Annotated in this window: 88 protein-coding genes, 5 tRNA genes and 9 pseudogenes (2 of these 102 running past the window's edge); 44 read left to right on the forward strand and 58 right to left on the reverse strand. The window is 64.8% G+C overall.

The genetic code is table 11. The features are described 5' to 3' along the window. The 4 genes from ACRHIG_RS23275 to ACRHIG_RS23290 all read right to left on the reverse strand — a co-directional run. Positions 1-876, reverse strand: partial view of a bifunctional aspartate transaminase/aspartate 4-decarboxylase gene (locus tag ACRHIG_RS23275; RefSeq protein WP_489628069.1) — the 5' portion only. It extends 735 nt beyond the left edge of the window; 876 of the gene's 1,611 nt are visible here — the first part of the coding sequence; it begins with the start codon at positions 874-876; the stop codon falls past the left edge of the window. Positions 877-945: 69 nt separating this feature from the next. Continuing rightward, on the reverse strand, positions 946-2,634 hold the full coding sequence (aspT, locus tag ACRHIG_RS23280; protein ID WP_489628070.1) for an aspartate-alanine antiporter: 1,689 nt from the start codon (positions 2,632-2,634) through the stop codon (positions 946-948). A gap of 56 nt (positions 2,635-2,690) precedes the next feature. After that, a complete protein-coding gene (gene aspT / locus ACRHIG_RS23285) occupies positions 2,691-4,373 on the reverse strand; it encodes an aspartate-alanine antiporter (protein ID WP_489628071.1) in 1,683 nt (560 codons plus the stop codon). Between the two features lie 271 nt (positions 4,374-4,644). Next, a complete protein-coding gene (locus ACRHIG_RS23290) occupies positions 4,645-5,538 on the reverse strand; it encodes a substrate-binding periplasmic protein (RefSeq protein WP_489628072.1) in 894 nt (297 codons plus the stop codon). Positions 5,539-5,761: 223 nt separating this feature from the next. Here ACRHIG_RS23290 and ACRHIG_RS23295 point away from each other — a divergent pair, with 223 nt between their 5' ends. Continuing rightward, entirely contained in the window at positions 5,762-6,025 is a 264-nt protein-coding gene (locus ACRHIG_RS23295) for a heavy-metal-associated domain-containing protein (RefSeq protein WP_475416511.1), read from the forward strand. A 25-nt stretch (positions 6,026-6,050) separates the two neighbouring features. Here ACRHIG_RS23295 and ubiT read toward each other — a convergent pair whose 3' ends face one another. From ubiT to ubiU, 3 genes are all read right to left on the reverse strand, one after another. Further along, the gene (gene ubiT, locus ACRHIG_RS23300; RefSeq protein ID WP_489628073.1) at positions 6,051-6,533 is read right to left on the reverse strand and encodes a ubiquinone anaerobic biosynthesis accessory factor UbiT; all 483 of its coding nucleotides are present in this window, start codon (positions 6,531-6,533) and stop codon (positions 6,051-6,053) included. A 76-nt stretch (positions 6,534-6,609) separates the two neighbouring features. Further along, positions 6,610-7,506, reverse strand: a complete 897-nt coding sequence (ubiV, locus tag ACRHIG_RS23305) for a ubiquinone anaerobic biosynthesis protein UbiV (protein WP_489628074.1) — start codon at positions 7,504-7,506, stop codon at positions 6,610-6,612. A gap of 125 nt (positions 7,507-7,631) precedes the next feature. Next, positions 7,632-8,669 carry a ubiquinone anaerobic biosynthesis protein UbiU gene (gene ubiU / locus ACRHIG_RS23310; RefSeq protein WP_412101868.1) on the reverse strand — a complete coding sequence of 346 codons (1,038 nt, stop codon included), beginning with the start codon at positions 8,667-8,669 and terminating at the stop codon, positions 7,632-7,634. A 161-nt stretch (positions 8,670-8,830) separates the two neighbouring features. Here ubiU and ACRHIG_RS23315 point away from each other — a divergent pair, with 161 nt between their 5' ends. From ACRHIG_RS23315 to ACRHIG_RS23345, 7 genes are all read left to right on the forward strand, one after another. Next, on the forward strand, positions 8,831-9,241 hold the full coding sequence (locus tag ACRHIG_RS23315; RefSeq protein ID WP_489628075.1) for a hypothetical protein: 411 nt from the start codon (positions 8,831-8,833) through the stop codon (positions 9,239-9,241). Between the two features lie 124 nt (positions 9,242-9,365). Then, a complete protein-coding gene (locus ACRHIG_RS23320; RefSeq protein ID WP_489628076.1) occupies positions 9,366-11,114 on the forward strand; it encodes a ribonucleoside triphosphate reductase in 1,749 nt (582 codons plus the stop codon). Continuing rightward, complete coding sequence (nrdD, locus tag ACRHIG_RS23325; protein WP_133992496.1) at positions 11,111-11,308, forward strand: anaerobic ribonucleoside-triphosphate reductase; 198 nt, start codon at positions 11,111-11,113, stop codon at positions 11,306-11,308. Before ACRHIG_RS23320 ends, nrdD begins: the two co-directional genes overlap by 4 nt. Next, positions 11,301-12,005, forward strand: a complete 705-nt coding sequence (locus ACRHIG_RS23330; protein ID WP_489628077.1) for an anaerobic ribonucleoside-triphosphate reductase activating protein — start codon at positions 11,301-11,303, stop codon at positions 12,003-12,005. The genes nrdD and ACRHIG_RS23330 overlap by 8 nt, the downstream gene beginning before the upstream one ends. Positions 12,006-12,153: 148 nt before the next feature. Continuing rightward, on the forward strand, positions 12,154-16,221 hold the full coding sequence (locus ACRHIG_RS23335; RefSeq protein WP_489628078.1) for a Pls/PosA family non-ribosomal peptide synthetase: 4,068 nt from the start codon (positions 12,154-12,156) through the stop codon (positions 16,219-16,221). A 33-nt stretch (positions 16,222-16,254) separates the two neighbouring features. Beyond that, positions 16,255-16,770, forward strand: coding sequence for a 4'-phosphopantetheinyl transferase family protein (locus ACRHIG_RS23340; protein ID WP_489628079.1), 516 nt, complete (start codon positions 16,255-16,257; stop codon positions 16,768-16,770). A 198-nt stretch (positions 16,771-16,968) separates the two neighbouring features. Continuing rightward, positions 16,969-17,877: a LysR family transcriptional regulator gene (locus ACRHIG_RS23345; protein WP_489628080.1), complete on the forward strand. Its 909-nt coding sequence runs from the start codon at positions 16,969-16,971 to the stop codon at positions 17,875-17,877. Here the strand turns inward: ACRHIG_RS23345 and ACRHIG_RS23350 are convergent. Continuing rightward, a complete protein-coding gene (locus ACRHIG_RS23350; protein ID WP_489628081.1) occupies positions 17,874-18,551 on the reverse strand; it encodes a phosphoribosylanthranilate isomerase in 678 nt (225 codons plus the stop codon). The genes ACRHIG_RS23345 and ACRHIG_RS23350 overlap by 4 nt on opposite strands. Positions 18,552-18,647: 96 nt before the next feature. Between ACRHIG_RS23350 and ACRHIG_RS23355 the strand changes: the two genes are divergently transcribed. Continuing rightward, positions 18,648-18,905: a protein L gene (locus ACRHIG_RS23355; RefSeq protein WP_489628082.1), complete on the forward strand. Its 258-nt coding sequence runs from the start codon at positions 18,648-18,650 to the stop codon at positions 18,903-18,905. A 73-nt stretch (positions 18,906-18,978) separates the two neighbouring features. Further along, positions 18,979-19,392 carry a hypothetical protein gene (locus tag ACRHIG_RS23360; RefSeq protein WP_489628083.1) on the forward strand — a complete coding sequence of 138 codons (414 nt, stop codon included), beginning with the start codon at positions 18,979-18,981 and terminating at the stop codon, positions 19,390-19,392. An 80-nt stretch (positions 19,393-19,472) separates the two neighbouring features. On the opposite strand, the pseudogene ACRHIG_RS23365 reads toward ACRHIG_RS23360, so the two are convergent. The 15 genes and pseudogenes from ACRHIG_RS23365 to cysS all read right to left on the reverse strand — a co-directional run bounded on the left by ACRHIG_RS23365 (position 19,473) and on the right by cysS (position 31,912). Next, positions 19,473-20,506: pseudogene (locus ACRHIG_RS23365) on the reverse strand (RNA methyltransferase). A 66-nt stretch (positions 20,507-20,572) separates the two neighbouring features. After that, positions 20,573-20,914: a zinc ribbon domain-containing protein YjdM gene (locus tag ACRHIG_RS23370; RefSeq protein WP_092799573.1), complete on the reverse strand. Its 342-nt coding sequence runs from the start codon at positions 20,912-20,914 to the stop codon at positions 20,573-20,575. A gap of 91 nt (positions 20,915-21,005) precedes the next feature. Beyond that, positions 21,006-21,577 (reverse strand): annotated as a pseudogene (locus ACRHIG_RS23375) (cation diffusion facilitator family transporter). A 10-nt stretch (positions 21,578-21,587) separates the two neighbouring features. Further along, a complete protein-coding gene (locus ACRHIG_RS23380; RefSeq protein WP_489628084.1) occupies positions 21,588-21,707 on the reverse strand; it encodes a metal-sensitive transcriptional regulator in 120 nt (39 codons plus the stop codon). A 9-nt stretch (positions 21,708-21,716) separates the two neighbouring features. Continuing rightward, entirely contained in the window at positions 21,717-22,229 is a 513-nt protein-coding gene (locus ACRHIG_RS23385) for a TlpA family protein disulfide reductase (protein ID WP_489628085.1), read from the reverse strand. Then, positions 22,163-22,540: a prolipoprotein diacylglyceryl transferase family protein gene (locus ACRHIG_RS23390; protein ID WP_489628086.1), complete on the reverse strand. Its 378-nt coding sequence runs from the start codon at positions 22,538-22,540 to the stop codon at positions 22,163-22,165. Before ACRHIG_RS23390 ends, ACRHIG_RS23385 begins: the two co-directional genes overlap by 67 nt. A gap of 70 nt (positions 22,541-22,610) precedes the next feature. Further along, positions 22,611-23,309, reverse strand: coding sequence for a DUF2325 domain-containing protein (locus ACRHIG_RS23395; protein WP_489630862.1), 699 nt, complete (start codon positions 23,307-23,309; stop codon positions 22,611-22,613). Between the two features lie 82 nt (positions 23,310-23,391). Continuing rightward, on the reverse strand, positions 23,392-23,571 hold the full coding sequence (locus ACRHIG_RS23400) for a hypothetical protein (protein ID WP_489628087.1): 180 nt from the start codon (positions 23,569-23,571) through the stop codon (positions 23,392-23,394). 2 nt (positions 23,572-23,573) lie between these two features. Continuing rightward, a complete protein-coding gene (locus ACRHIG_RS23405; RefSeq protein ID WP_489628088.1) occupies positions 23,574-25,163 on the reverse strand; it encodes a methyl-accepting chemotaxis protein in 1,590 nt (529 codons plus the stop codon). A gap of 378 nt (positions 25,164-25,541) precedes the next feature. Further along, positions 25,542-25,634: transfer RNA gene (locus tag ACRHIG_RS23410), tRNA-Ser, on the reverse strand. A gap of 109 nt (positions 25,635-25,743) precedes the next feature. Continuing rightward, on the reverse strand, positions 25,744-26,991 hold the full coding sequence (locus tag ACRHIG_RS23415) for an aspartate kinase (protein WP_152252529.1): 1,248 nt from the start codon (positions 26,989-26,991) through the stop codon (positions 25,744-25,746). 196 nt (positions 26,992-27,187) lie between these two features. After that, positions 27,188-28,606 carry a tRNA lysidine(34) synthetase TilS gene (gene tilS, locus ACRHIG_RS23420; RefSeq protein ID WP_489628089.1) on the reverse strand — a complete coding sequence of 473 codons (1,419 nt, stop codon included), beginning with the start codon at positions 28,604-28,606 and terminating at the stop codon, positions 27,188-27,190. A 163-nt stretch (positions 28,607-28,769) separates the two neighbouring features. Further along, positions 28,770-29,744, reverse strand: coding sequence for an acetyl-CoA carboxylase carboxyltransferase subunit alpha (locus tag ACRHIG_RS23425; RefSeq protein ID WP_034784047.1), 975 nt, complete (start codon positions 29,742-29,744; stop codon positions 28,770-28,772). A 54-nt stretch (positions 29,745-29,798) separates the two neighbouring features. Then, positions 29,799-30,485, reverse strand: coding sequence for a DNA-3-methyladenine glycosylase family protein (locus tag ACRHIG_RS23430; RefSeq protein ID WP_475417835.1), 687 nt, complete (start codon positions 30,483-30,485; stop codon positions 29,799-29,801). 32 nt (positions 30,486-30,517) lie between these two features. Next, positions 30,518-31,912, reverse strand: a complete 1,395-nt coding sequence (cysS, locus tag ACRHIG_RS23435; RefSeq protein WP_489628090.1) for a cysteine--tRNA ligase — start codon at positions 31,910-31,912, stop codon at positions 30,518-30,520. Between the two features lie 279 nt (positions 31,913-32,191). On the opposite strand from cysS, the gene ACRHIG_RS23440 reads away from it, so the two are divergent. The 12 genes from ACRHIG_RS23440 to ACRHIG_RS23495 all read left to right on the forward strand — a co-directional run bounded on the left by ACRHIG_RS23440 (position 32,192) and on the right by ACRHIG_RS23495 (position 49,866). Then, positions 32,192-32,821: a peptidylprolyl isomerase gene (locus ACRHIG_RS23440; RefSeq protein ID WP_475417832.1), complete on the forward strand. Its 630-nt coding sequence runs from the start codon at positions 32,192-32,194 to the stop codon at positions 32,819-32,821. A 73-nt stretch (positions 32,822-32,894) separates the two neighbouring features. After that, complete coding sequence (locus ACRHIG_RS23445) at positions 32,895-33,386, forward strand: peptidylprolyl isomerase (RefSeq protein WP_092610294.1); 492 nt, start codon at positions 32,895-32,897, stop codon at positions 33,384-33,386. Between the two features lie 86 nt (positions 33,387-33,472). Beyond that, positions 33,473-34,219, forward strand: a complete 747-nt coding sequence (locus tag ACRHIG_RS23450; RefSeq protein ID WP_475417831.1) for a UDP-2,3-diacylglucosamine diphosphatase — start codon at positions 33,473-33,475, stop codon at positions 34,217-34,219. 69 nt (positions 34,220-34,288) lie between these two features. Further along, the gene (locus ACRHIG_RS23455; protein ID WP_489628091.1) at positions 34,289-35,005 is read left to right on the forward strand and encodes a DUF72 domain-containing protein; all 717 of its coding nucleotides are present in this window, start codon (positions 34,289-34,291) and stop codon (positions 35,003-35,005) included. A 129-nt stretch (positions 35,006-35,134) separates the two neighbouring features. Next, entirely contained in the window at positions 35,135-35,515 is a 381-nt protein-coding gene (locus tag ACRHIG_RS23460; RefSeq protein WP_099408769.1) for a GntR family transcriptional regulator, read from the forward strand. Then, the gene (locus ACRHIG_RS23465) at positions 35,512-36,384 is read left to right on the forward strand and encodes an ABC transporter ATP-binding protein (RefSeq protein WP_489628092.1); all 873 of its coding nucleotides are present in this window, start codon (positions 35,512-35,514) and stop codon (positions 36,382-36,384) included. The genes ACRHIG_RS23460 and ACRHIG_RS23465 overlap by 4 nt, the downstream gene beginning before the upstream one ends. After that, on the forward strand, positions 36,381-37,337 hold the full coding sequence (locus ACRHIG_RS23470) for a hypothetical protein (protein ID WP_489628093.1): 957 nt from the start codon (positions 36,381-36,383) through the stop codon (positions 37,335-37,337). The genes ACRHIG_RS23465 and ACRHIG_RS23470 overlap by 4 nt, the downstream gene beginning before the upstream one ends. 800 nt (positions 37,338-38,137) lie before the next feature. After that, entirely contained in the window at positions 38,138-45,127 is a 6,990-nt protein-coding gene (locus ACRHIG_RS23475; protein ID WP_489628094.1) for a hypothetical protein, read from the forward strand. A 132-nt stretch (positions 45,128-45,259) separates the two neighbouring features. After that, positions 45,260-46,528 (forward strand): TolC family protein, encoded by a 1,269-nt coding sequence (locus ACRHIG_RS23480; RefSeq protein WP_475413495.1) that lies wholly within the window; start codon positions 45,260-45,262, stop codon positions 46,526-46,528. 28 nt (positions 46,529-46,556) lie between these two features. Beyond that, positions 46,557-46,982 (forward strand): hypothetical protein, encoded by a 426-nt coding sequence (locus ACRHIG_RS23485; RefSeq protein ID WP_489628095.1) that lies wholly within the window; start codon positions 46,557-46,559, stop codon positions 46,980-46,982. Further along, positions 46,961-48,700 (forward strand): ATP-binding cassette domain-containing protein, encoded by a 1,740-nt coding sequence (locus ACRHIG_RS23490; RefSeq protein WP_489628096.1) that lies wholly within the window; start codon positions 46,961-46,963, stop codon positions 48,698-48,700. The genes ACRHIG_RS23485 and ACRHIG_RS23490 overlap by 22 nt, the downstream gene beginning before the upstream one ends. Further along, positions 48,697-49,866 (forward strand): HlyD family type I secretion periplasmic adaptor subunit, encoded by a 1,170-nt coding sequence (locus ACRHIG_RS23495; protein WP_489628097.1) that lies wholly within the window; start codon positions 48,697-48,699, stop codon positions 49,864-49,866. Before ACRHIG_RS23490 ends, ACRHIG_RS23495 begins: the two co-directional genes overlap by 4 nt. A 28-nt stretch (positions 49,867-49,894) precedes the next feature. Here the strand turns inward: ACRHIG_RS23495 and udk are convergent, their stop codons facing one another. The 6 genes from udk to rnr all read right to left on the reverse strand — a co-directional run bounded on the left by udk (position 49,895) and on the right by rnr (position 56,046). After that, positions 49,895-50,539, reverse strand: a complete 645-nt coding sequence (gene udk / locus ACRHIG_RS23500) for a uridine kinase (RefSeq protein WP_475413498.1) — start codon at positions 50,537-50,539, stop codon at positions 49,895-49,897. A gap of 48 nt (positions 50,540-50,587) precedes the next feature. Continuing rightward, positions 50,588-51,091, reverse strand: coding sequence for a DUF2199 domain-containing protein (locus tag ACRHIG_RS23505; protein ID WP_489628098.1), 504 nt, complete (start codon positions 51,089-51,091; stop codon positions 50,588-50,590). Between the two features lie 13 nt (positions 51,092-51,104). Further along, complete coding sequence (locus ACRHIG_RS23510) at positions 51,105-51,803, reverse strand: YceH family protein (protein WP_475413500.1); 699 nt, start codon at positions 51,801-51,803, stop codon at positions 51,105-51,107. Between the two features lie 10 nt (positions 51,804-51,813). Beyond that, positions 51,814-52,563: a serine O-acetyltransferase gene (gene cysE / locus ACRHIG_RS23515; RefSeq protein WP_215407722.1), complete on the reverse strand. Its 750-nt coding sequence runs from the start codon at positions 52,561-52,563 to the stop codon at positions 51,814-51,816. Between the two features lie 192 nt (positions 52,564-52,755). After that, a complete protein-coding gene (gene rlmB, locus ACRHIG_RS23520) occupies positions 52,756-53,499 on the reverse strand; it encodes a 23S rRNA (guanosine(2251)-2'-O)-methyltransferase RlmB (RefSeq protein WP_086148101.1) in 744 nt (247 codons plus the stop codon). 3 nt (positions 53,500-53,502) lie between these two features. Beyond that, positions 53,503-56,046, reverse strand: a complete 2,544-nt coding sequence (gene rnr, locus ACRHIG_RS23525) for a ribonuclease R (RefSeq protein WP_489628099.1) — start codon at positions 56,044-56,046, stop codon at positions 53,503-53,505. Between the two features lie 418 nt (positions 56,047-56,464). Here rnr and ACRHIG_RS23530 point away from each other — a divergent pair. The 4 genes from ACRHIG_RS23530 to ACRHIG_RS23545 all read left to right on the forward strand — a co-directional run bounded on the left by ACRHIG_RS23530 (position 56,465) and on the right by ACRHIG_RS23545 (position 57,285). Next, positions 56,465-56,549 (forward strand) — tRNA-Leu (locus ACRHIG_RS23530). A 329-nt stretch (positions 56,550-56,878) separates the two neighbouring features. Further along, positions 56,879-56,963 (forward strand) — tRNA-Leu (locus ACRHIG_RS23535). Positions 56,964-57,040: 77 nt separating this feature from the next. Beyond that, a tRNA-Leu gene (locus ACRHIG_RS23540) sits at positions 57,041-57,125 on the forward strand. 75 nt (positions 57,126-57,200) lie between these two features. Next, a tRNA-Leu gene (locus ACRHIG_RS23545) sits at positions 57,201-57,285 on the forward strand. Positions 57,286-57,382: 97 nt separating this feature from the next. Here the strand turns inward: ACRHIG_RS23545 and ACRHIG_RS23550 are convergent. Beyond that, the gene (locus ACRHIG_RS23550) at positions 57,383-58,234 is read right to left on the reverse strand and encodes an SDR family oxidoreductase (protein ID WP_489628100.1); all 852 of its coding nucleotides are present in this window, start codon (positions 58,232-58,234) and stop codon (positions 57,383-57,385) included. A 113-nt stretch (positions 58,235-58,347) separates the two neighbouring features. Here ACRHIG_RS23550 and ACRHIG_RS23555 point away from each other — a divergent pair, with 113 nt between their 5' ends. From ACRHIG_RS23555 to phaP, 4 genes are all read left to right on the forward strand, one after another. Beyond that, entirely contained in the window at positions 58,348-58,776 is a 429-nt protein-coding gene (locus tag ACRHIG_RS23555) for a winged helix-turn-helix transcriptional regulator (RefSeq protein WP_489628101.1), read from the forward strand. Positions 58,777-58,867: 91 nt separating this feature from the next. Then, positions 58,868-61,120 (forward strand): ATP-binding protein, encoded by a 2,253-nt coding sequence (locus ACRHIG_RS23560; protein ID WP_475413504.1) that lies wholly within the window; start codon positions 58,868-58,870, stop codon positions 61,118-61,120. A gap of 82 nt (positions 61,121-61,202) precedes the next feature. After that, positions 61,203-61,361, forward strand: coding sequence for a hypothetical protein (locus tag ACRHIG_RS23565; protein WP_489628102.1), 159 nt, complete (start codon positions 61,203-61,205; stop codon positions 61,359-61,361). Between the two features lie 107 nt (positions 61,362-61,468). Further along, complete coding sequence (phaP, locus tag ACRHIG_RS23570) at positions 61,469-62,080, forward strand: TIGR01841 family phasin (protein WP_489628103.1); 612 nt, start codon at positions 61,469-61,471, stop codon at positions 62,078-62,080. 688 nt (positions 62,081-62,768) lie between these two features. Here phaP and ACRHIG_RS23575 read toward each other — a convergent pair. After that, positions 62,769-63,986: an MFS transporter gene (locus tag ACRHIG_RS23575; RefSeq protein WP_489628104.1), complete on the reverse strand. Its 1,218-nt coding sequence runs from the start codon at positions 63,984-63,986 to the stop codon at positions 62,769-62,771. Between the two features lie 155 nt (positions 63,987-64,141). On the opposite strand from ACRHIG_RS23575, the gene ACRHIG_RS23580 reads away from it, so the two are divergent. The 3 genes and pseudogenes from ACRHIG_RS23580 to ACRHIG_RS23590 all read left to right on the forward strand — a co-directional run bounded on the left by ACRHIG_RS23580 (position 64,142) and on the right by ACRHIG_RS23590 (position 68,841). Beyond that, positions 64,142-64,846: an SMI1/KNR4 family protein gene (locus tag ACRHIG_RS23580; RefSeq protein WP_489628105.1), complete on the forward strand. Its 705-nt coding sequence runs from the start codon at positions 64,142-64,144 to the stop codon at positions 64,844-64,846. 95 nt (positions 64,847-64,941) lie between these two features. Continuing rightward, positions 64,942-66,590: pseudogene (locus ACRHIG_RS23585) on the forward strand (VRR-NUC domain-containing protein). Further along, positions 66,587-68,841 (forward strand): annotated as a pseudogene (locus ACRHIG_RS23590) (ATP-dependent DNA helicase). The pseudogenes ACRHIG_RS23585 and ACRHIG_RS23590 overlap by 4 nt, the downstream one beginning before the upstream one ends. On the opposite strand, the gene ACRHIG_RS23595 reads toward ACRHIG_RS23590, so the two are convergent. The 15 genes and pseudogenes from ACRHIG_RS23595 to pstS form a co-directional block, all read right to left on the reverse strand. After that, positions 68,827-69,555 carry a LytR/AlgR family response regulator transcription factor gene (locus tag ACRHIG_RS23595; RefSeq protein ID WP_489630863.1) on the reverse strand — a complete coding sequence of 243 codons (729 nt, stop codon included), beginning with the start codon at positions 69,553-69,555 and terminating at the stop codon, positions 68,827-68,829. The pseudogene ACRHIG_RS23590 and the gene ACRHIG_RS23595 overlap by 15 nt on opposite strands. Before the next feature lie 11 nt (positions 69,556-69,566). Beyond that, positions 69,567-69,971: a sensor histidine kinase gene (locus tag ACRHIG_RS23600; protein WP_489630916.1), complete on the reverse strand. Its 405-nt coding sequence runs from the start codon at positions 69,969-69,971 to the stop codon at positions 69,567-69,569. Between the two features lie 6 nt (positions 69,972-69,977). Then, positions 69,978-70,642 (reverse strand): annotated as a pseudogene (locus ACRHIG_RS23605) (histidine kinase); the annotation flags it as partial. 6 nt (positions 70,643-70,648) lie between these two features. Continuing rightward, positions 70,649-71,464 (reverse strand): LiaI-LiaF-like domain-containing protein, encoded by an 816-nt coding sequence (locus ACRHIG_RS23610; RefSeq protein WP_475413512.1) that lies wholly within the window; start codon positions 71,462-71,464, stop codon positions 70,649-70,651. Next, positions 71,454-71,837 (reverse strand): LiaF transmembrane domain-containing protein, encoded by a 384-nt coding sequence (locus ACRHIG_RS23615; protein WP_475413513.1) that lies wholly within the window; start codon positions 71,835-71,837, stop codon positions 71,454-71,456. Before ACRHIG_RS23615 ends, ACRHIG_RS23610 begins: the two co-directional genes overlap by 11 nt. A gap of 379 nt (positions 71,838-72,216) precedes the next feature. Continuing rightward, the gene (locus tag ACRHIG_RS23620) at positions 72,217-73,131 is read right to left on the reverse strand and encodes an NAD-dependent epimerase/dehydratase family protein (RefSeq protein WP_489628106.1); all 915 of its coding nucleotides are present in this window, start codon (positions 73,129-73,131) and stop codon (positions 72,217-72,219) included. Positions 73,132-73,225: 94 nt separating this feature from the next. After that, complete coding sequence (locus ACRHIG_RS23625) at positions 73,226-75,172, reverse strand: UvrD-helicase domain-containing protein (RefSeq protein ID WP_489628107.1); 1,947 nt, start codon at positions 75,170-75,172, stop codon at positions 73,226-73,228. Between the two features lie 33 nt (positions 75,173-75,205). Then, positions 75,206-76,402, reverse strand: a complete 1,197-nt coding sequence (senA, locus tag ACRHIG_RS23630) for a selenoneine synthase SenA (RefSeq protein ID WP_489628108.1) — start codon at positions 76,400-76,402, stop codon at positions 75,206-75,208. Between the two features lie 70 nt (positions 76,403-76,472). Beyond that, complete coding sequence (gene phoR, locus ACRHIG_RS23635; protein WP_489628109.1) at positions 76,473-77,789, reverse strand: phosphate regulon sensor histidine kinase PhoR; 1,317 nt, start codon at positions 77,787-77,789, stop codon at positions 76,473-76,475. Positions 77,790-77,800: 11 nt separating this feature from the next. Then, on the reverse strand, positions 77,801-78,490 hold the full coding sequence (locus ACRHIG_RS23640; protein WP_034755074.1) for a response regulator: 690 nt from the start codon (positions 78,488-78,490) through the stop codon (positions 77,801-77,803). A gap of 5 nt (positions 78,491-78,495) precedes the next feature. Beyond that, entirely contained in the window at positions 78,496-79,206 is a 711-nt protein-coding gene (phoU, locus tag ACRHIG_RS23645; protein WP_070218051.1) for a phosphate signaling complex protein PhoU, read from the reverse strand. Between the two features lie 48 nt (positions 79,207-79,254). Continuing rightward, a pseudogene (gene pstB, locus ACRHIG_RS23650) lies at positions 79,255-79,997 on the reverse strand (phosphate ABC transporter ATP-binding protein PstB). 76 nt (positions 79,998-80,073) lie between these two features. Continuing rightward, positions 80,074-80,970, reverse strand: coding sequence for a phosphate ABC transporter permease PstA (gene pstA / locus ACRHIG_RS23655; protein WP_489628110.1), 897 nt, complete (start codon positions 80,968-80,970; stop codon positions 80,074-80,076). Continuing rightward, on the reverse strand, positions 80,967-81,938 hold the full coding sequence (gene pstC, locus ACRHIG_RS23660; protein ID WP_235194289.1) for a phosphate ABC transporter permease subunit PstC: 972 nt from the start codon (positions 81,936-81,938) through the stop codon (positions 80,967-80,969). Before pstC ends, pstA begins: the two co-directional genes overlap by 4 nt. 344 nt (positions 81,939-82,282) lie before the next feature. Further along, positions 82,283-83,332 carry a phosphate ABC transporter substrate-binding protein PstS gene (gene pstS, locus ACRHIG_RS23665; protein ID WP_230540999.1) on the reverse strand — a complete coding sequence of 350 codons (1,050 nt, stop codon included), beginning with the start codon at positions 83,330-83,332 and terminating at the stop codon, positions 82,283-82,285. Between the two features lie 282 nt (positions 83,333-83,614). On the opposite strand from pstS, the gene ppk1 reads away from it, so the two are divergent. From ppk1 to ACRHIG_RS23680, 3 genes are all read left to right on the forward strand, one after another. After that, on the forward strand, positions 83,615-85,708 hold the full coding sequence (gene ppk1, locus ACRHIG_RS23670; protein ID WP_475413518.1) for a polyphosphate kinase 1: 2,094 nt from the start codon (positions 83,615-83,617) through the stop codon (positions 85,706-85,708). A 25-nt stretch (positions 85,709-85,733) separates the two neighbouring features. Then, positions 85,734-86,192, forward strand: coding sequence for a phosphohistidine phosphatase SixA (gene sixA, locus ACRHIG_RS23675; RefSeq protein WP_070304180.1), 459 nt, complete (start codon positions 85,734-85,736; stop codon positions 86,190-86,192). A 555-nt stretch (positions 86,193-86,747) separates the two neighbouring features. Beyond that, positions 86,748-86,873 (forward strand): hypothetical protein, encoded by a 126-nt coding sequence (locus tag ACRHIG_RS23680; RefSeq protein ID WP_255206302.1) that lies wholly within the window; start codon positions 86,748-86,750, stop codon positions 86,871-86,873. An 83-nt stretch (positions 86,874-86,956) separates the two neighbouring features. Here ACRHIG_RS23680 and ACRHIG_RS23685 read toward each other — a convergent pair whose 3' ends face one another. From ACRHIG_RS23685 to ACRHIG_RS23725, 9 genes and pseudogenes are all read right to left on the reverse strand, one after another. Beyond that, complete coding sequence (locus ACRHIG_RS23685) at positions 86,957-88,078, reverse strand: polyamine ABC transporter substrate-binding protein (protein ID WP_489628111.1); 1,122 nt, start codon at positions 88,076-88,078, stop codon at positions 86,957-86,959. A 323-nt stretch (positions 88,079-88,401) separates the two neighbouring features. Next, positions 88,402-91,008, reverse strand: a complete 2,607-nt coding sequence (gene clpB, locus ACRHIG_RS23690) for an ATP-dependent chaperone ClpB (RefSeq protein WP_475413520.1) — start codon at positions 91,006-91,008, stop codon at positions 88,402-88,404. Positions 91,009-91,129: 121 nt separating this feature from the next. Beyond that, positions 91,130-91,602 (reverse strand): annotated as a pseudogene (moaE, locus tag ACRHIG_RS23695) (molybdopterin synthase catalytic subunit MoaE). Beyond that, positions 91,599-94,211 (reverse strand): DUF349 domain-containing protein, encoded by a 2,613-nt coding sequence (locus ACRHIG_RS23700; RefSeq protein WP_489628112.1) that lies wholly within the window; start codon positions 94,209-94,211, stop codon positions 91,599-91,601. Before ACRHIG_RS23700 ends, moaE begins: the two are co-directional and overlap by 4 nt. Before the next feature lie 147 nt (positions 94,212-94,358). Then, entirely contained in the window at positions 94,359-95,024 is a 666-nt protein-coding gene (locus ACRHIG_RS23705) for a hypothetical protein (RefSeq protein ID WP_475413523.1), read from the reverse strand. A gap of 116 nt (positions 95,025-95,140) precedes the next feature. Next, positions 95,141-97,805 (reverse strand): annotated as a pseudogene (locus tag ACRHIG_RS23710) (bifunctional acetate--CoA ligase family protein/GNAT family N-acetyltransferase). A 117-nt stretch (positions 97,806-97,922) separates the two neighbouring features. After that, a complete protein-coding gene (locus tag ACRHIG_RS23715) occupies positions 97,923-98,915 on the reverse strand; it encodes a DUF2804 domain-containing protein (protein ID WP_489628113.1) in 993 nt (330 codons plus the stop codon). Next, positions 98,912-100,129 carry a winged helix-turn-helix domain-containing protein gene (locus tag ACRHIG_RS23720; protein ID WP_489628114.1) on the reverse strand — a complete coding sequence of 406 codons (1,218 nt, stop codon included), beginning with the start codon at positions 100,127-100,129 and terminating at the stop codon, positions 98,912-98,914. The genes ACRHIG_RS23715 and ACRHIG_RS23720 overlap by 4 nt, the downstream gene beginning before the upstream one ends. A 138-nt stretch (positions 100,130-100,267) precedes the next feature. After that, positions 100,268-101,596, reverse strand: a complete 1,329-nt coding sequence (locus tag ACRHIG_RS23725) for a sensor histidine kinase (protein ID WP_489628115.1) — start codon at positions 101,594-101,596, stop codon at positions 100,268-100,270. 202 nt (positions 101,597-101,798) lie between these two features. Between ACRHIG_RS23725 and ACRHIG_RS23730 the strand changes: the two genes are divergently transcribed. Continuing rightward, positions 101,799-103,952: a TonB-dependent receptor domain-containing protein gene (locus ACRHIG_RS23730; protein WP_489628116.1), complete on the forward strand. Its 2,154-nt coding sequence runs from the start codon at positions 101,799-101,801 to the stop codon at positions 103,950-103,952. A 32-nt stretch (positions 103,953-103,984) separates the two neighbouring features. Here ACRHIG_RS23730 and ACRHIG_RS23735 read toward each other — a convergent pair whose 3' ends face one another. Next, the gene (locus ACRHIG_RS23735; RefSeq protein ID WP_475413529.1) at positions 103,985-104,653 is read right to left on the reverse strand and encodes a response regulator; all 669 of its coding nucleotides are present in this window, start codon (positions 104,651-104,653) and stop codon (positions 103,985-103,987) included. A gap of 20 nt (positions 104,654-104,673) precedes the next feature. Beyond that, on the reverse strand, positions 104,674-105,045 hold the full coding sequence (locus ACRHIG_RS23740; protein ID WP_034755042.1) for a YajD family HNH nuclease: 372 nt from the start codon (positions 105,043-105,045) through the stop codon (positions 104,674-104,676). Between the two features lie 272 nt (positions 105,046-105,317). Here ACRHIG_RS23740 and ACRHIG_RS23745 point away from each other — a divergent pair, with 272 nt between their 5' ends. The 5 genes and pseudogenes from ACRHIG_RS23745 to ACRHIG_RS23765 all read left to right on the forward strand — a co-directional run bounded on the left by ACRHIG_RS23745 (position 105,318) and on the right by ACRHIG_RS23765 (position 114,267). Next, the gene (locus ACRHIG_RS23745; protein WP_489628117.1) at positions 105,318-108,338 is read left to right on the forward strand and encodes a PAS domain-containing protein; all 3,021 of its coding nucleotides are present in this window, start codon (positions 105,318-105,320) and stop codon (positions 108,336-108,338) included. Positions 108,339-108,545: 207 nt separating this feature from the next. Next, a pseudogene (locus tag ACRHIG_RS23750) lies at positions 108,546-109,771 on the forward strand (exonuclease SbcCD subunit D C-terminal domain-containing protein). Between the two features lie 57 nt (positions 109,772-109,828). Further along, the gene (locus tag ACRHIG_RS23755) at positions 109,829-110,470 is read left to right on the forward strand and encodes a hypothetical protein (RefSeq protein ID WP_077402103.1); all 642 of its coding nucleotides are present in this window, start codon (positions 109,829-109,831) and stop codon (positions 110,468-110,470) included. A gap of 39 nt (positions 110,471-110,509) precedes the next feature. Continuing rightward, positions 110,510-113,776 carry an AAA family ATPase gene (locus ACRHIG_RS23760; RefSeq protein WP_489628118.1) on the forward strand — a complete coding sequence of 1,089 codons (3,267 nt, stop codon included), beginning with the start codon at positions 110,510-110,512 and terminating at the stop codon, positions 113,774-113,776. A gap of 179 nt (positions 113,777-113,955) precedes the next feature. Then, positions 113,956-114,267, forward strand: coding sequence for an SbcC/MukB-like Walker B domain-containing protein (locus ACRHIG_RS23765; protein WP_489630864.1), 312 nt, complete (start codon positions 113,956-113,958; stop codon positions 114,265-114,267). A 4-nt stretch (positions 114,268-114,271) separates the two neighbouring features. Here ACRHIG_RS23765 and ACRHIG_RS23770 read toward each other — a convergent pair whose 3' ends face one another. Continuing rightward, entirely contained in the window at positions 114,272-114,439 is a 168-nt protein-coding gene (locus ACRHIG_RS23770) for a hypothetical protein (protein WP_162835746.1), read from the reverse strand. Between the two features lie 178 nt (positions 114,440-114,617). Between ACRHIG_RS23770 and ACRHIG_RS23775 the strand changes: the two genes are divergently transcribed. Further along, a complete protein-coding gene (locus ACRHIG_RS23775; RefSeq protein WP_034755039.1) occupies positions 114,618-114,827 on the forward strand; it encodes a hypothetical protein in 210 nt (69 codons plus the stop codon). 60 nt (positions 114,828-114,887) lie between these two features. Continuing rightward, positions 114,888-115,343: the 5' portion of a hypothetical protein gene (locus ACRHIG_RS23780; RefSeq protein WP_489628119.1), read on the forward strand. Its footprint extends 402 nt past the window's final position; the window shows 456 of its 858 coding nt (coding positions 1-456); the start codon lies at positions 114,888-114,890; its stop codon lies off the right edge, out of view.

Genomic DNA, 115,343 nt, shown 5'->3' on the forward strand with positions numbered 1-115,343 from the left:
GTTGTCGGCGAAGGTGCCGTACACGTCATCGGTCAGAATGATCAGGTCCGGACGCTTCTTGATGATCTTGGCGATGTATTCCAGCGTCTCGTTATCGATCTTGACGGAAGGCGGATTGCTGGGGTTGACGAGGAAGAAAGCTTTCACTTTCGGGTCCAGCAGCTTGTCCAGCTCCTTCTTGGTAAATTGCCAGTTGTTCGATTGCGGCGCATCGATGTGCACGGTGTTCAGCTTGTAATCGTTGAGCTGGGGAATCTCGATGTAGGGCGTGAAGATCGGCATGCCCAGGGCGATGGTGTCGCCTTCCTGGATGATGTGGTTCGACTTCAGGCTGGCGAACAGATAGGTCATGGCCGCCGTGCCGCCTTCGACCGCGTACATGTCGAAGTTGCCGACGAACGGGTGCTCGCCGATCATTTCGCGGTGAATATACTGGCCGACGATTTTCTCGGACAGGCGCAGCATGCGGTCCGGCACGGGATAGTTGCAGCCGAGGATGGCTTCGCACATCTCATAGATGAAATCGCCCGCGCTCAGGCCCAGCTGGTCGCGCACATACGATACGGCCGCCTCGATGAAATGCACGCCCGGTGTATCAGCATGCTGGCGCACGAAGATTTCAAAGCGCGCCTCGATGCCCTCGCGCGTGGGAAAGCCGCCCACGTCGTCCATGTACACATACGAGCGCTCCGCTTCCGTCATGGCGAACTGGCCGAACTGGAAGAAACCGTGGCGCGGCGTGGTGGCCAGGAAATTCGGGTTGCCACGGCCCGCATTGAGCATCAGGCGGTTGCTTTGCTTGGCCGTCTGGATCAGCGCATCCTTCAATTCGAATGGGCTCAACAGGGCGAGTTTGCTTGGGTTACTGAAATCCATTTTTGCTACTCCTTATCAGACTGATCATTTCGAGGGTTCTTGCAATGGTTCTTGCACATACATGCAGACTCAGACGAAGGCCACAATCAGCGGCCCCAGCAAGGTCAGGAAAACGTTGGCCAAGGCATACGTGATGGCAAACGGTACGGTGGGAATCGAGTTTTGCGCCGCGTTCAGCACTTCGCCGAACGCGGGATTGGCGCTGCGCGAGCCGGACAAGGCGCCGGCAAACACGGCAACGTTGTCATAGCGCAAGATGTAACGGCCGATCAGCATGGTCAGTATCATCGGCAGAATGGTCACCACCACGCCCACGCCGAACAGGGTCAGGCCGTGTTCGCGCACGGTTTGCACGGCTTGCAGGCCAGACGTGAGGCCGACGACGGCAACGAAGCCGGCCAGGCCCAGATCCTTGAGGATTTGCACGGCGCCGCTGGGCATGTAGCCGAAGGTCTGGCGCTTGGCGCGGAACCAGCCGAACACGAGGCCCGACAGCAGCACGCCGCCGCCGCTGCCCAGTGTCAGCGGAATCGAACCGATGCGCGCCACCAGCAAGCCGACCAGCAGGCCGACGACGAGGCCGGCGCCCATGTAGACGAAGTCCGTCTTGGCGCTCGGCACGATCATGTAGCCCACTTCGGCCGCCACCCGCTTGACGTCCTGCTCGGCGCCATAGATGGTCACCACGTCGCCCGTCTGCACCACGGTTTCCGATTGCATGGGCAGGATCTTGCCCATGCGGCTCAGCTGCACGACAAAGATGCCGTGACGCACGCCCGGCGCCGTCGCGCTGCGGATTTCGCCCACCGTCTTGTTGTGGTAAGCCTTGTTGGTCAGCACCATGTCGCGGCGCTGCATCACCAGTTCCATGCCTTCCACGGCGTGCAATTCCTTGCCCAGCTGGGAAGAGACGCTGAGCATGGCTTCGCGGCGGCCCACCAGCAGCACGATATCGTCGGCCGCCAGCACCAGGTCCGGGCTGACGTCGATGATCTGGCTGTTGCGCTTCACGCGCTCGATGGTAATCGCCGTGTTCGGATTGGCGCTTTCGATTTCCGCCACCGTACGGCCGGCGCCCGGCCCCACGGCATAGATGCGGCCGATCAAGTCGGGCGCGGCCGGCGTCTGGCCCGGCCCCAGCACCTGCACGCCCGCCTGCAACGCCGTTTCCGCCTTGATCGCATCTTCGCGGATGGTGCGACCCATGAGTTTCGGCAAGATGTTGACGCAGACGATGATGGCGCCGAACGAGCCGAACACATAGGTGACGGCATAGCCGACGGCCACGTTGCCCTGCAGGCGCGCCACCTCGTCGGCCGCCAGGCCCAGCTTGGTGATCGCATCGCCCGCCGTGCCGATGATGGCCGACTGCGTCAAGCCGCCCGCCGCCACGCCGGCCGCCAGGCCCTTGTCCAGGCCGAACACCTTGGCCAGGATGACCACGGTCAGCAGCGCCGTCACGGCCAGCACGACGGCCAGGATGATTTCGCGCACGGACTGGCGGCCCAGCGAATTGAAGAATTGCGGCCCGCTTTCATAGCCGACCGCGTAAATGAACAGCGCGAACAGCACCGACTTGACGCCGGGATCGATGGCCACGCCCACCTGGCTGACGAGGACCGCCACCAGGAGCGAACCGGCGACCCCGCCCAGCTGAAACGAGCCGAACTTGATCTTGCCGATGTAGTAACCCACTGCCAGGGAGAGAAACAAGGCAATTTCGGGCGACTTCTTGAATAACTCATGCAACCATTCCATGCGGACCGCCTTTCGTGTTGAAGGAATTCTTTACTGCCTGTGCCCTTGCCGGCTGCTCATGCGTGGACGGAGCCGGCCAGGGCCACGATGAGCGGCCCCAGCAGAGGCAGCACCACGTTCGAGATCGCATACGTGATCGTGTAGCCCAGCAAGGGCGTGGAATTGCCGGCCGCGTTCTGCACGGCCGACAAGGCTGGCGTGCTGCACTGCTGGCCGGCGATGGCGCCCAGCAGCACGGGCGCTTCCAGCTTGAGGAAAAAGTGGCCCACCAGCAACGACAGCGAGGCGGGGATGACGGCGATCAAGACGCCCATCAAGGGCAGCGACAGGCCGTACTGGCGGATCAGGTCGATCGCCTGCGGTCCCGACGCCAGGCCCACGCAGGCGATGAAGGTGGCCAGGCCGATATCCTTCATCATGTCGAGCGCGCTGGGGTGGATGCCCGGCATGCCAGGTTTTCGCGCCTGGTACCAGCCGAACACGAGGCCCGTCAGCAAGGCGCCGCCGCCCGTGCCCAGCGAAAACGGGATGCCGCCCAGCCTGGCGCTAAAGCCGCCGATGTACACGCCCAGCACGATGCCGATGCTGGCGTAGACGATATTGCTGCGCTCGCCCGTGGGCACGCGCTTGCCGATGGCGGCCAAGGCCGTGTTCAGTTCGCGTCCTTCCGTCGTGCCGTACAGACGCAGCACGTCGTCGCGCTGCAGGGCAAGGTCGGGCAGCGGCGGCATGCTGTGCTCGCCGCGGACGACGGCCGCCACGTGCACGCCGGTGGGCAAGGCCAGCTGGCGCAAGGGCTGGCCGACCAGCGCAGCTTGCTGCAGCACCACTTCGACGGCGGAGACGGCCATGTTCAAGCCCGTCGTGTCGGCGAATTCCTCGCCCAGGATGGCTTCGGCCGCCACCAGCGCGGGACGGTGGCCGATCACCAGCACTTCGTCGTTATTGCGCAGGCGCAGTGCTGGCTCCAAAGGCAATACCTTGCCGTGCCGGCGCACGCGCGTGATGCTGGCGCGGCCCGCAAAAATATGCTGCAAGGCATCGAGACGGCGTCCCGCGCCGCGGCTGATGCGGTAGGCGCGGCCCACCATTTCCGGCGTCGCCTGCACCCCATCGCCATCGGTTTGCGCGCCGCCCATCTTTTGCCATAATTTATCCGCCTCCTCGCGCAGGTTGACGCGCAACAACAGCGGAAAGATCTGGCTGGTGACGATGACGATGGCGATCAGGCCGAAGATGTACGTGATGGAATACGCGGTGACCACGTTGGCTTGCAGCTCGGCGATGCGGGCCGCCGGCAAGGCCAGCTTGGAGATCGCGTCCGTGGCCGTGCCGACGACGGCCGATTCCGTCGCCGCGCCCGCCATCATGCCGGCCGCCGTGCCCTGGTCCAGGCTCAGGAACCGCGTGGCCAGCAGCACCAGTGCCAGCACCACCACCACTTCGATCAGGCACAGTATTCCCAGGCGCAAGCCCTTGGCATTCAGGTTGGCAAAGAACTGGGGACCGCCCGCGTAGCCGAGGGCAAAGATGAACAGCATGAAGAAAACGTTCTTCACGCTGGCATCCAGCGTGATGCCCAGCTGGCCGATCAGCAGCGCGGCGATCAGGGTGCCGCACACGCCGCCGAGCTGGATCGGGCCGAAGCGTATCTGCCCTACCGCGTAGCCCAGCGCCAGCGCCAGGAACAGGGCCAATTCCGGCACCTGGTGCAATACCGACGTGATCGACTCGAGCATGGGCAAACCTTCGAAAAGATAACGGATGGTTACAAGGGAACTGGGCGTTCGGTGGCTGGCGGCGGCTTGCCGTTGAACGGGCGCACGGGTCCCGCACGACAGCCGCCATGGCGGCTATCGCTGGGAAAGTGTTGCAAAGTGTTGCAAAGTAGAATGATGTTCGGCGAAAATTTTATAAGTGTCAACAGGTGTTCTGTTGAACTCGCTTTGCGTTTCCTCAAACATCCTGCGCACGATTGGAGCGGCTGTTTGACACTGATCAATAAAACTATTAGTAATGTTTTGGTCGATACCAAAGTGCCTTGCGCGCCAGCGGCGTCTCCTCCGGCAGGTCCGGATTGACGAGCTCCAGCACGTACCGATGGGACAGTTGCAAAGCCTCCGCCAGGCGGCCGAAATGGCGCTGGAACAGCTGCGCGAAGCTGCCATCGGCCAGCATGGTTTCCAGCCCGGTCTCGATGTGGCGCGCCAGTTCCGGCCGGTGCTTGCCGACAAAAAAGTACAGCGCGGCCGGGTAGCGGATGACCAGGTGGGTGTCTAGCGCCAGCGGCAATTGCGCATGGCTGGCCAGCTCGCTTTGGGCTTCGATCACGGAGCGGGGAAAGTAATCGATGCGTCCCGCCGCCAGTTGCTGGAACAGGCCTTCGTAGGTGCTCGAGGTATCGAGGCGCAAGCCGTTCGCCTGCAGGATGACGGAGTCGGGCCAGTCGCGCATCTGGCCGGCCGACAGCCGCGCCAGGGCGGCGATGCTGCGCACGCCCCGCAGCAACTGCGGCTGGCGCGCGTGGATCAGGGCCACGCGCCAGCCGATCAGGCCGCGGTCGATGGGGATGCGCACCGGCAGCAATTGCGTTTCGCGCGCGCGGCTCGTCATGGCCCAGACGACGTCGACGCTGCCCGACGCCATGGCGATTTCCTGCATGGCGCGCGTCTGCACCATGCGCAGTGCGGAGCGGCGCAAGGCATACGCCTGGCCCGACCGCGACAGCGCCTGTTGCAGCAAGGCCGTCACATAACCTTGCTGCGGATCATCGAGCGCCTGGTGGCGCGGATACACGAGCGGCAGCGGCGGCGATGTGCCGGCGGCGGCAGCGCCCAACGGCCACAGGCCGGCAAGCATGAGCAGGGGCGGCGCCGCATGGCCCCTCCTTTCCAGCGCTTTCATCAGCGTTCTTATCAGAATGACAGTATCGCGCAGCAGGGTACGCTTGTCGACTGGATTATGGAAACTGTGTATAAAACAACAGCAGTTCAGGCCGGAATGAAGCGGTGCGAATTAATCCAGATCAATAAAACCGCAAATACAAAATAAATCTTGCGTGCTGCTCTGGACGGCATGCGCGCCCCTCGCCTACGCTGTTTTTTTATCTGAAAAACAAGAGGAACCCATGCAGACAGCGCGCTTGAATATTATTGGAATGGATCACGAAGGCTGCGCCGACAGGTTGACGGGCGCGCTTGAAGCGGTCACGGGCGTGGCCACCGTCTGCGTCTCGCTGGCGCGCCACGGCGCCACGGTGCAATTCGACGAACGCCTGGCCACGCAGGAACGCTTGCTGGCCGCCGTCAACGGCGCCGGCTTCATGGGCGAGGCGACGGATGAAGAACAGCTGGCCTCGTGCAGCGGCGCCTGCGGCCACTGCCGCCACTGAACGCCTGCCGCCGCCAGCTCCCCGCTCAGCCTTCCCGCGCGCCCCGGTCGCGCAAATGCGCCAGCACGCGGCGCGGTCCCAGCGCCTGCAGGTCGAACGGCGGCAATTCGATGGCGTCGAGCGTATTCTTGAACAGCAAGCCCAGCTCCGTATCGCCTTCCAGGCTCAGGCGGCGGCTGAAGAACAGGGTGTCCGGATCTTCCTGGCGCCGCGCCAGCAGCATCAAGTCATGCACGCTGGCGGCGATGCACAGATCGGGCACGTCGGCATAGCGCTCGGCCACGAACACCGTGCCCTGCCACTCGAAATCGAAGGCAATACCGGCGTCCAGCAGCCGCAAACGCAGGCTGCGCCCCTCCAGGCTGCGCCGCACGTCGTCAGGCAATTGCGGCGCCAGCAGGCGGTTCAAGCCCTGCACGAACAGCCACGAGGCGGGATATGGCGGCAGCTTGGACAGCAGTTCGGCCAGCGGTTCGGGCAGCCGGTACGACACGGCGGGTTTGCTCATGCCGGGTTTGGCCGGGACCGGGACCGGGACGGGCAATCTTTCCAGTTGATCTTGCATGTTCTTCCTTTCGATGCGTTCAATGGGCGGCGTGCTGTTCCATGCCGGGCTGGCCGTGCCAGTAGCCGTCGCAGGCGCCGGCCGGCTGGCAAGCCGCCAGCTGGGCCTGGGCGCCGATGCCGCTGACCTGCCCTCGGCGGGCGCGGTCGAAGATGGCGATGACTTTTTCAGTGTTCATCGCCTGAGGGCTGATACGCGCCACATCCACGCCCATGTCGCGCATGGCGTCGAGTTCGCGCACCAGGTTGTAGACGAGCGCCGACTGCGTCTGCGTGCCGTTCAACACGAGGAAGGGCACTTCATCGCGCGTGCGCAGCAGCAGGCCGTCCGGCTCTTCCAGGCAGCTGTAGCCGCAATCGTCCTTCGGCAGGTTGCGGTTGCGCGCCGTGAAGCAGCGCGCGGAAAACGCCAGCGGCATGCGGCCATAGGCAAACACTTCCGTCTCCAGCCCTTCCGGTTTCTGGCGCTGCATCTCGGCCAGCGCCGTCTGCCCCATTTCCAGCGGCATCACCCAGCGCCGCGCGCCCATGCGCGCCAGCAGCTGCAGACTGGGGCCATTGAACAGGTTCAAATGGGGGCCGGCGACGAAGGACGCGCCCTTTTCCATGCAGTGCACGGCGCCCATGTCGTTCGCTTCGACGCCGTAGCGGCCATTGCCCGTGATGCGGCGCAGGGTCGCCAGTTCCGCGCCCGCCTCGATCAGCGCCTGCGTCGACAGCACCACTTCCTTGCCGGCGGCGGCCAGCATGTCGGCGATATCGAGCCAGTCGGCCAGGCGCAGCTCATGCCGGCGCGAGCAGACGGTTTCGCCCAGATACACGATATCGACGGCGGTACCGGCGATCTGCTGGTAAAACTCGAAGACGGTGGCGCGCGGCCAGTAGTACAGCAAGGGACCCAAAGAGAGTTTTAGCATGCCTTTTCCAATATTTTTAAGTTACAAAACCGTAGCGAGCGGCTCGCGGCGGGGCCGAGAAGCGCAGCCGTGCTCCAGCACGGTGAGCATCGCAGGCCGCGCCCCGGGACGCGCAGTAGGTTTTGCTATTTCCAGGAGCGGTGATACGCGCCCAAGGTGTGCTGCTGGCCCTCGGCCAGCTTGTCCATGGCCGCCATCCAGCCCGGCTTGACGGCGTAGCGCGCATTGCCTTCGCGGCAGGCGTCGATCGCTTCGCGCCACACGCGCGTCACCTGCGCCACATACGCGGGGCTGCGCTGGCGTCCTTCGATCTTCACGGCGCGCACGCCCATGGCGATCAGCTGCGGCAGCAGCGCCAGCGTGTTCAGGCTGGCCGGCTCCTCGATGGCGTAATACTCTTCGTCGTTGACTTCGAAACGCCCCTTGCACAGGGTCGGATAGCTGGCGTTTTCGCCCGGCGCATAGCGGTCGATCAGCACGCCGTTCAGGCGCGATTCGAGGCCGTTCGGCGTTTCCAGCCAGCGCACGGATTTCGCCGGCGAACACACGCCGTGCGTGTTCGGTGCCTCGCCCGTCGCATACGAGGACAGCGCGCAGCGTCCCTCGACCATCACGCACAGGCTGCCGAAGCCGAAGACCTCGATCTCGACTTCCGTCTTGGCGATCAATTGCTCGACCTGCGCCATCGACAGCACGCGGGGCAGCACGGCGCGGGCGATGCCGAAGTGTTCATGGTAAAAATTGATGGCTTCGTAGTTGGTGGCCGAGCCCTGCACGGACAGGTGCAGGCGCAGCTGCGGGTGGTGCTCGCTTGCATACGCCATCAAGCCCGGATCGGCCACGATCATGGCGTCGATGCCGGCCTGCGCGGCGCGGTCGATGGCGCTGCGCCACACGGCCCAGTTGTGCGGCTGCGGATAGGTGTTCAGCGCCAGCAGCACCTTGCGTCCATATTGGTGGGCGTAGCGCACGCCCTCGGCGATGGCCTTCTCGTCGAAATTGAGGCCGGCGAAATTGCGCGCATTGGTGGCGTCGCGAAAGCCCAGGTAGACGGTGTCGGCGCCATTGTCGACGGCCGCTTTCAAGGCGGGCAGGCTGCCGGCGGGGCAGACCAGTTCCAGCGGTCCGGCCACGCGGGTGGCGGTGGTTGATTCAAGCATCATGGTGTTCACAGTCCTGTATCGGCTCAGGGTGCAGACTATAGCCCCGCCCATACCGCCCAGTCCTTGACGCAGGTGAAGGAATGCATGCATGGCTGGCGCGCGTTCAACTTGCTTGACCTGGCTGTAAAATGCCCCCTTTTCTCCCTGTCCGATTGCCCGCCATGCCCCGCAAACCGCTGCTGATCTTCCTGCTCACCCTGTTCCTCACCGTGCTGCAGGTGCAGTGGGCCGCGCCCACGGAAGGCTATGTCGAAGAAAAGCTCTCCATCCTGTCGCCCGAGATACTGGGCGCGTATCCCGGCGTGCTGCTGCTGTTCCTGCAAGCCGTCTTCGCCCGCCGCGCCATGCCCGTGGTGCGCCAGGCCGCCATCAGCACGGGCTTGCTGGCCTTGTACTGGCTGCTGGCGAACTACGTCACGTTCGATATCCGCGTCGCCAGCTGGAGCACCTTCTCGCCGCTGGAAATCTGGGCGCACGTGCTGCCCGCCTCCAGCATCAGCATCGCCGCCTGCGCCGCCGCGCATTTTGGCCTGAGCTGCTTCATCCTGCACCAGGGACGCGCGAAAAAGTAAACGGGGGATGCTTTTTTCACCTGCATCAAGGATTCGCCACGCAACTGCACGCGCCCTTTGACGTCACTATATTTAGTGATTAATCTCCATAAAAACACCGCATGTTGTGTTTATTGGAGGTTTCATGACGACAAATGCAGTTCCATCCATGCGCGGCCAGGTCGATGTCGCCGCGTCCATCAATGAATACCTGGACCGGCGCGACTGGCGTGTCAACGCCAACGCCAACCAGGGTTACTCGCTGGGCGGCCTGATACTCAACGTGTCGGGCAAGGTCATCGCCAACTACTGGCTGGACCAGGTGTATCCGCCGGAAGTGGGCGCGGCGCACCGCGAAGCGGCGCTGCACATCCACGACCTCGACATGCTGGCCGGCTATTGCGCCGGCTGGTCGCTGCGCACCCTGCTGCACGAAGGCTTGAATGGCGTGCCGGGCAAGATCGAATCGGGTCCGCCCAAGCACATGTCGAGCGCCATCGGCCAGATCGTCAATTTCCTCGGCACCCTGCAGAACGAATGGGCCGGCGCGCAGGCGTTCAGCTCCTTCGACACCTATATGGCGCCCTACATCCGCCAGGACAGCCTGCGCTACGAAGACGTGCGCCAGTACATGCAGGAGCTGATCTTCAACCTCAACGTGCCATCGCGCTGGGGCACGCAGACGCCGTTCACCAACCTCACCTTCGACTGGGTCTGCCCGGACGACCTGCGCGATCAGATTCCCGTCATCGCCGGCCAGGAGATGGACTTCAGCTATGGCGAGCTGCAGGCGGAGATGGACATGATCAACCGCGCCTATATCGAGATCATGATGGCGGGCGACGCCAAGGGCCGCGTCTTCACCTTCCCCATCCCCACCTACAACATCACCGAGGATTTCGACTGGCATAGCGAAAACGCGGAACGCCTGTTCGAGATGACGGCCCGCTACGGCCTGCCCTACTTCCAGAATTTCATCAATTCGGAACTCAAGCCGAACATGATCCGCTCCATGTGCTGCCGATTGCAGCTGGACTTGCGCGAACTGCTGAAAAGGGGCAATGGCCTGTTCGGTTCCGCCGAGCAGACGGGCTCCCTGGGCGTGGTGACGATCAACTGCGCGCGCCTGGGCCACCTGTGGCGCGGCGACGAAGCGGCGTTGATGGCGGACCTGGACCGCCTGCTGGAACTGGGCAAGACCAGCCTGGAAATCAAGCGCCGCACCATCGAGGAACTGATGCAGCAGGGCCTGTTCCCGTATACGAAGCGCTACTTGGGTACCCTGCGCAACCACTTTTCCACCCTGGGCGTGAACGGCATCAACGAGATGATCCGCAATTTCAGCGGCGACGCCTGGGACATCACGAGTCCCGAGGGCCATGCGCTGGCGATCCGCCTGCTCGACCACGTGCGCGCCCGCATGGTGGCCTTCCAGGAAGAGACGGGCCATATGTACAACCTGGAAGCGACGCCGGCCGAAGGCACGACGTACCGCTTTGCCCGCGAAGACCGCAAGCGCTATCCCGCCATCCTGCAGGCGGGCACCGTCGACAATCCATACTATACAAATTCGTCGCAGCTGCCCGTCGGCCACACGGACGACCCGTTCGAGGCGCTCGAATTGCAGGATGCGCTGCAGCGCAAGTACACGGGCGGCACGGTGCTGCACCTGTACATGACGGAAGCGCTGTCGGACGCGAATGCCTGCCGCGAGCTGGTGAAACGCGCCCTGAGCCGCTTCTCGCTGCCCTACATCACCGTCACGCCCACGTTTTCCATCTGCCCGCGCCACGGCTATCTGGCCGGCAAACATGAATTCTGCCCCACCTGCGACGCGGAGCTGATCGCCCGCAAGCAGGCCCACCCTGCTCCATCACTTGAGGAAACGCCATGAACGCACGTCCCGACTTCACTCCCGCCATCACCCTGCTCGACACCGAACGCCAGCGCTGCGAAATCTGGACCCGCGTGATGGGCTACCACCGCCCCGTCGCCTCGTTCAACATCGGCAAGCAGGGCGAATTCCACGAGCGCCAGTACTTTACGGAAGCGAGCGCCCGGCTTGGCCAGCCCGCCTGCCATGGCTGAGTTGAAAGTGGGCGGCCTGACGCCCTTTTCCGCCACCGACTACCCGGGCAAGCTGGCCGCCGTGGTCTTCGTGCAGGGCTGCCCCTGGCGTTGCGGCTATTGCCACAATCCGCACTTGCAGGCGCGCACGCCGGCAGGCGCCATGCCGTGGCAGGACGTCCTGACCTGGCTGCGCCGCCGCGTGGGCCTGGTCGACGCCGTCGTCTTCAGCGGCGGCGAGGCGTGCATGGACCCGGCGCTGGGGCGCGCCATGCAGGACGTCCAAGCGCTGGGTTTCGGCATCGGTCTGCACACGGCCTGCATCTATCCGCAGCGCCTGCAGGAAGTGCTGCCCCTGGTCGACTGGGTCGGCTTCGACATCAAGGCGCCGTTTGCCGACTATCGCCATGTGACCCGCGTGGCCGGCAGCGGCGACCCGGCGCGCGCCTGCCTCGACGCCATCCTCGCCAGCGGCGTCGCCTACGAATGCCGCACCACCACCCACCCGGACCTGCTGCCGGACGCACAGCTGCTGGCCCTGGCCGCCGCCCTGGCCGCGAAAGGCGTCGACAACTACGTGCTGCAGCAGTTCCGCGCCGAAGGCTGCGCGGACGCGGCGCTGTCCGGCCGCTCCCTGCACGGCTATCCGGCGGCGGCTACTTTGGCGCAAATCGGCGCCATGTTTCCGCGATTTACATTCCGTAATCATGGCAGTTGATCCAGCCGCCACATAATGGCTGAAAACTCTACAAAATTCCCCGTTCTGCAACGCTGAAATGTCTCGCGTACTGTAATGTATCAACTGCGCCGCGCGCCATGCGCGGCCCATCAGATTCTTCATTCCGCATTACAGATAAGCGTCATCCATGAACGATTTCAACGCAGTCAGTCCAGGCACCACTTCCACCCACGCCGACATCCTGTACGGCCCGCCGCGACCGGATCTGCTGCGCGAGGAAGTGCTGGCCGACCTGCTGGAAGCGACGGCGCGCCGCTGCCCGCAGCACATCGCCCTGATCGATGGCGCGCGCCGCATCACCTATGCGGAACTCGATGCGCAAGCGGGCCTGGCGGCATCGCGCCTGGTGGCGGCCGGCGTCAAGCCCGGCGACATCGTGGGACTATGGCTGCCGCGCGGCGCCCCTTTGCTGCTGATGCAGGCGGCCATCGCCAAGGCGGGCGCCGCCTGGCTGCCCGTCGATGAAGACACGCCCGTCGAGCGCCTGCAGGTGTGCCTCGATGACGCCAACGGTGCCGGCGTCGTCAGCTGCGCGCAGTTCGCGCCGCGCCTGGAGCCGGCCGGCGTCCAGCGTCCCGTATGGACGGCGGAAAGCCTGCTGGCCCCCGCCGCGCCGGGCGAACTGCTGCCCGCGCGCGGCACAGTCTTGCCCGAACACCCGGCATACGTGATCTACACGTCCGGCTCCACGGGCAAACCCAAGGGCATATTGATCAATCAGCGCAGCATCTGCCACTTCCTGCGCAGCGAAAACGCCGTGCTGGAAGTGGCGCAAGGCGACACCGTCTACCAGGGCTTTTCCGTCGCCTTCGACATGTCGTTCGAGGAAATCTGGATCGCCTACCTGGTGGGCGCGACCCTGTGGCTGGGGCCCAAGGAAATCTCGGGGGACCCGGAAGCCTTGCCGCGCGCGCTGGCCGAGAACAAGGTCACCGTCCTCCACGCCGTGCCGACCCTGCTGGCCCTGTTCGCCGAGGAAGTACCGAGCCTGCGCCTGATCAACCTGGGCGGCGAGATGTGCCCCGAGTCCCTCGTCGAGCGCTGGTCGCGCCCGGGCCGCGCCATGTTCAATACCTACGGTCCGACGGAAGCGACCGTCTCATGCAGCCTGGCGCGCCTGCGGCCCGGCGTCCCCGTCACCATCGGCACGCCACTGCCCAACTACGGTTTGCTGGTGCTGCAGGTGGCCGAGCCGGGCGAAAACCGCCCCCTGACTTTGCTGCCGCGCGGCGAAACGGGAGAATTGTGCATCATCGGCCCCGGCCTGGCCGAGGGCTACCTGGGCCGGCCCGACCTGACGGTGGAAAAATTCCTGCCCAATCCCTGGGCGAGCAGCGACGATGACGCGCGCCTGTACCGCACGGGAGACCTGGCCCGCATCGACCCGGATGGCCAGGTGCTGTGCCTGGGCCGCGCCGACGACCAGGTCAAGATACGCGGCTTCCGCGTGGAGCTGGGCGAGATCGAAGCCGTGCTGGCGCAGCAGTCCGGCGTGGGCACGGTGGCCGTCCTGCTGCGCAAGGATGACGGCATCGACCAGCTGGTGGCCTACATCGTCGGCAGCGACGAGGCGCCCGACGACGCCCTGGCGGCGAAAACCCTGCGCGCGGCCCTGAACCTGCATTTGCCGCCCTACATGGTGCCGGGCCGCTTCGAACTGCTGCCGCTGATGCCGCGCCTGACGTCCGGCAAGATCGACCGGAAAGCCTTGAAAGCCATGCCATTGTCCGCGCCGCCGGCTGGTGAAGCGGGTGAATCGGACGCGCCGGAAACGCCGGCCGAGGCGGCCCTGTTCGCGGCGCTGGCCAAGCTGTTCCCCGGCCAGCCCATCCTGCGCCAGCAGGACTTCTTCAGCGATCTCGGCGGCCACTCCTTCCTGGCCGCGCGCCTGGCGTCGAGCCTGCGCGCCGATCCGGCCTACGCCCACATGACGGTGCGCGACATTTACCAGAACCGGCAGATCGGCAAGATCGCCGCCGTGCTGAACGAGGCGCCCGCGCTGGCCACGCCGGAAGCGGATTGGACGCCGCCGTCGGCCTGGAAGCGCTGGATCTGCGGCGCGGCGCAGGCGGCGGCCGTGCCGGGCCTCGTCACCCTGCGCATGGCGCAGTGGATGGCGCCCTTCTTCACCTACCACTTCTTCACGGGCGACACGGGCGACACCGTGCCGCGCGCCATCGCCGCCTCGATCGGCGTGTTCTTGCTCGCCACCCTGGCCGAATTTGCCATTGCGATTGCCGGCAAGTGGCTGATCGCCGGGCGGCTGAAGCCGGGCAGCTATCCCCTGTGGGGCGTCACGTATTACCGCTGGTGGCTGGCCGACCGTCTGGTCGAATCGGCGCCCGCGTATCTGCTCAGCGGCTCGTCCCTGAACAGCTGGTGGCTGCGCGCGCTGGGCGCGAAAGTGGGCAAGGAAGTGGTCATCGGCTCGATGACCCTGCGCGCGCCCGACCTGCTGTCCATCGGCGACAACGTCAGCGTGGGCAATGCCGTCAACTTTGAAAACGCCCGCGTGGAACGGGGCCGCTTGCTGCTGGGCCGGATCCGCATCGGCGACGATGCCTGCATCAGCTCTTACGCTATCCTGGAAGGCAATACGCAAGTGGGCGCCTTCGGTCACCTCGAGGGACAATCGGCGCTGGCCGATGGCGCGGCGGTGCCCGACGGACGTGTGTACACGGGTTCGCCCGCGCGCGACATTGGCGCGTTTGACGCAGCCAGCCGGCCGCCGCGCCCCGCCGTCTCGCGCCTGCGCCTGACGGGCGAGACCGTGTTCTTCTGCTTCGGCATGGTCCTCATCGCCGTGCTGTTCTTCATGCCCGTCTTCCCCAGCTTCGTGCTGATCGACTGGTTCGACGAGCGCGAAATGATGCCATGGCTGCAGGGGCGCGACGTGACAACCCAGCTGGCCCGCTACTTCCTGCTGGCCTTCCCCGCCAGCGCCGTGCTGATCGTGCTCACGGCCCTGCTGTCGGCCGCCATCCGCTGGGGCGCGCTGCCCCGCTTGAAACCGGGCAGCTCGCCCGTGCACAGCAATCTGTATTGCGCCAAGTGGCTGGTCAGCCATATCCAGGAATCGAGCCTGAACGTCCTGCACGGCATCTACGCCACCGTGTACGCGCCGTACTGGTACCGCCTGCTGGGCGCCAAGGTGGGCAAGGGCGCGGAGATTTCCACTGCCCTGGGCGTGGTGCCCGACATGCTGACCCTGGGCGACGACACCTTCATCGCCGACGCCGTCATGCTGGGCGACGAGCAGATCGACGGCGGCTGGATGACCATGCGCCCCACCGTCGTCTCGCACCGCAGCTTTGTCGGCAACGGCAGCTATATCCCGGACGGCACCACCCTGCCCGAACACGTGCTGATCGGCGTGCACACGCACGCGCCGCGCAATGAACAGATGCACAGCGGCGACACGTGGCTGGGCTCTCCCCCGATGCATTTGCCCGCGCGCGAACAGGTCAGCGGCTTTGCCGAGCACTTGACCTTCAAGCCATCGTTGCTGCGCCGCCTGGGCCGCAGCCTGATCGAAGCGTTCCGCATCGTCGCGCCGCACGCCGTGGTGATCGCCGTCGGCTATACCCTGGTGCTGGACGTGATGCCGATCGCGGGCGCCGGGCGCTGGGGCGAAGTGGTGGGCGACCTGGCCATTGCCGGCCTGGCCTACGGCATCGGCAATTTTTTGGTCGTCGTGCTGTTCAAGTGGCTGCTGCTGGGACGCTACCGCAAGCACGCGGCGCCCATGTGGACGCCGTTCGTGTGGATCTCGGAAGGCGTGACCAACCTGTATGAAGGCATCGCCGTGCCCAACTTCATGCGCTACCTGCGCGGCACGCCGTGGCTGCCGCTGGCCTTCCGCCTGTTCGGCTGCAAGATCGGCCGCGGCGTCTACATGGATACGACGGACATCACGGAATTCGACTGCGTGCACATCGGCGACTACAGCGAATTGAATGCGCTGACCTGTCCGCAGACGCATCTGTTCGAAGACCGCGTGATGAAGATCGACCACGTGGAAATCGGCCAGCGCGTCTACATGGGCCCGCGCAGCTCCGTGCTGTACAGCGCCAAGGTGGGCGACAATGCGCGCCTGGGACCGTTGACCCTGGTGATGAAGGGCGAGCACATCCCCGCCGGCAGCAACTGGGCGGGCTGCCCGGCGGCGCCGCTGCGTAGCTGCGTAGCTGCGTAGCTGCGTAGCTGATTGCAGCTGATGGATTTTACGGTGCTCTTGTCAAGAGACGGCGTGCTGGCGATCGGCATCGTGCCGCCGCCGTCACGCATCGAAGCGCGCGCGCGCCTGCGCCAGGCCGTGCGCGAGGCGGCGGCGCAATGGCGAAACGTGGACATTGAGGCGATTTCGGTGGAGTCGACGCCGGGCGCCCCTCCCCGTTTGCTGCTGACCGGCCGCATGGCCAGCCTGTCGTTCAGCCATGACGAGGGACTGTCGCTGGCCGCCATCGGCCTGCATGGTCCCGTCGGCATCGACGTGATGCGGGTGCAGGACATTGCCGACTGGTTCCATCTGGCGCGCGATTACCTGGGGCCGCAGGTGGCAGCTGAGCTGGCCGACTGCCCCGCCGAGCAGCGCTCGCTGCGCCTGGCGCAGGCGTGGACGGCGCGCGAGGCGGCGCTCAAGTGCGCGGGGCTGCCGCTGGCGGAGTGGAATGGGGCCGCACCGGCCTGCCGCCTGAAAACGCTGGCGTTACCGGCACCGTATGTGGCGACGCTGGCATATTAGTCCTCCTTGCCCTCGGCCGCGCCGCCGATCTGGACGAAAATCAGTTTTACGATAATACTGATAAGTACTCCCAACACCCCGAGCAATTCCAGCATGGTCTTTCCTTTGCAGTGACAGCGGACCAATGCACTGTAGCCTGAACGCCGGGGCAAGGCTAATATCAAATCAGGCAGTCACCGATCTCGAAAAGGCATACGATTGATTTCCATCAGACAGTTCCGCTATTTTGTCGAAGTCGTCGATGCGGGCAGCTACTCGCGCGCGGCGGAAAAGTTATATATCGCGCAGTCGGCCCTGAGCCGGCAGATCAAGGAGCTCGAGGGCGAGGTGCAGGCCCTGCTGCTCACGCGCGACGCGCGCCATATCGAGCTGACGCCCGCGGGACAGGTCTTTTATGAGCGGGCCAGGCGCATCCTCGACGACATCGACGAAACCGTGCGCCAGACACGCCACGTGGGACAAGGGGCGCAAGGCATCATCCGCCTGCTGCATTCGAGTTCCGTCACCCTCACGCCCGCCATCGGCGCCGTGCTGAACCGGCTGCTGGCGCAGTTCCCCGGCGTCTCGCTCGATGTTTCAAAGGGCTCGTCGGAAAACCAGGCGTTTGATATCGAGGAAGGCCGCGCCGACCTGGGACTCGTGCGCCTGCCCACCCTGCGCAAGCATGCCAATATCGTCGTGCACGAACTGTTTACGGAAAGGCTGGTGGTGGCCGTGTCGTCGGCCTCGCCGCTGGCTGCTCTGGAGCGCACGACGATCGCCGCCCTGCGCGACGAGGCGTTCGTCTCGATCCCGCACAAGGACCGGGGAGGCCTCAGCTACCTGGTGGCGGGCCTGTGCCTGGCGCAGGGATTCTTCCCGAAGGCGGCGCGCGCCCTGTCGCGCAAGACCTCGCAGCTGAACCTGATCGAAGCCAATATGGGCATCGCCATCGTCCCCGACAGCATGCGCCTGGTGGCGCCGCCCGGCGTGCGTTTCATCGCGCTGCCGGACGAGGAATCGCATTCCGTCGTCGGCCTGATCTCGCCGCGCGCGGCCGGCGGCATGGTGGCCGCATTTACGGAAGCATTCGTGCGCGAGATGAACGCAGTAACGTCCGTGGATTAGCCTTCCGCATACAGCGCCGCATCCGCGTCGCGCACGGCCGCCATCAGCAAGGCCAGCTTCATGACGTCGAGCTGGCCGTCCGTGCGCACGCGCGAGCACAGGTCGATGCCGTAGGGGCGCACTTGGCGCAGCGCCTCCATCACGTTATTCGCATCGAGGCCACCGGCGAGGAAGACGGGACGGGGGCTGGCGCGCACGAAGCGCGCACTGACGGACCAGTCGTGCGTGCGGCCCGTGCCACCCAGCTCCGGCACCGCCGCGCCGGGGCGGCCCGAGTCGAGCAAAAAGGCGTGGACATGGGGCGCGTAGGCGGGAATCAGGTCCAGCGCCTGCGGCCCTTCCACGTGGATCACCTGCACGCGCCGCACGTGCGGCAGCAGGCGCGCCAGCTGCGCCACTTCGCCGGGGTCGATATGGCCGACGATCTGCACGGTGGACGGCTGCGTGGCGCGCACGTGTTCGGCGATGGCTTGCGCCGTCGTCTCGGACGTCAGCAGGAAGGTGGCCACGGGCGGCGGCGTCCAGGCGGCGATCTGCGCGATGCGCGCGTCGGGAATCGGGCCGGGACCGGACGGCATGGCGGCCACCAGGCCCAGCGCGTCGGCGCCGGCGGCAATGGCCAGTTGCGCTTCGTCGATGGAAGCGATGCAGCAGATCTTGATGCGGGTTCTCATGGCCTTGCGTACTGAGTCGGGATGATCAACATTACAACACAGGGCGGCGCGCACGCCAAGACACGCGGTCAAGGCCGCACGCGATTGTGTGCCAAAATGGGCTATTATCCACTCCCCGAGGAAGCCATGGCCGACTACAAGAACCCCAGCTACGTGGCCCGTTCCATGCACCCGCGCTTCGATGAACTGACCTCGCCCGGCGAAGCCGTGCCGTATTCCGGCATCTACCGCTGCGACGGCTGCGCGCACGAGATCGTGTCGACGGAAGGCCACGTCATGCCGCCGCAAAACCACCACCAGCACAGCAGCGAACAGGGGCCGATACGCTGGCGCCTGATCGTCAGCCCGCGCTGATTGACAGGCACGAGGCGGCGGACGATACTTGATTGATCCCGGTTCGCCATTCGAACGTCACTGGAACACCAGCATGCGCATCGTCGACTTTGAAATCCGCAAGGAGTGCCCGCCGCAGCTATGCGACTGCGAGCGCGAGCGCCTGCTCGACGATCCGCAGGCGGACCTGTCCATCCTGCGCCTGAACCTGACGGAAGAAAAGCGCCTGCTGGCGCACATCGAGGGCATTGCCACGTATGCACAGCTGCAGAAGCTGCAGCTGCTGTTGAAAAGCAACCTGGGCGTGGAATTGCAGATCGCGCCCGGCAGCGGCGAAGTGCGCACCGTGCGCGGCTTCCATATCCGCCTGCTGGAGCGGCCCGGCCTGTGCCGCAAGACGCGCGCCGCCATTCCCGCCGCCGTGCGCCGCTGCCTGGCCGCACATCCCGAGATCGCGTTTGCGATCCTGAATGAAAACGATTTGCTGGGTGGAGTGCAGGGCGAGTAGGTCGAATTAGCGGGCACCGCGTAATCCGACATCATTGTTGGCGTATGGGCGAATGTCGGATTACGCTCCGCTAATCCGACCTACGCCGTCACGCTGGCACGGATGGGAATGACCTTGCCCTTCGCTTCGCGCGCCCGCAACTGCCCGCAGCCCCCTCCACGTCCTGACCGGCCGAATCGCGCAATTTGGTCAGCACGCCGCGCGCGTGCAGGGCGGCGGCGATGGCGCGCGCCTTGTCCCAGCTGGGGCGTCTGAACGGCAAGTCATCGATGGTGTTATACGGGATCATGTTGAGCACCGCATACTTGCCCTGCAAGAGCGCCACGATGCCGTCCATCTCGTCCTCGCCATCGTTGACTCCCTCCATCAGGGTCCACTGGTACTGCACCGGGTAGCCGGTCAGGCGCGCGTACGACTCGCCGAAGTCCACCAGTTCGCGCGGGGATAATTTGGGCGCGCGCGGCAGCAGCTGTTCGCGCAGCGCCGGCTTCGTCGTGTGCAGCGACAAGGCCAGCGCCGGCTTGACGCGACCTTGCGGCAGGCGCTCGAAGGCGCGCGGATCGCCCACGGTGGAAAACACGAGGTTCTTGTGGCCGATATTGCCCTCGGTGCCCAGCAGTTCGATGGCTTCCATCACATTGTTCAGGTTATGCGCCGGCTCGCCCATGCCCATGAAGACGACTTTTTTCACGGGGCGCAGGGTGCGCGCCAGCACCACCTGCGCGACGATCTCCCCGCTCGTCACCTGGCGGATCAAGCCGTCGCGGCCCGTCATGCAGAACTGGCAACCGACGGCGCAGCCCACCTGGCTGGAGACGCACAGGCCGTCGCGCGGCAGCAGCACGCTTTCCACCGTCTGGCCGTCATGCAGCCCCACCAGCAGGCGCGCGGAACCGTCGGCGCCCGGATGGGTGCTGAGCAGTTTCAGCATGCCCTGCAATTCGGCGTCCAGCGCAGGCAAGGCCTCGCGCACGGGCAGCGGCAAAAAATCTTCGGCGCGGCGCCGGCCCTGATCGTGCGGCTGCCCCTGTATCCAGTCGCGCAGCACGCGCTGTTCGTGCAGGGGCTTGGCGCCCAAGGCGCGCAGGCGCTGGCGGAGATGATCGATTTGCATGGATTCTGAATAAAAAACAGCGCGCCGGCAGGAATGCGAGGCGCGCCGCGGATGGGAATAAAAAGCTTAGACTTTTTTCACGAATTCCGTTTTCAGGCTCATGGAACCGAAGCCGTCGATCTTGCAGTCGATATCGTGGTCGCTGTCGACCAGGCGGATGTTCTTGACCTTGGTGCCCATCTTGACGACACCGCCGCCGCCCTTCAGCTTCAAGTCCTTGATGACGCTGACCGTGTCGCCGTCCTGCAGGATATTGCCGGCCGCATCGCGGTACACCTTCGCGCCTTCTTCCACGGCTTCGCCAGCCGTGGCCGACCATTCATGCGCGCATTCAGGGCAGATCAACTGGCTGCCGTCTTCGTACGTGAATTCGGATTGGCATTGCGGGCATGGTGGTAATGTGCTCATTTTCTTCTCTGTCTGGTGAACAGCGCGTGCTGTAAAAGCCGACATTATACGGCCTACGCCCCGTATCAGCGGGCTTTTTTCCCCATCATTATCAAGTCCGGCGAATAAGCTCGATGGTGCTGTGGACGATTTCCTCGTGGATGCCGATGCGCGCGCGCAGCTGGGCGGCCGTCAAGGCGGCATCGCGGCTGACGACGGACAAGGCGCACGAATACAGCTGCTTGCCGACTCGCCGCACATGCAGGTCGACGATGCGCGGCGTGTCGCCGGCGCTTTCCACTTCCACCGCCTCGCGGATTTCATCCGCCACGGGGTGGTCCATCTCGCGGTCCAGCAAGACCTTGCCCGTCTCCTGCATCAGCTTTTTCGCCCACAGCGCGGCCAGCACGGCGCCCGCGATGCCCATCACGGGGTCGAGCCAGCTCCAGCCGTAAACCCACGCGCCGGCCAGCGCAAGGATGGCGCGTGCGAACTCATATGCCAGCCATCGGCCAGCAGGGCCATGGAGTTGTACCACCAGCCGGCGGCGATTTTCAGCGCCATGGTGGCCAGCGTGATCCACATGACGATGCGCGCGCGGCGCGCGGCCTTGCCATTGCTGCCGTCAAAAACGTGCTCGTGCTGCCAGGCGGAGAGGTCTTCGTTGCAGGATGGCGTTTTCATGGCGATCTCCTTATTTGAGGTAGGTGCGCAGGATGCCCGCGATGTCGTCGGCGCCCCTGGCCCGCTCCTCGCCGGAGATATCGGGACTGGCCACGGGCTCGCGCAAGTGTTCTTCGATCACTTCGGCCATCAGGCCATTTCAGGGAGCGGGCGCGATCTTCCGCAGCTTGCTGGCCAGCGAGGCATCGGACAATTCGCCCAGGTGGGTATCGGCCAGCCGCCCTTGCGCGTCGTAGAACAGCGTGGTGGGCAGGGCCGAGGAACCGGCCGCCTTGCCCAGCGCCGCTTCGCTGTCGAGCACCACATTGCGCAGGGTCACGCCGCTCCCGTCCAGGAAAGCGCTGGCGGCAGCCGCATCCTCGCGCTGGTTCGCGTAGACGAAGACGATATCGGCGCGCGCCTGCTGCGCGGCGGCCAGCACGGGCATCTCGCGCCGGCATGGCGGGCACCAGCTGGCCCACAGGTTGACCACCATGGGCTTGCCGCCGGCCAGCGCCGCCAGGCTGGTGGGCGTGCCATCGACCGCCCGCAACGCCACGGCCGGCAGAGCCGTCGGCTTGTCGTAGGCGAGGGATATCCCTGCGCTCAACACGGCCCAGGCCAGTGCGCCGGACGCCACGCTGACGGCCAGCGCACGGCGCATGGCCGCCATGGCGGGCCCCTGCAGCGCCATGCGGCGATGGCCAGCGCGGCGGCGACGCCGGCCGGCGCCAGGAAGCCGCCATCGCGGATATTGATGATGGACCACGGCGCGGTCCAATACTGTTCGTGCCAGCGCAGCACGAACGCCAGCCGCGCCGCCAGCAGGCCGGCGATCAGCATGTCGGAAACGAGGGGGCCGGCGTCCGGTAACTGGCGGTACTTCCGCAGCCACCACGCCGCGCCGTAGGCGACGCACAGGGAAACGAACAACAGGACCAGGCCCGTGGGCAAAGCCAGGGGGCCGATTTGCAGGGACAGCATGGGCGCTTTCTATAACGTCGAAGGGACGGCCATTGTGGCCCATGCGGATTAGACAGGCGTTAATCCGGCATCAAAAAGCGGACAGCGCCTCCTTGCGCACGAAATGCATGGCTTGCGGCCGGTCCACCAGCACGCATTGCTTGCCCGTGCGCTTGCAGTGGTCATGCACGCGCCAGTAGGCGTCATGGCTGACGCAGCCCGTCTGGCAAATCACCAGGTCGGCCGCCACCAGACCCGCTTCCAGCGCGGCCGCATCGTCGGCGCCGTCATCGCCGCCCGGGTGATGAAGGAAGCGACCGCCGGCCTGCTCGATGGCTCGCTGCGCCACGTTGGCGCCGGCCGCGTCCTGGCCCGGCTCCAGCTTTGAAGAGCTGCCCACGTAGAGCACGGCTTTTTCGCGCACGTCGGCCTGCAAGGCTGGCACGGACACGACGGAAGGCGCGGGCAGCCACTGCAGGCGCAGCAACTCGCGCATCAGGTCCTGCACGCGCTCGCTGAGCCACTCGACCTTGCGGGCCAGCCGGGCACGCGTCGGCAAGCCCGGCACGCTGGCCGCCAGTTCGGCCAGTGCGTCGCGCGCCAGCACCAGCTGGGTATCGCGGATCACGACCTGCGCCCGCGCGCGCATCAATTCCGACTCCAGCTGCGCGATGCGGGCCGCCTGCGCCGCCAGCTGCGCACTGCAGCGCGCCTGCGCGCGGCCATACTCGCCCATCAGCACGCGATGCTCATGCGCGATCAAATCCTCGTTGCCATGCATACTGCCCATCATGCCCTCCTTTACCGCCCGCGGCGCCATGGCGCCAGCCCATCGCTACCCCATAGACCTGCATTATAAATGAGAATCATTACTATTTGGTTATGCACATGCCCGCAGCAGGGGTATGCGCTGGCCGCGCCTGCCGCAAGCCGGTGGCACCGCGATAGATGTCCAGCGTGTTCGGCCACGCGATATCGATGAACAACTGCCGTGCCGGATCGGCCAGCAATGACTGCCCCGCACAGTTCCCCTTGATCTCGCCCTTGTTCACGGTCAGCAGGCGCGCGCCGCCAAGGCAAGCGCCTGGCTGTCGAGCTTGAACACCCCCACTTCCCGCACCAGGCTGGCTGCCTGCTCTTCCAGGCTGCCGGCGGCGGCCGCCGCTTCCTCGACCAGGGCGGCGTTCTGCTGCGTGACTTCATCCATCTGCGTGATGGCCTGGTTGACCTGTTCGATGCCCAGGCTCTGCTCCTGGCTGGCGGCGGCGATCTCGCTCATCAGGTCAACCACCTGCTTGACGGACGTCACGATCTTGTCCATCGTGGCGCCCGCCTCGTCCACCAGCTTGCTGCCCGCGTCGACGCGCTCGACCGAGTCGCCGATCATGGCCTTGATTTCGCGCGCGGCGCTGGCCGAACGCTGCGCCAGGCTGCGCACTTCGCTGGCGACGACGGCGAAGCCGCGTCCCTGCTCGCCCGCCCTGGCCGCCTCCACGGCCGCATTCAGGGCCAGGATATTCGTCTGGAAAGCGATGCTGTCGATCACGTCGACGATATCGACGATCTTGCGCGAGCTGGCATTGATGGCGCCCATCGTATCGACCACGCGCCCGACCACCTGTCCGCCCTGCACGGCAAATTCCGACGCCGACACCACCAGCTGATTCGCCTGCCTGGCATGGTCGGCATTCTGCTTTACCGTGCTGGTCAGCTCCTTCATCGCGGAAGCCGTTTCTTCCAGCGAACTGGCTTGCGCCTCCGTGCGCGACGACAGGTGGAAATTGCCGGCCGCGATTTCGCGCGAAGCAACGGTGATGCTTTCCGTGCTGCTGCGCACCTGGCCCACGGTGCGCGACAGGCTGCCATTCATCGCCTCGAGGGCCTGCAGCAATTGACCGGGTTCGTCGGAATAGCGCTTGTCGACGCGATTGGTCAGGTCGCCGGCCGCCACCCTCTGCGCGGCCCGCAGCGCCTCCTGCAAGGGACCGCTAATGCTGCGGCTGATCAGCACGGCGCCGGCGATGCTGACGCCCAGCGATGCCAGCAGCAAGCCCGCCAGCAGCGCGGTCGCCGAGCGCGCGCTATCGGCCGACTCGGTCTCGAACGCGGCCGAACGCTTGCTGGTCATGTCGACCACGCGGTTGATGGCCGCCAGATGGCTGTCGTAGCTGGCGGCCATCGCCGCCATGGCAGTGGCGACGCCCGCCTTGTCCTGCCCCCGCAGCGCGGGGATGAAGCGCGTGAATGCCGTCTCGTAGAATGCCACGGCTGGAGCGTGCGCCTGCGTCAGCAAGGTCTCGGCGATATCGCGGTCGATATCCTGGGTACGCCAGAACTGGTGGCGCGTATCGTACTCGGCTTTCAAGGCCTTCAGGCGCTCGACCAGTTTGTCTTGCGCGCCCCTGTCTTCGGACGCCATCAACTGGAAGGCGACCAGGTAGGATTCGAGGATGTATTCGGGCGGCGGCAGCACGTCGGCCACCAGGTCCTTGCCCTGCACGATGCGGTGATACACAGGGCCGTTGACCTTCAATTCGTGCAGCACGCGCAGCGACCAGCCGCCATACACGATCATGCCCAGCGAAAAGATGGCGACCAACAAGGCCAGCCGGCGCGACAGTTTGACTTGGCGAAGCAGCTGCATGTGCGTATCCCCTCGGTTGTCCGGGCCATGCCGCCAATGCCGCCGGCATAGACCGCGCTGGCCAGTATGAATTTCTGCGCGGCATTTGCGGATTATGCAACTTTTTAAGGGGATTGGGCTGAATGCGGTGAAAAAGAATCTCTTTCTGAGCAGAGGTTGATGCAGGCGCCCGCAAAGGCCGGCGCATGCGCTGGCCGCTACTGCCTGAGATGAGGGGACGGCGTTGGCCGCTGCGCGGCCAACGGGACCGCGCGCAGCGCGGCAGATGGGCGATTCGGAGAGCCTGCGCGCCCTTCAGGGCGCTCCGTCTTCGAATCCCACCGTTCCGTCCAGACAAATAAAAAAGCCTCCCGCAGGGGAGGCTTTTTTATTTGATTCTGGCGGAGACGGTGGGATTCGAACCCACGATACAGGTATAAGCCGTATGCATCCTTAGCAGGGATGTGCCTTCGGCCACTCGGCCACGTCTCCTAGCTGATTACTCAACTATGTCTCTGTAGCTAACTGCGCTGCAGCGACGAACGTCATAATATCGATTGCCCCCCTTTGGTCAAGGGCGTGGGGCAATATTTTTGGATATTTACGCTTTTTCCAGCTCGAACGCTTTATGCAGCGCGCGCACGGCCAGTTCCATGTACTTTTCATCGATCAGCACGGAGATCTTGATCTCGGAAGTGGAGATCATCATGATATTGATGCCCTCTTCCGACAAGGTACGGAACATCTGCGATGCGACGCCCACGTGGCTGCGCATGCCCACGCCGACGACGGACAGTTTCGACACTTTCGCGTCGCCCGTGATGCTGGCCGCGCCCAGCGCTTCGCGGTTCGCTTCCAGCACGGCCAGCGCGCGCGTGTATTCGCCGCGCGAGACGGTGAAGGTGAAGTCCGTTTTACCGTCGACCGACTGATTCTGTATGATCATGTCGACTTCGATATTCGCGTCCGCCACCGGTCCCAGGATGTGGTACGCCACGCCTGGACGGTCGGGCACGCCGAGCACGGTGATTTTGGCTTCATCGCGGTTGAAGGCGATGCCGGAGATGACTGCTTGTTCCATGTTTGTATCTTCCTCAAACGAAATCAGGGTGCCTGAATTGGCTTCTATTTCCAGCGGCAACATCGGGTCGGTCAGCGACGACAGCACGCGCGTGGGGACGCGGTAGTTGCCGGCGAACTCCACCGAACGCGTCTGCAGCACTTTGGAACCCAGCGAAGCCAGTTCCAGCATTTCTTCAAAGGTGATGGTCTTCAGGCGGCGCGCCTCGGAGACCACGCGCGGATCGGTCGTGTAGACGCCGTCGACGTCCGTGAAGATCAGGCACTCGGCCGCCTTCATGGCGGCGGCAATCGCCACGGCCGAGGTATCGGAACCGCCGCGGCCCAGGGTCGCGATGTTGTCGTGTTCGTCGACGCCCTGGAAACCGGTAATGATGACAATCTTGCCCGCATCGAGGTCGCGTTTGACTTTTTCGTCATCGATCGACTGGATGCGTGCCTTGGTAAAGGCGGAATCGGTCTTGATCGCGACTTGCCAGCCAGCATAGGATACGGCTTGTTTGCCGATCGCCAGCAGTGCCATCGACAATAGGCCGACGGACACCTGTTCGCCTGTCGAGGCGATCATGTCAAGTTCACGGGGATCGGGTTGATCCATGATTTCCTTGGCCAGTCCAATCAGGCGGTTGGTTTCGCCCGACATGGCGGATGGCACCACCACGATTTGATGCCCGGCGTCGTGCCACTTGGCAACGCGCTTGGCGACATTCTTGATACGGTCAGTCGAGCCCATCGACGTACCGCCATATTTGTGGACGATTAAAGCCATAAGAGTGAAGTTTCCGCTCAAGAAGAATAAAAAAGGAGGGCTTTACTCTACATGCCGCAATGCAAAATAACAAGCTAAAAAGCGCATTAGCTCATACCGATTGCGCATATGGAAATAACCAATCCATGCAGTCCAGCCGGCTTGAGCGGCCACCTGGCGACCACCCCGGGAGTGGCCGTGGCGGCTGCCCCTGCGCTCAGCAGGAGACCCAGCGCAAGGCCACGCGAGGACGGTCCAGCAGACTCAGACAATGGCAATCGAGACCGATACCGGCCGCGTACAGCAATTGTTGCGCCGCACAGACAAGGGGCAGGCGTTCGCGCTCCCAGGCGGGCACGTCGAACGCCTGGTAATGGTATTTCAAGCTCTTGGTGGGACGGTTCAAGGCCAGCTTCAGGCGCTCGCCGCCCTGGCGGAAGTCGATGGTCAAGGTCTGTGCTTGCAGCCAGGCAATATCGATACCCTGCCCGCCCTCTTCCACCGCATCGAAATGCAGCACGCCGCCATACGCGGGAAAGGCCAGGCTCGCCTCGCCCTGCCAGACAAATTGCTGGCCGGCTTTTTCCAGCCCGGGGATGCCCGCGTCGTCACGCTCGCGCATGCCGGCAAGGTCATTCAGCTTGGGCGTCAGGTACAGCCGGTCGCGGTGGCGCCGCACGTGGCATTCGGGATGCGTGACCAGCAATTGCGCATCGGGCCGCGCCTCCAACAGTTGCGCCAGCATTTCCGCCAGCCATGCCGTCGACGGCATGCGCAAGCCGCGCGTGCCGAACCAGTGGCGCAGCAGGTTGTAGCAGCGGTCCGTGCTCAGCAAGCGCAATTTCGCCAGCTCGATACAGTCGCCGTCGAGGCACGCCGCCAGATCCTGCGTCGCCAGTTCCGTGAGCAGGCGCTGCGCCGATTGCGCGTGCTGGGCGCTGCGGGCGAAGCGTTCCTGGAAACCGGGAAACGCCTGTGCCAGCACGGGCATCACCTGGTGCCGCAAGGCATTGCGGGCGAAGCGGGGATCGTCGTTCGACTCGTCGTGGATGTGCGCGATCGCATGGCGCGCCACGTACGCCTCCAGTTGCCTGCGCGACACAGGCAGCAGCGGGCGCGCCATCACCAGGTCAGGATTGCCCAGCAGCTCGGGCGCGCTGTTGGCACCATCCATGCCGGACAGGCCCGCCGTGCCGGAGCCGCGCAGCAATTGCAGCAGCACCGTTTCAGCCTGGTCATCCTGGTGGTGGGCCGTCAGCAGCAGGCGCACGCCGTGCGCGGCGCTCAGCTCGCCCAGGGCCGCATAACGGCGCTTGCGGGCCGCCTCTTCCGTGCCCGTCTTCGCATTCTTTTCCAGCGTGACCTTGCGCGCCTCGAAGGCGATACCCATGCCGGCGCACAATTGCTCGCAGTGGGCCAGCCAGGCATCCGCATTCGGGCTGAGGCCATGGTGCACGTGGAACGCATGCAGGACCACACCGTGCCCTTGCGCCCAGGCATGCGCCAGGTGCAGCAGGGCCGCGGAATCGAGGCCGCCGCTGAGGGCGATGCCGACGGTGCCGCCGGGTGCAGGTGCGCAGGCGTCCAGCGCGCGGGCGAAGATGTCGGGCACGGTGGCGGTTTGTTGCTTTTTCATTCGGACTCCGGGAATGCAAAGAGGGACAGGCTGCTAAACGGATGGTGTCGTTTAGCGGACTGTCCCTGGTGTTTTACTGTCTTGTCGGCTTACGTCTTGTCGGCTTACGCTGCGCTAAGCCGACCTACGCCGACCACGTCGACTTGCGCCGACTTGCGCTGCTTTACTCGCTCGGCGTGGTTTCCTTGAACTTGCCGTAGCTCAGCAGTTTTTCGTGGCGCGCGGCCAGCAAGTCCTTGGTTTTCATGCCCTGGAACTGGCGCAGGGTGTCGGCCAGTGCGCGCTTGAGCAAGGTCGCCATCTGCTTCGGATCGCGGTGGGCGCCGCCCAGCGGTTCGTTGATGATCTTGTCGATCAGGCCCATGGCTTTCAGGCGGTGCGCCGTCAAGCCCAGCGCTTCGGCCGCGTCGGAGGCGCGCTCGGCGCTCTTCCACAGGATCGAGGCGCAGCCTTCCGGCGAGATCACGGCATACGTCGAGTATTGCAGCATCAGCACGGCGTCGCCCACGGCGATGGCCAGCGCGCCGCCGGAACCGCCTTCACCGATAATGGTGGCGATCAGCGGCACTTTCAATTCGGCCATCACGTACAGGTTGTGGCCGATGGCTTCCGACTGGCCGCGCTCTTCCGCGTCGATGCCGGGGAAGGCGCCCGGCGTGTCGACGAAGGTGAAGATGGGCAGGTTGAACTTTTCCGCCACCTTCATCAGGCGCATGGCCTTGCGGTAGCCTTCCGGCTTCGGCATGCCGAAATTGCGCATGGCGCGCTCTTTCGTGTCGCGGCCCTTCTGGTGGCCGATGACCATGCATGGCTGGCCGTTGAAGCGGGCCAGGCCGCCGACGACGGACAGATCGTCCGCGTAGCTGCGGTCGCCATGCAATTCGTGGAAATCGGTAAAGATTTCATTCACGTAATCCATGGTGTAGGGGCGTTGCGGGTGGCGCGCGATCTGCGCCACTTGCCAAGGGGTCAGCTTGGCGTAGATATCCTTGGTCAGCTGCTGGCTCTTCTTGGCCAGGCGGTCGATCTCTTCCGAGATGTCGACGGCCGAATCGTCTTGCACGAAGCGCAACTCTTCGATCTTGGAATCGAGTTCCGCGATCGGCTGTTCAAAATTGAGGAAAGTCGTTTTAGTCATTGTACCTCCAGGTTTTACCGGCCACGGCGCCAGGGCGCGCGGCGTCATCTATGTTTATTTTACCGTACCGGCTGGTGCGCCGGGGGCTGCATCGGGTGCGGCAGGGGCGGCTGCAGGGTCGAGACTGCGCCACAAATACCAGGTTGCCACGGTGCGCCACGGTTCCCAATTGGCGGAAACTTCGCGCGCATCGCTGCGGGAAACGGGTTCGCCGGAGAAGTAATTGACGCTGATACCCTGGATCAGACCAGGGTCGTCGAGCGGCAAGACATTCGGCCGGAGCAGATTAAATATCAGAAACATCTCGGCTGTCCAGCGGCCGATGCCGCGGATCTGCACCAGTTCGGCGATGACGGCTTCGTCATCCATCTGGTCCCACTGGCTCGCGTGCACGCGCTTGGCCTTGAAATGGTCGGCCAGGTCGAGGATGTATTCGGTCTTGCGTTTGGACAAACCGCAGGCGGACAATTGCTCGGCGCCCGCCTTCAATACTTGCGAAGGCGTGCATTTCGGGCAAGCCAGCAGCAGCTTTTTCCAGGCGGCATCAGCCGCCTTGGGCGTGATCTGCTGCCCCACCAGCGAACGGGCCAGGGTGGTAAACGGGTCGCTATGGCCGACCAGGTGCAGGTCGCCAAATTGCGGGATGAGCTTTTTCATGATGCGGTCGCGCTTCATCAGCTCGATCTTCGCCTCTTCCCAGTAGTGCGGCACCTGGATCACTTGCGCCAAGTCCGTCGCCATGGGCGCTTCCCCGTTTTCCCTGGACGTCGCCATCATGCGCGGCGCCAGTTGGTCGAGCCGTCAGGCTTGTCTTCAAGAATGATGCCTGCAGCCAACAATTCGGCGCGGATCTTGTCGGACTGGGCAAAATCGCGCGCCTTCTTCGCCGCGCTGCGTGCCGCGATCGCCGCTTCGATGCCGGCCGTCTCATCGACGCCGCCGGCGGCGCCCACGGTCGCTTGCAGGAATTGCTGCGGCGTGCGTTCCAGCAAGCCGAACACGCCCGCCAGGCTCTTCAATTGACGCGCCAGGGCCGGCGACTTGCTCTTGTTGACTTCCGTCGCCAGGTCGAACAGGGCAGCCACGGCCAGCGGCGTATTGAAATCGTCGTCCATCGCTTCGCGCACGCGCACGGCATGCGTTTCGCTCCAGTCGATGGCACCCTCTTCCACCGCCACGTCGGCCAGCGCCGTGTACAAACGCGTCAGCGACAAACGCGCATCATCGAGGTGCACGTCCGAGTAATTCAGCGGACTGCGGTAGTGCGCGCGCAGGATGAAGAAGCGGATCACTTCGGCATCGAACTTTTGCAGCACTTCGCGGATGGTGAAGAAGTTGCCGAGCGACTTGGACATTTTTTCATTGTCCAGGCGTACGAAGCCATTATGGATCCAGTAATTGACGCTGGTGTGGCCGAATGCGCCTTCGGATTGGGCGATCTCGTTTTCGTGGTGCGGAAATTGCAGGTCCGCGCCGCCGCCGTGAATGTCGAACTGTTCGCCGAGCAAGGCGCACGACATGGCCGAGCACTCGATATGCCAGCCCGGGCGGCCCTTGCCCCATTTCGAGTCCCATTTGACTTCTTCCGGCTCCGACTCCTTCGACGACTTCCACAGCACGAAGTCGAGCGGATCGCGCTTGCCCGTGTTCACGTCGACGCGCTCGCCCGCGCGCAGGTCGTCGAGCGACTTGCCCGACAGCTTGCCGTAGTGGGGAAAATTGCGCACGGCGTAATTGACGTCGCCGTCCGCGCCCTGGTAAGCCAGATCCTTCGCTTCCAGCTGCTCGATCAGGCGCAGCATCTGCGGCACGTATTCGGTGGCGCGCGGCGTATGGTCGGGCGTCAAAATGCCCAGCGCGGCCGTGTCTTCATCCATGTACTGGGTGAAACGCGTCGTCAGCTGGGAAATCGTTTCGCCGTTTTCCACGGCGCGGCGGATGATCTTGTCGTCGATGTCCGTAATGTTGCGCACATAGGTGACGTCGAAACCGGATGCTTTCAGCCAGCGGTAGATGACGTCGAACGCCATCATCATGCGCGCATGGCCGATATGGCAATAATCGTAGATGGTCATGCCGCACACGTACATGCGTACCTTGCCCGCTTCCATCGGGACGAATACCTGCTTCTCGCGAGCCAGGGTGTTGTAAATCTTTAGATTGCTCATCGTACTTTGCAAGTGAAGCGGCCGCCAGCCTGGCAAAACGACAGACAGGCGCGGACACCGGGGGTGCCGCGCCACAGAACTGCCGTGTGCGCCGAAAACTGGTCGACCCGCTATATTGTTGTTCTTGTTTGTTAGAATTGGGGCGTTAGCGGTCAAGTATAACATTGATAAAAACCATACTGGCCCGATATGAATCAGGTTTTTACGATGTTCAACCGAATTTTCATTTATTTACAATTAAAGCAAGTTTAAAGAAAAATAACGATCAAGGACGCCTTCATGCAAGAAACCAAATCGAAACGCCTGTCTTTCCTGGCCCGCTTTTGCACCCTGTTTGCCGGCCTGACGCTGGGCAGCGCCGTCGTGGCGGCCGCTCCGGCGACCGCCCTCGACCCCACGCCCCACGTGGCCCTGAAAACCAGCATGGGCGAGATCGTGCTGGAACTGGATCAGGAAAAAGCGCCGAAAAGCGTGGCCAATTTCTTGCAGTACGTCAAAAGCGGTTATTACAAGGGTACCGTGTTTCACCGTGTCATCGACGGCTTCATGATACAGGGCGGCGGCTTCGACAAGAACATGAAGCAGAAAGCCACCAAGGCGCCGATCAGGAATGAAGCGCAAAACGGCTTGCAAAACGTCACCTACAGCATCGCCATGGCGCGCACGGGCGATCCGCATTCGGCCACCGCGCAATTCTTCATCAACGTCAACGACAATGGCGCGCTCGACTACCCTGGCCGCGACGGCTTCGGCTACACGGTGTTCGGCAAAGTCGTCAGCGGCATGGACGTGGTCGACAAGATCAAGGCCGTGCCCGTTGCCGACAAGGGACCGCACCAGAACGTGCCCGTCACCCCCGTGGTGATCGAATCGGCGACTTTACTCAAGACAGCGCCCGCAAAACTGTAAAATAGCGTTTTTGCGGCGCCGGCCTGGCTGGCGCCGCTGAATCAATTATTCATCCAATTTATTAAGGATCATCATGACCTCCGTCATCATCACCACCAATCTGGGCAAGATCACCGCTGAACTGGACGCCGAAAAAGCGCCGAAAACGGTCGCCAACTTCCTGGCTTACATGAAAGCCGGTCACTACGACAACACGATTTTCCACCGCGTCATCGACGGCTTCATGATCCAGGGCGGCGGTTTCGAGCCAGGCATGAAACAGAAGCCTGCCGACACCACCGTGGAAAACGAAGCCAAGAACGGCCTGAAAAACGATACCTACACCCTGGCCATGGCCCGCACGTCGGATCCGCATTCGGCATCGGCCCAGTTCTTCATCAACATCAAGAACAACAGCTTCCTCGACTACCCTGGCCAGGACGGCTGGGGCTACGCCGTGTTCGGTAAAGTCACCGACGGCAAGGAAGTCGTCGACGCCATCCGCGCCGTGAAAACCTCGCGCGCCGGCATGTTCGCCGATGTGCCAGTGACGGACGTCATCATCGAAAAAGTCGAAGCAGTTTAATTCGGCTACGGCATCATGAATCACAGGCATTGCCGCGTTGGCGCCTCTCCAGCTACATCACTTTTTGGGAGCGTTGAACGATGACAATGCCTGCCGCACTCTTTATTTCCGACCTGCATCTGCAGAGCTCGCACCCGCGCACCAGCGCGGCGTTTCTTTCTTTCCTGGAACACCATGCGCAATACGCGCAAGCACTGTATCTATTAGGCGACCTGTTCGAATACTGGGCCGGCGACGATGACCTGGAAGACCCGTTCAATGCGCGCATGACGGCCGCCATCCGCGCCGTCAGCGATGCTGGCGTGCACGTCTACTGGATCGCCGGCAACCGCGACTTTCTTGTCGGCTCCGGCTTCGCCGCCGCCGCCGGCGCCACCCTGCTCAGCGAACCGCACGTGGCCACGATTGCCGGCCGGCGCATCGTCTTGCTGCATGGCGACGCCGAGTGCACGAAAGACGTCAGCTACATGGAGTTTCGCGCCATGGTGCGCCAGCCCGCCTGGCAAAAACAGTTCCTGTCCATGCCGCTGGCGCAGCGCAAGGCCATCATCGACGGTTTGCGCCAAAGCAGCCGCGAGCACAATGGCGAAAAATCCATGGACATCATGGATGTCACGCCCGATGCTGTCGCGCAAGTATTTGCCGAACACGCCAGCACCGTCATGATCCACGGCCATACGCACCGCCCTGCCGTGCATAAAGTTGACGAAACCTTGCGCTATGTCCTGCCCGACTGGGAATGCGACGTGGAACCGCAGCGCGGCGGCTGGATCGCCATCGATGCGCGCGGCAACATCACGCGCCACGATCTCAGCGGCGACATCATCGACTAGGCTTGCGCCGACCGCCGCACGGGCGTTTGTCCGATAGCCGCGCCCGCCTGGCCTTGCTGTAATGGCGCCATGCACACTGTTTATATCGGCACGGCCGGCTGGAGCATCTCCAGCGCCGCCGCCAGCCACCTTCCCCTCGATGGCAGCCACCTGCAGCGCTATGCCCAGGTGCTGGATTGCGTGGAAATCAACAGCTCGTTCTACCGCTCGCACCAGCCGTCAACCTACGCGCGCTGGGCCGCCAGCGTGCCCGAGCATTTCCGCTTCAGCGTGAAATTACCGCGAAGCATCACGCACGAACGGCGCTTGCGCGATGGCGAGGCCGAACTGGACCGCTTTGCGGGAGAAGTCATGCAACTGGGGAATAAACTGGCTTGCGTGCTGGTGCAACTGCCGCCCAGCCTGCGTTTCGAGGCGGATGTGGCCACCGCATTTTTCCATGCGCTGCGCCAGCGCTTCGACGGCATGCTCGCTTGCGAAGCGCGCCACCCCAGCTGGTTCGCGGCGAACGCGACCGAGCTGTTAACGATGCTGCGCATCACCCGCGTGCGCGCCGATCCGCCCGCCGGCCAGCCGGGGCCGCATGTGCCGACCACGGGTATCGCCTACCTGCGTCTGCACGGCAGCCCGACAATCTACTATTCGGACTATCCGGCCGACTATCTGGCGGCGCTGGCCGCCGACTTGCGCGCATCAGCGCAGGCGGGCAGCTGGTGCATCTTCGACAACACGGCGGCCGGCGCCGCCCTGTTCAATGCGCTGGACCTGCATGCACGGCTGGCCTGAAAATACGTGTTGATTTTTGAGACTTAGTGTTATAGTTAACTACAACACCAACTCAATAAACCACGGAGCTCCGATGCCTACCGCATTTTTCACGCGCCGCACCGCCCCGCCCTTGTGGGAGCGCATCCCATGAGCACGGAATGGAACGACAATAGCCCCATCTACCGCCAGCTCAAGGCCAGGGTGGTGGGCATGATGCTCGATGGCGTGCTGCAGTCCGGCGACGCCCTGCCCTCGGTGCGCCAGGTGGCGGCCGACTACCAATTGAATCCCATCACGGTCTCGCGTGCCTATCAGGAACTGGTCGACGATGCCCTGGTGGAAAAACGCAGAGGACTCGGTATGTATGTCTTGGAAGGCGCCCGCGACAAATTGCTGGCCAGTGAACGCGAGCGCTTCATGCGCGAAGAATGGCCGGCGATGCTTGAACGCATCACGCAACTGGGCCTGAACCTCGAACAACTACTGCAGGCGAGCCGCGACAGTGGCGCACACGGAGAGAGCGCATGAATGCATTGAACAAGGACAGCGTCATCAGCGCACGCGGCCTGCGCAAGCAGTATGGCAAACAGGTCGCCATCGACGGCATCAGTTTCGATATCGCGCCGGGGCGCATCGTCGGCTTGATCGGGCCTAACGGCTCCGGCAAGACCACCACCCTGAAAGCCATCCTGGGCCTGACGGGTTTCGAAGGCGAGCTGTCGGTGCTGGGACGCGATCCCCGCGTGCAGCGCGACGCGCTGATGGACGACGTGTGCTTCATCGCCGACGTGGCCATCCTGCCGGGCTGGCTGCGCGTGGCCGACGCCATCGATTTCATTGCTGGCGTGCATCCACGTTTCGACCGCAGCAAGGCCGAGCGCTACCTGGCGCACACCAAGCTGGCGCCGAAGATGAAGGTCAAGGCCATGTCGAAAGGCATGGTGGTGCAGCTGCACCTGGCGCTGGTGATGGCCATCGACGCCAAGCTGCTGGTGCTCGACGAGCCGACCCTGGGCCTGGACATTCTGTACCGCAAGCAGTTCTACCAGAACTTGCTGGAAGACTATTTCGATGAAAACAAGACCATCGTCATCACCACGCACCAGATCGAGGAAGTGGAACACATCCTCAGCGACCTGATGTTCATTCGCGACGGCAAGATCGTGCTGGCATCGAGCATGGAAGACGTGGGCGAGCGCTATATCGAGGTGATGGTGGGACCGCAGCACGTCAATCCGGCGCGCGCCCTGCAGCCGATCAGCGAACGCATCGTGTTCGGCAAGTCGGTGATGCTGTTCGACGGCGTCGCCCGCACCCAGCTGGCGGCCCTGGGCGAAGTCCGCACGCCCAGCCTGGCTGACCTGTTTGTCGCGACCATGAAAGGATCGTACCAATGAATATTTCCCCTGCCAACAAGATGCAATGGCTGATCCGGCGCGAACTGTGGGAACACAAGGGCATGCTGGTGTGGACGCCCGCCCTGATCGGCATCGTCATGACCGTGCTGGGCGCCCTGATGACGATCGGCACCATCGCCAAGACCAAGATGCGCACGGCGCTCATCGTCAACGGCGAGGAAGTGTCCTGGAGCACCGTCTTCAACACCCGCACCTTCGGCCCGCGCCGCACGGAAATCATCGACGCCGTCGCCAACAACTACACGTACGCGGCCGCGCCGCTGTTCCTGGCACTGGGCTTTCTCGTGTTTTTCTATTGCCTGAGCGCCCTGCATGACGACCGCCGCGACCGCAGCGTGCTGTTCTGGAAATCGCTGCCCATCTCGGATGCGCAGACGGTGCTGTCGAAAGCGGCCATCGCCCTGCTGGTCGCGCCGCTGATCGTGGCCGCCGCCGCCAGCCTGACTTCGCTGCTTCTGATCCTGATCCTGAGCGGCGTGCTGGCGGCCAACGGCATCCACGTGTTTGCCGAACTGCTCGCCACCCCCGGCCTGTACCTGGGACCGCTGCGCGTGTTCGGCTTGCTGCCCGTGTATTGCCTGTGGGCCTTGCCGACGGTAGGCTGGCTGCTGATGGTGTCGAGCTGGGCCAAGTCGAAAGTCTTCCTGTGGGCCGTCGGCGTGCCGCTGCTGCTGCTCATCCTGGCCGTCTGGGCCGGCAAGCTGACGCAGACGGAAAGCGGCATCGACTGGATACAGATGAACGTCATCGGACGCGCCCTGCTGGGCACCCTCCCCGGCAGCTGGTATCTGTTCGAGCCGGAACTGCTGCCGCACATGCACGCGCTGGCAGAGGGGGATCGCACACGACGCGCATCGACGTGTTCAGCAATTCCTGGTCCAGCCTGGCCTTGCCAGCCGCCTGGTTCGGTGCGGCGGCCGGCGCGGCGCTGATTTACGCCGCCATCCGCCTGCGCCGCTGGCGCGAGGAAGGCTGACAGCGCAATATCCCTGCCCCATAAAAAAACGCCCCGCCGGGGCGTTTTCCATTTTTAGTCCTTTCAAGCCCCTGAAATAATAACTACCTTACCGATAGTTATTATGAAAAACCCCACCCGCCACATCGCGACTATTTATTCGATAGTATTGGTCCGATATGAAAATTACAAATAATTATTTCTATCGTATTTTATTACCAATCACATTTGATAATCGCCAGCCAAAAAACAACAACTAGCAATTCGATAGCAAGATGGTTTTTTGGATAAAAGGCGCGGAAATACGGGCGCACGGCGGAAAATTCAGTCCAAAAAAGCCATTCCGTGACAATCCGTGAGAATTATCTTGCGTAACGATGGACAGAATAGCGTTATGGAAAATGATCAAAATGAAATTGGAAGTTTCAAAATTGAAACTATGCTCAGAGTGGGAGACAGTGCATGCCTCGCAAAAAGGCGGCAGCCTGCCAAAGCATCCGGCCGGACAAGCCGTTTGCCGGCGCAGCCAACCATAACAAAACGGCGATACATAAAACAAATATGAAAATGATATTTTTAATATTGTTGAAGTAGCGCTATTTTGCCCCAGCGTTTTTTTCCCAACTATGTTTTACTTGCCACTATCAACATCGGAAACACCAGAGTTCGACCACGGCCCAAGCCTCGCCGGAGCAAGCAAGGAAACGAACCAGATTATTAATTTTTTATTATTTTAGAAAATTGAACGAACACATAACCTTTTCCGGAGACTTTCAAATGGCCACCACCCCAAATCCAGCACAAGTTCCCGTCAATGCCGAAGGCGCTGGCGCCAAGATCGCGACGCCCGCAAAGAAAGCCGTCGACCCGAAAACCGGCGAGCGCAAGCAATATGACGAAGATGAACTGCTCAAGGGGGCCGATGCCAGCGCGACCATGCCGCCTGAAAATGTCGTGGAAGTCACGGGCAGCGCCGAGAACGGCAATGCCGCCGCCCTGGGCACGGCCGCGGCCGTGGCAGCGGCGGCCCTGGCCGCAGGCGGCAGCGGCGCGGCCGCAGGTCAGGCTGGCGCCGATCTCGGCACGCCGCAAAGCGACAACAACGGCGGTGCCGCAGGCGCTGCGGGCACAGGCGCGGGCGCCGCCGGCATCCCCAGCGGCAGTGTCGTGGATGTCGCCGGGGCATCGGCCGGCGCTGGCGCCGGCGCGGGTGCGGGCGCTGCGGGTGGCCTGAGCGGACTTGGCGTGCTGGGCGCGCTCGGCGGCCTTGGCCTCGTTGCCGCCGCGGCAGGCGGTGGCGGCGGCGGCGGCGCCGCAGCCGGCGGTTCCGGCACGGGAGGAACGGGTACCGGCGGTACCGGGGGCACGGGCGGCACGGGCGGCTCGACCGGCGGACAGGGTGGCACGGGAAATCAGTCCAGCACTACCGTCGTGACCGACGCCGCCGTGCTGGCCGCCGCCGCCGCGGCGGCCGCCGCCGCCAATGCCCTAGCCGATGACGCCGCCGCCGCCGCCGCGGCTGCCACGGCAGCCGCATCGCTGGCCGCGGCAAACGCGGCCACCCTGGCCGACCAGCTGGCGGCGCAAGCCGCCGCCGCCGCGGCAGCAGCCTTGCTCGCTGCCAATAGCGCCACCAGCGACGATGCGCTGGCGGCCAGCACGGCGGCCGCCGTGCCCGGCGCACAAGCGGCCGCTACCGCCGCCACGAATGACGACAGCGCGGCTGCTGCCGCCGCTGCCGCTGCCGCCGTGTCGCAGGCCGCCGCCACCTCGGCGCAAAATGACGATGCGGCTGCCGCCACGGCCGCCGCCAACGCCGCCGCCGCGCACGCCGCCGCCGATGCGGCGCAGACGCAAGCGGACCAGACCAACGCCCCGGCATTGCAAGCCATCGCCGATGCGGCCGACGTCGTCGCCAACGCCGCCAACACCCAGGCAGCACTGACCGATGCGGCGGCGCTGGCCGTCATCTCGGCCAATGATGCCGCCGCTGCCGCGGCCGCCACGGCGCTGGCCGATGCCACGGACGCCGCCGCGCTGGACCTGGCGGCAACCGCCGCCGCCAATGCCGCCGTCGCGGCCGGCATCCAGGCCAGCCTGACCGATGCCGCCGCCCTGGCAGTGATCTCCGATGCGGATGCCGCCAACGCCGCCGCGGCGGCCAGCCTGGCCGCCGCCACCGATGCCGCCGCCCTGGCCGCAGCCTCGAACGCGGCCGCCACCGCGGCAGCGAATGCGGCGGCGGACGCCAATGCCAGCGACGCTGCGGCACTGGGAATCGCCGCCACCGCCGCCGCGAATACGGCAGCGGCCGCCAGCACGCAAGCGGGACTCACCGACGCCGTCGCCTTGAGCATGGCAGCGGACGCCGCCGCCGGCGTTGCCGCCTGGGACGCCTCGATCGCCAACGCCACCGACGCCGTCGCCCTGCAGGCCGCCGCCGATGCCGCCGCAACGAACGCCGCCAATGCACAGACGCAAGCGAACATGACGGACGCGCCCACCCTGGGCCTGATCGCCGACGCCGCCACCCTGGCGGCGGATGCGGTACAGGCACAGGCCGACCTGACCGACGCGGCCGCGCTGGCCCTGATTTCCGATGCCGACGCTGCCGCGGCCGCGGCCGCCGCCCTGGCCGCCAGCACCGATGCCGCCGCGCTTGACGCCGCAGCAGCCCTCGCCGCCACTGCGGCGGCGAATGCCGTCGTCACCGCCAGCCTGAGCGACGCTGCCGCGCTGCAAATCACGGCCGATGCGGCCGCCAGCACGTCCGCCGCCGCAGCCGCACAAGCGGCATTGACGGACGCCGCCGCCCTGCAAGTGATTTCCGACGCCGATGCGGCCGCCGCGCTGGCCGCGCAAACGACGGCCAACCAGACGGATGCGGCCGCCCTCGCCGCTGCCGACGCGGCCGCCGCCAGCGATGCCGCCAATGCCCAGACAGTGGCCGACCAGACCGATGTGGTGGCCTTGCAGCAAGCGGCCGACCAGGCCGATGCCGATGCGGCCGCCGCCAATGCCCAAGCCAGCCTGCTGGACGTCAACGTCGCCCTGAATGCCTTCAATCTGGCCAACCTCGCCGCCCTGGCCGCCAACGTGACGGCCGGCCAGACCAGCGTGATCGACCTGACGGCCACCGTCAATGCCTTGCAGCTCGATGCCGACAATGCCGATATCACCGCCGGCCTGACGGATGTCACCATCCTTGCCGGCATCTCCGCCGCCGATGCGGTGGTGGCGGCCGGTCTGCAAGCGACGGCCGGCCTGACCGACGCCGATGCGCTCATCGCCACGGCGGCCGCTGCCGTCTCGGCGGCGGAAACGGCCGCCCTGCTGGGCGGAATCGATATCTCGGCCGTCAGCGCAGCTGCCGCGGCACAGGCCGCCGCCGCTGCCGCCGCCGCGACGGCGGCGCTGACCGACGCCGGCGCCCTGGGCATCATTTCCACGGCCGATGCCGCCGCCGAACTTGCCGCCCAGACGGCGGTCACCACCTTGACGGCCGCCAATACGCTGGCGCAAAGCGCGCTGGCCACGGCACAATTTGTTGCCAACCAAACTGACGCCGTGGCCCTGGGCCTCGTCTCGTCGGCCGCCGATGCGGCCGCAGCCGCGGCCGTCACGACCGCTGGCCAGACGGATGCCATCGCACTGAGCCTCATTTCGAACGCCGATGCGCTGGCCGCCACCTCCGCCGCCAGCCTGGCGGCATTGACGGACGCCACGGCGCTGGGACTCATTTCCACGGCCGACGCGACCGCCGCCGCCGCCTTGCAGGCAACGGCCGACCTGACCGATGCCACTGCCCTGGGCCTGCTCGCCACGGCCGCCGCCGCCGCCGCCAATACGGCGACGAATGTGGCCAACCTGACCGATGCGGCAGCCCTGGGCACGCTCTCCGCAGCGGCCACCACCGCCGCCAATACGGCTGCCGCCACCGCCGCGCTGACGGACGCCACGGCCTTGGGCCTGGCCGCCACGGCCGACGCGGCGCTGGCCGCCACGGCGCAAACGACGGCCAACCTCACCGACGCCGTGGCGCTGGGCCTCGTGTCGACGGCCGCCAACACGGCCGCCAGCGCCGCTGCCGCCGTGGCCAACCTGACCGATGCGGTTGCACTGGGCACCGTTTCGACGGCCGCCACGGCCGCCGCCAACACGGCGGCCGCCACCGCCGCGCTGACCGACGCCGTCGCCCTCGGACTGACGGCAACCGTCGACGCGGCCGCCGCCACCGCGGCGCAAACCACGGCCAACCTGACGGACGCCGTCGCCCTGGGCCTGGTCGCGACCGTCAATGCCACGGCCGCCACGGCCGCCGCCACCGTCGCCGGCCTCACCGACGCCGTCCTGCTGGGCACGGCCCACACGCTCGACGTGACGGCCGCCACCGTGGCCGCCACCAAGGCCGCCCTGACGGACGCCGCCGCGCTCACCACCATCGCCAACAACGACGCCGCGAATGCCGCCGCCCTGGCCGCCTATTCGGCCGCGCATCCGCTCGACCTGGTGGCCGCGCTGGCCGCCACCACGGCCGCCACCACGGCCGCCTTGTCGCTGGCCGTCGCGCAATCGGCGCAGGCCGATGATGCGGCTGCCGCATCGACGGCAGCGACGGCCGCAGCATCGCTGACCGCCCTCAACAATGCGCTCGCGGCCGACAATGCCGCCACCGCCGCCGCCACGCTGGCCCTGACTTCCCAGGCGGCAGCCACCGCGGCGGCGCTGGACGACACGCTCGCGGCCACCGCCGCCGGCGTGGCCGCCACCTCGCTGGCAGCGGCCCAGGCTGCGCAAGCGGCCGATACCGCCGCCGCCGCGACGGCAGCGACGGCAGCCAATGCCCTGGCGGCCCTGAATGCGGCTTTGCAGGCGGACGCGAACGCGGCGGCCACGGCCGCTGCCGCCGTGACGGCGAGCGCCGCCACTGCCGCCGCCGTCGCCGACGATCTGGCAGCCGCCACGGCGGCCACCGTCGCCAACGCCTCGCAAGCGGCGGCGCAAGCGGCGCAACTGGCCGACAATGCCGCCGCCAGCGCCGCCACCATCGCCGCCAACGCGCTCGCATCGCTGAATGCGGCCCTGGCCGACGATGCGGCCGCCGCCGCGGCCGTGCTGAACTCCACCAATGCGACGGCCGCCGCGGTTGCCGCCACCGCCGCCGACACGGCTGCCGCCGCCGCCGCCGCCGTGGCCGCCATCTCGGCCGCCGCCACGCAGCATGCGCAAGCGGACGATATCGCCGCCGCTGCCGCCGCCCTCACGGCGTCCATCTCGCTGGCAGCCACGCAGGCGGCGCAGGCGGCCGACCTGGCCGTCGGCACGACCGCGGCAACGGCAGCGAGCGCGCTGGCCGCGTTGAACCAGGCCCTGGCAGACGACAACGCCGCCAGCGCCGCAGCGACGGCGGCCGGCAACGCGCAAGCGGCCCTGAATGCCGCCACGACGACGCTCAACGCGGCGATACTGACTGCCAGCGCCTCGCTCGCTGCCACCAATGCCGCCCTGGCCGACGACGCCACGGCGGCAAGCACGGCGGCAGCAGCGGCGGCGGCCCAGCTCCTTTCCGATGCGGCCTTGCTGGCCGATGGCGCCCTGGCGGCCCTTGCCACGACGGCCAACAACGCACTGGCAGCCGCCAGCGCGGCGCTGGCCGCCGACGATGCCGCCGCCAATGCCGCGCATACGGCGGCCCTCTCGGCGGCGGCTACCCTGGCCGCGCAACTGGCCGACACGGCAGCCCTCGATGCCCATGCCGCGCTGAACGCGGCCATCGCCAACCTGAACGCCGCCGTGACGGCCGATGTCAACGCCACGGATGCGGACAATGACAGGACGCTGAAACTGAACCTCCTTCTCTCCGCCCAGGGTGCGGCCGATGCCGCGGCCCAGGCCAATGCCAATGCGGCAGCCGCCCACGCGGCACTGGCGGCGGCCCAGGCCGACGATGCGGCAGCCGCCACCGCGGCAGCCAATGCGGCTGCCGCGCATACGGCGGCCGTCGCGGCGCAAAACGCCGATGCCGCCGCGGTAGCTGCGGCGGCGCAGGCGGCCATTTCCATGGCCGCCACCCTCAATGCCCAGGCGGATGACGCCACGGCGGCAGCGGCCGCCATAGCCGCCGCCAATGCGCAGCTGGCGCTCGACGCGGCCCTGGCCGCCGACGCCGACGTCGCCGCCACCGCCGCCGCGGCGGCAGCCGCCCAGCTGGCGGCGCAAAACGCGCATGACGCCGATGCTGCGGCAGCGGCAGCGGCCGTCGCGGCAGCCATTACCCTGGCGGCCACGCAGGCAGCGCAAGCCGATGACGCGGCAGCCGCGCTGGCAGCGGCCAACGCGGCCAACGCCCAGGCCGCGCACAACGCCGCCGTCGCCGACGACCAGGCGGCGGCCGATGCCGCCGCCACCGCGGCGCTCGCGCAAGCGGCAGCCACGGCCGCCGCAGCGGCCGACGCCACGGCAACCGCCAGCGCCGCAGCAGCGGCAGCGGCGCTGCTCGCCGCACAGGCGGCGCAGGCCGACGACACGGCCGCCAATCAGGCAGCGGCCAATGCCGCCGCCGCCACCGCCGCGCACATGGCCGCCATCGCCGCCGACGCCCTGGCCGTCAGCACGGCGGCAACGGCAGCCAGCGCACTGGCAGCGGCCACCGCGGCGCAGAACGACGACGACGCGGCCGCGGCAGCTGCCGCCCAGGCCGCCGCCTCGCTGGCCCTGACGCAGCAGGCTCAGGCCGACGATGCGGCGGCTGCCGCAGCCACCCTGAACGCCAACAATGCGGCGGCAGCCGCGCTGGCCGCCCATGCCGCCGATGCCGCGGCGCCACTGGCGCAGGCGCAGGCAGCCGCTTCCCTGCTGGCCTTGCAAGCGGCGCAGGCGGACGATGCAGCCGCCGCCAGCGCGGCAGCAGCGGCGGCCCAGGCGCATGCCAATGCGAACGCCGCGTATGCGGACGACGCGGCGGCGGCCCAGGCCCAAGCCGACGCGCAGGCGGCCGACATCGCCCTGGTACAAGCGAACGCCCTCGCCGCGCAAACGGACGCCAGCGCCCTGGCCGTCGTGGCGAATGCGGATGCGGCCAACGCCGCCGCCGCGCAAGCGCTGGCCGACCAGACCGATGCCGTGGCCCTCACGCAGGCCGCCGATGCGGCAGCGGCGGCGGCGCTGGCGGCAACGCAGACGGCCGACCTGACGGACGCCAACGCCCTGCACCTGGCAGCCGATGCGGCAGCGGCAGCCGCCCTGCAAGCGCAGGCGCAGGCGGACCTGACGGACGCCAGTTCGCTGACGGTGGCGGCGAACGCCGATGCCGCGGCGGCGGCGGCGGCCCAGGCGCAGGCCGACCTGACGGACGCGAGCCAGCTGTTCGTGCTGAGCCAGAACGCCCTGCACAATCCGCTGACGGTGGCCGACTTCAGCACGGGCCTGCCGGCCGCCGGCGGCGACGTGATCGACATGTCGGCCATCGCCCACCTGACGGCATCGGTGGCCGTGGGCGTCAACGTGGGCACGGACTTCAGCAACAACAACCTGTTCATCTTCGACGGCACGTCCGTGTCGATCGGCGCGGCGGCCAGCGCCATCGCGGCCGACGACAGCGTCTTGTCGGGACAGGGCTACATCGTCATCGCCGATGCGCAAAACAGCGGCGCCGTGACGGTGTATCACTCGAGTGACCTGAGCAACGCCAACGCCATCGACACGGCGCTGGTGCTGCTCAGCGGCGTGAACATCACGCAGCTGACGGCGGCCAACTTCCTGGTCTGACACCGTCCCACGCCAGGCGCCGCGCCTGGCAAGGCAGCGGGAGCGTGCGGCAGCGCGCTCCCGCCCATACCTTGAAATGCATCAGGCCTTGGGCCGGAAAAATACGGGATGAGATTACGCGGTTTCCCAGCATTGTTTGTACTGCCACGTGGCGCGGCCTTGCTGGCGGCCATGGCCATGGCATCCATCGCGTCCTTCGCCCATGCCCAGGGCGCCACGGCCTGGAGTTTCGACCAGGTCTTGCAGCAGGCGCTGCAAAGCCATCCCGCCGTCCAGGGCAAGCGCTCGGCGCAGGCGGCCGCGCGCGCCGACCTCGATGGCGCCCAGTGGCAGCGCTTCCCCAGCCTGTCGGCAGAAGTCCCCACGGGTTCGCGGGAAACGGGCGGCGTGGTGCGCATCGAGCAGCCCCTGTGGAGCGGCGGGCGCATCGACGCCGGCATCGATGCCGCCGGCAGCCGGGTCGACGCGGCCGGCGCGGCCATCGAGGAAGAGCGCCTGGCCCTTTCGCTGCGCGTGATCGCCGCCTACACCGAGGCGCTGCGCCAGACGGCGCGCATGCGCTCGGCTGAAGAGGGCCTGGCCGAGCACCAGCGCCTGCTGGACATGATCAAGCGCCGCGTGGCGCAGTCGGTCAGTTCGCAAACGGACCAGCGCCTGGCCGAATCGCGCGCCTACCAGGCGGCCAACGACGTATCGAACGCGCGCCAGGCGCAGGAAAACGCGCTGGCGCAGCTGTCGCAACTGGCCGGCAAACCGGTGCGCCTGGTCACCGGCGCGGGCATCGGCGTGGGCGAACCGCTGCCCGACGCCAGCCTGGAACGGGTCATGCGCCAGGCCATCGACTATTCCCCCACCCTGCACCGCCTCGATTTCGAGGCGCAGGCAGCCGATTCCGAGATCACCCTGCAGCGCTCGGCCTACATGCCGAAGCTGGTGCTGCGTATGGAAAAGCCCACCGGCGGCGTGAATGCCGACAACCGCACGCGCGCCATGCTGGTGCTGCAGGCGCAGCCGGGCGCCGGCCTGTCGGCCAAGGCCGGGGTGGACGCCGCCGTGGCCCGGCGCGAAGGCGCGCGCGCCGCGCACGATGCGGCCGAGCGCGACGTGCGCGAGCGCTTCACGCTGGACTGGAACGAGGCCGAGGCGAGCCGCCAGCGTCTGGACAACGCGGGCGAGGCCAGCACCACCTCGACGCAGGTATTCGAATCGTATGCGCGCCAGTACGTGATCGGCCGCAAGAGCTGGAACGACGTGCTCAACGCCGTGCGCGAAGCGACCCAGGCGAGGTTTTCGCTGGAAGACACGCGCGCGCAGGCGATTGCCGCCAGCCTGCGCCTGGCCGCGCAAACGGGCACCCTGGCCGGGCGCACGGCGCCGGCAGGCATGGCGCGCGCGAATTGACACCGACATGATGCACACAGGAGACAGCGTGGATACCTCCATCAAACATGGCTTGCTGACACTCATCGAACGGGCCGCCCGCCTGACGGGCCAGCACGTGGCGGCCGCGCGGCTGGCCGACCTGCAGCGCCAGCTCGACGACGTCGACGACAGCGGCGCACCCGCCACGGTACTGACCGCCATCTGGCAGGCGGCCGGGCTGGATGGCGCGGCGCGCCCGCTGCACGAGCCGACGCCGGGCGAGCTGCCGTTCGCCGTCTACAGCGCCAGCACGGGCTGGGGCTTGCTGCAGTCGCGCGGCGCCGACGGCGCCTGGCGCGGCGAAGGCATCGACGGGCGCGCCTTGCAGCTGGAATCGCTGGCCGGCCTGGCTTGCGTGGGCCTGCCGCGCCGCAGCGAAAAAGCGGCGCCCGCCCCGGCGCCCTGGGCCTCGTGCGCAACGCCCTGTGGCTGAAGAAAAGCGTGTTTGTCGACGCCGTGCTGGCCACCGCGCTGGTGACCCTGCTGACCATGGCCACCTCGCTGTTTTCCATGCAGGTGTACGACCGCGTGATTCCGAACCAGAGCTTCAGCACCCTGTGGGTGCTGGTGGTGGGCGTGGCCCTGTCGATCGGCCTGGAATTCATCCTCAAGCAGGTACGCAGCCGCATCGTCGACCACGCGTGCAATGACGTCGACCATGAGCTGTCCGAGTGGTTTTTCCAGCGCATGCTGGGCATCCGCATGGAGGCGCGCCCCGCCTCCGTCGGCACCCTGGCGGCACAGGTCAAAGGCTTTGAAATGGTGCGCGGCGTGCTCACGTCGACCTCCCTGTTCGTGCTCACGGACGTGCCCTTCGCGCTGATTTTCCTCGCCATGATCACCATCATCGGCGGCTGGCTGGTGGTGGTGCCGCTGGTGGCGCTGCCGCTGGCCCTGGTGTGCGGCCTGATGTTCCAGCGCGCCATCGAGAACCACACGCGCAAGAACCTCAACGCCAGCAACCGCAAGGCGGGCCTGCTGGTGGAAGCCGTCGACGGCGTGGAAACGCTCAAGGGCAGCAGCGCCGAATGGATGATGCAGGCGCGCTGGGCCGGACTGGTGGCCGAGAGCAGCCACGCGGAGCAGAATATCCGCGACTATGCGGCCCTGTCGCAAAACATCACGGCCGCCTTCCAGCAGCTGACCAACGTGGCGCTGATCTCCATGGGCGCATGGTTCGTGGCCGAGAACCAGATGACCATGGGCGCGCTGATGGCCTGCACCATCATCAGCAACCGCGCCCTGATGCCCATCGTGCAGCTGCCCGCCGTGATGGTGCAGTGGGCGCATGCGCGCGCCTCGATCGACGGCCTGGAACAGGTCATCAGCCTGCCCAACGAGGCCGACAACGCGCAGTTCGCGCTGACGCCGCGCAGCCTCGATACGGGACTGCGCTTCGAACGCATCCGCTTTACGTACGGCGGCGCGCAAAAGGTGGCGCTGGAAGTGGAAAGCCTGGCCATCCGCCCCGGCGAACGGCTCGGCCTGGTGGGCGCCATCGGCTCGGGCAAGAGCACCCTGCTGAAACTGGCCTCGGGCCTGTACCAGCCGGCCGAAGGCAAGGTGTACCTGGGCGACGTCGACATGGCCCTGCTGGCACCGGCCGTGGTGCGCGAAATGGTCGGCTACCTGCCGCAGGAAACGCGGCTGTTCAGCGGCACCCTGCGCGACAACCTGCTATTGGGGCTGGCCGACCCGGGCGAGGAAGCGATCCTGGCGGCGGCCAGGCGCACGGGCCTGATCGAGCTGATACTGGGCCAGCCGCGGGGACTGGCGCTGGCCATTACCGAGGGCGGACGGGGCGTCTCGGGCGGCCAGCGGCAATTGATCGCCGTCACGCGCCTGCTGCTGGCCAAGCCCCGCGTCTGGCTGCTCGACGAGCCGACGGGCGCCATGGATGCGAAGACGGAAGCGCGCATCGTGGGACTCTTGGGCGAACTGGCCGCCGAAGGCGTGACCATGGTCGCCACCACGCACAAGAACGCCCTGCTGCCCCTGCTCGAGCGCCTGGTGGTGCTGCAGGCGGGACGGGTGCTGCTGGACGGCCCGCGCGACGTTGTCCTGGCCAAGCTGTCGGGCAAGCCGCAGGCCGTACCCAGTCCCGCAACGGCGCCGGTGGCCGCGCCCGCACCGCAAGGAGCCGTCGCATGAAACTGGCCAAGGTCGAAACGAAGGAAGAAGCAAAGCGGGGGCGGGTGCTGATCTGGAGCTGCACGGCGGCGCTGGCGGGCGTCATCGCCTGGGCGTCGTGGGCGGAGCTGGACCAGGTCACGCGCGCCAACGGCCAGGTGATCGCCAGCTCGCGCAACCAGATCATCCAGGTGGCCGACGGCGGCGTGCTGGCCGAGCTGCGCGTGCACGAAGGCAGCATCGTGAAAAAGGGCGAACTGCTGGCCCGTTTCGACCGCACGCGGGCCGAGACGAGCTACCTGGAAAGCACGGCCAAGGCGGCCGGCCTGAAGGCGGCCGTGGCGCGCCTGCAAGCCGAGGTGTTTGGCGGCGCGCCGAAGTTCCCGCCCGAACTGCAGGCGTTTCCGGAATTTCGCGCCAACCAGCTGGCCCTGTTCAGCAAGCGCCAGGGCGCCGTGCAGGCGGAAGTGGGCTCGCTGGACAGCGCCATGAAGCTGATCAAGGAAGAGCTGGAAATGAATCTGCCGCTGCTGGAAACGGGAGATGTCAGCCGCGCCGAGGTGCTGAAGCTGCGGCGGCAGGTGGTCGACATCCAGGCGCAGATCACCAACCGGCGCAACAAATACCTGCAAGACAGCCAGACGGACCTGGTGAAAGCCCAGGAAGACCTGGCCGGCGTGCTGCAGACGGTGACGCAACGCAAGGAGCAGCTGGGTTCGACGGACATCTACGCACCCACCGACGGCATCGTGCGCAACGTCCGGCTCACCACCCTGGGCGGCGTGGCCAAGCCGGGCGAGGAAATCCTGCAGATCGTGCCGACGGACGATGACCTGATCATCGAGGCGAAAGTGAAACCGGCCGACATCGCCTTCATCAAGCCGGGCCTGCCGACGGCCGTGAAACTCGATGCCTACGACTACGGCATCTACGGCCGTCTGCGCGGCACCGTCAGCTACATCAGCGCCGATACCTTAAGTGAAGACAACAAGGGCAACGAGCAGCCCTACTACCGCGTGCAGATCAAGACCAGCGGGCGCAATCTGATGGGCAAGAATGGCGAGCCGATCCTGATCCAGCCCGGCATGACGGCCACCGTGGAAATCAACACGGGCCGCAAGACGGTGCTGCGCTACCTGACGAAACCGATCACCAAGACGTTTTCGGAGTCGATGGGGGAGCGCTGAGGCAGCGGGCTACCCCAACTGGCCAATTTCAGCCGGCCGGCTTCAGACGGCCGATGACGCTGGCCACCTTGGCCGTGATCATGTCGACCGCGGGACCGTTGGCGCCATGCGGCAAAATCACATCGGCATTGCGCTTGGTGGGTTCGATGAATTGCTTGTGCATGGGGCGTACCGTTTCCAGGTACTGCTCGATGACGCTTTCCACGGAACGGCCGCGTTCCGTGATATCGCGTTGCATGCGGCGGATGAAGCGCACGTCGGAGGCGGTGTCGACAAAGATCTTCAGCGACATCATGTCGCGCAGGTCTTCGTCATACAAGGCAAACAGGCCTTCGATCACGATCACCGGCGCCGGCTTGACGGGAATCGTCCTGCTGGAGCGGTTGTGCAGCGTGAAGTCATACTCCGGCATCTCGATCGCCTCGCCATTGCGCAAGGCCTGGATGTGCTGCACCAGCAATGGCCACTCGAAAGCCTGCGGATGGTCGTAGTTCTGCTGACGGCGGACTTCAGGGGAAAGATGGGTTTGGTCGCAATAGTAGTCGTCCTGCATCACGACCGAGACCATGTCGGCGCCGAACGACGCCAGCACCTGCTGTGATACGGTGGACTTGCCACTGCCGCTTCCGCCAGCGACACCAATGATAAACGGTTGGAAGGAAATATTTTTCATGCCGAATGATACCGGAAACGGGGCCGGACCGACAGGGCGCGGCCCCTGTCACGCGCCATGCACGAGCCGCGCATACAGCTCGGCCACCCGCTCGGCCGTGATGCCGTCGCGCTGGTCCACCGCCAGCGGATGGCCGGTCGGCTCCAGCTCGAGGTACGGGCGCATGCCGTCGTCGCGCAGGTGCACGCGGGTTTTCAGGTTGAGGGTTGCCGGATACACGGGCAGCTGCGTGCTGAGCCAGCCGAAGAAGGGGCCGATGTGCGCGCGCCTGGCGTCATTGAAACAGGCATCCCACGCATCGAAGCTCTCGCTGCTCAGCGACACCCACACGCCCCAGCTGAATGGGTCAGCCGAGCCATGCACGGGGATGTCGATGGTGGCGCGCACGAAGCAGTGTTCTTCGTCGACGATGCAGGCGTCGCTGTCGAGCTGGCAGCGCGTTTCGCGCTCGGCGGGCGCCATCTGCTCGTACAGCCACGGCGCATCGGCGCCGAAGCTGGGCATGCCCGTGTGGGTCTCGCCGCAGGCGCGGCACAGGAAGGAAAAACTCATGCGTGAAGACCGCTTATTCGAACTGCTTGCGGAACGCCTCGAACTGCGCCGCCAGGCCATCGAAGTCGCTGCGCAATTGCAGCACTTCCTGTTCCAGCTGGGCCACCCTGCTGCCCTGCTGCGGCGCGCTGACGGCGCCGGCGAAACCGGCCGCAGTCTCGATCTGCGCCAGCGCTTCCTCGCCGCCCAGCAAGTGGCCATAGCGCGGCTCCTTGGCGCCGGGGGCGACGGCCAGCTTGGCCACCAGCGGCGGGTATTTGTCGATCAGGAACTGCAGACCGGATTCCACTTCCGCCACGGACTTGAATTCATGCACGCGGCCACTGCGGCTGCGGATTTCGCCCGCCGTCTGCAAGCCGCGCAGCATCAAGATCGTCAGGATGGCCAGTTTATCCTGTTCCAGCGACCACTTGATGCGCATGCGGTGTTCATACTTGGCGACCCGCGCGCCCGCCTGCGTGATGCCGTTGACGAATTTGCGCTGCATCAAACGCTGCAGGACGTCGTAGACGGTTTCCTCGGACAGGGCCATGACAGGATCGCGGCTGGACAATTGATTGCAGCCGTTCGTCAAAGCGTTGAGCGACAGCGGATAGCTGTCCGGCGTCAGCGCTTCCTTTTCGGCCAGCACGGCCAGCACGCGGATCTCGAACGGGTCGAGCAGATTCGGATTGTCATTGCTTTTTTCGCCTGCCGTCACATCAGTATTCATGCCTGTATCCTTAATCAACCAGCTTGTTCATTTGCTCGGAATCGAATTTATCACACTCGGGCACACCCTGGCAGCAGATGCCCGCCGCCTTCAGGGTGGCGAGGATGGTTTCGATGCGCTGTTCCTGCGCCACGGCATGCGTGATCAGGCCTTGCAGGGCTTTCGACAGCGGATCGTCGCCGTTGGGCGTGACGCCATACGCGGCGAACAAATGCGCCGTGCTGCCTTCGCGCAAGGCGCTGACATCCTTTTGCACGATGTGCGCGGGGTTGCCCACAGCCGTCGCGCCGGACGGCACGGGTTTGAGCAGCACGGCGTTCGAACCGACCTTGGCGTACTCGCCCACGGTAAAACTGCCCAGCACCTGCGCGCCGGCGCCGACGATGACGCCGCGCTCCAGCGTCGGATGGCGTTTGCTGCCGCTGTGCAGCGAGGTGCCGCCCAAGGTGACGCCCTGGTAGATGGTGCAATCGTCGCCGACGACGGCCGTCTCGCCGATCACCACGCCGAAGCCATGGTCGATGAAGACGCGCCGGCCGATGACGGCGCCGGGATGGATCTCGATGCCCGTGATGATGCGGGCGATATACGAAATGAAGCGCCCCACCCATTTCATGTGCCGCGTCCAGCACCAGTGCGCCCAGCCGTGCATGACGATGGCGTGCAGGCCCGGATAACAGGTCAGCACCTCCCAGCCATTGCGGGCGGCCGGGTCACGTTCAATGATGCTGTTGATGTCTTCGCGCAGGTGGTGGAACATAATGAAAATGGATAAGGTGGAATGCAAATGGTAGCGTATTCGGCGGCGTGCTGCCGGAGAGGCAGATAAACAACCGCCGCCTCAAGGGCGGCGGTTGATCAAAGAAGCGCTACAAAACGTTCAGGGCAAGGCGCATTGCCGAAGACAGTACGCAAGTACGGCGAGGCAATGCAACGCCGCCCTGGACGTTTTTTAGCCTTCTTTCGCGATACGCTGGCGGCGGGCTTCGTAGAGGCACACACCGGAGGCGACCGATACGTTCAGGCTCTCGACGGAGCCGAACATCGGGATGCTGACGAGGATATCGCAGGTGTCGCGCGTCAAACGGCGCATGCCTTCGCCTTCGGAACCCATGACGAGGGCCGTCGGGCCCGTGAAATCGGCTTCGTACAGGCCTTTTTCGCCGTCGTCCGACGTGCCGATCAGCCAGATGCCGCGATCCTTGAGTTCGCGCATGGTGCGCGCCAGGTTCGTCACGGTGATGTACGGGACGGTTTCGGCGGCGCCGCTGGCGACCTTGGCGGCCGTGGCGTTCAGGCCCACGGCGCGGTCCTTCGGCACGATGACGGCATGTGCGCCGACGCCGTCGGCCACGCGCAGGCAAGCGCCCAGGTTGTGCGGGTCGGTGATACCGTCGAGAATCAACAGCAGCGGCGGGCCGTCGATGGCGTCCAGCAGCTCGTCGAGGTTGCGCGCCAGCGACAGCTGCGACGCAAACGCGATCACGCCCTGGTGGCGGCGCGTGCCGACGATCTTGTCGAGACGCGACGAATCGACGGGCATGACGCGCACGTTGGCCGCTTTCGCGGCGGCGATCATGTCCTTCATGCGGCCGTCGACGCGGCTGGCATCGACGAAAATTTCTTCCACGGACGACGCTTCATGACGCAGACGCGAGGTGACGGCGTGGAAGCCGAAAATCATTTTATTCTTCATTGTTTATCGTTTCTTCTTGCTTGTTTTTGATGCAGATACAGTTTTTGCTGCTCGTGGTGCCGCCGCGGCAGGTGCCGCGGCTGGTTTCTTGCTGCGCTTGGGCGCGGCTGCCTTGGGGGCTTCCTTCAGGGCGGCCTTGGCTGCGGGCTTGGCACCGTTGGAACGGCCGCCGGAACCATTGCCGGATTTGCCGCCGTTGCTGACGCTGGCCTTGATTTCATGGCGCTGCTCGGTCGCGGGACCGGGCTTGACCATGGATTTCTTTTCGCCCTTGCGCTTGCCGCCGCCGTTCGGCTTGGCCGGCGCTTCTTCGCCCGCCAGTTCCGCATCGGTGACCAGGCGCAAGTCGATCTTGCGCGTTTCCAGGTCGACACGCGCCACTTGCACCGTCAGACGGTCCGTCAATTGATAGCGCTTGCCCGTGCGTTCGCCGCGCAGCTCATGGCGCGCATCGTCGTACTGGAAGTAGTCGGTACCGAGCTCGGTGACGTGCACCAGGCCTTCGACGAACAGGGTGTCGAGTTGCACGAACACGCCGAAGGTGGTCACGCCGGTGATGGTGCCGGTGAACTCTTCGCCCAGCTTGTCCTGCATGAAGTAGCACTTCAGCCAGGCTTCGACGTCGCGCGACGCTTCGTCGGCGCGGCGTTCGTTGGCCGAGCAGTGCACGCCCAGCGCGTCCCAGATGGTCAAATCAGTCTTCTTCGGCTTGCCGTCGGCCTTGTCCTTGGCCTGCTGCTTGCGCGTGGCGTTCGACACGTTGGTATTCAGCACGACTTTATCGGACAGCTTTGGCTCGTATTTCTTGCCTTGCAGAATGGCCTTGATGGCGCGGTGCGTCAGCAAGTCGGGATAGCGGCGGATCGGGCTGGTGAAGTGGGCATACGCCTCGTACGCCAGGCCGAAGTGGCCGATATTGTCCGGGCTGTAGACGGCTTGCTGCATCGAGCGCAGCAGCATCGTTTGCAGCAGGGCCGCGTCGGGACGCTGCTTGATCTGCTGCATCAGGGTCTGGTAATCGGATGCCGACGGCGTGTCGCCGCCCGTCAGGTTCAGGCCGACCTGCTTGAGGAAGGTGCGCACTTGCGTGAGCTTTTCCTTGGTCGGGCTGGCGTGGATGCGGTAGGTGCCCGGATGCTTGTTACGCAGCAACAAATCGGCGGCGCAGACGTTGGCCGCCAGCATGCACTCTTCGATGATCTTGTGCGCTTCGTTGCGCGTGCGGGGGATGATCTTTTCGATCTTGCCCGCGCTATTGCAGACGATATAGGTTTCCGTCGTCTCGAAATCGATGGCGCCCCGCTCCGTGCGCGCTTTCAGCAAGGCGCGGTAGACGGCTTCCAGGTTTTGCAGGTGCGGCAGGATGTCCGCGCGGCGTGCCGCTTCGGGACCCTTGGTGTTGCCCAGCACGGCAGCGACTTCGTCATACGTGAGGCGCGCGGCAGAGTGGATCACGGCCGGGTAGAACTGGTAGGCCTTCAGCTCGCCCTTGTCGCTGACGACGGCGTCGCAGACGAGGGTCAAACGGTCGACGGCCGGGTTCAGCGAGCACAGGCCGTTCGACAGTTTTTCCGGCAGCATCGGGATCACGCGGCGCGGGAAGTAGACGGACGTGCTGCGCTCTAACGCGTCGATATCGAGCGCGTCGTTCGGCTTCACGTAATGGCTGACGTCGGCAATCGCCACGATCAGGCGGAAGCAGTTGGCGCGGCCGATCTTGACGGGTTCGCAATACACGGCATCGTCAAAATCGCGCGCGTCCTCGCCGTCGATGGTAACGAGCGGCACATCGCGCAGGTCGACACGGTCTTTCAGGTCGGCGGCGCGCACTTCGAACGGCAGTTTTTCAGCTTGCTTGAGGGCGGCGGCGGAAAAGATGTGCGGCACGTTGAATTTACGCACGGCAATTTCAATTTCCATGCCGGGATCATCCAGGGCACCGAGTACTTCAACGATCTTGCCGACCGGCTGCTTGAAGCGCATGGGTTGCTCGGTCAGCTCGACGCTGACGATCTGGCCGGCCTTCGCCTTGCCCACCGAACCGGTGACGAGAATGTCCTGGCCGATGCGCTGGTCTTCCGGCGCCACCACCCAGGTGCCGTTTTCCTGGATCAAACGGCCGATGACGTGGGTGTTGGCGCGCTGCGTGACTTCGACGATCGTGCCTTCCGGGCGGCCGCGGCGGTCCGTACCGACGATGCGGGCCATGACCTTGTCGCCATGCAGTACTTTCTGCATTTCTTTCTCGGGCAGGAACAGGTCGGCGCTGGCGTCGTCGGGAATGACAAAGCCGAAGCCGTCGCGGTGGCTCATGACGCGACCGGCGACGAGCGCGCTCTGGTCGGCCAGGCTGAAAACACCGCTGGCGTCAGACTTGAGCTGGCCGTCGCGCTCCATCGCCTTCAGGCGACGGACCAGGACATCCATGGAATCGGCATGCACTTGCAGCGTTTTCCCGAGAGACTGCGGGTCGAGAGGCGCGTTGACGCTGCGGAATATGCCGAGAATGTCCTCCCGGCTGGGGATGGTGTGGGTATTTTGGCTCAAAAGTATTTCTATAGTTGTTATTGACAGTGATCAAACGGAAGACAAAGACCGATGACATCACCGTCAATATTGACACGGTGATGTCCGGTAGTGTACCGGAGGACGCCTTGGTTTGCCTAACGGACAGCGTAGCGGAAACCGAACAAGTGCCCCGCCGATGAAAAAAAGGAGAAAAGCTGCGCAATGCATTTGACTTCGGCAAATATTGCTCTATAATCTCGGTCTCTTGCAGCGACAAACCTTCACGGGAATGCAGTTGCAGGAAAGCGGTACAGGGTTGATGTGCAGTATGGAGCGAAAGCTCATCTGGCGCAAAACTCTTCAAGTCGCTATAATAGCAGAATTGCTGTAAAGTTATTTTGCAACAAGTACTCGAGCAGTAAAAGTAGCAAGCAACAAGTAATAGAGCAGCATCAGTGCCCACGTGGCGGAATTGGTAGACGCGCATGGTTCAGGTCCATGTGCCTTCGGGTGTAGGGGTTCGAGTCCCTTCGTGGGCACCATTACCTAATTCGCAAAAGAGCCGCAAACTTTCACGAGTTTGCGGCTTTTTTCATTTCCGCGCCAGACACCCCCCCTCTCCCGCCAACATAACTTTACCGGTCGCACTGCCGCAGTCGAGCAGCACGGCCTGCCGACAGACAGGAACATGCAAGAAACGCTGAAAAAAGAGGCAAATTCACGCCTTTTTCATAGGGAGCAGCCCTTTTCAAGCAAAAAAACATGTTTCTTGAAGAAAAGTGCAAAATGTTGATTGACCGAATGCGCGCCAGCCCTTATGATTTTGTCCTCGCTGCAGAACATGCAGCGACAAGCAGCAAGCAGTAACAATGCCCACGTGGCGGAATTGGTAGACGCGCATGGTTCAGGTCCATGTGCCTTCGGGTGTAGGGGTTCGAGTCCCTTCGTGGGCACCACCAGCAACAAGTTGTCGATTGTTGTGATCCGCAGTAAAGTAGCAGATAGTAGCAACGAGCAGCAAAAGCAGCACAATGCCCACGTGGCGGAATTGGTAGACGCGCATGGTTCAGGTCCATGTGCCTTCGGGTGTAGGGGTTCGAGTCCCTTCGTGGGCACCACCAGCAACGAGTCGTTTTCGTTGTAATCCGCAGTACAGTAGTGAGATACAGCAGTAAGCAACAAGCAGCATCAGTGCCCACGTGGCGGAATTGGTAGACGCGCATGGTTCAGGTCCATGTGCCTTCGGGTGTAGGGGTTCGAGTCCCTTCGTGGGCACCATTACCTAATTCGCAGAAAAGCCGCAAACTTTCACAAGTTTGCGGCTTTTTTCATTTCAGAATGCCGCGCGGTTTCCCCAACCTGCGGCACCCTCCCCTTATTTGCCCAGCGCCGCCTTCACCGCTTCGGCCAGCGCCGTCGTCGGACGGCCTATCAGCGCGCTCAATTGCCTGCCGTTGTCTTCCAGGCCACCCTTGGCCGCGCCCGCATCGGAATCGGCCAGCAGGTCCGCAAAGCCTTCCGGCACGCCCACGCCCACCAGCGCCGCCTTGAAGTCCGCCTGCGGCAAATCTTTATAGACGATCGCCTTGCCCGACTGGCGCGCCACCTCGGCCGCATACTCGGCCAGGGTAAAGCCGTGGTCGCCAGCGAGTTCATAGATGGCTTGCGGCTGGGCCGAGACCAGCACGGCGGCAGCGGCGGCGGCATAATCCGCGCGCGCGGCGGACGAGAAGCGGCCGTTTTGCGCCGCGCCCAGCACGACGCCATGCTCGAGCACGGGCGCCAGGTGTTCCGTATGGTTTTCCAGATACCAGCCGTTGCGCAGGAAAGTGTACGGCAGGCCGGACGCGCGGATGGACGCTTCCGTGATCACGTGCTCGGCAGCCAGACCCAGCGGCGACGTATCGGCGCGCAAGACGCTGGTATAGGCCAGCAGGGACACGCCGGCGCGCTTGGCCGCATCGATGACGTTCTGGTGCTGCTGCGCGCGCTGGCCCACTTCGCTCGACGAGATCAGCAGGATTTTCGTTGCACCCTTGAATGCCGCATCGAGGCTGGCGCCATCGTTGTAATCGGCCTGGCGCACTTGCACGCCCTTGGCGGCCAGGTCGGCGGCCTTGGCCGGGTTGCGCACGGCGGCGATGATATTGGCTGCGGGGACGGATTTGAGCAGATTGGCGATGACGTGCTGGCCCAGATTGCCTGTGGCGCCGGTAATGACGATCATGATTTCTCCTTGGAGGGTGGGTCGTAAAACCCTATAATAGGACTATTACTTACTTATTGTAAGTACGTACCTTTTGGTAAGTATGAATTACCTCACATTGAAGGCCAACTATCATGTCCACAGACACTCCCGGCGCCAGCCTGCGCGCCGCCCTCGCCCGCCAGAACCAGGGCGCGCAGCTGCTGGCGGCCGCCTGCCCGTCGCGCGCCGTGCTCAGCCACCTGACCAGCCGCTGGGCCGTGCTGGTGCTGGTACTGCTGCTGAGCGGCACCCGGCGCTTCAGCGAACTGCGCCGCGAAGTGGGCGGCGTCAGCGAAAAAATGCTGGCGCAAACCCTGGAAGCGCTGGCGGGCGACGGCTTCGTGCTGCGCCAGGCCTACCTGGTGATCCCGCCCAAGGTGGAATACAGCCTCACGCCGCTGGGACGCGAAGCGGCCGAACGCCTGGCCGTGCTGGTCGACTGGATCGAGGACAATTACCCGCGCATCGAACAGGCGCGCGCGGCCCTGGACGCGGCGCCGGCAGCGCAAAATGCGGCGTGAACAGATTGCTTTTGATCATCAAGAATTATCGTTTACTCCTACTTGCCTTGATGTAATACTAGGCCCATGAACCGCGTAAGGGCGCGACACCATGAACCAGTTGATTTCTTCCATCACCGACCGGGCCAATGTGCTACTGGTCAGCAATTCGCCGAACGAAGTGCGCGAACTGCTGTATGTGCTGGACCGGCATAACCTGGGCACGGGACTGGCGGGCGATATCGACGAAGGCGTGGAACTGGCGGCCGGCGGCACGGACCTGATCCTGCTCGACGCGGCCCTGGCGGGCACGAATATCGGCGCTACCTGCATGCGCCTGCGCAATGCGGGCGGACGCCACAGCGTGCCCCTGCTGCTGATGTCGGCCACCCCCAGCGCCGAGGAACAGGGCCGCAGCGTGGGCGCCGGGGCTTCCGACTACATCAAGATGCCCTTCAATGCACGCGATGTGGCGGAAAAAATTCTCATGGAACTGGCACTGCACAAGGCCGAGGCGCCCGCCGCCCGTCCCTTCGCCACGCCCGCCACGCCGCCGCGCCCCGTGCATCCGCAAACGCTGGAAGTCAATTACCACTCGATCCTGGCCGGTTCGCCCGACGCCGTGCTGCTGTTCGATATCGACAACAAGCTGCTGATCGACGCCAACCACCTGGCCGAAGAACTGTTCGGCATGCCGCTGGCCGCACTGCTGCAAGGCGGCATGGAGCCGCTGTTCCCCACACATCAGAGCGATGGCCGCGCCTCGCCGCAACTGCTGGAAGAAAAGATCCGCGATACCCTGCAAGGCAAGATCGTCGTCTTCCGCGCCAGCTGCTGCCACCGCGACAGCCACCCGATCGCCTGCGAAATCCGCCTGATGCGCCTGTCCGTGCCGGGCCGCCAGCTCGTGCATGCGCGCATCATCGACTTGACCGAACGCAACCTCGCCGAAGCGATGCGCTCGGGCCAGAGCGCCCTGCTGGAAATGGTCGCCAAGGGCGCGCCCCTGGTCCCCACGCTGAACCAGCTGCTGCTCTTGATCGAAGGCCAGTCGCGCGGCGTGCTGTGCTCCATCATGCTGCTCGACGACGACGGCGTCCACATGCACAGCGCGGCCGGCCCCAGCCTGCCGCCCGAGTACATGGCCCTGCTCGAAGGCGTGGCCATCGGCCCCGGCGTGGGTTCCTGCGGCACGGCCATGTTCCTGCGCGAACCGGTGGTGGTCAGCGACATCATGCAGGACCCGCTGTGGGCGCCCTACCGCGAGCTGGCCGCGCCGTTCGGCTTGCGCGCGTGCTGGTCGCGCCCCATCTTCGGCCAGGATGGCGCCGTGCTCGGCTCCTTCGCCATGTACTACCGCGACGTGCGCCAGCCCGATGCGCGCGACCTGGAATTGATCGACACGGCCACCGACCTGGCCGGCATCGCGATTGGCCGCATGCGCCACGAACGCGAGCTGCAGCGCCATCGCGCCCACCTGGAAGAACTGGTGGCCGAACGCACGGCGGCCCTGACGCAGGCCAAGGAACAATCAGAACAGGCGAACCGCGAACTGGCTGCCGCGCTGGAAAACCTGTCCATCACGCAAGAAGAACTGGTGCGCCGCGACAAGCTGGCCGCGCTCGGCGCGCTGGTGGCCGGCATCGCGCATGAACTCAATACGCCGATCGGCAACGGCCTGGTGGTGGCCACCACGATGGCCGAACGCACGCGCGAAATCCAGGCCAGTTTCCTCGATGGCCTGCGCCGCTCCGAACTGGGCGCCTACCTGACCCAGGCCAGCGAGGCCGACGCCATCATGCTGCGCAACCTGCAGCGCGCCGCCGACCTCGTTTCGAGCTTCAAGCAGATCGCCGTCGACCGCGCCAGCTCGCAGCGCCGCCACTTCCTGCTGCGCCAGTTCGTGGCCGAGCTGATGCTGCCCCTGTCCACGCCGCTCAAGGCCGCCGGCCTGAGCCTGACGCAGGACGTGCCGGACGGTCTGGCCATGGACAGCTATCCCGGTCCGCTGGGCCAGGTGCTGAGCAACCTGCTGGAAAACTGCCTGCGCCATGCCTTCGAAGGCCGCAGCGGCGGCAGCATCGCCATCACGGCGCGCGGCAGCGACGACGGGCAGACGATCACCCTGTCCATCGCCGACACGGGCGTGGGCATCGCCGCCGACGACCTCGTGCATGTCTACGACCCCTTCTTCACCACCAAGCTCGGTTCGGGCGGCTCGGGCCTGGGCCTGCATGTGGCGCACAACATCGTCACGGGCGTGCTGGGCGGCCATATCGACGCCACCAGCAGCACCGGTGACGCCAGCGGCACCACCTTCACCCTGCAGCTGCCCGCCGTGGCGCCGCAATCGCCCGCGCCCTGAGCTGCAGGCACGCTACAATGCCGGCAGGCTATTCTTTCGGAGCACTTATGAAATACCTGATCGCCACGGCCCTGCTGGCAGTTTGCGCCTGCGCAACGGCCGGACCCGCCCCTGGTACAAATGGCGCAGCAAGATCGACGGCACCCTGTCGTGCGCCCAGTCCACCCTGGGATTTGGCTGGGAACTGGCCTCGGGACCGTACAAAGATAGCCGTTGCGAAAAACCGGCGCTTGTTAAATAATGGGGCCATGACCACACGGGGCACCGGCTTGAGATCAAGCGATGGCATTGCGGCGTCGAAAGAGTATGGAACGATAAGAACGTATCTATTCAAACCGAGGAGACCACATGTTTACGAATCCCGAACAATTCGCATCGGCCACCAAGGCCCTGTTTGAATTCCAGCTGATGACCTTCAACACCCTCACTTCCAAGGCCGTGCAAGGCGTGGAACAGGTGCTGGCGTTGAACATGGCCACCGCCAAGTCCGGCATCGAGGATGGCCTTGCCGCCGGCAAGGAAATCAGCCAGGCCAAGGATCCGAAGGCCGCCATGGCCGCCGCCGCTGCCCAGCTGCAACCGGGCGTGGCAGGTGCAAAAGCGTATAAACAGCAACTCGACGACATCATCAAGGAAATCCACACGGAATTCACCACGGCCGCCGAAGCCCACGTGGCCGAAGCGAAAAGCAATCTGAGCGCCCTGATCTACGACGTCACGAAGAACGTGCCGCCTGGCTCGGAAAACGCCGTGGCCATCGTCAAGGCCGCCATCGACAACGCCTTCCTCGGCTACGAACAAGTGACCAAGGCCACGAAACAGGCCGTGAAGACCGTGGAAGAGCAGATCGCCAAGGCCAGCGCGCAAGTGGCGCAGGCCACGGAAAAAGCCACGGCCGGCGCGCAGGCTACGGCTGAAAAGGCGGCGCCTGCCGCCAAGCCGAAGGCTGCTAAAAAGTAACAAGCCCCAGGAGCAGGTCCCGGGGTCGTACCCTGCAGGGTACGCCCCCGGCCTTTGCCGGGATTCACCCCACCGGCACGATCCGGTACACGCAGCGCCTCCCCCTGCAGCAGATACTCGCTGCGCTCCACCGTGCAATCGTCCCCCAATACCCGCTGAAAGATGGCCAGCTCCGAGCGGCAGAAATTCTGGCATGCCGTGGCCGCCGCGCAGATCGGGCAATGGTTTTCCACCAGCAAGACACTGCCATCGTCCTGCGGTTCCGCATGGGCCATGTAGCCCTCGCCATCACGCGCGCGGGCCAGGCTATCCACCCTTTGCGCCAAATCAAGCCGAGGATCGACCAGCTTGCCATAGGCCGCTTCGCTGCCGCGTTCGCGCGCGCCGATCAACTTGTCCAGGCCCTCATCGCCGAACAGGGTTTTCACTTGCGCGATCAATTCCAGGGTCAGGTCGGCATGGCGGTCGGGAAAACGCGCGTGGCCCGCCGGCGTCAGTTGCCAGCACCGCGACGGGCGTCCCACCTTGTCGGCCACGTCCTCGAACGCCACCAGGCCCTTGTCCAGCGCCGCTTCCAGCTGGCGCCGCGCGCCCATTGAGGTGATATCGAGCAAGGCCGCCAGCTGCTGCGCCGTCTGCGGCCCCCGCATCTTCAGCAGGAACAGGGTTTGCCCGGACGTGCTCGCATTCATGCCACGGCTTTCGCGTCAACACTACCTGCCAGCTGGCGGCGCCAGGCCGCCATGCGCCACGCGGCCCAGGCGGCGGAACAGGCGCCCGCGACGAGGATCAGGCGCGTGTCGATCAGAGTCAGCACGGAGCCGCTGAGTGCCACGACGATATTGGCGATGCAAAAGGTGGTGGCCAGCAAGCCCATCACGGCGCCCTGCCCGTGCACGCTGAAGCGCTCGGCGCACCAGCCCTGTATCACCGTGTTGTACAGCGCATTCGGGATGCCGAACAGCACGATGGCGGCGATGCCCACCCATATGTTGCCCAGCGCCAAAATCCCGACGGCCAAGGCCACGCCGCAGGCATACCAGCTGGCGCGCAGCAGCGGCGCATGCCGGCTGGGACCGCCCGCCAGCAGCGACGTAATCGTCATCGTGCCGCACAGACCCACATTCACCCAAGCAATCGCCTGCGCATGGTAATTGGCCGTCTCGACCAGCCACAGCGGGTAGAACTCATAGAAACTGGCCACGCCGCAGGTGAACGCCAGCTGCACGATGAACAGGGTGCGCAGCTCCTCATGGCGCAGCAGGTTCAGCGAATGGCGGTCGCGCGCCACTTGCCACCACGACGTCGTCAATAGCGACGGCGTTTCGCGCGGCAAGCCCACGGCCACCAGCACGGCGACGAGCATCAGCGCGGCGGCGGCGATCCAGAACGGCACCGTCACGCCCCAATGCAGGGTCGCGCCCGCCAAGATCGGCCCCACCAGCCAGCCCAGGTAGAACGCGCCGTTCAACCACGACATGGCGCGCAGGCGCAGCGGTCCCGTCAGCTGGTCGGCCAGCATGGCGCGCGCCACGGCGCCGTTGCCCTCCAGCAAACCCGTGATGAAACGGGCGACGATGAACAGCGGGTAGGACTGGATCACCAGCGCCCAGGCCGTGATGGCGTGGCCGATGGCGGCGCCCACTGCCGTGCGCATCAGCAAGGGACGGCGGCCGTAGCGGTCCGACAAGGGGCCCAGCAGGGCCGAGCCGATCAGCAAGCCCAGCGGATTGATCGTCAGCGCCAGGCCGAACAGTAATTTCGACGGCAAGCCGAGGAAATTGTTGAAGGCGTTCGGCGCCTCGGCCGCAAAAAGAGGCGGCAGGATCGGATATGGCAGCGAGGCGCCGATGGTCGACAGCAGCGCCAGCAGGCAGGCGGCGGAAATCAGGATGAAGTTTTTCATGCGGGCTCGACGGATAGTGTCTGGCAAGACTACGTGGTCATGCCAGATAAGTAAACTAAAATGTTTATTAATTATGCACATCATTGCAGCCGTAAAGCGTGCCAGACATCGCCTCGGCTATCATGCCCACATGAATCACGTTGAATAGGGCAAACATGACACTGGCAGAAATTGAACAGCAACACGGCTTCACCTATCCCGCGCTGTACCGGCAACTGGAGCGCGACGGCATGCTGGCCGTGGGCGAATATGGTCCCGACTGGTACAAGCTGGTCTATCCCACATTAAAGGATAAACCCACCCTGCTGCTGCATGCCGACGATTTCGAATTGCTCAATATCAAGGCCGTTGCCGAAGCAGCGGAAACCTTGCTGGACGCGGACGATTACCGGCAAATCGATCCCGCGTACCGCTTCATCCCGTTCGCGCAAACGGGCGCGGGCGACCACTACTGTTTTTTCGCTTCAGGCCAGCACGATGGCGAGATGCCCGTCGTGCTGCTGTGGCACGACCAGAATGAAGCGCAATACCTGGCGAAAAACCTGCAGGACTTCCTGTTTCACATGTTATTAAACAGCATGGCGGACCAGGATACCTACAACGAGGTCAGCGACGACGAATTCAGGGAGCAACTGGCCAACACCCTGGTCACGCATGCGCGCTACCTGACGGTGCCCCAAGCCGACGTGCTGCAAACCTTGCTGGCCAGGGACATCCTCGATTACGAGGTGGCGCTGCCGAAAGGACGCAAGGAAGCGCACCGGGGCTTGCTGACCGATATCGAACTGGCCAGCCTGCGCAAGGAATTCATTCCCTACGAAAAGTTCGACAGCGGTTTTGCCTACAGCACGGCTGACTGAACATAAAATCGCTGGGCAAGCGGCGGATGAGGGTTTAAACTGTATATAAACACAGTAAAACCCGTCACCTTGCAACTTGCCCTATTCCCATCCCCATGCTGAGAGTCCTGGAAAATCCCCTGTACTATCTGGATAATTTCCAGGACGTGCTGAACTGGATCGGCGCGCGTTACGCCGATCTGCTGAGTCTTGAGGAAACGCAATTCATTGCCGACTTCGGCGCACTGCCGCAGCCGTCGCGCGCCCTGTTCGTGCGCCTCGTCATGCGCAAGGGCTGTCTATTTCGCGCCAGCAAGCTCAATTACCCGGAAATCGGCGACACGCGCGCCGCCGCCCTGCCCTTGCTGGCCCTGGCATGGGTGGAAGCCGATCCCGTCATTGCGCTCGAAGAACTGTTCGAGCAACTGTTGAAAGCGGAAATCGCCCAGGCTTTCGATCTCGCCCCGTCCCTGAAGGCGGCGCGCAAGGCCGAGCAGCTGGAGGCCTTGCGCGGGCAGCATGGGGAAAACAGACCGTTCTCCGTCTGGCATCCGGCCTCCGGCGACGTGCTGTACCGCATCGGCCTGCAGCCCCTGTGCGACCGCCTGCGCCTGATTTACTTTGGCAATTATCACCAGGACTGGTCGGAATTCGTGCTGTCCGACCTCGGTGTGTATCAATATGAAAAAGTGGAATTCTCGCCCGAGTCGCGCGGCTTTCGCACGCGCCAGGATATCGAGCACTATGAAGTGCTGCACCAGTGCCGCGAACGCTACAACGACAGCGCGCCGGCGGACGAGGTGCTGCAGGAACTGGCGGCGCTGCCATTGCCCGAGGATAATACCTGGCTGGCCAGCCGGCGCGACAAGCTGCGCTTCCAGATCGCCCAGCATCTGGAGAAATGCCAGGACTGGCCCGCCGCCTACCGCGCCTATGCCGATTGCCGCTATCCGGGCGCGCGGGGCCGCGCCATCCGCGTGCTGGAAAAAGACGAACAGCCGCAAGCGGCGTACGAGCGGCTGACGATCGCCCTGGCCGCGCCGGAAAGCGAGGCGGAACAGCAATTGCTGTTGCGCATGGCCCCCGCTTGCGGCGCAAGCTGGGCCATGCGAAGCAGGCGGCCAGCGCCCCCGCGCCCGTGGAACGCATCGACCTGCTGCTGCCGTATCCTAGCGAAGCATGCTATGTCGAAGGCGTGGTGCGGCAGCACCTGATGCAGGACGAGGCCCCCGTGTACTACGTGGAAAATACCCTGATCAACTCGCTGTTCGGCCTGCTGTGCTGGCCCGCCATCTTCAAGGCCATGCCGGGCGCCTTCTTCCACCCGTTCCACCGTGGCCCTGCCGACTTGCACAGCGCCGATTTTTACCTGCGCCGCAGCACGGACTTCGCCGCCTGCCTGGCGCTGCTGGACGACGGCGGCTACCACGCCGCCATCCGCGCCACGCATGCCGCCAAGCACGGCATCGCCTCACCGTTTGTCAGCTGGGAAGTGCTCGACGACGGCTTGCTGGACCTGGCGCTGGCCTGCATGCCAGCCGCGCACCTGAAGAAGGCGTTCGAACGCATCTTGCTCGATATAAAAAGCAACCGCAGCGGCTTGCCTGATCTGATCCAGTTCTGGCCGGCGGAACGGCGCTACCGCATGATCGAGGTCAAGGGTCCGGGCGACCGCCTGCAAGACAACCAGCTGCGCTGGATCGCCTATTGCACCCAGCACGCCATGCCCGTCAGCGTGTGCTATCTGCAATGGGAGGGTGCATGAAATACACGATCGCCGTGCGCGCCCTGTGCGAATTCACGGCCAAGGTAGGCGACCTGGACCTGCGTTTCACGCCCTCGCCCACGGCGCAGGAAGGCATGGCCGGCCACGCCACCGTCACGGGCCGGCGCGACGACGATTACCAGCGCGAAATCAGCCTGTGCGGCGACTTCGGCCCCCTGCACGTGCGGGGCCGCGCCGATGGCTACGACCCCGCGCGCCGGCAGCTGGAAGAAATCAAGACCTACCGGGGCGAACTGGACACGATGCCCGCCAACCACCGCCAGCTGCACTGGGCGCAGGCGCGCATCTATGGCCACTTGCTGTGCCAGCAGCTGAACCTGCCCATGCTGCGCGTGGCGCTCGTGTATTTCGACATCGCCAGCCAGAAGGAAACGGTCATGCACGAGGAATGCACGGCCGAGGCGCTGCGCCTGTTCTTCGAGCAGCATTGCGCGCTGTTCCTCGACTGGGCCGAGCAGGAAATGGCGCACCGGGCCAGCCGCGACGCGCAGCTCACCAGCATGGCATTTCCCCACGCGGACTTCCGCCCGGGACAGCGCCAGCTGGCCGAAGCCATGTACAAGGCCAGCAGCCGCGGCTGCGGTTTGCTGGCGCAGGCGCCGACCGGTATCGGCAAGACGGTGGGCAGCCTGTTTCCCATGTTGAAAGCGACGGCCGCGCATGGCCTCGATAAACTGTTTTTCCTGGCCGCCAAGGTGCCGGGCCGGCAGATGGCGCTCGACGCCTGCGCCATCCTCAAGGAGAGCGCGCCGCTGCTGCCCTTGCGCGTGCTGGAACTGAGTGCCAAGACCAGTGCCTGCGAGCATCCCGACAAGGCATGCCATGGCGAATCGTGTCCGCTGGCCAAGGGTTTTTACGACCGCTTGCCGCTGGCGCGCGAAGTGGCGCTGGCCAGCGGTTTGATATTGGACAAGGAAGCCGTGCGCGCCATCGCCTTGCAGCAGGGTATCTGCCCCTACTACCTGGGCATGGAGCTGGCGCGCTGGAGCGACGTCGTCATCGGCGACTACAATTATTATTTCGACCTCAGCGCCATGCTGTACGGCATGACCCTGGCCCACGACTGGAAAGTCAATGTGCTGGTCGATGAAGCGCACAATATGGTGTCGCGCGCGCGCAGCATGTATTCGGCCGAACTGGCGCAGATCGACCTCAAAATGCTGCGCAAGTTCGCGCCCGAAGGCTTGAAAAAGCCGCTGGACCGCCTCTCACGCCAGTGGACGGCCCTGTTCAAGGAGCAGGATGGCGACTACCACGTGCATGCGGCCTTGCCCGACAAATTCTTTGGCGCGCTGCAAGGCGTGGCCACGGCCATCGGCGATTACATGGCCGAGCACGCTACCGCGCTGGACGAGGACTTGCAGCGCTTCTATTTCGACGTGCTGCTGATCAACCGTCTGGCGGAGAGTTTCGGCGAGCACTCGCTGTTCGACGTCAGCAAGACGGAGACGGGTTCCACCGTCTGCATCCGCAACATCGTGCCGGCCCCTTTTTGAAAGAGCGCTTCGCGGCCAGCCACAGCACGGCCCTGTTTTCGGCCACCCTGAGCCCGTGGAATTACTACAGCGATACCCTCGGCATGCCGGCCGACACGGCCTGGGTCGACGTGGAATCGCCATTCCAGGCGGAACAGCTGTCCGTGCGCGTGGCCGATACCATTTCCACGCGCTACCAGCACCGCGCCGCCTCGCTGCTGCCCATCGCGCAATTGATGGCGAAACAATACGCGGAAACGCCGGGCAATTACCTGGCCTTCTTCAGCAGCTTCGACTACATGGAAAAGACGGCCACCCTGTTTGCCCAGCATTACCCGGACGTGCCCATCTGGCAGCAGCCGCGCCGCATGGACGATACTGCCCGCGCGCAATTCCTTGGCCGTTTCGGCCTGGAAACACGCGGCATCGGCTTTGCCGTGCTCGGCGGCGCCTTCGGCGAAGGCATCGACTTGCCCGGCGCGCGCCTGATCGGCGCCTTCATCGCCACCCTGGGTTTGCCGCAGATCAATCCCGTCAACGAGCAGATCCGCCAGCGCATGGGCGACATCTTCGGCGCCGGCTACGACTACACGTATCTGTATCCGGGCATGCAAAAGGTGGTGCAGGCGGCCGGCCGCGTGATCCGCACGCAGTCGGACAAGGGCGTCGTGTACCTGATCGACGACCGCTTTTCACGCCCGGAAATACGGCAGCTCTTGCCCACGTGGTGGGATGTGCAGCTAGCCAACCAGTAGTTTGAGCTTCTGGTAGCCCGCCTTGCTCACGGGTATCCTCGTGTCGTCGCGCAGGATGGCCACGTGGCTGTCCCTGGTGGCCGCCTCGATGCGGCGGATGCCGTCGATATTGAGCAGATACGAGCGGTGCACGCGCAGGAACTTGGCGGGGTCGAGCTGGGTTTCCAGTTCCGCCAAGGTCTGGCTTTTCAGGTAGGACTTGCCCTCGGAACGGATACTGATGTAATCGTCCTGCGCCTCGATGTAATCGATGCGCGCGCTGGCGATGACATGGACCTTGGCGCCATCGCGGATCAGCACGCGGTCCAGGGGCGCGGCGCGCGTGGCCGCCTCGCGCGCCAGCGTTTGCACAGCTGCTGGCGTGCTGCGGTTGGCGCGCGCATGGGCCAGCGCCTGCTCGAAGCGCTGTTCGCTGAACGGCTTCAGCAGGTAATCGAGGGCATGGCATTCGAACGCCTTCAAGGCGTACTGGTCGTAGGCCGTGACAAAGATCAGCCTGGTCTTCGCGCCGATCAGCTCGGCCACTTCGAAGCCGTCCAGGCGCGGCATCTGGATGTCGAGAAACACCAGTTCCGGTTCCAGTTCCGCGATCGCCTTGACGGCGTCGAAGCCGTTGGCGCATTCGGCCACGATGTCGATATCGTCGTGGCGCGCCAGGTATTCGCGCAACACGCTGCGCGCCAGTAATTCATCATCGACGATGGCCACGCGCATTCTTGCCTGCATCATGCTTCCTCCGTGTCGCCGGTCTGCGCCGGCATGGAAATCATCACTTCGAAATGGCCGTCGCGCCGGCCCCAGTGCATGCTTGCCTCGTGACCATACGCGCCGGCCAGGCGCTGGCGCACATTTTCCAGGCCCACGCCATTGCCGCGCGCCGGCCCCTGATCCGCATCGACGGGGTTGCGCACGGCGATCTGCAGCAGGCTGCCCGCGCGCCGGACCTCGATGGCGATCAGTCCGCCCTCCGTCAAGCCGCAGATACCATGCTTGACGGCATTCTCCACCAGCGGCTGTATCAGCATGGGTGGCAACAGACACGCCAGCGCGGCGGTGTCGATGCTTTCCGTCACTTGCAGGCGCGCGCCGAAACGCACTTGCTCGATGGCGAGAAAGTGGCGGATCAGCACCAGTTCCTGTTCCAGCGTAATGTGCTTGTGCGCTTCCAGGCTCAGGCTCTGGCGAAGAAACTGGCCAGCTGCACCGTCATCTGGCGCGCGCCCGCCGCATCGATAGACGTCAGGGCGCTGATGGAGTTCAAGCTGTTGAACAGGAAATGCGGATCGATCTGCGTGCGCAGCATGCGCAGTTGCGCTTCCTGCGCCATCAGCTGCGCTTCCAGGCCCCGCTGCTCGGCCATGCTGGCGCGCACGAATTCGAGCAGCAGGTAATGCACGGCGGCGGCCAGGCAATACAGCAGCGCGCCCAGGCCGAAGAACAGGGCCAGCAGCGATTGCGTCAGGTCCACGCCCAGCCAGTGCTGCTCCAGCAACAGGCTGACGCTGTTCAGAAACTGCAGCAGGGTCGCCCACAACAAGCCCGCGAACAGGGCCGCCACGCCCATCACGCCGGCGATGGCGAGCGGATGGCGGGCATGCAAGGGGTAGGCGCGGCACAGGTAAAACGCGGAAAAACCCGAGCCGATCGCATACACGAGCGTGGCGGGCACCACCAGCAGGACGGCATTAATCCACGGCGCGTGGGCCGCCCTGGCCAGGATGGCGGCCAGGGCCAGGCCCAGCGCGACGCACACCAGGAACACCACCACGGCGCCGCGCCGCTTCGACAAGGGTCCGGACATGCGCGCCTAGTTGCGGATTTCCAGGCCGCCCATGATGGCGTAACCCGTCACGTACAGGCGCTTGTTCTGGTTCGGCGGCACGATGGTCTTTTCCTCGAAGCCGCCGAGGATCGGCGTGCCCTGCAGCACCACGCTCCAGTCGGGCGGAATCTTGATGGTGACGCCGCCGCACAGGGCGAACACGTTGAGCACGGCTTCGCCTTCGATCGATGCCTGGCGCAAGTCGATTTCGCAGCCCGCCATGATGACGTTGATATCGCCGCCCCTGAAGCGCTGCGACGACACGCGCCGCACGTAGCCGCCCAGGATGGCCGTCACTTCGATGATGCTGTCGTCGTCCGCCTGCCCGCTGGCGCCGGGCGCCGCAGTGGCCTCGGCGGCGTCCTTGTCCAGCGACACGGCGCCATTCCTGGGCTGGCCGAAGGCGTCTGGCGCAGCGGTGCCGCCGGGCGGCGCGGCAAAATGCCGGCGGCGCTGCCGCTGCTGTGCGCCGGGCAAGGATTTCGACACGACGGCCACGCCGGCGGCGATGATGAGCAGCGGCCACAGCATGCTCCAGTTGATATAGAACAAGCCCATGGCTTTCAAGGTCCAGCTCAAGCCCAGCAAGACCATCACGCCGCCGAGAATGTAGCCGGAGCGGGTATGGCTTTGCGATATTTTCAGCAAGCCGAAAATGATGAGGATGGTGGGCCAGAAGCGGAAGGTGTAGCGCACATTGATGAAGCCCAGGTTATCGAGCAGGAACAGCAGCCCCAGGCCGATGACAATGACGCCCAGCACGATCTGCGATGGCGAATGCAGCGGCGGTCTATTTTTCATGCTCGGACTCCCGGTAGGCAATAAAATGTTTGTTCAGCAGCGGTTCCAGCACGAGGCCCACGCCCCAGGCGATCAGCAAGGCTGGCCAGCTATTGTAGAAACTTAAGTTCCACAGTTCTTCATACGACACATACCACCACGCGGCGAAGAAGATCAGCCACAGGCCGCTCAATACCTGCTTGGCGGACACGGGCGCAACCAGCTTGTTGAGGCCGAAGACGACCAGTATCAGGGGCCAATAATGCCATAGTGCATAGTAGTCATGGAGATAGATCACATCGAGCCGGTCCAGCAGGATGACGGCGCCGACGGCGATCAGCAGCACGCCCCACAGCAGCTGGGTACGGCGGTAATAAGCGGGTTCAGGTTTCACGGTCGCCCCTTGAAGTGAATTGATCGTCAAGATACGCGGATTTCAGGCCCGCGAAAACTGCGCTTCGGCGAATGGCGGACAGGTGGCGGTGAATGGCGCGGCGGAGGGAGCGACAGGCAAAAAGACCGGCTAACGCCGGCCTTGAAGGGGTTCGCAGTTCACACCGCGACCTGGAGTTGCAGTGCGCAGCCGCATGGCGCAAGCGCGCCCGCGGCGGAAATCTGGTGCCGATCCTTGAGGCGACCGGCTGACCTGCTGGAAGATCGAACATGCCGCCAACTTCACGGCAGTGCGTCTCAACCAAGCAAAGCCATCATACTCCCGATCGGGCAAAAGCACCGTTCGCTAGCGCACACAGATGCCGTTTTGCTGAGCTGCATCAAGCAGCCGTGGCGTGCGGCGGCTGCAGCATGTCGTTCCCGATCCATGCCAGCACGGACGGTCCCTGCGGCTGCCAGCCCAGCAGATTGCGCGACCGCTCGCCGCGCACGCGGCTGTTGGAACCGAGACCGTACGAGGCCATCTCGTAGCCCCATTCCGCAATGGCTTCCGGCAGCGGCCAGTCCTGCGCGGGTCCCAGGTCCAGCGCCTGGGCGATGGCGGCCGTCATGTCGCGGAAGGCCGCCTCGCCCGACTCGACAAAGTAAAACGTGCCGGCGGGCGATTTTTCCAGCGCCAGCAGGTACAGGCTGACGACGTCGTCGATATGCACGTTCGACCAGATGTTGCGGCCCGGCCCCACGTGGCGCACGATGCCGCTCCTGCGCGCCTGCTTGAGCAAACGGGGCAATTGCACGCTGTCGCGCGGCAAGGCGCCGTGGCCATAGATCAAAGTGTTGCACAGCACGCTGGCGCGTACGCCCTGGCCTGCGCTGGCCAGCACCAGCTCATCGATGGCGACCCGTGCCGCCTTGTCGGCCGTCGGCGCCGGCAGCCTGTCTTCGTAATAGATCTGTTCCGTGCCCTCGCCGCCCGAGGCGTCGCCCACGATGGACGAGCCGCTGGTGTGCAAAAACACCTTGTTCGTGCCGGCCAGCGCCTCAATGATGGCTTCGACGGCGCCCCGATGGTCGCTGCTGGCCGCATTGATGACGGCGTCCGCCGCCCTCGCCTGTTCGATGATCAGCTCGCGGTCGTTCAAGGTGCCGACGATGCCTTGTACGCCGATGGCGGCCAGCTCGGCCACCTGCTCCGGCTTGCGCACGAGGCCCGTCACCTGATGGCCGGCGCGCACGAGGCCCGCCGCGATGGAACTGCCGATGAAACCTGCCGCGCCTGTCAAGAATACTCGCATCATTACTCCTTTGTTGGTTCAGATTGCAATCAATCACAGCAACAAAGTATGCGCGCTTTCATCTTTCGAAAAAAGCGGCCGCACAGCAAAAGATCTATGACTTTGGCGCAACAATCTTCTGCTTGAGCTGCAGGGCGGCGATGTAGCGGCTCCGGTAGGCGGGATCTTCTGGCGTCAGCAAGGTGAGCCTGTCGCGCGCGCGCGTGGCGGCGACATAGAAGCGGTTTTCCTCTTCCAGCGGATCCGTCTTGCTGCGCGGGAATTCGTCGACGGCCAGGTAGGGCAAAATCACGTGGTTGTACTCGAGGCCCTTGATCTGGTCGATGCAGGCGATGACGAGTTTGGCCTTGCCGGTCGAGACCGTCACGGCCTCTTCCATCTCGCCCAGCCAGCCGGCAAAGCCGCCCAGCGCCACGCCCGCTTCGCGGCATACGTCGATAAAGCCATGCAGGGAACGGGCGACGACCCGCGCCTGGGCCGGATCGACATAGATGCGGCGCGCCGTCTGTTCCAGCTGCATCAGGCCAAAGATGTGCTGCAGCGCGTCGCCGGCCAAGGCGTCGGGAGGCAGCGCGCGCAGGTAGTCGACGGCGGCCAGGGTCAGCGCCGCCTTGTCCTGGTTCTGCGACTTGGCCAGCTGGTTCGTCAAGAAGCCTTCCAGCAAGTCGGGATAATTGGCCACGTCGGCCTTGGCTTGCTGCAATTCCGTGCGCGTAAACGGGATTTCCGCGAAGGCCACCAGGGCTTCGAGGATTTCGCCGCGGCGCGGGCCGCTCTTGATCGCGTGCAAATCCTTGCGGGCGATGGCGACCATGCCGCGCAGCATCAGCACTTCCAGGCTCAGCAGATAGCTGTTCATGTCCACCAGGCCATACGCAATGCCGCTCTGAAACAGCGCCGTTTCCACGCGGATGGCCTGGTCGCGGTCGCGCAGCAAGATGGCAGTCGTGCCCGCATGCGCGTGTTCGAGCGCGGCGATCAGCTGGGCGCTGCACGCCTGCGGCTGCGCATGGTCATATTCGAGCAGCTCGATCTGCGTGGCGCGCGACAGGGCCGACACGCTGGGCTTGTTCTTCAGCACGCCCACGGCCTGCGCCAGCTGCGGGCCGTAGCGGTAGGATGCCGTCAGCGGCAGGCGCTGCAAGGCGGGGAATTCCTGCTCGAAGCGCTGGCGCAGGAAGCGGTGGTCGGCGCCCGACCACGTGTAGATCACTTGATCCTTGTCGCCGGCGCCGCAGAAAAACGCGTTGCCGCGGCGTATCAGCATGGTCAGCAGGCGGAACGACGCCTCGTTCAAGTCGTGCAATTCATCGGCCACGATGATCTGGAAGGCCGGCAATTGCTGGCGCAGCGGCTCGTCGCCGTCGAGCATGCGCACGAGATCGTAGGTGGCGTCGAATGGGGCGCGGAACTGGATATCGCCCGTGTCGGCGCCGCGCAAGCCTTCGTATTCGCGCAGCCACAGATAGTGCGTGCGCGACATGCCCAGCATTTCCAGGTTGTCGTCCAGGGAATTGCTCTCGAAGTCAGGATTCTGGAAATCCAGGCGCGCCTTGGTGCGCAATTGCAGTTTCAGGAATTCGGCAATGGCCCCGTTGGTCGTATTGATTTCCAGCGGGTAGCGGTGAGCGTATTTCTCGGAAACCACTTCCAGCGCTTCCCAGGCCACGGGGCGCAGCTCTTCATCGCTGCGCATGAACGCCACCTGCATGTTTTCCAGCTGCGACAGCACCTTGGCGGCAAAGGCGTCGAAGGTGTCGATGGTCAGGCGCTTGACGACGCCCAGCGGCACGCCCACTTCCAGCAGGCGCTGGCGCAGGGCCACGCGCGCCGCTTCCGTGAAGACGAGGGCCAGCATGCGTTCGGGCGCGCGGCCCCGGTGCAAGGCTTCGGCCAGGCGCAGGGCCAGGGTCGTCGTCTTGGCCGCGCCGGCATTGGCGTCGATCAGGACGACCTTCTTTTGCGCCGTCTGGATGGCGACCTGCTCGGGCGTGGGCGTGATGCGTTTGGGAATGAACTGCGGGGCGTTATCTGTACTCAAGGGTATCCTGAAATGGTGTCTGTTCTCGGCGCGCTACCAGGCGCAGGTGCGCAGGCCGGCAAAGATGTCGCCCCGTTCGGGTGCATGGAAGGCGCGCATGCGGGCCGAATGCAGGCGCTGCGGCGTGGCGAACGAGGCCCCGCGCAAGACCTGGTGCTGCATGAAATACGGCGCCGAATACTCGCGCCAGGCATCCACCGCAAAGCCCGGATACGGCTCGAACGGCGTCGCCGTCCACTCCCATACCTGGCCCCAGTGAAAGCGCGGGTGGCCGGACAGCGCAGCATACTCCCATTCCGCCTCGGTCGCCAGGCGGCGCCCCGCCCAGGCGCAATACGCCTGCGCTTCATACAGATTGATGTGGCGCACGGCTTCGTTCGGCGGCAAGGTCGTGCGCTGGCCGAAGCGCATGGTGCGCCACTGCGTCGCTTCGCGCAGCCAGTACAAAGGCGACGAGCGCTCCTGCCGCATCAGCCAGGCGCTGCCGGCCGCGCTCCAGAACTGGCGGTTCTGATAGCCGCCATCGGCGACAAAATCGGCAAACTGGGCGTTGGATACGGCGCAGGCATCGATGGAAAACGGCGCCACGTAGCAGCTATGGGGCGGCGATTCATTGTCGAAGGCAAAACCGGCACCGCGCGGCGAGCCCAGTGCAATGGTACCGCCAGGAAAAGCGATCTGCCTCGCCCCGGGCGGCAAGGCCGGGCTGGCGGCCAGGGATTCCGGTGCTTCCAGACCCAGCCATTGCAGACCGGCCAGCATTTCCTCGCCACACAAGTCTTCATGCGCCAGGGCCAGCCGGTACGGCGCCAGGGCGCTGTCGACATTGGCTTCGCGCGAGAGCTTATCGAGCACGCGGTCAAGCACTTCATGGCAATACGTTTTGACGGCGCCGGGGCTGGGCAATTCCAGCGTCCAGCGCGCGCGGTGCTCGACCATATTGGCGTCGAACAAGTCGTCGCCGCGCGTCAGCAGGGAATTATAAATGGCGTCGGCCGGATGGCTGGACGCCGCTTCGCGCAGGATGAACCACTCGGCAAACCAGGCGATCTGCGCCAGTTGCCATAAAGGCGGATTGAGGCGCGGATGACGGGGCAGGCCCGCCACCACGTCCAGGCCGGCAGTGACGTAACAGTCGAACAGGGAAAGGGTGTCCTGGCGCGCGGCCAGCAGCGACTGGGCCAGTTGCTGCGCGCCGGCGTGGCGAAAAGAGGCGTTGATTAAAGTCATAGCCAGATTGTAACGACTTATGCCAACCTTGCACTAGTCGCACAGGAAACAGGGAGGCCCCCTCCCCCGCCTACTTGACCAGCAACTCGCCCTGCAGCGGCGTGACGACGGATTTGGGCATGCTGACGATAAAGCTGCTGCCCTTGTCGGCCACCGACTGGATGGCCAGGGTGCCGCCGTGGCGCAGCAGCACGTGCTTGACGATGGCCAGGCCCAGGCCCGTGCCTTGCGTTTCGCGCGAGCGGCTCTTGTCGACGCGGTAGAAACGTTCCGTCAGGCGCGAAATATGCTCCTGGCTGATGCCGATGCCCGTGTCTTGCGCGATGAATTGCGGTCCGGCCGGGCCATCCTGCCAGCGCAGGGTGATGGTGCCGCCGGCCGGCGTGTAGCGCACGGCGTTCGAGGCCAGGTTGCCGAAGGCGCTGTACAGTTCATCGTAGCTGCCCAGCACGTCGGGGCCATCGCATTCCATGGTCACGTCATGCTTGCCGGCCGACAAGCCCTTGGCGTCGCGCAAGACTTGCTGCATGAGCTTTTTGATGTCCACGGGTTCGGGGCGCAGCGGATAATCGACCGATTCCAGGCGCGACAGGGTCAGCATGTCCTCGATCAGATGCTGCATGCGGTGGCCCTGCTCCGTCATCAGCTTGAGGTGGGCGGCGCGCGTGGCGGCGTCCAGGTCCAGCTCGGCGGAAGCGATTTCCGGGAAGCCCACGATGACCGTCAGCGGCGTGCGCAATTCGTGCGAGGCGTTGGCGATGAAGTCGCGGCGCATCATTTCGATGCGTTCCGTCTCCGTCACGTCGTGCGTGACGAGGATCTGGCGGCGGTTCTCGAACGGGATGATCTGCACGATCAGCTTGCGGTTGCGGAAAGTGATCGTCAGCGGCTGGTCGTAGCGGCCCAGGATGATGTAATCCATGAACTCGGGGCTGCGGATCAGGTTGGTCACGCGCATGCCCTTGTCGCGCTCGTGCGTGAGGCCCAGGTGTTTCTCAGCGGCAGGATTGCACCATTCAAGGAAGAGCACGTCGTCCATGATGACGACGCCGTCGGGCAACAGATGCATGGCCTGGCGGAATCGCGCCAGCCATTCCGTCAGCTCGGCCTGGTTTTTCTCGTCGTCGCGGCGCATGCGGTACAGGCGCGCGAAGATGCTGGTCCAGGCGCCCCAGCCGTCGGGCAGCTTGGCGCTTTGCGGATTGTCCAGCCAGTTACTCAGCTGGAACAGATACGACAGCTGCACGAACACCATCATGGCCATCAGCACGAAGGCGATGCCCAGCGCATACGTGGCGCCAAACAGATACCAGACGACGGCCACGCCCAGCAGCGCCAGCACCATGCGCAAGGCGGCCGGTACCCAGAACAGCAATTTCGGATTCATAGAGTGAGGCTTTACTTTTCAGACAACATGTAGCCGACGCTGCGCACCGTCTTGATCAGGCTTTCCGCCTCCTTCAAGGCTTTGCGCAAGCGCAATACGTGGACATCGACCGTGCGTTCCTCGATCACCACATGGTCGCCCCACACCTTGTCGAGCAGCTGGCTGCGCGAAAACACGCGCTCCGGATGGGCCAGCAGGAATTTCAGCAGCTTGTATTCGGCATGGCCGATATCGATCTTCTGTTCATCCATCATCACCGTGCAGCTGACGGGGTCCAGGGCCACGTTGCCGGCGCGCATGGGCGCCTGCGCGTGTTCCGGACTCTTGCGCCGCAACAAGGCCTTGGCGCGGGCCAGCAGCTCGCGCGGCGAGAACGGCTTGGTGACGTAATCGTCGGCCCCGCTGTTCAGGCCGGCCAGCTTGTCTTCTTCCATGCTCTTGGCGGTGAGCATGATGACGGGAATGGCGGCGAAATTGCGGTCGGCGCGGATGCGCGACAGCAGGCGCAAGCCCGTCTGGTCCGGCAGCATCCAGTCCAGCAGGATCAGATGCGGCGTGCGGTGCTGGATGAATTCCCAGGCATCAGCGACGTTTTGTACGGAACAGCAATTCCAGCCGGATTCGCGCAGCGAATAGGTCACCAGTTCAACGATGGCCGGCTCATCTTCAACAATCAATACCGTGGTTTTATCAGATGCCATAAAGCTTACTCAGGGAGCTCCTCGGAAATGGCGGGAGCAGCCACCTTGGTGTGGCGGATGTCCTTGCCTTCAACCACGTAGATCACGTATTCGGCGATGTTTTTCGCATGGTCGCCGATCCGTTCGATGGCCTTGGCCACCCACAGGGTATCGAGCGCCGCCGAAATCGTGCGCGGGTCTTCCATCATAAAGGTAATCAGGTTGCGCATGATAGACCGAAACTCATGGTCGATGATGGCATCTTGTGCAATTAATTGTAAGGCCTGCTTGCCATCGTTGCGCGCGAAGGCGTCCAGCGCGTCGTGCAGCATGTCCGTGGCCGTGTTGGCGATGCCGCGCACCATCTCGTAATGGTTGACGACGGCGTTGCCCCGCTTGTGCAGATTCTTCGCCACGCGGGCGATCTTGGTCGCCTCGTCGCCTACGCGCTCGAGGTCGGTAATCACCTTGATGGTGGCCATGATGGTGCGCAAGTCGTTGGCGGCCGGCTGGCGGCGCACGATCAGATGGCTGCAGGCGTCGTCCAGCGACACTTCCAGCTGGTTGACGACGTCGTCTTCGCGCATCACGCGGTCGGCGCGCTCGGGGTTGCCGATGCGAAAGCACGTCATCGCGTCGAGGAACTGGGTTTCAACGATGCCGCCCATCAGGAGCACTTTCGAGCGGATCGCTTCGAGTTCGTTGTCGTATTGCTTGGATGAATGTTCGCCTATCATGCCGTCTCTCCGTATTCAGTTGTCTTGTATATCGTTATTCCGGGCGGATCAGCCGAAGCGGCCCGTGATGTAATCCTGCGTTTCCTTGCGGGCCGGATTCATGAAGATCTGGTCCGTTTCGCCAAATTCCACCAGTTCGCCCAGGTACATATACGCCGTGTAGTCGGAGCAGCGCGCCGCCTGCTGCATATTGTGCGTCACGATGGCGATCGTGTAATCCTGTTTCAGTTCGCTGATCAGCTCTTCCACCTTCGAGGTCGAGATCGGGTCCAGCGCCGAGGTCGGTTCATCGAGCAGCAGCACGTCCGGTTTCACGGCCACGCCGCGCGCAATGCACAGGCGCTGCTGCTGGCCGCCCGACAGCGACAGGCCGCTCTTGGTCAGCTTGTCCTTGACTTCGCCCCACAGCGCGGCCTTCTTCAGGGCCCACTCGACGCGCTCGTCCATCTCGCCCTTCGACAGGTCTTCATACAGGCGCACGCCGAAGGCGATGTTGTCGTACACGGACATGGGGAACGGCGTGGGCTTCTGGAACACCATGCCGACCTTGGCGCGCAGCATGTTGACGTCCTGGTCGGCGTCGAGCACGTTGCGGCCGCGGTACAGGATGGAGCCTTCCGCGCGCTGGCCCGGATACAGGTCGTACATGCGGTTCAGGGTGCGCAGCAGGGTCGATTTGCCGCAACCGGACGGGCCGATGAAGGCGGTAACCTTCTTCTCGTGGATGTCCAGGTTGACGTTATGCAAGCTTTGCGTTTTGCCGTAAAAAAGTTCAGGCCCGAAATCTCGATGGTTTTTTCTTTGGTGCCAGGTCTTGGGCTGGATTCATTTGCGTATTCATATGGGTTCGCTTCGCTCGGTATCTGTTTAATTAGGGACTTTTTGGCTGAACACGGTGCGCGACAGGATATTCAGGGCCAGCACGCTGAAGGTGATCAGCAATGCGCCGCCCCAGGCCAGCGAGCGCCAGTTGTCGTACGGGCTCATCGCAAACGATGCGATGACGGACGGCAAGTTGGCCATCGGCGCATTCATGTTGAAGCTTTGGAACTGGTTATTCAGGGCAGTGAACAGCAGCGGCGCCGTTTCGCCAGCGATGCGGGCCAGGGCCAGCAGCACGCCGGTGATGACGCCCGCTTTCACGGCGCGCAAGCGCACCAGGGTGGCGACCTTCCAGCGCGGCGCGCCGAGGGCAAACGCGGCTTCCAGCAGGCTGTTCGGCACCAGGCGCAACATATTGTCCGTCGTGCGCACCACCACGGGCACGGCGATCAGGGACAGGGCGATGGCACCGGCGTAACCGGAGAAGTGTTTCACGTGGGCCACATACAGCGCATACACGAACAGGCCGATGACGATCGATGGCGCCGACAACATGATGTCCGTCACAAAACGCGTCACTTGCGCCAGCTTGTTTTCTTCGCCGTATTCAGCCAGGTAGATGCCGGCCAGGATGCCGATCGGGGTGCTGACGACGGTCGCCAGGCCCACCATCAGGGCGCTGCCGACGATGGCATTGATCAGGCCGCCGCCTTCGCTGCCGGGAGCCGGCGTCGTTTGCGTGAACAGATCGACGGACAGCGCGCCGAAACCCTTGATCACCAGGGTGAACAAAATCCACACGAGCACGGCCAGGCCCAGGGCCATGGCGGCCACCGACAGGGCGATGCCGACGCGGTGCATCAGCAGGCGCTTGCGGTAGACGGGGTTCATGGCCGGCTTGGCCGGAACGTCGTGGGTGCTAACTTGGCTGAGCTGGCTCATTTCGTGCCTTCCTTGCGGGACATGCCAGCCAGCATCAGCTTGGCGGCGGATAAGACGATAAAGGTGATGACAAACAGGATCAGGGCCAGCGAGAACAGCGACGATACGTGCAGCGCCGATTGCGCTTCGCCGAATTCGTTCGCCAGCAGCGAGGTGATGCTGTTACCGGCGGCAAACAGCGACCACGACAGTTTATTCGCGTTGCCGATGACGAAGGTGACGGCCATGGTCTCGCCCAGCGCGCGGCCCAGACCCAGCATGACGCCGCCGACGACGCCGGTCTTGGTGTATGGCAAGACGATCTTGCGCACCACTTCCCAGCGCGTGCAGCCGAGGCCGTATGCGGATTCCTTCAGCACGGCAGGGACGATTTCGAACACGTCGCGCATCACGGAAGCGATGAAGGGGATGATCATGATGGCCAGCACCAGGCCGGCCGTCAGCAAGCCGATGCCCATCATGGGGCCGCTGAACAGCTGGCCGATGACGGGCACGTTGCCCAGCGTGGCTTTCAGGATAGGCTGGACGTGGTCGGCGAACAGGGGCGCGAAGACGAACAGGCCCCAGATGCCGTAGATGATCGATGGCACGCCGGCCAGCAGTTCGACGGCCGTGCCCAGCGGGCGGCGCAGCCAGGCCGGGCAGATTTCCGTGAGGAACAAGGCGATGCCGAAGCTGACGGGAAAGGCGATCAGCAAGGCGATGACGGACGTCACCAGGGTGCCGATGATGGGGATCAGGGCGCCGTACTGGTCATTGACGGGATCCCATTCCGCGGACACGATGAAATGCAGGCCGAAGGTCTTGAAGGCCGGTATCGATTCCATGATCAGCGAAATGATGATGCCCACCAGGACGATCAGCACCGACAGGGCGAACAGCATCGTCACCTTGTGGAACATGAAATCCTGAAAGCGCTGCTTGCGCATGGTGGAAAGCATTTGCGCGTGACTGATGGAATCGGTCATGGTGCCGCCTGGCATGGGGATCGTGGAGGAGGTAGATTGTGCGCTCATATTGTGCCAGATGTGGGTGGTACTGCCGGTACTACTGTTTTAATACGCCTGTCAAAACCTACTGCGCGTCGGGATTTACGGCCTGCGATGCTCACTGTACCTTCGTACAGTTGCGCTTCTCGACCGCAACTCCCTTCCGCTCGCTACGGTTTTGTCAGGCGTCGTTGCTTTTATTCTTTCAGCTACTTTTATTCTTTTAGCCAGGACCGTCTGCAAGGGCTTGCGGGCGGTCCTGGCTAACTCCCTGCCCCGCCATACTGCCGGCGGGGCAAGGATGAATGACTCAGGCTATGCGATTAGTAGATCGACTTGCCCGATGCATCTTTCAGGTTGGCTTTCCACGATTCCTGCACCAGTTTCACGACCGATGCCGGCATCGGCACGTAGTCCAGTTCGACAGCGGCAGGGCCGCCGTTCTTGTAGGCCCAGTCGAAGAATTTCAGGACTTCCTTGGCCTTGGCTGCGTCAGCCTGGACTTTGTGCATCAGGATGAACGACACGCCGGTGATAGGCCAGCTGTTCTTGCCAGCCTGGTCGGTCAGGACCACGCCGAAGCCTGGGGTTTGCGTCCAGGGTGCCGAAGCGGCTGCTGCCTTGAAGTTTTCGTCGTCAGGCTGCAGGAAGTTGCCGTCCTTGTTTTGCAGCTGGGTGTGCGACATCTTGTTCTTCTTGGCGTAAGCCCACTCGACGTAGCCGATCGAACCCTTGATACGCTGTACGTTGGCGGCGACGCCTTCGTTACCCTTGCCGCCCACGCCGACGGCCCATTTCACAGCCGAACCGGCGCCGATCTTCGATTTGAATTCCGGATTGGTTTTCGACAGGAAGTCGGTGAACAGGAAGGACGTGCCCGAACCGTCGGCGCGGTGCACTACGGTGATTTCCGTGTCCGGCAGCTTGACGCCACTGTTCAAGGCGGCGATTTCAGGCGCGCTCCACTTGGTGATCTTGCCCAGGTAGATGTCGCCCACGACCTTGCCCGTCATCTTCAGCTGGCCTGGGGTCACGCCATCCAGGTTGACGATGGTGACCACGCCGCCCATGATGGCCGGGAACTGCATCAGGCCCGCTTCTTCCAGCTCTTCCGCCTTCAAAGGCATGTCAGAAGCGCCGAATTCAACAGTCTTGGCCTTGATTTGCTTGATGCCGGCGCCGGAACCGACGGACTGATAGTTCAGGCCGTTGCCCGTGTTGGCTTTGTACGTCTCAGCCCATTTGGCGTAGATCGGGTACGGGAAGGTTGCACCAGCACCTGTCATATCTGCCGCCATGACGGAAGCGGAAGAAAATGCCATCGCTGCCGAAGCACCCACGACGATAAATTTGAACATTTGCTTCATTTGCATATCAAGTCCTCAGGGTTGTTAGGGCTCAAAGTCCCGGTTGAATGCTGCGCAGTCTAGCAAGCGAATATGACAGCTTTATGACATGGGTAAAAAATCCTGAAATAATTGGCTACGCCCGGGGAATCGCCCTTTTTGGCACAAAAAATGACAGGACGGGCGACGCTTTATGACAGCTTATGTCACGCTTACGTCATATTTCATGATTACACTCACAACGCGTCATATGCGATGAAATACGGATGAAATACGGCTAGAATTAACTATCTGCAAAGACAAAAGAATATGAAACCTGAACTGCACATGGAAGTGACCAAATCGGGCATCCTGCTTGACCGCGAACTGTCGCAACTGACTTTCAACCGGCGCGTGATGGCCCAGGCGGAAGACCCGAACATTCCGCTGCTCGAGCGCCTGCGCTACCTGTGCATCGTCAGCAGCAACATGGATGAGTTCTTCGAAGTGCGCGTGGCCAGCCTGCTGGCGGCCGGCAGCATCGGCGGTTCGCTGGCCGGCCACCCCGCCCTGGCGGCCAACCTGGAGCGCATCGGCAAGGAATGCCATGCGCTGGTGGAACGCCAGTACGAGATATTAAATAGCGAAGTCTTGCCGGCCCTGCGCGAGGCGGGCGTGCACTTGCTGCGCGACAACGACCGCAACGATGCGCAGCGCGCCTGGGTCAAGCAGTATTTCGACCGCGAAGTGCGCCCCCTGCTGACCCCTATCGGCCTGGACCCGGCCCACCCGTTCCCGCAAGTGGTGAATAAAAGCCTCAATTTCATCGTCTCGCTGAGCGGCAAGGATGCGTTCGGGCGCGGCACGGCGATCGCCATCGTCAAGGCGCCCCGTGTCTTGCCGCGCGTCATCAAGCTGCCGGACGACATTTCCGGCGATGGCGTGTCCTTCTGTTTATTGTCGTCCGTGATCCATGCGCATATCTCGGATTTGTTCGCCGGGCGCGAAGTGATTGCCTATTCGCAATTTCGCGTCACGCGCGACAGCGACCTGTGGGTCGATGAGGATGAAGTCAAGAATCTGCGCCAGGCGTTAAAAGGCGAACTCGTGGGGCGCCAGTTCGGCACCTCCGTGCGCCTGGAAGTGGCGCGCAATTGCCCGCCGGAATTGTCGCAGTTCCTGCTCGACCAGTTCAATCTGGATCAAAGCCGGCTCTACCGCGTCAACGGCCCCGTGAACCTGGTGCGCCTGTCGGAAATGATCGACCACGTCAAGCAGCCCGAGCTGCGCTTCCCGCCGTTCTTCCCGGGCCTGGCCCATAAAGCCATCGGCAACGACATCTTTGCCGCGCTCAACAAGCACGACATCCTGCTGCACCACCCCTACCAGTCGTTCCAGACGGTGATCGACTTCATCCGCAGCGCCGCCTACGACCCGTCCGTCGTCGCCATCAAGCAGACGATCTACCGCACGGGCATGAACTCGGACCTGATGGAATCCTTGATCACGGCGGCGAAGATGGGCAAGGAAGTGACGGTCATCGTGGAATTGATGGCGCGTTTCGACGAGGAAGCCAATATCAACTGGGCCGACAAGCTGGAACAGGCGGGCGCACAGGTCGTGTACGGCGTGGTGGGCCTGAAAACCCACGCCAAGGTGGCCCTCGTCATCCGCCGCGAAGAAGGCGCGCTGCGCTTCTATGCCCACTTAGGCACCGGCAACTATCACCCCACGACCACCAAGCTGTACACGGATTTCGGCTTGCTGACGGCGAACCAGGACCTGGCCGTGGAAGTCAATGAGGTGTTCATTCATCTCACCAGCCTGACCAAGCCGCACAACCTGAACCACTTGTGGCTGGCGCCGTTCGGCCTGCAAAGCGAGATCATCAAGGCCATCCGCAACGAGGCGAAGATCGCCCGTTCGGGCCGGCGCGGACGCATCATCGTGAAAGTCAATGCGCTGGTCGACGAATCCGTGATCCGCGCCCTGTATGCGGCCTCGACCGATGGCGTGAAGATCGACCTGATCGTGCGCGGCGCCTGCACCCTGAAGCCGGGCGTGCCGGGCTTGTCGGAAAACATCAAGGTACGGTCCGTGATCGGCCGCTTCCTCGAGCACAGCCGCATTTACTACTTCCGCAACGACCTGGCGCACGATGTCTACCTGGCCAGCGCCGACTGGATGAGCCGCAACCTGTTCCGCAGGGTGGAAGTGGCCTTCCCCGTGCTGGACCGGGCGCTGAAACGGCGCGTGATCGCCGAGGGCCTGAATCCGTATTTGAAGGATAATACCAATGCATGGGAACTGGAGCCGACGGGCCACTACGCGCGCCGCAAGCCGCGCGGCAAACAGACGCCGTTCAGCGCCCAGCAATATTTGATGCACACACTGGGCACGCCGGGCGCGGAGGTCGGCGAATAGGCAACTCTATACACAGGAGTACAGCATGGATCTCATCTTGTGGCGACACGCAGAAGCCGAGCCGGGCGTCCCCGACCTCGAACGCGCCCTGACCGTCAAAGGCCAGAAACAGGCGCGCCGCATGGGGGAATGGCTGGCCTCGCAATTACCGGAAAATTGCCGCATCCTCGTCAGCCCCGCCCTGCGCACCCTGCAAACGGCGGAAGCGCTGGGGCGCAAGTTCAAGCTGATGCCGGAACTGGCGCCGGGTGCCGAGGCGGAAGACATCCTGAAGGCGGCCAACTGGCCAGGCGGCAAGGAAACCGTGCTCATCGTCGGCCACCAGCCCACCCTGGGCCAGGCGGCGGCCCTGCTGCTGACGGGCGAAGAGCAGGAATGGGAAATGCGCAAGGCCAGCGCGTGGTGGTTCTCGCAGCGCGAGCCAGGCGACCCCGTCAGTGTCTATCTGAAGGCCGTGATGGCGCATGACTTGGTGGTGAAATAGTAAAACAGGGAAATGCGCAAGGCCAGCGCAGGATGGACAGGTTCTCCCAGCGCGAGCCCGGCGACCCCGTCAGTGTCTATTTGAAGGCCGTGATGGCGCATGACTTGGTGGTGAAATAGTAAAACAGGGAAATGCGCAAGGCCAGCGCAGGATGGACAGGTTCTCCCAGCGCGAGCCTGGCGACCCCGTCAGTGTCTATCTGAAGGCCGTGATGGCGCATGACTTGGTGGTGAAATAGTAAAACAGGGAAATGCGCAAGGCCAGCGCAGGATGGACAGGTTCTCCCAGCGCGAGCCTGGCGACCCCGTCAGTGTCTATTTGAAGGCCGTGATGGCGCATGACTTGGTGGTGAAATGAGGGTGGTGAAATAGGGGGACTGAAGCAGAAAATGCGCAAAAAGTGCGCTGGGACAAATACTGGCAGGAATTGCAACTCAGCAGCCTTGTAAAGCGCTGCCGATCTGCTAGAGTTTAATTGCATCAACTACGTGCTGGAGCGCTGCTCCGGCACATTGAGCAACCCAGCGGACAGCCGTCCAACGGCGGCTGAAAGACCATGTTAACCTTCCTCGTTTTTCTCTTCATCGCCATCTTCGCCGCCATCATCGGCTTCGTCGCCTTTGAACTGGTCGAAGAAATGCGCGGCAGTCACCATAAGCTGATGGACCGCTACCACGAGTAGTGTTCACCTCGGCAATATCGCATGGCGCCAGCGACGGCCTACAGGCCCGTCCCTCGCGCCATCCTTGTATTTACGCTCCAGCCTCAAACTCCCGTTTTGAACTTCGTATAGATGCGCGTCATCAGGCGGCGGATATCGGCCGTGGTCGCTTCCGGCGCGGCCATGCGCTGCTTGTCCGCGTCCGGCAGGAAGATGGCCTTGTTCTCGCCGATGTCCTTGCGTACATACTTGATGCTGGCCAGGTTAGGATTCGCGTAGAACACCTTGTTGCTCAGGCTGGCATGCACTTGCGGACGCAGGATGTAGTTGATGAACAGGTGCGCATTGTTCGGGTGCGGCGCGTCGGCGGGAATGGCCATGGTGTCGAACATCAGGGCGGCCGTCTTCGGCACCAGCACCTGGATCACGTTGCCGTTCTTCGCGTCGATGGCGCGCTGGCGCGCGATATTGATGTCGCCCGACCAGCCCAGCGCCACGCAGACGGAGCCGTTGGCCATGTCATTGATGTAGCCGGACGAGCTGAACAGCGTTACGTAGGGGCGGATCGCCTGCAGCACCTTGCCCGCTTCCTGGTAGTCGGCGGCCGTTTTCGAGTAGGCGGGCTTGCCCAGATATTGCAGGGCGGCCGGCAGCACTTCCGACGGCGAATCGAGGAAGGACACGCCGCACGATTTCAGCTTGGCCGCGTATTTCGGGTCGAAGATCAAATCCCAGGCGTTGTCAGGCATGGGCATGCCGCCCAGCGCGGCCTTGACCTTGTTGACGTTGATGCCCACCGTCGTGTAGCCCCACAGCCAGTCGACCAGGTAATCGTTGTTCGGGTCGATCTTCGACAGCTTCGCCTGCAGGTTCGGGTCCAGGTTGCCCAGGTTCGTCAGCTTGCTCTTGTCGAGCTTGCGCAGCAGGCCCGCATCGATCTGCAGCCGCGCCCACTGGGCCGTCGGCACGACGATGTCGTAGCCGGACTTGCCCGCCACCAGTTTCGCATTGAGGATTTCGTTATTGTCGAAAACGTCGTAGCGCACCTTGATGCCCGTTTCCTTCTCAAAATTCTTGATCGTATCGTCGCCGATATAGTCCGACCAGTTATAGATGTTCAGGACCTTCTCTTCCTGCGCCTGAGCTTGGGCAGACAATGCCAGCATGGCCGCCGCCAAGGTCAGTCCCAGTCCAATGCGCCGTCCTGCTCGCCATGTGTTTGCCATCGTACCGCCTCCGGAATTAGTCAGAAAATAGTGACGATGATAGCAAGAAGGGCGCGATCAGGTCTAGCCCGATCGCGCCCTGCCTGAGGACGTCTAACAAAACCTGCTAAGCGTCGCGCTTTGCGGCCTGCGATGCTCACCGTACTAGAGTACGGTTGCGCTTCTCTGCCACAAATCACTGCCGCTCGCTACGGTTTTGTTAGACGTCGCAAATCGTCGCAAATCTTTCTCACTGCAAATGCCGTAAAACTGGGGTCAGACCCGATGGGGGAAGCTGCCCCAATGGGGTAGCTTCCAATCCCGCAGGGACTGACCAGCCAGCATTACACCTTGTCCAGCCCCACCTGCGCACCCGTAAACACCAGGTTGCCGTTCTGGGCGTCGATGCGGATCTCGTCTTTCGGGCCGAAGCGGCCTTCCAGGATCAGCTTCGACAGCGGATTTTCGATCTGCTGCTGGATCGCCCGCTTCAACGGACGGGCGCCATACACCGGGTCGTAGCCCGCTTCGGCGATTTGCTGCAGGGCCGCGTCCGTCAGGCTCAGCTGCATGTCCATGCGTTCCAGGCGTTCTTCGAGAATCTTCAGCTGGATCTTCGCGATCGCGCCGATGTTTTTCTCGTCGAGGCCGTGGAACACGACGATTTCGTCGATGCGGTTGACGAACTCGGGACGGAAGTGCGAGCGTACCTCGGCCATCACGGCCAGCTTCACGACACCGGGATCATCGCTTTCCATCGCCTGGATCTTGTGCGAACCCAGGTTCGAGGTCATGATGATGACGGTATTCTTGAAGTCCACCGTGCGGCCCTGGCCGTCCGTCATGCGTCCGTCGTCGAGCACTTGCAGCAGCACGTTGAAGACGTCGGCATGCGCCTTTTCCACTTCATCGAGCAGTATCACGCTGTACGGCTTGCGGCGCACGGCTTCCGTCAGGTAGCCGCCCTCGTCGTAGCCCACGTAGCCCGGTGGCGCGCCGATCAGACGGGCCACGGAATGCTTCTCCATGAACTCGCTCATGTCGATGCGGATCATCGATTCTTCCGTATCGAACAGGAAGGTCGCCAGCGCCTTGCTCAGCTCGGTTTTGCCCACGCCCGTCGGTCCCAGGAACATGAAGGAACCATAGGGACGGTTCGGGTCCGACAAGCCGGCGCGCGAGCGGCGGATGGCGTCGGCCACGGCCGTGATCGCTTCATCCTGGCCCACGACGCGCTCATGCAGCTTTTCTTCGATGTGCAGCAGCTTGTCGCGTTCGCCCTGCATCATGCGCGACACGGGAATGCCCGTCGCGCGCGACACCACTTCGGCGATTTCCTCGGCGCCCACTTCCGTGCGCAGCAGCTTCGGCTGGTCGGGATCGAGCTTGGGCATGCCGCTGTCGGCCTGCTTGAGCTGGGCTTCCAGCTGCGGCAGCTTGCCGTATTGCAATTCCGACACTTTCTGCCAGTTGCTTTCGCGCGTGGCCTGCTCCATCTGCAGCTTGACTTGCTCGATCTCTTCCTTGATGTGCGTGCTGCCCTGCACCACGGCTTTTTCCGCCTTCAGGATTTCCTCGAAGTCATTGTATTCGCGCTGCAGCTTGACGATTTCTTCCTCGATCAGGCCCAGGCGGCGCAACGACGCTTCGTCCTTTTCCTTCTTGACGGCTTCGCGCTCGATCTTGAGCTGGATCAACCGGCGTTCCAGCTTGTCCATCACTTCCGGCTTCGAATCGATCTCGATCTTGATCTTCGCCGCTGCCTCGTCGATCAGGTCGATCGCCTTGTCGGGCAGGAAACGGTCCGTGATGTAGCGGTGCGACAACTCGGCGGCCGCGATGATGGCCGCGTCCGTGATTTCCACCTTGTGATGCAGCGCATACTTATCCTGCAAGCCGCGCAGGATGGCGATGGTCGCTTCCACGGTCGGTTCGTCGACGAGCACTTTCTGGAAGCGGCGTTCCAGCGCGGCATCCTTCTCGATGTACTTGCGGTACTCGTCGAGCGTGGTCGCGCCCACGCAGTGCAGCTCGCCGCGCGCCAGCGCCGGTTTCAGCATATTGCCCGCGTCCATCGCGCCGTCGGCCTTGCCCGCGCCCACCATGGTGTGCATCTCGTCGATGAAGACGATGGTTTGCCCTTCATCCATGGCCAGTTCCTTCAGCACGGACTTCAGGCGCTCTTCGAACTCGCCGCGGAACTTGGCACCGGCAACCAGGGCGGCCATGTCCAGCGCCAGCACGCGCTTGCCTTTCAGGGACTCGGGCACTTCGCCATTGACGATGCGCTGCGCCAGTCCTTCGACGATGGCCGTCTTGCCCACGCCCGGCTCGCCGATCAGCACGGGGTTGTTCTTGCTGCGGCGCTGCAGGATCTGGATGGTGCGGCGGATTTCATCGTCGCGGCCGATCACAGGGTCGAGCTTGCCCTTGCGCGCCCGCTCCGTCAGGTCCAAGGTGTATTTTTTCAAGGCTTCGCGCTGGCCTTCGGCTTCCTGCGAGTCGACCTTGTTGCCGCCGCGTACGGCGTCGATGGCCGCTTCCAGCGCCTTGCGGGTCAGGCCGTTTTCGCGTGCCAGCTTGCCGCAGTCGGACTTATCGTCCGTCATGGCCAGCAAGACCATTTCGCTGGACACGAACTGGTCGCCCGCCTTTTGCGATTCCTTGTCGGCCAGGTTCAGCAGGGCCACGAATTCGCGGCTCACCTGCACGTCGCCGCCCGTGCCGGAGACCTTCGGCAAGCGTTCGATCGAAGCGCCCAGGGCCTTGGACAGGCCGCCCACGTTGACGCCGGCCCGCTGCAACAGCGAGCGGGCGCCGCCGTCGTCCTGGTTCAACAGGGCCGTCAGCAGGTGGACTGGTTCGATATAGGGGTTGTCGTTGCCCACGGCCAAGCTTTGCGCATCGGCCAGGGCTTCTTGTAGCTTGGTAGTCAGTTTATCTTGTCGCATGAAAAGCGCTCCCGGTTAATTAGTTGTTAACCAAATTGGGGTGAGGCAGTGCTTTTCAAGCATACACAAAGCAGAAAACTGATGCATTTTGGCAAATGCTACGGTGCGGGTCGCGTTCGCTTCAAATGGCGCTTGCTTTTACGGCCCACTTGTCCAGGGCCGTCTCGTCGCTGTCGCGCGCATCGACCCAGCGCGCCCCTTCGGGCGTGTCTTCCTTCTTCCAGAACGGCGCTTCCGTCTTCAGGTAATCGATGATGAATTCGCAGGCGGCGAACGCCTCGCCCCGGTGCGCGGACGAGACTGCCACCAGCACGATCTGCTCCTGCGGCAGCAAGGGCCCCACGCGGTGGATCACCACCGCGCCGGACAGGGCCAGCGCTCCCGCGCCTGCTCGATGATGGCTACAATGGACTTTTCCGTCATGCCCGGATAGTGCTCGAGCTCCATCGCGGCCACGTCCAGCCCTTCGTTCATGTCGCGCACCGTGCCGACGAAGCCGACGACGGCGCCCACCTTGGGGTTGCCTGCACGCAATTGTGCGATTTCTTGACTCAAGTCAAAATCGGCGTGCTGGATGCGGACGGAAGTGTTCATTTCGCATGGCCTCCGATGCGGCGCAGCAGGGTTTCGATGCGGCTGGCCGTGCGCGCATCGGTGGCGGCAGCAATCGCGCACAGCTGCATCAGCTGCGACACTTGCGTAAGCGGCTTCTGGCCCGATTTGAGCGACGATTGCAGCACTTCCACCTGCATCTTCAGACGGTCGCGGGCAAATTCGGCGCCGCTGTCGACGCCGGCGACGATTTCCAGGCGCAACACTTCAGCGAGCAAGCGCTCCTGGTTGGCCTGCAACTGCCGCACGTAGGCGGCAGCGCCCTCGCCCAGCGCGGCCTGGGCGGCGGCAAAGCGCTGCTGCAGGCTGCGTTCGTACTGGGCGTCCAGCGGCGGCAAGGCGCTCCAGCGCTCGGACCAGGCTTGCGCGTCGGCGCCGGCACCGCCATCGGCCAGTGCGGCTTCCAGCGCCTGCACCAGGCGCAGCTTGTCGCGCAAGGCGTTGGCCTGGGCCGCGCCGGCGCGTTCGGCGATGGCGTCCGCCTGCGCTTGCACGCCAGCAACAGCCGCCTGGTAGCGCTGTTCGATCTTCGCTTCGCTGGCGCGCGGCACGGGGCCGGTGACGTTCCAGGCGGCGCGCGTGTCGCGCAGCAAGTGGTTGATGAAGGCCGTACGGGCCTTGTCGTCGCCCTCGGGCACGACGGCCGTTTCCAGCGCGGCGCACAGCGCTTCGCGCGCATGCAGGTGTTCGCGGCGCTCGTGGTCGGCCGCGTGGGCCGTTTCCTTGCGCTTGGCGAAGATATCGTCGCAGGCGGCGCGGAAACGCTGCCACAGCGCCTGTTCCGCGCGGCGTTCCAGCGGCAGGGCCTTCGCCAGCTCCTGCCATTTATCCTGCAAGGCTTTCAGCATGTCGACCGTGTTGCGCTCCGATGGCTTGAGCAGGCCCACTTCGACGATCAATTGCTCGCGGCGCGCCGTCTCGATCTGGCGCTGCGTATCGAGCGGCTTCGACAGGGCGTCCAGCGCGGCGCCGAATTCCGTATCCAGGCGTTTCTTTTCCTTGCGGTCAATGGTGCCCAGGCGCGTCCACGCCTGGCGCAAGCGCTGCGAGGCGGAAGCGACATGTTTCCAGTCGGTACTCTCTTCGGCCGCCAGGGCCGCCGTTTCCGCGATCAGTTCCTGGGCCTTGGCCGCATTGCCGTGGCGCTCTTCGGCCAGTTGCTTGAAATGCTGGGCCGCCGGCGCGTACGCCACGCTGCAGGCGGCGTCGAAACGCTCCCACAGGGACTTCGGCGCGGGGCCGGACAAGGTGTCGAGCGACTTCCAGCGCTCGCGCAGGCTGCCCACTTTCTTGGCCAGCTCGGCCATTGGCAATTGCTGCGCCGGCAATTCTTCGCCCGCCTTGACCAGTTCCTCGCGCGACACGTTGCCGCCCCAGCGCGCCCAGTCGGCCAATTGCTTGAATTGCGCGCGCACATGGGCCAGGCGGTCGGACTGGGCCGGCGTCAAGCGGCCATGCTTGCTATCGCGCAAGGTCTTGTCATGCTCGGACGCCACGTGCAGCAAGCCTTCCTGCAAGGCCGCTTCCATGGCATCGAGGGTCTTGAAGAACTGCTCCGTCGCTTCCTTCGACACGGGCGCGTGTTCCTGGCGCGGCTTGCGCGGCGCCGGTTCCGCATGCGCTGGCGCATCCACATCTGCAGCAGGAACGACAGGCGCTGGGGCACTGGCCAGCAGGGCCGCAAATTGCTGCTGCAGGCTGTCGGACAAACTCGATTCTGGCAGGCGCGGCAAGGCTTGCCACGTGCGTTTCAACACATCGGCGTCCAGGGTGGCGGCGTCCTGTGCCTGCCATTCGGCCAGCGCAGCCTGGCGCGCGTCAAACACGGCCTGGTGCTGCTGCAGCGCCTGCAAGGCGGACTGCGCCTGTTCGCGCGCCTGGATGAAATCGCTCTCCAGGTGTTTCGGCAAGGAAGCGCGCTCGGGCGATTGCGCATGCTGCGCATGTTCCGCGTCCAGGCGGGCCAGCGCCTGCGCCAAGTCGCTGGCGGACTGGCCATTGCTGGCCAGCGCGCGCATGGCACCCACGGCATCGATTACGGCGCGCTGCAGCACCACCTGCGCTTCCAGGCGGGCGGCCAGCGCGGCGCGCGCGGCGGCAAAGGCGCTCTCCAGTTCGGGCGTGGCCTTGATGACTTGCCATTGGCGGTCCAGCTCGGCTACCTGGTTCGGGCTCAGCTTTTCATCGCTCAACAGGCGCTGGGCCGTCTCGATGCTGGCCTGCGCGCGTTGCGTCTCGGCGGCCTGATGACGGATCAGGTCGATGCGGCCCTGCATCAGCTTGGCAACGCGGCGGTCCGTATTGCGCATGGCGTGGTGGACTTTTTCCAGCAGGGGCAAGCTATGGACGTGTTCGGCCGCGATCAGGCGGGCATCGGCAAATTCGCTGGACAGGATGAATTCACAGGCGGCGGCTTCGTCGCCCGCCACGGCATGGGCACGCGCAACCTGTTCGGCGCGGCGCGATGCGCTCTGCGCCGAGGCGGCGGCCTGTTCTGCCACGACAGGATCGGGGACGGCAGTCTTGCTGGCAGAACGCTTGAAGAGAAATTCGAACATGACGGGTTTCGCGTGGATCAAAACCACCATCATAACAAAGCCCGGGGTATTGCATCGGACAGGGCTGAACAAGTTATCAAATGACTAAAATGAATCTTTTCCCTATGACGGCGCCATGTGCCCGGCAATAAAACCACCCTGGCACAGGCGGGCCTGCCGGGGTGTGCGCTCGCTACCCGTTCAAGCCTGCGCGCGCAGCGGCGGTGACGGTGCGCGCTGCGCCGCTGCGCCGCCGGCCTCGGCGTTTTCCCCGTCGGTGGCAGGCGCGCCCGGCGTCGGCAAGGATGTCGGCAAAGGCGCCGGCAAGACAAAGGGCAGCACCTGCGCCTTGCCGCGGCGCGCCTCCTGCGCGCGCGCATCGTAGGCGAGGAACTGGTAGGCGATGGCAAACCACGCTTCGCCCACGATGACCTTGCGCGCCAGCGCGAACAGTTCGCGCTCTTCTTTTTCCAGACGCTGCAGCAAGGCCGCGCAAAAGGCGTCGATGGCCGCACACAGCTGCCCGGCCTGCAATTCGGAATGGTCGATGGCGGCGCCCGCGCCCTGCTGCACCATATTGATGCTTTCCAGCGCCACGTGGTTCAAGCCATTGATTTCGTCGAGCAAGCCGTCCGCATGCGGCGCGGCCTGGCGGATGGCGGGCACCAGATACATTTCCACCTTGCGCCAGTAGCCGCCCTGGTACAGCCGGTTCAGCCAGTCGCCCGCGTACTGCAGCTGCGCCAGGCTGAGCCTGCTCTGCTGGCGCAACTGCACATGCATATACTTCTGAAAGGCCAGCAGGCTGATGCGGATGCTGGCCTGTTCCACCGACAGGGAAACCAATATGTATGTTGCCGTAAGCATGCACTCACTCCCGAAAACGCGCTGGATGTCTGATCCTGGAAGTGAAAGTGTAAAGACTACCGACAGGGATGGGTTTGATCCTGCACAAACCCGCAGCGGGCCAGCCGCGCTTTCTTTTACGGCGCGCGCAGGCCGATATGCAGGTTGACGACGCCGGGCTCTTCCGATGGCGTGACTTCGCCGCCAAAGCTTTTCACCAGCCGCTGCATGCCCTTGTTGCGCGCCATCGCCTCGCCCACCAGCGCTTCCGTGCCCCGGCTGCGGAAATAGTCGACCAGCTTTTCGAACAGGATGTGGCCCAGGCCCTTGCCCTTCAGGGCCGAGCGCACGGCGATGGCGAAATCGGCGTGGATATTGTCCGGGTCGGCCACGGCGCGCACCACGCCCAGGGTTTCCGGCTTGCCGTCCGGCCCCGTGTGCGTGGCGATGAAGGCCATGGCGCGGTCGTAATCGATCTGCGTCAGGCGCGCCAGCTGCGACACGGGCAGCTCGCGCATGGAGGTAAAAGCGCAGGCGCACGTCGTCCGGGTCCAGCGCGTGGAACAGATCCATGTGCTGCGGCGCATCCTCGGGGCGGATGGGGCGCAGCAGGATCGATTGATCCATCCACGTCACCTGCTCTTCCAGTTCCTGCGGATACGGGCGGATGGCCAGGCGGTCGCGCTGCTGGCCCGGCTGCAGGCGGATGCGCGCGTCGAGCGCGATCACGCCGTCCGCGTCGGCCACCAGCGGATTGATGTCGAGTTCGGCCAGCTCGCCGATGTCGGCCACCAGTTCGGCCACCTGGATCAGCGTGTAGCAGATGGCGTCGATGTCGGCCGGCGGCTGGCTGCGGTAGCCGGCCAGCAGCTTCGACACGCGCGTGCGCGCCAGCATGTCGCGCGCCAGCACCATGTTCAGCGGCGGCAGGCCGATCGCATGGTCGGCCGTCACTTCCACGGCGATGCCGCCCTGCCCCACCAGGATCACGGGGCCGAAGGCGGCGTCCGTCGTGACGCCGACGATCAGTTCATGTGATTGCGGCCGGCGCGCCATCTGCTGCACCGTAAAACCGTCGATCAGCGCATCGGGCCGCATGCGGCGCACACGCTTGAGCATGGCGGCGGCGGCCGTGCGCAGGATATCGGGCGTGTCCAGGTCGAGCGCCACGCCGCCCACGTCGGATTTGTGGGCGATGTCGGGCGAATGGATCTTCAGCGCGACGGGATAGCCGATGTCCGCCGCCACGGCCAGCGCCTCTTCCACGTCGGCCGCCATGCGCGTGGTGGCGACGGGAATGCCGTAGGCGGCCAGTATCTCCTTCGAGCGGCATTCGCCGAGCACCGTCTGGCCGGCCGCCAGCGCGGCGGCAACGATTTCGCGCACGCGCGCGCGGCGCGGCGTGGCCGACATCGGCAGCTGCGCCGGCACCTGCATCAGGGTTTCCTGGTTGCGCCGGTACTGCACGATCTGCATGAAGCCATGCACGGCTTTTTCCGGCGTGTCGTAGGTGGGAATGCCGGCGCGATTGAAGACCTGGCGCGCGGGCGCCACGGTGGTGCCGCCCAACAGGCACGACAGCACCGTGCGCGAGGTGGCCTTGATCAGCGGCGTGACGGCTTCGGCGATGTCGATCGAAGAGACCATGGCCGTGGGCGCGTGCAGCAGCAGCAAGGCGTCCGCCTGCGGCTCGTCGAGCAGGGGCTTGATGGCGTCGGCATAGCGCTGCACGGCCGCGTCGCCGGGCAAGCCGACGGGGTTGTCGTGCGACCAGCCCCGCGGCAGCGCCTTTTCCAGCGCGATCACGGTGTCCGGCGACAGTTCGGCCAGCTTGCCGCCGCTGCCCACCAGCGCATCGGTGGCCATCACGCCCAGGCCGCCGCCGTTGCACAGGATCGCCAGGCGCTCGCCGCGCTGCGCGCGGATGTGCGTGAGCGTTTCCACGGCGTCGAACAGTTCTTCGGCCGAATACACGCGCAGCATGCCGGCGCGGCGGATGGCCGCGTCGTACACGGCGTCGGAACCGGCCAGCGCGCCCGTATGCCAGGCCGCCATGGCCGCGCCTTCCGCCTCGCGCCCCGCTTTCAGCACGATGACGGGCTTGCTGCGCGCGGCCGCCCGCGCCGCCGACATGAATTTTCGCGCCGCCTGGATGTCTTCCATGTACAGCAGGATGGCAGCCGTGTCGACGTCGCCGGCCAGGTAGTCGAGCAGGTCGCCGAAATCGATATCGTAGCTGGCGCCCAGCGAAATGAACTTGGAAAAGCCCATGCCGTGTGCATTGGCCCAATCGAGCACGCCCGACACCAGCGCGCCCGACTGCGACACGAAGGCGATCTTGCCGCTCGTCGCACCGACGTGGGCGAAGCTGGCGTTCAAGCCCAGTTTGGGCACCAGCAGCCCCATGCTGTTGGGGCCGAGGATGCGCAGCAAATGCGGCTTGGCCGCCTTCAGCATGGCCAGGCGCAGCGACTGCTCGCGCACGGGATCGAGGCCCGACGTCATGACGATGGCGGCGCGCGTGCCCAGCGCGCCCAGTTCGCGGATCAGCGCCGTGATGGTGGCGGGCGGCGTGCAGATGATGGCCAGGTCGGGCGCCTTGGGCAGGTGCGCCAGCTTGCGGTAGCATTTCAGGCCCATCAGCTCGTCGTACTTGGGGTTGACGGGCCAGATGTCGCCTTGATATCCCCCGCCCAGCAGGTTGTACAGGGCGATGGCGCCCAGCTTGCGTTCGCGCGCCGTGGCGCCGATCAGGGCCACCGAGGCCGGCTTGAACAGCTTGTCGAGATTACGGATACTCATGTTCTGGCCTCATGGATTGCCGGAGCGGGATTGCCGAAGCGACTACGCCCCAGTGTATCGGATGCGTTGCCAAAAAATTTGACTTTGCGTAGCGTTTCACGAAAAACCCGCTCGCGCCTACCAGCGCGAGCGGTGGCTTTCCGTCACGCCCGCCAGCTGCGCCACGATGCGCTTGGGCGAGTCCGCGCTGGTGCGCACCCAGCCGCTGAAGGTGCCGATGGGCTGGATGTAGCGGCTGGCGGCGATCCACAGGTTCTTGTCCTCGCGCCGCGCTCCTTCCGGCTTGAAGTGCAGGTCCAGCAGATCGTCGTCCGTCCATACGTGCCACGGCGCCAGCGGGTTGTCGGGATTGAAGTCGAAATGCGCGCGGCCCAGCGGATACAGCTGGCCATCGAGCCACAGCGCGTTTTCATGCGCGCCGAAATAGCCGGCCTGCAGGTTGAAACCCAGATCCAGGCTGTGCGCGGAGGCCCAGCGCCATTCCGTCTCGCGCGCCAGCAAGCCGTTCGAATAATCGAAGCTGGCCACGCCGTCATCGAGGCTGTAGCCGACGGCGCCGCAGCGCACGCTGCCCCACAAGGGCAGGCCGCCCGATTTTTGCGTCGCATGCACGCTGCCGCCCTCGCCCACGGGTCCCACGGCCAGCAGGGTGGGCGCCACGGGCGGGCCGCATTCCGCGTCGATGCCGAAGTGGCCGCACGCGAGCCGCAAACGGTAGCGCTGCTGCGGCTGCGCCTCGATGGAGATCGCTTGCGAGAGGAAGCGGAAACGGCTGGAGGCGCCCGCATGCGGCGCCACCGTGGCGCACAGGCCGGGGACGCCATCCTGCGAAAAGCTCGCCACGATCTTGCCCTTGTGGCGGTCGAAGGCATACGCGAACGCCGTGCTGGTCCAGCCCAGGTCGACGATGGCCACGCCGCAGAACACGGCCGGCGTCGACAGGGCCACGTAATGCCAGCGCTTGTGGTGGAACAACCGCCAGAGGGCGCCGCGCGCGTGCGGCGGCGCCAGCGCGGCCCAGTCGAAGGCGTCCAATTGCCCCGTGTAGCGGCCGAAACGGGGCTGGCCGTCGGCGTCGAGCAGTTCGGGCGGAGCCGGCGGCAGCATCATGCGGCCCGCCTTTCCCCTTGGCCGCCATCCCGCAGGGCCTCGGCCAGCTGCGCGCCGAAGGCTGCCGGCTGCGCCTGCGCGATGTCAATCTGCGGACAGGCATGCCAGAGCGCCAGGCGCCGCACGGCGCCGGCCACGTCCTGCACCAGGCGGGGGCTGAGGCGCACGCCGTCTTCCAGCGCCAGCGACTTGATCTCGAAGCGCCCCTGCGCGCGGTGCGCCTTGGCGTCCAGGCGTCCAACCAGCGCGCCGCGGCGCAGGATAGGCAGCGTGAAATAGCCATAGCGGCGCTTCTCGGCCGGCGTGTAGCACTCGAGCCGGTAGTCGAAACCGAACAGTTCCAGCGCGCGGCGACGGTCCCAGACGACGGGGTCGAACGGCGACAGGATCGTCGTCAAGGTGGGCGCCAGCTTGCCGGCCGCCGCCGCGCGCAGCAACTCCCCATGCTCGGCATGCACGTAGACGTCATCCTCCCAGCCGGCCACCGCGCAGCGCAGCAGCGCGCCCTCGTCGACCAGCGCCTGCAGATCGTGCGCCAGGCTGGCGCGCGACTGTCTGGTGCGGAAATAGTCGCTGATCCAGCCGGCCCGCGCCAGACCCAGCGCCTTCACGCTGGCCAGCAGCAAACGGCGGCGCACCTGGTCCTCGGGCGGCAGCAAGCCGTCGTGCCAGCCCGGCAAAATGCGTTCGGCGAGGTCGTAATAGCGCTGGAACTGATGCCGCCTGGCGATCATCAGCACGCCCGACGTAAACAGCACTTCGAGCGAACGCTTTTCCGGCTTCCAGCTCCACCAGCCGCCCGCCTGGCCATCCGTGCGTTCGAAGTCGGCCGAGCGCGCGGCGCCGTTGGCGCGGATGTGCTCGAGTACCGACGCGACGGCGTCGCCCTGCTCGGCCATCCATTTCACCGAATACTTCCAGCCCATGGCGGCGGGGTCGAGCATGCGGTGACGGTACAAGCCATAGTCTTCGATGGGCACGAAGCAGGCTTCATGGGCCCAGTATTCGAACAGCGCGCCCTCGGCCAGCAATTGCTCCAGCCACGGCTGCGGATAGTCGCCCAGCCGGCTCCACAGCACCAGGTAGGGGCTGCGCGCCACCACGTGGATGGTGTCGATCTGCAGCACGCCCATCTGGCGGATGGCGGCCAGCACGTCGGCCTTCACGGCTTTTTTACGCCGCGCCTGCAGCAAGCCCTGCGCGGCCAGGTGCAAGGCGCGCGCGGCGGCCAGCGATAGCGGGGGAGGTCGGGAGGAATGGGTTGGTGTGGGCTGTGCATAACAGAAAGATACCGCATTCCGGACGCGCCTTGTGCGTTTTATCGCTATCGGATCGCGCAGCCGGCAGCCACGCTACGCGGCGGGAAATACCAGCGTCACGGCCAGCCCCCTGCCCTGCAGGCCGGCGCCCAGCACGATGGCCGCGCCATGCCGCTCGGCGATGCGCCGCACGATGGACAGCCCCAGCCCGCTGCCGGGCAGCTGCGTCGCACTTTCCACCTGCACCAGGCGCACAAAACGCTCGAACGCGCGCTCATGCAGTTCTTCGGCGATGCCCGGCCCCGTATCGGCCACGCGCAGGTAGCTGCGCCCCGCTTCCACGCCGCAGCTGATCTCGACGGCGCCCGGCGACGGCGTGTAGCGCAGCGCATTCTCGACCAGGTTACGCAGCAGCATCTGCAGGCTGTCCGCATGCAGCGCGCACGGCGCCGGCGCCATGCTCACGCTCAGCGACAGCCTGTACGGCGCGGCCAGCGCCTGCCACTGGGCCGCCTGCTGCGCCAGCAGGTGCGCCAGGTCGCCCGGCGCCAGCGCCACCTGGCCTTGCGCCTGCGGATCGAGCTGCGCCAGCGCCAGCAGCTGGTTGACGAGGCGCGTGGCGCGCTCCACGCTGGCGCCCAGGGCGGCGATGAATTCCTCGCGCTCGTCCGCGCTGCGGGCCCGCTGCAGTACTTGCAGATTCGTCTTGATGGCGGCCAGCGGCGTGCGCAGTTCGTGCGCCGCATCGGCCGTGAAGCGCTGCTCATTGTCGCGGCTGTGCCGCACCCTGCCGAACAGGCGGTTAATTTCCAGCAGCAGCGGATGCAGTTCGTCCGGTGCGCCCGCCAGCCTGACGTCGGCCAGTTCATCGGGCGTGCGCGCCGACACTTCATCGGCCGACGCCTGCAGCACGCGAAACACGCGGTGGATGCTCCACCAGATGGCGAGGGTGGCCAGCGCCACCAGCAGCAGGCCGAACAGCGCGATGCGGTAAAAGAAGCCGCGGCTGATGTCGTCGCGGTGACTGGTCGGCTCGGCCACCAGCAGTTGCAAAGTGCGCTGCGTGTCCCACAGCGAGAACAGACGCCAGCGCTGGCCGCCTATCGTGGTCCACGACAGACCATCGGGCGCACTGCGCGACAGGGCGATGTCGGACGCCGCGTCATTGCGGTACAAGACGCGCTGCCGCGCGTCGCGCACCTTGAACAGCAAATACTGGTGGGGATTGTGCTGGCCGCGCAGGGGCAGGTCGATGGGCCCCGTCAAGCCGTGTTCGCGCACGTCCTTTTCCACCAGCGACAGCAGCAAATGCCCCGTCTCGGTCAGCGACTGGTCGAACAATTCCTGGCTTTCGCGGCGCGCTTCCACGTACACGATGGCCGCGCTGCCCACCCACAGGGCCAGGGTCAGGCTCAGCAGCACGGCCAGCAGGGTGCGCTGCAGCGACCATCTTGTGACGCCGCCGCCGGCCGTTAAGAATCTCTTAAGAACTTCTGCGCAAGATCCGGAGCGAAATATTTTCTGGGTAGCCATGGCCGCAATTGTAAATGATTCTTATTGCCTTCATGATTCCCATTCCCTTGCCAATACAGCGCAATTATTCATTCACCCTTCAGGAGTTTGCATGTCCAACAGCCCCCGCCGCGCGCGCCTGCCGCGCCCCACCACACTGGCCCTGGCTCTGGCCGCCCTGTCCTGCCTGCCGGCTCACGCCCAGACGGGCACGCCGGCCAGCATGCCGGAAGTAGTGGTCTCCGCCTCCGGGTTCGAACAGGATATCAAGCAGGCGCCCGCGTCGATCACCGTGCTCACGCGCGAGGAACTGTCGAAGGAACGCTTCGGCAACCTGACGCAGGCGCTGGAAAGCGTGGAAGGCATCGACGTGGGCGCGGCGGGCGACAAGACGGGCGGCATGAACATCAGCATCCGCGGCATGCCCAGCGACTACACGCTGGTGCTGATCGACGGACGCCGCCAGAACGCGGCCGGCAACGTCACGCCGAACGGCTTCGGCGGCACGCAGACGAGCTTCATGCCGCCGCTGGCGGCCATCGAACGCATCGAGATCATCCGCGGCCCCATGTCGACCCTGTACGGCTCGGACGCCATGGGCGGCGTGATCAACATCATCACGCGCAAGGTGGGCAAGCAGTGGATGGGTTCCGTCTCGGCCGACTACACGGCGCAGCAGGAATCGGACTTCGGCGACGTGAAAAGCGGCCGCTTCTACCTGAGCGGCCCCATCGCCACCGACCTGCTGGGCCTGTCCCTGCGCGGCAGCAAGCAGCGCCGCGACGCGGCCGCTATCCGCTACAGCAACGTGGCCGGTGCGCAAGTCACGCCAAACATGGGCGCCAATCCCGTGCGCGCGGACATCGACAACTTCGGCGCGCGCCTGGCCTTCACGCCGAACCGCCACCACACCGTCATCCTCGACGCGGACGCGGGCCGCCAGACCTACGACAACTCGAAACAGCAGCTGGGCACCGTGGGCTTGCAGGGCGGCTACGGCCCGGAACAGAAATACCAGCGCGACCAGTGGACCCTGTCGCACACGGGCCGCTTCGGCTTCGGCACGCTCGACAGCAGCTACATGGTGAACAAGACGGAAACCCTGGGCCGCACGATTCCGCCGGGCACGCCGGGCGCCGTCGCCGGCAGCGCGCGCACCCTGGAAGTGGAAAGCCAGGTGTTCGACACCAAGCTGGTCATGCCTTTGGGCAAGCACATGGCCACCGTCGGCGCGCAATGGTGGAAGGCGGACATGACGGATGGCGTGGCGCCGAGCAAATTCGAGTTCACGCAAAAAGCCCTGTTCGCGGAAGACGAATGGCAAGTGCTGGAGCATCTCGCCCTGACCTTCGGCGCCCGCTATGACGACCACAGCATCTTCGGCGGCCAGACCAGCCCCCGCGCGTATGCCGTATGGAACGCGACGCCGAGCTGGACCGTCAAGGGTGGCGTCAGCAAGGGCTACAAGACGCCGCGCGTGGAGCAGCTGTCGCCAGGCATCAACGGTTTCGGCGGCCAGGGCACGATCCCGCTCGTCGGCAGCCCGGACCTGAAGCCGGAAACGAGCACGACGACAGAAATCGGCGCGTACTTCGACAATCTGGCCGGCTGGACCGCCAGCGGCTCTCTGTTCAACAACGCATTCAAGGACAAGATCACGACGGGCACGGGCCTCGTCAACTGCAGCTACCGTCCATCGCCGAACCGTCCCGGCTGCGTCAGCTTCGGCAACTGGCCCAACGTCGATGCGTTTGGCCAGTCCGTCAACGTGGACGAGGCCGTCACGCGCGGCGTCGAGCTGAACACGCGCTTCCCGCTGGGCAAGACCTTGTCGGCCAGCGCCAACTACACGTACACGGAAAGCGAGCAGAAGAGCGGCAGCAATGCGGGCAAGCCCCTGAGCGACACGCCCAAACACGCCGTCAACGCGCGCCTGTCGTGGGATATCTCGCGCGCATGGAACGGCTGGCTGCGCGCCGAATACCGCAGCGAGCGCTTCCGCGATCCGGGCACCTCGGCCGCCACGCGCGCCGCCAAGGCCGCGCTGGGCGACTACAAGGGTTACACCATGCTGCACCTGGGAACCAGCTACCAGCTGAGCAAGCGCGTGACCCTGAACGCGGCCGTGTACAACCTGCTCAACAAGGACTTCATCGACTACCAGCCCTACCGCACGGGATCAGGCCAGGCATTGACCTACGCCAACCGCTACGTCAACAGCCTGGACGGCCGCCGTCTGTGGCTGTCGGCCACCGTCGATTTCTGATCAAGGGGCGGCCTCCCGGCCGCCTTTTTTCGTCAGGCCGCTTTGGGCTTGTCGATGCAATAGCCGACCGCATGCACGGTGCGTATCAAGTCCCGCCCCAGCTTCTTGCGCAGGTGGTGGATGTGCACTTGCACGGCATTGCTTTCCACTTCATCACCCCAGCTGTACAGGTTCTTTTCCAGCTGCTCCCGGCTCAGCACCCGGCCGCCATGTTCCAGCAGCAGCTGCAGGATGCGGAATTCCTTCACCGTCAACGTCACGGGCACGCCCCCTTGCGTCACCTGACGGTCCGCGATATCGAGCGCCAGGTCGCCGTGCACGAGGTGCTCGCGCAGGCGGCCCGCAGCGCGGCGGCAGGCGCTGCGGATGCGCGCGGCCAGTTCGTCGAGGTCGAACGGTTTGACGATGAAGTCGTCGGCGCCCGCGTCCAGGCCGGCGATGCGCTCGCCCACCTGGTCGCGCGCCGTGACGACCAGCACGGCGCCGCTGTAGCCGTTATCGCGCAGCAGGCCCAGCGCCTGCATGCCGTCCTGCCCCGGCAAGCCCAGGTCGAGCAGGATGCAGCCGTAGTCGTGCAGGCGCACGGCCGTGTGCGCGTGTTCGGCGCTCGTGACCCAGTCGACGGCGTAGCCGCCCTGTTCCAGGCCGATCTGCGTGGCGCGGCCCAGCTGCGGGTCGTCTTCGGTCAGCAGGATGCGCATGGGGAGGCGGCGCGGTGCGCTCAGTCCTTCTTCTTGATCAGGCCGGCCAGCGCGGCAAACGGATTGTGCGTGGCGGGCGCCACCTCGGCCGACAGCAGGCCGGCGCCACGGTCCGCTTCCAGGTAGCGCGAGTGCTCATTGTCGTGGCAATACAGGCACAGCAGTTCCCAGTTGCTGCCATCGGGCGGATTGTTGTCGTGGTTATGGTCGCGGTGGTGCACCGTCAGCTGCTGCACGTTGGCACGCGTAAATTCGCGCATGCAGCGGCCGCAGACCCACGGATACATCTTCAGCGAGCGCTCGCGGTAGCCGCTCTCGCGCTGGTCGGCGGCGCGGCGCGCTTCGGCCACGATCTTGTCCAGTCTTGCCGCGTCGGGCTTTTTACTCTGCATGACAACTTTCGATATGGGAGGAAGAAGCGTCCATTTTAATGAGGATGGGGGCGCAATTGTACTTTTTCTGCCACTCGCCATGCCCGTGCCGCCCCCGGCGTGCTTTTTTAGCGTGCGCAGCGCCACAGGTACTTGATTTAACGCAAAATAAGGCCAGCGACAGACCACGAACAGACGCTAGGGCAGCAGGCAGCGCGCAGGTCAGCATATTTCGGCTATGATGCGCGCCACGCCGCCCTTCACCTTTCCATGACCCTAGCCTGCAAGCGCCCGTGATAGCGATAACAAGACCCCTGCAACGCCTTGCCCGCCGCCTGTACCGTCTCAGCCTGGTACCCCTGTCCGCGCTCATCTTGCTGCTGGCGCTGTGGGCGGCCGTCTTGTACCAGGTGGGCCAGGAGCGGGCCAGCGCCGTGCGCGACGCCGTGGCCGTCAGCCAGTCGCTGGCGCGCACCCTGGCCGACCACACCAGTTTCACCTTGCGCCAGACCGATCACGCCACGCAATTGTTCAAGCTCAAATACGAGGAAACGGACGGCACCCTGCGCCTGAATGAATTCACGCGCCGCCAGGGCTTGCTCGACAGCGTGCTGCCGTCGAAGCTGGAACTGCCGATCGCCCTCGTCGACGCGCGCGGCGACGTGATCGACAGCGCCAACGCGTATCTGCCGGAAAACCTGGCCAGGCAGGCATTTTTCAGGGCGCTGGCCGCGAATGCGTCCGACACGGCCCTGGTCGACACGCCCATGCTCGACGCGGGCAGCAAGCACTGGACCATCCGCCTGGCGCGCCGCCTGAACGATGGCCAGGGCCGCTTTGCGGGCGCCATCATCATCCACGTCGACCCCACGTATTTTGTCGACGATTACGACCGTCTGAACCTCGACGAGCATGGCGCGCTGATGCTGGTGGCGCGCGACAGCGGCCTGACGGTGGGGCGCATCGGCGAACAATTGATCCTCAGCGACCGCATCGACTTCCGCATGCCGGGCCCGCCGCAGCACGCCCCCGAGGAATTGCTGATCGAGCCGCCCGTCGATGCGACGGCGCGCATCTACAGCTACCACGAACTGTCCCGCTACCCGCTGCTGGCCGTGGTGGGCGTGAGCCGCGCCACCGCCCTGGCCCGCTTCGAACACCGCCGCCTGGCGTATGTCGGCGCGCTGCTCGCCGCCAGCGTGCTCATCGCCGGCTTTACGGCCCTGCTGATGCGCCAGAGCGCGCGCCTGCGCCGCAGCATCCGCCAGGCCAAGGAAACGCAGGCGCTGCTGCGCGCGGCGCACCAGGCCAGCCTCGATGCCGTGCTGCTGCTCAAAGCCTGGCGCCCCGCGCCGGGCAAGCCGGTGGAAGACTTCATCTTCGCCGACATCAACGAGCGGGCCGCCGATATGCTGGGCAAGCCGCGCTCCGAACTGCTGGGCCAGCGCGTGCTGCCGCGCGTGCCGCTGCTGCGCGGCGAGCGCTTTTTCAAGCGCTTCGTGCTGGTGATGGAAACGGGCCAGCCGCTGGAGGATGAATTCGAACTGACCCTGGCCTCGGGCGGCACGCGCTGGCTGCGCCACCAGGTGGTGCCGATCGCCGACGGCGTGGCCGTCACCTCGCGCGACATCAGCGCGCGCAAGCACGACGAACTGGCGCTGCAGGACAACCGCAGCTTCCTGCAGTCGCTGATCGACCATTTGCCCGTGCTGGTGTACGTGAAAAGCGCGCGCCCGGAAAACTTCGGCCGGATGGAAGTGTGGAACAAGGCGGCCGAGGACATCACGGGCCACCTGGCCGCCGACGTCATCGGCAAGACCGACTGCGCCGCCTTCCCGCCCGACTTCGGCCTGCACGACGCCGAGGACGACCGCGCCATCCTGGCCGAGCGGGGCGTCATCGACCACACGGAAAAGCCGCTGCGCCTGGCGGATGGCAGCCTGCGCTACCTGCGCGCAGTTTCCGTGCCCGTGTTCGACGAGCGCCAGCAGGTCGAGCATATCCTGTGCATCGCCGAGGATATCTCGCAGCGCCGCCAGCAGGAACTGGAACTGCGCCAGAAACAGGCCGAGCTGGCCGCCGTCAACGACGCCTCGCCGCTCGGGCTGGTGCGCCTGGACCGTCAGCGCCGCTGCACCTACGTCAACCGCACCTTCGAAGCCATCACGGGCCTGCCGCGCGCCGCCGCACTGGGCGCCGGCTGGACCAGCGCCCTGCACCCGGACGACTATCCGCTGATGCACGTGGCGCTGGAACAGCTCACGCGCAGCCACGCACCGTTCCAGTCCACCCTGCGCTGCCTGCAGCGCGACGGCAGGCTGGTCTGGGTCTCCGTCAAAATTGCCCCCATCCTCATCGACGGCAGCATCGAAGGCTACGTGGGCAGCCTGGACGACATCACCACCTTGCGCGAATCGGAAGTGGCGCTGCTGGAAAGCGAGGCGCGCCTGCGCACCATCGCCGACACCTTGCCGGCCATGATCGCCTACATCGACGCCGACCAGGTCTACCGCTTCCTGAACATCGCGTATGAACGCGAATTCGGCCTGACGGGCCGCCAGGCGCTGGGCAAGAGCGTGCGCGACACGGTGGGCGAAGCGCGCTACCGCACGGTGGCGCCGTATATCGAAAGAGTGCTGGCCGGCGAAACCTTGAGCTTCGAGGAAGAAGACGACAAGGAGGGCATCGAGCGCTGCATGGAAGTGATCTACATCCCGCAGATCGGCGAAGACAGGCTGCAGGTGGTGGGTTTTCACGTGATGCGCCAGGATATCACCGTGCAAAAGCGCGAGAAACAGCGGCTGCTGAAGCTGGCCCAGGTCGATGCGCTGACGGGCTTGTCAAACCGCGCCGGCTTCCAGCAGAAACTCAGCGACGCCATGCACGCGAGCCGCCAGCAACAGCACCTGATGGCCGTCATGTACATGGATATCGACCGCTTCAAGCCCGTCAACGACACGCACGGCCACGGCACGGGCGACGCCCTGCTGCGCGCCTTCGCCCAGCGCCTGACGCAAACCATGCGCGCCACCGACATCGTCGCCCGCCTGGGCGGCGACGAATTCACCATCATCATGGAACAGATCGCCCGGCCCGACGACGCGGCCGTGCTGGCGGAAAAAATCGTCGCCGCCATGCGGCAGCCGTTCGAACTCGACGGCATCACCGTGCGCATTTCCGCCAGCATCGGCCTGGCCTTCTACCGCGACGAAGACATTTCCCCTGCCGTGCTGCTGCAGCGGGCCGACGTGCTGCTGTACCAGGCCAAGCAGGATGGGCGCAACACGTATCGCGCCGGCGTGCTGACGACTTGAGCACCTGAGAAAACGTCCATGGCTGCGTTGCAGTGCCTTGCCGTACTATTCGTACTGCCTACGGCACTACGCCTTGCCCTGAACGTTTTTCAGGCACTCTGGATGTATCGATAAAAATCGAAAACACTCTTCGAAATTCGTTCAATTCTCCAGTACCTGCCTCATTTCAGCTATATTGGCGCCTGTTTCCCCTACCCTTGCCCCACCATGCGCCTGCTGCACACTTCCGACTGGCATCTGGGCCAGACCCTGCACAATTTTGAAAGGGGTTACGAACACCAGCGCTTCCTCGACTGGCTGCTCGACACGCTCGTGATGGAGCAGGTCGACGTGCTGCTGGTGGCGGGCGACGTGTTCGACAATGCCAACCCTTCCGCCGCGTCGCAAAAGCAGCTGTATGTCTTCCTGCAGCAGGCGCGCGCGCGCCTGCCCGCGCTGCAACTGGTCGTCGTCGCCGGCAACCACGATTCGGCGGGACGGCTGGAGGCGCCAGCCCCCTGCTGGCCGCGCACGGCACGCACGTGATCGGCCATCTGCTGCGCGATGCAGCGGGCAATATCGACCTGGAACGCCTGCTGCTGCCCTTGACGGGCGCCGATGGCCAGGTGCGGGCCTGGTGCCTGGCCGTGCCCTTTTTGCGCCCCGGCGACGTGCCGAAACTGCCGGCCGGCGACACCCAGGACGCCTACCTGGGCGGCATCGCCCTGCTGTACCGCCAATTGGCGGACCTGGCGCTGGCGCGCCGCCGGCCCGGGCAAGCCATCCTTGCCATGGGCCATTGCCACATGGTGGGCGGCGAAATGTCGAACGACTCCGAGCGCCGCATCGTCATCGGCGGCACGGAAATGCTGCCCTCGGGGATTTTCGATACGTCCATCGCGTATGCGGCGCTGGGCCATCTGCACAAGGCGCAGGCCGTGGGCGGCCAGGAGCACATCCGCTATTGCGGCAGCCCGATACCGCTGTCGTTTGCGGAAGTGAACTACCGCCACCAGGTGCTGTGCCTCGATATCGACGGCGAGCAGTTACGCGAAGTACGCGCCATCGCCGTGCCGCGCGCCGTGCCCCTGCTGCGCGTGCCCGCCGCCCCGGCGCCCATCGCCGAAGTGCTGGAACAGCTGGCGGCCCTCGACGTGCCGGACGCTCCCACCGAGGCGCAACCGTTCCTGGAAGTGCGCGTGCGCCTCGACGCGCCCGAACCGGGCCTGCGCACGCGCATCGAAACGGCGCTGGACGGCAAACCCGTGCGCCTGGCGAAGATCGAAACGTCGAGCGCCGCGCGCGGCAGCGCGCCCGAGAACATGACGCTCGACCAGCTGGGCCAGCTGCAGCCCGACGACATCTTCCGCCGCCTGTACCTGCAAAAATACGGCCGGCCCGCGCCGCCCGAACAACTGTCGGCCCTGGCCGAACTGCTGCTGCCTGGCGCCTGACGTCCAGGGGCATTGCGCCAACCATCCATTCTCCCACGGTACCACTTGAAAGGCTTTATGAAGAAAATCCGTCATTTCCCACTGCTGGGCGTTTCGTTGCTCATATCGCTTGCCGGTTGCGGCCCAAGCGCCGAGTACCCGCCCCCGAGGCCGGCCGAAAAGACAGCAGCGTCGCAACTGTCGAAACCCATCATGCTCAAGGACCTGAGCACCGGCATCAAGGCGGGTAAATCGGTGGCGGATGGCTATCTGGGTAAATGGAGCTATTTCGGTAAACCGCGCGTCGTCACGACCGAGCAGCTGGCTGACGGTACCATTACCGCCATCACTGTCTTGCTGGAAGGGTCGGACCTCTACCCGCTCAAAAGCGAACTGGAAGAGAGATACAGCAAGGAGGAAGGCCATCCCGTCACTTTCAGCTGCAACCTTGCGTTCCGCCGCCTCCCCGCGCTCGACAACTTGAGAATCTCCGATGAAAACTGCATTGTGTACCATGCCGATCAGATATTGCGCATACATTCCATCTTTCCGTCTGACACGCAGATGATCAATAAATTATGGTCCGCGAGAGCCCTGTTCTACACCACCAAATTGACGCTGGTCGATGCCGGGCTTGAAGCCAGGCGCGAGGCCGCCATCAAGATGGCGTCCGATGAAAAGCGCGCGGCCGAAGAAGCCAGGGCGAAAAAAGATCTGTAAGCGCACCAGCGCGGCGACTGCACCAGCATAAAGACCAGCATGAAAATCCTCAAAATCAGCGGCAAGAACCTGGCTTCGCTGGCCGGCGAATTTGAAGTCGACTTCCAGCAGGAGCCGCTGGCGTCCTCCGGCCTGTTCGCCATCAGCGGCCCCACGGGCGCGGGCAAGAGCACCCTGCTCGACGCCCTGTGCCTGGCCCTGTACGACGCCACGCCGCGCCTGCTGAAGGTATTGGGCCGGGGCAGCGCCCTGCCCGACGTGGGCAAGGAAACCGTCAACGCGCAGGATACGCGCACCCTGCTGCGCCGCGGCACGCCGGACGGCTACGCGCAGGTGGACTTCGTCGGCAACGACGGCGGTCACTACCGCGCGCGCTGGAGCGTGCGCCGCTCGCGCACCAAGGCCGAAGGGGCGCTACAGGCCACCGCCATGAGCTTGCACCAGCTGCCCGCGCTGCAGCCCCTCGGCGGCACCAAGACGGAAGTCAAGGACGAAATCGAAAAACGCATCGGCCTGTCGTTCGACCAGTTTACGCGCGCCGTGCTGCTGGCGCAAAACGAGTTTTCCACCTTCCTCAAGACGGAAGACAATGAACGGGGAGAATTGCTGGAAACCCTGACGGGCAGCAGCATCTATACGGACATTTCCATGCGCGCCTTCGAGCGGGCGAAAAAGGAAAAGCAGGTCCTCGAACGGCTGGGCGAAAAACTGGCCGACCAGCGGCCGCTGTCGCCGGAAGAGCGTGCTGAAACGGCAACGCTGGGTGAGGTCGCCGAAGCGGCCCTGCACACCATCGACTTGCGCAAGGCCGTGCTGGAACTGCAGCAGCGCTGGCACCAGGAGACGCACAAGCTGCAAAGCCAGGCGGCGGCCGCGCAAGAGGCGCTGGACGGTGCGGATGCCGAGCGGGCCGCCGCGCAGGAGCGCCAGACCGCGCTGGCGCAATGGGAATTGCTGCAGCCGGCGCGGCCCCTGATCGACGACGTGGCGCGCCTGGCCAACGACATCGCCGGCACGGGCGCCGCGCTGGAAGCGTCGCGCGCGCAGGCGGCGCAGGCCGTGGCCGGCGAAGCGCAGCTGGCGCAGGCCGTGCAGCAGGCGGCAGCGGCCTTGCTTGCCAGGGAAGCGGCGCAGCGCGATGCGGCGCCCCTGCTCGACCAAGCCAAGGCGCTCGACGCGGGCATTGCGGCGCACATGCCCGCGCATCGCCAGGCGCAGGATGGCGCCCTGGCCGCCGACCAGACCGACGAGGCGGCGCGCGCCGCGCTGCACGACCTGCATCAGCGCCAGCATGCCGCACAGGCGGAACAGGAAGCGGGCCGCCAATGGCTGGCATCGCATCAGCAGTGGCAGGCACTGGCGCAATCGTGGCAATTGTGGGATCAATTGTTTGCCCAGGCCGGGCAAGCGGCCGCGCAAGCCGATGCGGCCGACGCCAGCATGGCCGAGTCAAGACAGCAGCTGCGCCAGGCCTCGGACGCCACGCAGACGGCGCAAGCGGCGCTGGCCAGCGCCGCTGCCGCCCTGGCCGTGCGCGATGCGGAAAGGCGCGAGGCGCAAGCGGCCGTGCAAGCCATCGATGGCCAGGGGCTGCTGGAACAGCGCGGCCAGCTGGAGACGCACGCGCGCACGTTGACCAGCGCGGAAAAGACCTGGAGCGAACTGGCGCGCCAGCAGCAGGCGCTGGCGCACTGGCAAGCCAGGGCGGCCCAGCTGGCGCAGGCCGCGCAAACGGAAAGTACGGCGTTGGCGGCGGAAGCGGCGCAAACGCCGCTGCTGGAAGCGCGCCTGGCGCAGGCGGAAAAATCCTTGAAAGGCGCCGAAGCGGCATGCGCGGCCAGCGTCGAGCAGCTGCGGGCCACCTTGCAGGACGAGCAGCCCTGCCCCGTCTGCGGCGCGCTGGAACACCCGTACAGCCACGCCGACCACGCCTTGCAGGCGATGCTGGCCAGCTTGCAGGATGAGGTGCTGGCCTGCCGCACGCAGGCGCGCGGCAATCTGGAGCGGCTGGCCACGCATAAGGCGGCGCTGGCCGCGACGGCGCGCGAACAGGCGCAGACGGATGCCGAACTGGCGGCCCTGCCACCCGCTATCGACAGCTTGCTCGCACAGTGGCAGCCGCATGCCGATACCCTGCAGCTGCCGCCCGAAAACCAGCGCGCGGACTGGTTCGCGCGGCAACTGGCGGCCAATGCGGCCGGTTTGCAGGCGCTGGCGCAGCAGGAAACGGCGCTGCGCCAGGCCGGCGCGCGGCGCGAGCAGGCGCAGGCGGCGCATGAACTGGCGTCCAGCGAGCACGCGCGCTGCACAAGCAGCGTCGCCGATGCGCAAGCGCGGCTGGCGCAGCTGCAGGCGCAGCAAGCGGGCAACGCCGACAAGGGCGAGACGGCGCGCGCCGCGCTCGACGCCTTGCTGGCGCAGCTCGATGCCGCGTTCGCCGACGCCGACGGCGCCGAGGACTGGAAAGACAGCTGGCGCGCCGGTCCGGCCGCCTTCCGCGCGGCGCGAGACACGGACAGCCGGCAATGGCTGAAACAGCAGGCGGACCAGGACCACCGCGGCCACGCGCTGGCGACCCTGGCCGCGCAGCTGGAAGCGGCGCTGCTGGCCGCCGCCAAGGCGCAGCAAGCGGCGCAGGAAGCCCACGCCGTCTTTGCCGCCGCCGACAAGCAGCGCTCGGCAATGCAGGCGGAACGCCACGCGCTATGGCAAGGCCAGAGCGTGGCCGAGGTCGAGCGCGCGCTGGCAGACGCCGTCGCGGCAGCCAGGAGCTGCTGGCGCGGCAGCAAACGGCGGCGCAATCGGCCAGCCAGCAGCGCACGCGTCTGGAAGAAGCGTGCGCGCAGCTGTCGCAGCGGCTGGCCGCCCTGCGTGAACAGGAACACGGCGCCAGCGCCGCCATGCACGACTGGCTGCGCCAGTTCCAGGATACCCACCCTGCCCATGCGCCCGCCGACATGGACGCCTTGCGCGCGCGCCTGGCCATCGCGCCGGAAGCCATGCGCGCCGAACGCGACGCCCTGCAAGCGATCGCCGACCGCCACACGGCAGCCGTCTCCGTGCTGGCAGAACGCCGGCAGCAGCTGGCAGCGCATGTGCAGCAGCCGCCGGAATCCCTGGAAACGGACGCGGCGGCGCTGCAGGCCGCGCTCGACGCGCTGCTGCTGGAACGCCAGGCGGCCAACCAGGAAGCGACCCGGCTGCGCCTGGCGATCGCCCAGGACGACGCGCGGCGCCACGGCGCGCAAGCGATGCTGGCGCAGATCGAGGCGCAAGCCATCATCGAGCGGCGCTGGGCCAGCCTGAATGAACTGATCGGCTCGGCCGACGGCAAGAAATTCCGCAACTACGCGCAGCAATTCACCCTGGAAGTGCTGCTCGGCTATGCCAACGCGCACCTGAACCACCTGGCGCGCCGCTATCAGCTCGAACGCATCGACAACCCGAACAATCCGTCGCTCGGCCTGATGGTGCGCGACCAGGACATGGGCGGCGAGCTGCGCTCCGTGCATTCGCTGTCGGGCGGCGAATCGTTCCTCGTCTCGCTGGCCCTGGCGCTGGGCCTGGCCTCGCTGTCCTCGAACCGGGTGCGCGTGGAGTCGCTGTTCATCGACGAGGGCTTCGGCAGCCTGGACACGGAAACCCTGCGCGTGGCCATGGATGCGCTCGACGGCTTGCAAGCGATGGGCCGCAAGGTGGGCGTCATCTCGCACGTGCAGGAAATGACGGAGCGCATCGCCACCAAGATCCTGGTCCAGCCCGGTTCAGGCGGCAAGAGCGTGGTGACGGTGCGCTAGGTCGCTAGCGGCTGGCCGGCTCCCGGCACAGCCTGAGCATATCCCAGCCCAGTTCGCGGCGGATCTGCTCGGGGTCGGGCGGGGGCCGGCGCTGTTCCAGCTCCGCTTTCAGCCACTTCCTGACCAGCTCCTTGGCGGGCTGTACAGGCTTTTCCTTGTCATGCTTGTCCATGGTGCTACCTCTTCAATGGCGGTCAGACGACCTCCTATATACGTTCAACGTCACGGCACGGATTCAGTTGACCTGCGCGTGGCGCAGATGCAACAACGTGTAACGATGGCCGGAGTGCGTTAAAATCGCCGCCTTCGCGCAGGTACCGCCTACGCCCCGCAACAGTTCAAGGAAACCCATGAAAGCCGCCCGCAGCCTCACCTTCAAGTGCGTCAAATGTCACAAATCCATGCAGGTCTACCTGCAAAAAGTCTCCGCCTGCTCGCATATCCAGCCGTATCAGGGCATTTGCGCATGCGGCGAACTCAAGCGCCACGCCACGGGCCAGGCCGATGCCGTCAAGTCTTACCTGGAGTCGGCAGACGGTAGCTGGTCGCACCACCACTAATGGTTAAAGAATGGGAAGATATTGCCGTTAATTCGCATATCCTCCCCATTTGAACCGACCATGTCCCAGCTTCCCGCCCTTGCCAGCCGTCAACCCGCCTCGACTACGCTGGATGGACAGCGGCCGTCCCGCTCGGGCGGCAGCGCCACCGGCCTGGCCGCTTCGCCCCTGATGCAGCGCACGGCGCAAGATGTGGTAGCCCTGTCGAAGAATGGCCTGGACCTGTCGGCCAAGGGGCTGTCGCAACGGACCGATGCGCTGGGCAACGCCACCGTCGACGTGGCGCAGGATTTCCTGAACAACATGACGCGCCAGCTGTTCGGCGACGGCGCCACCGTCGCCTTCGATGCCGTCGATTTGCAGGCCGGTGCCAGCTTCAGCAGTGCTGGCGTCAGCGTCTCGGGCGCAGGCGCCAGCAGCCGCGCGGCCGCCTTCAGCCTCGATGAAAACGCCCATTTCATCGGCAAGGGCAAGATCACCACGGCCGACGGCCAGACCTTCGACTTCGAAGTGGAA

It is taken from the genome of Janthinobacterium sp. C22 (genome assembly GCF_057919405.1).

Bases quoted from the DNA above. Each gene is read 5' to 3' on its own strand.
- aspT (WP_489628070.1), bottom strand. From the start codon at position 2,634: ATGGAATGGTTGCATGAGTTATTCAAGAAGTCGCCCGAAATTGCCTTG.
- aspT (WP_489628071.1), bottom strand. From the start codon at position 4,373: ATGCTCGAGTCGATCACGTCGGTATTGCACCAGGTGCCGGAATTGGCC.
- ACRHIG_RS23290 (WP_489628072.1), bottom strand. From the start codon at position 5,538: ATGAAAGCGCTGGAAAGGAGGGGCCATGCGGCGCCGCCCCTGCTCATG.
- ACRHIG_RS23295 (WP_475416511.1), top strand. From the start codon at position 5,762: ATGCAGACAGCGCGCTTGAATATTATTGGAATGGATCACGAAGGCTGC.
- ubiT (WP_489628073.1), bottom strand. From the start codon at position 6,533: ATGAGCAAACCCGCCGTGTCGTACCGGCTGCCCGAACCGCTGGCCGAA.
- ubiV (WP_489628074.1), bottom strand. From the start codon at position 7,506: ATGCTAAAACTCTCTTTGGGTCCCTTGCTGTACTACTGGCCGCGCGCC.
- ubiU (WP_412101868.1), bottom strand. From the start codon at position 8,669: ATGATGCTTGAATCAACCACCGCCACCCGCGTGGCCGGACCGCTGGAA.
- ACRHIG_RS23315 (WP_489628075.1), top strand. From the start codon at position 8,831: ATGCCCCGCAAACCGCTGCTGATCTTCCTGCTCACCCTGTTCCTCACC.
- ACRHIG_RS23320 (WP_489628076.1), top strand. From the start codon at position 9,366: ATGACGACAAATGCAGTTCCATCCATGCGCGGCCAGGTCGATGTCGCC.
- nrdD (WP_133992496.1), top strand. From the start codon at position 11,111: ATGAACGCACGTCCCGACTTCACTCCCGCCATCACCCTGCTCGACACC.
- ACRHIG_RS23330 (WP_489628077.1), top strand. From the start codon at position 11,301: ATGGCTGAGTTGAAAGTGGGCGGCCTGACGCCCTTTTCCGCCACCGAC.
- ACRHIG_RS23335 (WP_489628078.1), top strand. From the start codon at position 12,154: ATGAACGATTTCAACGCAGTCAGTCCAGGCACCACTTCCACCCACGCC.
- ACRHIG_RS23350 (WP_489628081.1), bottom strand. From the start codon at position 18,551: ATGAGAACCCGCATCAAGATCTGCTGCATCGCTTCCATCGACGAAGCG.
- ACRHIG_RS23355 (WP_489628082.1), top strand. From the start codon at position 18,648: ATGGGCTATTATCCACTCCCCGAGGAAGCCATGGCCGACTACAAGAAC.
- ACRHIG_RS23360 (WP_489628083.1), top strand. From the start codon at position 18,979: ATGCGCATCGTCGACTTTGAAATCCGCAAGGAGTGCCCGCCGCAGCTA.
- ACRHIG_RS23370 (WP_092799573.1), bottom strand. From the start codon at position 20,914: ATGAGCACATTACCACCATGCCCGCAATGCCAATCCGAATTCACGTAC.
- ACRHIG_RS23380 (WP_489628084.1), bottom strand. From the start codon at position 21,707: ATGGCCGAAGTGATCGAAGAACACTTGCGCGAGCCCGTGGCCAGTCCC.
- ACRHIG_RS23385 (WP_489628085.1), bottom strand. From the start codon at position 22,229: ATGGCGGCCATGCGCCGTGCGCTGGCCGTCAGCGTGGCGTCCGGCGCA.
- ACRHIG_RS23390 (WP_489628086.1), bottom strand. From the start codon at position 22,540: ATGCTGTCCCTGCAAATCGGCCCCCTGGCTTTGCCCACGGGCCTGGTC.
- ACRHIG_RS23395 (WP_489630862.1), bottom strand. From the start codon at position 23,309: ATGGGCAGTATGCATGGCAACGAGGATTTGATCGCGCATGAGCATCGC.
- ACRHIG_RS23405 (WP_489628088.1), bottom strand. From the start codon at position 25,163: ATGCAGCTGCTTCGCCAAGTCAAACTGTCGCGCCGGCTGGCCTTGTTG.
- ACRHIG_RS23415 (WP_152252529.1), bottom strand. From the start codon at position 26,991: ATGGCTTTAATCGTCCACAAATATGGCGGTACGTCGATGGGCTCGACT.
- tilS (WP_489628089.1), bottom strand. From the start codon at position 28,606: ATGAAAAAGCAACAAACCGCCACCGTGCCCGACATCTTCGCCCGCGCG.
- ACRHIG_RS23425 (WP_034784047.1), bottom strand. From the start codon at position 29,744: ATGACTAAAACGACTTTCCTCAATTTTGAACAGCCGATCGCGGAACTC.
- ACRHIG_RS23430 (WP_475417835.1), bottom strand. From the start codon at position 30,485: ATGGCGACGGACTTGGCGCAAGTGATCCAGGTGCCGCACTACTGGGAA.
- cysS (WP_489628090.1), bottom strand. From the start codon at position 31,912: ATGAGCAATCTAAAGATTTACAACACCCTGGCTCGCGAGAAGCAGGTA.
- ACRHIG_RS23440 (WP_475417832.1), top strand. From the start codon at position 32,192: ATGCAAGAAACCAAATCGAAACGCCTGTCTTTCCTGGCCCGCTTTTGC.
- ACRHIG_RS23445 (WP_092610294.1), top strand. From the start codon at position 32,895: ATGACCTCCGTCATCATCACCACCAATCTGGGCAAGATCACCGCTGAA.
- ACRHIG_RS23450 (WP_475417831.1), top strand. From the start codon at position 33,473: ATGCCTGCCGCACTCTTTATTTCCGACCTGCATCTGCAGAGCTCGCAC.
- ACRHIG_RS23455 (WP_489628091.1), top strand. From the start codon at position 34,289: ATGCACACTGTTTATATCGGCACGGCCGGCTGGAGCATCTCCAGCGCC.
- ACRHIG_RS23460 (WP_099408769.1), top strand. From the start codon at position 35,135: ATGAGCACGGAATGGAACGACAATAGCCCCATCTACCGCCAGCTCAAG.
- ACRHIG_RS23465 (WP_489628092.1), top strand. From the start codon at position 35,512: ATGAATGCATTGAACAAGGACAGCGTCATCAGCGCACGCGGCCTGCGC.
- ACRHIG_RS23470 (WP_489628093.1), top strand. From the start codon at position 36,381: ATGAATATTTCCCCTGCCAACAAGATGCAATGGCTGATCCGGCGCGAA.
- ACRHIG_RS23475 (WP_489628094.1), top strand. From the start codon at position 38,138: ATGGCCACCACCCCAAATCCAGCACAAGTTCCCGTCAATGCCGAAGGC.
- ACRHIG_RS23495 (WP_489628097.1), top strand. From the start codon at position 48,697: ATGAAACTGGCCAAGGTCGAAACGAAGGAAGAAGCAAAGCGGGGGCGG.
- udk (WP_475413498.1), bottom strand. From the start codon at position 50,539: ATGAAAAATATTTCCTTCCAACCGTTTATCATTGGTGTCGCTGGCGGA.
- ACRHIG_RS23505 (WP_489628098.1), bottom strand. From the start codon at position 51,091: ATGAGTTTTTCCTTCCTGTGCCGCGCCTGCGGCGAGACCCACACGGGC.
- ACRHIG_RS23510 (WP_475413500.1), bottom strand. From the start codon at position 51,803: ATGAATACTGATGTGACGGCAGGCGAAAAAAGCAATGACAATCCGAAT.
- cysE (WP_215407722.1), bottom strand. From the start codon at position 52,563: ATGTTCCACCACCTGCGCGAAGACATCAACAGCATCATTGAACGTGAC.
- rlmB (WP_086148101.1), bottom strand. From the start codon at position 53,499: ATGAAGAATAAAATGATTTTCGGCTTCCACGCCGTCACCTCGCGTCTG.
- ACRHIG_RS23550 (WP_489628100.1), bottom strand. From the start codon at position 58,234: ATGATCGTCATTACCGGCGCCACAGGCAATCTGGGCCAGCACGTCATC.
- ACRHIG_RS23555 (WP_489628101.1), top strand. From the start codon at position 58,348: ATGTCCACAGACACTCCCGGCGCCAGCCTGCGCGCCGCCCTCGCCCGC.
- ACRHIG_RS23560 (WP_475413504.1), top strand. From the start codon at position 58,868: ATGAACCAGTTGATTTCTTCCATCACCGACCGGGCCAATGTGCTACTG.
- phaP (WP_489628103.1), top strand. From the start codon at position 61,469: ATGTTTACGAATCCCGAACAATTCGCATCGGCCACCAAGGCCCTGTTT.
- ACRHIG_RS23575 (WP_489628104.1), bottom strand. From the start codon at position 63,986: ATGAAAAACTTCATCCTGATTTCCGCCGCCTGCCTGCTGGCGCTGCTG.
- ACRHIG_RS23580 (WP_489628105.1), top strand. From the start codon at position 64,142: ATGACACTGGCAGAAATTGAACAGCAACACGGCTTCACCTATCCCGCG.
- ACRHIG_RS23595 (WP_489630863.1), bottom strand. From the start codon at position 69,555: ATGCGCGTGGCCATCGTCGATGATGAATTACTGGCGCGCAGCGTGTTG.
- ACRHIG_RS23610 (WP_475413512.1), bottom strand. From the start codon at position 71,464: ATGAAAAATAGACCGCCGCTGCATTCGCCATCGCAGATCGTGCTGGGC.
- ACRHIG_RS23620 (WP_489628106.1), bottom strand. From the start codon at position 73,131: ATGCGAGTATTCTTGACAGGCGCGGCAGGTTTCATCGGCAGTTCCATC.
- senA (WP_489628108.1), bottom strand. From the start codon at position 76,402: ATGACTTTAATCAACGCCTCTTTTCGCCACGCCGGCGCGCAGCAACTG.
- phoR (WP_489628109.1), bottom strand. From the start codon at position 77,789: ATGAATCCGAAATTGCTGTTCTGGGTACCGGCCGCCTTGCGCATGGTG.
- ACRHIG_RS23640 (WP_034755074.1), bottom strand. From the start codon at position 78,490: ATGGCATCTGATAAAACCACGGTATTGATTGTTGAAGATGAGCCGGCC.
- phoU (WP_070218051.1), bottom strand. From the start codon at position 79,206: ATGATAGGCGAACATTCATCCAAGCAATACGACAACGAACTCGAAGCG.
- pstA (WP_489628110.1), bottom strand. From the start codon at position 80,970: ATGAGCCAGCTCAGCCAAGTTAGCACCCACGACGTTCCGGCCAAGCCG.
- pstC (WP_235194289.1), bottom strand. From the start codon at position 81,938: ATGACCGATTCCATCAGTCACGCGCAAATGCTTTCCACCATGCGCAAG.
- pstS (WP_230540999.1), bottom strand. From the start codon at position 83,332: ATGCAAATGAAGCAAATGTTCAAATTTATCGTCGTGGGTGCTTCGGCA.
- ppk1 (WP_475413518.1), top strand. From the start codon at position 83,615: ATGAAACCTGAACTGCACATGGAAGTGACCAAATCGGGCATCCTGCTT.
- sixA (WP_070304180.1), top strand. From the start codon at position 85,734: ATGGATCTCATCTTGTGGCGACACGCAGAAGCCGAGCCGGGCGTCCCC.
- ACRHIG_RS23680 (WP_255206302.1), top strand. From the start codon at position 86,748: ATGTTAACCTTCCTCGTTTTTCTCTTCATCGCCATCTTCGCCGCCATC.
- ACRHIG_RS23685 (WP_489628111.1), bottom strand. From the start codon at position 88,078: ATGGCAAACACATGGCGAGCAGGACGGCGCATTGGACTGGGACTGACC.
- clpB (WP_475413520.1), bottom strand. From the start codon at position 91,008: ATGCGACAAGATAAACTGACTACCAAGCTACAAGAAGCCCTGGCCGAT.
- ACRHIG_RS23700 (WP_489628112.1), bottom strand. From the start codon at position 94,211: ATGATGGTGGTTTTGATCCACGCGAAACCCGTCATGTTCGAATTTCTC.
- ACRHIG_RS23705 (WP_475413523.1), bottom strand. From the start codon at position 95,024: ATGCTTACGGCAACATACATATTGGTTTCCCTGTCGGTGGAACAGGCC.
- ACRHIG_RS23715 (WP_489628113.1), bottom strand. From the start codon at position 98,915: ATGATGCTGCCGCCGGCTCCGCCCGAACTGCTCGACGCCGACGGCCAG.
- ACRHIG_RS23730 (WP_489628116.1), top strand. From the start codon at position 101,799: ATGTCCAACAGCCCCCGCCGCGCGCGCCTGCCGCGCCCCACCACACTG.
- ACRHIG_RS23735 (WP_475413529.1), bottom strand. From the start codon at position 104,653: ATGCGCATCCTGCTGACCGAAGACGACCCGCAGCTGGGCCGCGCCACG.
- ACRHIG_RS23740 (WP_034755042.1), bottom strand. From the start codon at position 105,045: ATGCAGAGTAAAAAGCCCGACGCGGCAAGACTGGACAAGATCGTGGCC.
- ACRHIG_RS23755 (WP_077402103.1), top strand. From the start codon at position 109,829: ATGAAGAAAATCCGTCATTTCCCACTGCTGGGCGTTTCGTTGCTCATA.
- ACRHIG_RS23760 (WP_489628118.1), top strand. From the start codon at position 110,510: ATGAAAATCCTCAAAATCAGCGGCAAGAACCTGGCTTCGCTGGCCGGC.
- ACRHIG_RS23765 (WP_489630864.1), top strand. From the start codon at position 113,956: ATGGGCGGCGAGCTGCGCTCCGTGCATTCGCTGTCGGGCGGCGAATCG.
- ACRHIG_RS23770 (WP_162835746.1), bottom strand. From the start codon at position 114,439: ATGGACAAGCATGACAAGGAAAAGCCTGTACAGCCCGCCAAGGAGCTG.
- ACRHIG_RS23775 (WP_034755039.1), top strand. From the start codon at position 114,618: ATGAAAGCCGCCCGCAGCCTCACCTTCAAGTGCGTCAAATGTCACAAA.